The sequence below is a fragment of the Allobosea sp. P4_C6 genome (assembly GCF_056402015.1).
Map to the genome: position 1 here is coordinate 1 of NZ_JBFUIF010000023.1, position 85,598 is coordinate 85,598.

Sequence of the window (85,598 nt, forward strand, 5' to 3'; positions counted from 1 at the left end):
CATGAAGACGACGCGGCTGGAGACGTCACGGGCGAAGCGCATCTCATGCGTCACGATCAGCAGCGTCGCCCCGTCGTCGGCGATGCTCTTCACGGTGTTCAGCACTTCCTGCACCAGTTCCGGGTCGAGCGCCGAGGTCACCTCGTCGAGCAGCACGAGCTTGGGGTTCATCGCGAGCGCGCGGGCGATGGCGACGCGCTGCTGCTGGCCGCCGGAGAGCTGGCTTGGATGGTGATCGGCCCGCGCCGCGAGACCGACGCGGGCGAGCCACGTCTCCGCGATGGCGCGTGCCTCGGCCCTGGGGCGCTTCTGCACCTTGCGCAGGCCGAGCATGATGTTGCCGGCCGCCGTCAGATGCGGAAACAGGTTGAAGCTCTGGAAGACCATGCCGGTCATCGAGCGCTGGCGCGAAAGCTCGCGGTCGCCCAGCCGATGGCGGCGCTCATTCGTCGAGCGATAGCCGATCGTCTCGCCATCGAGCACGATGTCGCCGCCCTGGTATTCCTCCAGCAGGTTGACGCAGCGCAGCAACGTCGTCTTGCCCGAGCCGCTGGAGCCGATGATCGAGACCACCTCGCGCTGGTTGAGGTCGAGGTCGACCCCCTTGAGCACTTCGACGGGGCCGAACCGCTTCGTCAGGCCACGGATCGCGAGAAGGGGCTGCCGCTTTTCGTCCATCAATGCTGCCCCACGCGCCTTTCGACGATCTTGCCGATCTGATCCAGCAGGATGTTGATCGCCAGATAGAGGATGCCGGCGAAGAGATAGAACTGGATGGTCATGAAGTTGCGGCCGATGATCTCCTGCGTCTTGAGCAGGAGTTCGCCGACGCCGATCATCGACAGCAGGCTCGAGCCCTTGATCAGCTCGACGCCGGTATTGATCCAGGGGGGCAGCGCGCTGCGCGCCGCCTGCGGCAGGAGCACATAGGCGAGGAGCTGCGGGAAGGTCAGTCCGATGCTGCGCCCGGCTTCAGCCTGCCCGGGCGGGATGGCCTGCAGCGAGCCGCGCAGCAACTCGCCGATATGCGCGCCCGCGAACAGCGACAGAGCGAGAATGCCGGCCTGCGTCGGGCCGAGGCTGAGGCCTGCCACGGAGGGAATGTAGAACGCGGCGAGGATCAGCACGAGCACGGGGGTGCCGCGCATGATGTCGACATAGAGCCGGAACGGCAGCCGCAGCCACCAGGGTGCATAGGAGAGCTGGATGCCGACGAGCCCGCCCAGTAGCGTGCCGAACAGGATCGAGGCGGCCGCTATCGCGACGGTGAGGAGAAAACCGTCCCAGAGCGGCCAGCGGGCGATCCAGAGCTGATCGAGGAAAAGCTGCATGGCGCGCTCAGAACTTGGGGAAGCGGCGTTCGAGGCCGCGCAGCAGCATGGCGATGACCACGCAGGCTGCGATGTAAAGCCCGCTCGCCACGGTCCAGGTCTCGATCACGCGGAAGGTGTCGACATTGATCTTGCGGGCTTCGAAGGTCAGTTCCGGCACGGCGATGGCGGCGGCGATGGAGCTGTCCTTGAACATGCCGATGAAGGTGTTGCCGAGCGATGGCAGGACGTTGCGCAGCATGATCGGCGCGACCACCGAGACATTGGTCTGCAGCCGTGTCAGGCCGATGGAACGCGCGGCCTCGATCACGCCCTTCGGCACCGAGATCAGCCCGGCCCGGAACACCTCGGTGAGATAAGCGCCGGAATAGAGCGCGAGCGCGCCCGCAAAGCTCTGGTACTTGTCGAGCGTGATGCCGGCCTGGGGCAGGGCGAAATAGGCGAGCAGCACCAGCACCAGCAGCGGCAGGTTGCGAATCAGCGCGACATACAGCGCAGAGACGCTGCGCAGCGCACGATAAGGCGCGACGCTGGCGAAGGCCGACAGCAGCCCGAGAACGGTGCCGATCGCCACGGCGACGACGGCCAGCGCCAGGCCGAGTGCGAGCCCCGACAGAAGCTTGTCGAAGCTCGCCCAGACGGCGCCGAAATGCAGCGAATACTCCACGGAGCAGCGACCTGGGGCTCAGCGGAATTCCTGCGGGAAGCCGATCTTGGGCTCGGGCGGCGTCTCGCCGAACCAGCGCTCATAGGCGGCCTTGTAGATCGGGAAAGTCGTACCGGTCATCGACTCGCGGAGCGCCACATTGACGAAGTTGAGCCAGTCCGGATCGCCCTGCTTCACGATGCAGGAATAGGTCTGCGGGTTCCAGCTGTAACCGGAATCCACATAGCGGTTGGGGTTCTGCTTCATATAGTACCGCAGCGAAGAGGAATCCGTCGCCGCGGCCTGGGCACGGCCCGAGTTCAGCGCCTGGTACATCAGGTCGACGCTCTCGAACTGGTCGACCTTGGCCTCGGGCAATGCATCCCTGACCATCTTCTCTGCGAACACATTCTGCAGCACGGAGATCGTGACCTTGCTGCCGGCCGCCTTCAGCGCCGCATAATCGGCAAAGGGGCCGCCGGCGACCATCATCAGGCTGACGCCCTCGCGATAGTACGGCACCGTGAAGGCGACCTGCTGGGCGCGCGCGGCCGTCACGGTCACGAACTGGCAGGCGATATCGACCTTGCCGGTGGCGATGTTCGGGATGCGAGCGTCCGATGCCTGATTGACGAACTCGATCTTGTTGGGATCGTCGAACAGGCCCTGTGCGATGATCTTGGCGATCTCGATGTCGAAGCCGACCAGCTCGCCCTTCTCGTTGCGGAAATGCCAGGGCGGGTTGGTGCTGCCCGTGCCGACGATGAGCTTGCCGCGGCTCAGCACCTCCTTGAGCTTGCCCTGTGCCGAGGCACCGGTGGCGGGCAGGAGCACGCAGGCGGCGACTCCGAGCCCTGCGGCGATCTTGATGAGATTCTGAAACATGGCTTCCCCTCCGCCTTTTGCTGAAAACCGCTCGATGGCCGGCGCAGCGGCAAGCAGACGACGCGCCGCCCTCCCCAAGCAAGATGCGCCTGTTTCGTGAGAGGAAACAGGATATTCGCGGCCGCGCTTCCCGGGCGCAGCTGGCCTCCGCATTATCGATGCGGCGCGTCAGCGTGGATCGGAAAGACCGGCCCGCGCAAACGCGTATAGGGCAACCCGGCGATCTTGCTGGTGCAGGGGCCGGGCGTCGTCACCGTGAAGCTGCCCTTGGCGATCTTGTCGTAGGCTCGCCGATGCGCCACCGCCGCCTTGACGCCGATCGCCTTCAGCGTCTCGGGATGGATGCCCTGCGAGCGGAATTGGCCGAGGTCGAAAGGCGGGGTCTTGCGGCTGGTCAGCAGGATGGTGACGCCGCCTGCCTCGACCACCACGCTCGGCCCCATGCTGAAGCGCGAGCCCTGCGAGGCGGCGAGGTGGCTATTCAGGTCCTCCAGCGCGAATTCCCCGTCGCTGGCGCTGACGAAGCGTGCCTCGATCTCGACCGGCCCTTCGGCAACGGCGCTGCCCTTGCCGCCGATCGAGAGCTTGCGGGTTTCACCGGGTTTCGCGCCGGTCATGGTCGCGACGGCCGCCGGATCGGCGATGGCGACCGCGCAATTCTCGACACGGTGGCGCAGGAAGGCCCGCAGCACCGAAGTGCCGTCTCCCGGCGCGCCGCCGCCGATATTGTCGGCCGGCTCGACCACGAGATACGGGCCGCCCGGAGACCGCAGGATCTCCGCGACCGCGTCGTCGATGTCCGACTCCGCCGGCAGGCCGTGATCGCGCAAGGTGACGGCCGTCTCGGTGAGTTGGGCGAGAGCGTCCCGCGCTTCCGCTTCCGCGCCGGTGAACGCTATCGCGAAGGCGACGCCGGCCTCGGCCACATCGGAGAAGGAATAGCCGCCGATGACGTTGGCGACCGGGATCGCCGGGTTCTCCTCCTCGATCCGTCGGGCCAGCGCCTCCAGGTCGCGCATGGGCCGGTCGGCGGTGCCGGTGCCGGTCGGAGGCCACATCACGGGCGCGTTGCAGGAGAGCATGCGCGGCAGGACGCTCTCCTTCAGGGCCTGCGCCAGCAGACGGGCCGAACGCACGGCGGATTCGCGAGCGTCCGTATGCGGGTTCTCGCGGTAGGCGACGAGGGCGTTGGCATGCTGTGCCATCGCCGCGGTAAAATTGGCATGCAGGTCGAAGACGCCGAAGACCGGCAGGGTCTCACAGCCCGGCACGGAGCGGATATGGGCGAGCAGCGCGCCTTCGGGATCCGGGCAGGCGGTCGTGACCATAGCACCGTGCAGCGCGAGCCAGATGCCGTCGAGGCCTCCGGAGCTGAGCGCTGCCTTCAGCCCGGCATCGAATTCCGACAGGAAGCGCTCGAAGACGGCGTGATCGACGGTTCCGGCCGGCAGCGCCGTGTAGTCGGCCGTCGGCACGACCTGCCACCCCTCGGCTTCGGCCACTTCGAGGAAGCCGTCGACCGTCGAGCCGTCGCCGCGCCGGCGCAACAGTTCCTCGCCGGTGCGGATGGTGAAATCGGCCAGCCCGGTAACCTCGTCGACGAAGCTATGCGTCTCGTGGAAGAGGGACCCCAGCAGGATCCGGCGAGGCTGCGGCATGTTCTGCGAGGCTCCCTGAAGCCTCCTCATCTCGGCCGCTGCGCTGTTCCGAATCAAGCTGGCATTGTTCCGCTCCAAGGAACGCGAGTGCTTTGACAGGTTGCGCCAACTCCCCGTTTCATGGTGCCGGCCGGCGCGCCGGAGAGAGCGATGCCGGCGCAGATCGGGACTAGAGGCAGATGCGCGTCTTCACTGCGTCGCTGGCGACGGAAACCAACACCTTCGCGCCGCTCTTCGTCGATCGCAGCGCCTTCGAGGGAGCCTTTTATTGCCCGCCGGGAACCCACCCGGAAACGCCGACCCTGTGCTCGGCGCCGATCGTCGCGGCGCGGCGTCGCGCCGCCAGCGAAGGCTACGAGCTGATCGAGGGGACGGCGACCTGGGCCGAGCCGGCGGGCCTTGTCTCGCAGGACGGCTATGAAAGCCTGCGCGACGAAATCCTCGGGCAGCTCGTGGCGGCACTACCGGTCGACATCGTCCTGCTCGGCCTGCACGGCGCGATGGTGGCGCGCGGCTATGACGATTGCGAGGGTGACCTGATCGCGCGGGTGAGGGCGCTCGCCGGGCCGGATTGCGTGGTCGGAGCCGAGCTCGACATGCATTGCCATCTCACCGCGCAGATGGTCGAGGGTGCCGACATCATCGTCGCCTTCAAGGAGTTCCCGCACACGGACTTTCTCGCGCGGGCCGAGGACCTGCTGGAACTCTGCCTCCGGACGGCGCGCAAGCAGGTCAGGCCCGCCAGCGCAGTGTTCGACTGCCGCGGGCTCGCCGCCTTCATGACCAGCCGGGAGCCCGGCCGCAGCTTCGTCGACCGGATCATGGCGCTGGAAGGGAGGGACGGCATCCTATCGATTTCGGTCGCGCATGGTTTTCAGGCCGCGGACGTCGCCGATGTCGGGACGAAGGTGCTGGTCATTACCGATGGCGACGAAGCGAAGGCCGCGGCGCTCGCCAGGGAACTCGGTCTCGAAATCCTGCGCTGGGGGAACGGCGCCTCGCCGAAGCACTACAAGCCGGAGGAGGGCATCGCGGCGGCGCTCGAACTGGCGCAGCCGGGAAAACCCGTGGTTCTGGCCGATCGCTGGGACAATCCGGGCGGTGGCGTGGCCGGCGATTCCTCGGTGATGGTCGAGGCGCTGCTGCGGCACCCGGACGTGCCCGCCGCGATAGGGGCGCTATGGGACCCCGTCGCGGTGGGACTCTGTAGAGCCGCCGGCGTCGGGACCGAAATCCCGTTGCGGTTCGCAGGAAAGGCCGCACCGTCCTCCGGCAAGCCGATCGATGCGACGGTCCAGGTCATCGGGACGACCGAAGACCTGCTGATCCCGTTCGCGCAGAGCTGGGTCTCGCTCGGCCCGGCCGCCGCGATCCGGATCGGCCTGCTCGACATCGTGCTGGCTTCGACGCGGGCGCAAACCTTCAGCCCGCCGGTCTTCACCGATCTCGGCGTCGATCTTGCCGCCAAGAAGCTGGTCGTGGTGAAGTCCTCGAACCACTTCCACGCCGCCTTCGCGCCGATCGCAGCGAGCGTGCTCTATCTCGACAGCGGCGGGCCTTATCCGCCGGATGCGAGCAAGATCCCCTATACCAAGGTCAGGCGCCCCTTCTCTCCGCTGGATTCGAACCCATGGCTGTAATCGCTTCTGCCGCCGCTCTGCCGCGTCTGTCGTTGGGCGAGATCGGGGACCAGCACCTCGACGATCTTATGAAGGGACTGCCGCCGGGCGCGAAGCTGCGGCTTGGCGATATCGGCCGGCAGGGCTGGAGCGTTCTCGGCGGCGACATGCCGATGCCGCTCGCGGTGATCCGCGAGAGCGCCCTGCAGGCCAATAGCGCCTGGATGAGCGCTTTCACCGCCGCCAACGGCCTGCTGATCGCGCCGCATGGCAAGACGACGATGTCGCCGCAGCTCTTCGACCTGCAGATCGCCGACGGCGCCTGGGCGATCACCGTGGCGACGATGCAGCAATTGGCGGTCGCCCGGCATTTCGGCGTGAAACGCGTCATCCTCGCCAACCAGCCGGTCGGGCGGCAGGAGATCGCTGCCTGCTTCGAGGCGCTGCGGGAACCTGGCTTCGAACTTTACTGCCTCGCCGACAGCGTCGCCGGGGTCGGGTTGCTCGCCGAGGCCGCGAAGGAGCATGCGGACGCCAACCCCCTGCGCATCCTCGTCGAGATCGGCTTCATGGGCGGGCGCACCGGCGCGCGGACCCGCGAGGAAGCGCTGGCCGTGGCGCGCACCGTCGCAGGCGCGCCGGGCCTGCGGCTCGCCGGCTTCGAATGTTTCGAGGGCCTGCACAGCGACACCGCCAATGCCGACAGGCTGCTCGGCGAAGTGGTCGCGGTTGCGACGGCTGCCGAGGGCGAGGGGCTCTTGGGGCCGGAACCGATGGTGCTCTCGGCCGGCGGGACCTCGCTGTTCGACCGGGTCGGCGAGGCGTTCAATGCTGCGGCCTTCAAGCGGTCGATCGTCAAGGTGCTGCGCTCGGGCTGCTACCTGACCCATGATTCCACCGTCTATTCGGCGGCGTTCCGGCGGATAACGCTGGAGACCAGTTTGAAGCTGCCGCCGGGTGGGTTGGAGCCGGCTTTGGAAGTCTGGGCCTATGTCCAGTCGCGGCCGGAGCGCGGGCGCAGCCTGCTCACTGTCGGCAAGCGCGACATCAGCTTCGATTCGGGGATGCCGGTGCCCTTGCGCTGGTACCGGCCGGGCGGGGCGATGGCGCGGCCGGAGCCGATGCCGGCCGGGCATAATGTGCTGGCGCTCAACGACCAGCACTGCCATCTCGGCACGCCCGATGAGAGCCCACTGCAGGTCGGCGACATGGTCGCCTTCGGCATCGGCCATCCCTGCACGACCTTCGACAAATGGGCGCTGCTGATGCTGGTCGACGACGACTGGCGCGTGACCGGCGCCATCCGGACTTTCTTCTGAAGGGAGCGCGCAGACTGTTCCTTCTGGTGAAACCTGTGATCCTTGACGCGAATTCGGGCGCTTCCTAGCCTGCGTTCGAGAGCGGGAAGGCCGTCACCAATCCAAACGGTAAGGTGGCCAAAGCATCGAGATCAGGAACCCGACGATGCCGCCCAACCCTTCGGGCAGCAGGCAAGGATCGGGCCGGATGCGCCGGCAAGCGTCATTGTGGGAGGATCGTTCGTGACCGCACCGTCATTCCTCGGGGTCGATGGCGAAGGCGAGCACGCGCCGTCGCGACGCAGTCTGCTGCAGCTGTTGACAGCCGGTAGCGCGGCCTTTGCCACGCCCGCCCTCTGGAGCGCGTTGGCGCACGGCCAGACCCCGGCCGCGGGCGGCACGCTGACGATCGGCGCCGATGCCGATCCGATCGGACTCGACCCGGTCACGGTCAACGCCTTCTCGTCCTACGACTTCACCAGTCTGCTCTATACCGGCCTGCTGCGCTGGAACGCCCAGATGAAGGTCGAGCCCGATCTGGCGACGGGCTATGAGCAGCCAGATCCAAAGACTTACGTCTTCAAGCTCAGGCAGGGTGTGAAGTTCCATAACGGCAAGGGCTTCAGCGCCGAGGACGTGAAGCACACCTTCGACCGGATCATGAACCCGGCCACAGGCAGCCGCCTGCGCGCTTTGTATTCCAGCATCGAGTCGGTGACGGTGGTTGATCCCTTGACGGTCAGGTTTCAGCTCAACGCGACCGATGCGGCCTTCCTCAGCAATCTCGCCAGCAACCCCAATGGCGCGATCGTCCCGGCCGGAGTCGAAAACCTCGTCACCCAGCCGGTCGGCACCGGGCCTTTTGCCTTCGAGGCCTATCAGCCGAACCAGCAATTCTCGCTGGCGCGCTTCGATGGCTATTACGAGAAGGGCGAGCCCCATCTCGCGAAGGTGGTGTTCAAGTTCTACAAGGATCAGGCGACGCTGACCTCGGCGCTGCGCTCCCGCGCCATCGACATGACCTGGGTGAAGGACCCGAAGGTGGCGACCGCCATCTCGCGCGCTTCGCCGAATTTCGTCTCGGCGCCCGGCCAGACCTCGCGCACCTTCCCGATCTGGCTGAACATGAAGGCAAAGCCCCTGAACGACGTGAAGGTCCGTCGCGCGCTCAGCCTGGCAACGGACCGCAAGGCCTGCCTCGACACCGTGCTCGGCGGCTCCGGCAAGGTCGGCGCGATGATCCCGGAAAGCCAGGTCGGCGGCTATGACGGAGCGGGCGAGCTGCCCTATTACAAGCACGATCCGGCGGCGGCGAAGGCGCTTCTCGCCGAAGCCGGCTATCCCGGCGGCATCGATCTCGGGGACTATATCGTCGTCGCCGCCAATCCGCTTGACGTCGCCTGCGCGCAGATCCTGCAGCAGCAATGGCAGACGGCCGGGATCACCGTGAAGCTGGTGCCGATGGAGACCGCGCCGCTCCTCGCCAAATGGGCGAGCGGCGACTGGCCGACTCTGCTTTCCGTCGCGCTGTCCTGGACGCCCGATCCCGACGGGGTGTTCCAGTACATCACCTCGACCAGCGGCTACGGCAAGGCGATGGGCTCGAACGATCCCGAGCTCGACAAGATGATCGCCGAGGCGCGGGCCGAACTCGACACGGGCAAGCGCGCAGGAAAGAATCTCGAGATCCAGCGGCGCATCGCCGACAACGCTTATGTCATCCAGGTCTACCAATACCCGCTGCGCTGGGAGATCTGGTGGAACTATGTCCAGGGCTATGTGCCGCTGGCGGCGAACATCCGCTCCTTCGTGCGCACGACATGGCTGAAGAAGTAGGCTCTGCCTGCCGCCTCGCGGCGGAGGCATGCCGATGACGCGTTTCGTCCTCGGGCGCCTTGCCTGGATGGCGGCGATCCTGCTCGGCGTCTCCATCATCGCTTTCACGCTGATGCGCGCGATTCCGGGGGATTTTGCCATCGCGGCGGCCGGTTCGCAGAGCGTGGCGCCGGATGTACTGGCGACGATCCGCCGCGATCTCGGGCTCGACCAACCCCTGATGCGACAATATCTGTCATGGCTCGGGGCTGCGCTCACCGGCGATCTCGGCATCTCCTTCGTGACGCGCCGGCCGGTGCTGGGCGAGCTGCTCGATCGGCTCGCCGTTACCTTCCAACTCACGTTGATCGCCGCGATCATGGCCGTCGTGATGGGCATCGCCACAGGGCTGGCTGCGGCGCGGCTGCGCGGTGCGGTCGATTGGCTGGTCCGGCTTTGGAACGGGCTGATGCTGGCGGTGCCGAACTATGTCGTCGCGACGCTGATCGTGCTGCTCTTCGGCCTCTACTTCCCCGAGATCACGGTGCTCGGCTACACGCCCTTTCTCGAAAACCCGCTCGCCAATCTCTGCAGCATGCTGCTGCCTGCCTTCGCGCTGGCGCTCGCCGTCTCGGTGACGATCGCCGAAAACACGCGCGCCGCCGTGCTCGAGGTCGCCAATCAGGACTTCGTCATGGTCGCCCGCGCCAAGGGGCTGAGACCCGGCGCGATCCTGCGCGATTACCTGATGCGCAACGCGCTGACGCCGGTCATCACCGCCGCGGGCCTCAAGATCGCGGCGCTGCTCGGCGGCAGTATTCTGGTCGAAACCATCTTCGCCATTCCGGGAATGGGCCAGTACCTCTTCGATTCCATCAACAGCCGCGACTATCCGGTTATCCAGGCGATCGTGCTGGTCGCAGCCGGCATCGTCGTCCTGGTCAACACCATGATCGACATCGCCTATGCGCGGGTCGATGCGCGGGTGCAGATGTGAGCGGCGCCGTGCAGGAGAACATGCCGGCTGCCGCGGCGGCCCCTCCGAGCGAACGCAAGGCGGCCGGGATCACACAGGGCTGGCTGCTGCTCGGCCTGGGGCTGGCCATGCTGGGGGCGATGCTGATCGTCACCGTCTTCGCGCCGCTGGTCGCGCCCTATGCTCCCTCCGCGACCTCGCCGGATTCGCTCGCTCCGGCGAGCGCCGCCCACTGGCTCGGCACGGATTCGATCGGGCGCGACGTCCTGAGCCGCCTGATCGTCGGCGGCCGCACGACGCTGCTGATCACGGTGACGGCGGTGTTCATCGCGCTGGTGGCAGGGCTGATCCTGGGGCTCGCTGCCGGCTATCTCGGCGGGTTCGTCGACGAGATCGTCATGCGCCTGCTCGATGTCGTCTTCGCCTTTCCGGTGCTGCTTCTGGCAATCGCTGTCGTCGCCGCACTCGGGCCAACGGTGCCGAACCTGATCCTGACCATAGCCATCGTCTACACGCCGGCGATGGCGCGGGTGGTGCGGGCGCCGGTGCTCAGCGTCAAGCAATGGGACCATGTCGAGGCGGCGCGCAGCGTCGGCATGAGCGAGATAAGGCTGGTGCTGCGCCACATCCTGCCGATCGTGGTCTCGCCGATCCTGGTCGCGACGAGCCTGACGCTGTCGCAGACGATCTTCACGGTAACGGCGCTGTCCTTCCTGGGGCTCGGCCCGCCGCCGCCCGATCCGAACTGGGGCGGCATGCTCTCGGAAGCGCGGCAGTTCATGGAGCTGGCGCCGCTGACGGTGATCGGCCCGGCCGCCGCGATCGTCTTCGCGACGCTGACCTTCATCATCATCGCCAACGGCCTGCGTGAGGTGCTCGACGTGGGGAGCGTGCGATGAAAGGGCCGCTTCTCCGGGTGCGCGACCTGACGGCGACGGTAACGACACGGCGCGAGATCATACAGGCCGTGCGCGGCATCTCCTTCGACATCAATGCCGACGAGGCGGTCGGCTTCGTCGGCGAATCCGGCTGCGGCAAGAGCGTCACCGCCAAGGCCCTGATGCGGCTGGCACCCGAGGGGGCCTCGATTGCGCTCGGCGGCTCGGTCGCGTTCTGGGGGCAGGAACTGCTCGGGCTCGCCGAGGAGGAGATGCGCGACCTGCGCGGCCGGCGCATCGCCATGGTCTTCCAGGACCCTATGACCTCGCTCAACCCGGTGATGAGCATCGGCGCGCAGATGGGCGACATGCTGCGCCGCCATCTCGGCTTGTCGGGCAAGGCAGCGCGCGAGCGCAGCGTCGAACTGCTCGATCTCGTCGGCATTCCCGATCCGGCTGGTCGCATCGACGATTTTCCGCATCAGTTCTCGGGCGGACAGCGCCAGCGCGTGCTGATCGCCATCGCGATCTCCTGCGAGCCGGACTTGCTGATCGCCGACGAGCCGACCACGGCGCTCGATGTCACCGTGCAGGCGCAGATCCTGCGGCTCTTGCTGCGCCTCAGGGAAGAGCGCGGCATGGCGCTCATGCTGATCACCCATGATTTCGGGGTCGTTGCGGGCATGGTCGACCGCGTCAACGTGATGTACCGCGGCGAGATCGTCGAGGCCGGACCGGTGGACGAGATCTTTGCAGCGCCGCAGCACGCCTATACCCGGGCTCTGCTCGATGCCGTGCCGCGCCTGCAGGATGCGAGGGCGGTCCGATGACCGCGGCACCCGGGCTTCGCGACCTGGCTGGGGAGCTCTCGATCGAGCCCGTGCTGCAAGTCCGCGACCTCTCTGTGCAGTTTCCGGGACGGCGCGGCGCGGCGCCGGTCACCGCCGTGGAGCGCCTCTCCTTCGATATCGCGCCGGGGCAGACGCTCGGTCTCGTCGGCCAGTCCGGCTCAGGCAAGACGACGGCAGGCCGCGCCATCCTGCAACTCCAGAAGGCGAGCGGGGGCTCGGTCAGGCTGCTCGGGCAGGAGTTGACCACGATGCGCGCCGGCGAACTGCGCCGGATGCGCCGGCACATGCAGTTCGTCCTGCAGAACCCCTATTCGAGCCTGCATCCGCGCATGACCATCGGCCAGATCCTGAGCGAGCCCCTGCAGGTCCACCGCAGCGTACCGGCGAACCAGATGCGCGCGCGGGTCGCGGAGTTGCTGGAACTGGTGAACCTCGATCCGGCGATGGTGCGGCGCTATCCGCACGAATTCTCCGGCGGGCAGCGCCAGCGCGTCGTCATCGCGCGGGCGCTCGCGGTCAATCCGGATTTCGTCGTCTGCGACGAGCCGGTCTCCGCGCTCGACGTGCGCACCCAGGCGCAGATCGTCGCGCTGCTGCAATCGCTGCAGGAGAAGCTGGGGCTGTCCTATCTCTTCATCGCGCACGACCTCGCCATCGTCCGCGAGATGGCGCATCGCGTCGCCGTGATGTTCCGCGGCCGGATCGTCGAGATGGGTAGTGCGCGCCAAGTGTATGACAGCCCGGCTCATCCCTATACGCGATTGCTGCTCGACGCCGTGCCGGTGCCCGATCCTGCCCTTCAGCGCGAGCGTCTGAGGCGGGCCCCGCCGGATCTGCGCTTCCTCGAAGGCGATGGTGGTGACTGCGTCCACGGGCTCGATCACAGTCGCGCCGGCACGCCCGAATGGCACGAAGTCTCGGAAGGGCATGGCGTCTCCTGCCGCTACTGGCCGACGGCGGGAGCACAGGCTGTCGCCTGACATCATGTTCCTTCAGATGGAACGTTGAATCCTTGACGTGAAATGGTTGCCGCACCTACGCTTTTCGAAGATTTCGCGGGCTCGTCTGCTTCGTGGCCGGGACCGGCGCAGCCGATGCCTGCAAGCTTCTGACAAGCCGTTCGCCCGGCATGGCCCGGGTGCTCGAAGCCGCTATCCGGGAGGTCGCTGTGCGTCTGGCGTTGATCCACATCGTTCAGGAAACGAACGACTTCAATCCGGTGCTGACCACGCTCGATGATTTCGAGGCGTTCGGCCTCTATGAAGGCGAGGACATCGCCCGGCACTTCGGCGAGATCGGACAGATCGGCGGGCATTTCGCCGCGATCCGCGAATCCGGCCTCGATATCGAGACGGTCCCGATCATCCGTGCCTGGGCGGTGGCCGGCGGGCGCATCTCGCGCGAGGCCTTCGACTTCTTCCAGGCGAAGATCCGCGCCGGCCTCGAGAATGTCGGGCCGATCGACGGGCTGGTGCTGCACCTGCACGGCGCCTGCGCGGCGGAGGGGGTAGACGATGTCGAGGGTGAACAGGCGAAACTTTGCCGCCAGATCCTCGGGCCGGACGTGCCCATCCTGCTCGGGCTCGATCACCACGCCAATGTCACCCACAAGATCATGGCCAACTGCACGGCCATCGTCGGCCACCGCACCCAGCCGCATGACGTGTTCGACACCGGCAAGGTCGGGACCGAGGTGCTGCTGCGCATCCTGACCGGCAAGCTCAAACCCGTCATGGCCTGGCGCAAGATTCCGCTGCTCTCACATCAGGAGCAGTTCCTGACCTCGAAGGGGCCGATGAAGATCTGGTTCGACCGGGCGCGGGCACTGGAGGCCAACCGCCGCGTGCTGCAGGCCTCGAACTATCCGATGCAGCCCTGGCTCGATGTCGCCGAAGGCGGTTGGTCGACGATCGTCGTCACCGATGGCGATAAGGCTTTGGCCGAGACGCTGGCGGACGAGCTTGCCGATCTCGCCTGGTCGATGCGCGATGACTTCCAGATTCGTGAAGCCGTCTCGGTCGACGACGCCGTGCGCAAGGCCGATGCGGCCGAGCGCGGCATGGTCGTACTGAGTGACACCGGCGACACCGTATTCGGCGGCGCGGCCGGCGACAGCAACCTGTTGCTGGAAGCGATGCTGCGGCTCGGCATCAGGAGCAAGGCGCTGATCCCGCTGATCTCGCCCAAGGCCGTCGCGACGCTGACCGCGGCGGGCGAGGGCGCCGAGGTGACCCTGCCGCTCGGCGGCGATGCGGCGACCGCCTTCTTCAAGCCGCTGACGGTGACGGGCAGGGTGCGGAAGCTCGGAGGCGGGTCGATCCCACTGAACTTCAATCATCAGCCGGAAGTCGACATGGGCCGGGTCGCCGTCTTCGATGTCGGGCCGGTGACGCTCCTGATCTCGGAATTGCGCGGCGTCGCGGGCAATGTGCCTGACGTTTACGAGGCCTTCGGCATCGACCTCTCCGACTACAAGATGGCCGTGCTCAAGACGGCCTCGAACTTCCAGTATTTCGACCGTATCTCCTCCGGGCTCGTGCGCGCCGACACGCGCGGGCCGGGCCAGTCGGATGTGTTCACCCTGCCGTGGCAGCGGATTCCGCGCCCGGTCTATCCGTTGGAGACAATAAGCGACTGGCGGGCGCATTCGTCCCAGCCGGGAGCGGGGACGAGCTGACGCGAAACCGAAGCACAACAAGAGGGGAAAGCGATGACAAAGCTGTCGCGACGTCAAATCTGCATGACCGGCCTTGCCCTTGCGGGGGCGGCCCCGCTGCTGGCGGCCTTGCCGGCTTCCGCCCAGCAGCTCAAGGGCGGCACTCTGCGTGTCGCCGTGCTGAACGAGCTGGCGAACTATGATCCGCAGCAGCTCTCCACGGTCAATTTCCATGTCATCAAGAACCTCTACGACAGCCTGATCGAGTACACGCCGGAGGGGAAGCCGGAGCCGAGCCTGGCGACCGGGTGGATAATCGCGCCGGACAAGACGTCGGTGACGCTGAAGCTGCGCGACGGCGTGACCTTCCATAGCGGCACGCCGTTCAAGTCCGACTCCGTGGTCGCCACCCTGCAGAAGGGCGCCGATCCCAAGCGCGGCAAGAACGTCTTTTCGACCATGGCGATCGTGAAGGATTGGTCGGCGCCGGACGAGCGCACGGTCACGATCAACTTCAAGGCGCCGGTGCCGGACCGGCAGATTCTAGACCTCCTGCAGTTCCTGATCCCGATTGACCCAAAAGGCATCGACACGGTCGAGACAGTTCCGGCCGGCACCGGCCCGTACACGCTGGTGAGCCGTGCGGTCGGGCAGGGGCTCGTTCTCAAGGCCAACCCGAAATACTGGCGCGAGAAGCAGCCGATCGCGCAGGACCTCGTCTTCACCGTCTTCAGCGAGGATGCGGCGGCGACCGCGGCGCTGGAGTCGGGCGCCGTCGACATCGTCTACAACGGCTCTTCGCGCAGCGCGGTCAGGCTCAAGGGCGCCGGCTATCAGGTCTTCGCCGGCCCCGGCCAGCTCGTCCAGGTCTTCCGGATCAACTCGACGCGCGGTCCCTTCCGCAACAAGTCGTTCCGGCAGGCCTTCAATTATCTGATGGACCGCGGCAGCATCCTGCGCGTCGGTTATGCCGGCATGGGGCAGGTGGTCGCCTTGCCCTGGGCGCCGGCGAGCCCGGCCTTCGATGCCAGCTACATCAAGACCTACTCCTTCGATCTCGACAAGGCGAAGAAGCTGCTCGCGGCCTCCGGTCTTTCGGCGGACGAGATGAAGGGCTGGAAGATCCTGGTGGACGGCAGCAACGAGGCTTCCGTGACGATCAGCCAGATCGTCCAGGGCTCGCTCGCCAAGGCCGGCATCCCGATCGAACTCGATATGCGGCAGGGCGCGGAATACGTCACGGCGCTGCTCGGCGGCGATTTCGCCGCGACTTTCGGCGCTGTCGGCAACGTCCAGAAGTTCCCGTCGCGGGTCACGACCAACTCGATCTACCGGACGTCGCAGAACCCGGTCCTCAAGGACCCGCACCCGCACCCGGACTATGTCGCCGCGATCGCCAAGGTCGACGGTGCCGCGGGCGGAGAGGCCGAGGTCAAGGCCGCCTACGACAACCTCAACCGGGTCATGGTGGACGAGGCTTTCGCGATCCCGACCAACTCCTACGATGTCGGCCTGATCGCCGCCTCGGAGAAGATCGGCGGGGTTACGCTCGACATCGACAACCTGTTCGTCGCGCGCACCATCGGGTTCAAGTGATGCGGCTGGCGGAAACGCGGCGGCGCCTCATCGGCGCCGCCTGATGCGGGAGAGCCTGGCCTCGCTCGGGCGCGTGCTGCGCCGGCTGCTGGCCCGGCGTGGCGCGGCGCTGAGCCTCGCCTTCCTCGCCCTGGTCGCGCTCACGGCGATCTTCGCGGGCATGCTGCCGCTTGACCCGCTGAGGCAGAGCATCGCGGATTCGCTGCAGCCGCCTTCGCCGGAATACTGGTTCGGCACCGACGAACTCGGCCGGGATATTCTCGCCCGCGTCGTCTATGGCGCGCGGACCTCGCTGGTCACGGCCTTCGGCGCGGTCCTCATCGCGGCGCTGATCGGCGTGCCCGTCGGACTCATCGCCGGCTTCTACGGCGACTGGCGGGACTCGCTCCTAATGCGCTGCATCGACGTGCTGCTCGCCCTGCCGAACATCCTCTTCGCCATGGCGCTGATTGCGGTGCTCGGCCGCAGCCAGGGGGCGGCGCTGATCGCGGTCGGCGTCGCCGGCATTCCCGGTTTCGCGCGCATCGCGCGGGCACAGGTCATGGCACTGCGCCAGCTCGATTTCGTCATGGCGGTGCGCGGCTTTGGCGGGCGCCCCGGCTACATCATGTTCCGAACGATCCTCCCCAACGCCTTGAGCCCATTGGTAGTTCAGGCGATCGTGCTGGCCTCGATCGCAATCCTGCTCGAGGCGGCGCTCGCCTTCCTCGGAGTCGGCGTGCCGCCGCCAACACCGAGCTGGGGCGAGATGCTGCGCACCGGCAAGTCCTATCTCTACGAGGCTCCCACCTATGCGGTGCTGCCCGGCCTTGTCCTGACGCTGACGATCCTGTCCTTCGACACGATCGGCCGGGCCCTGACCTCGCTGCTCGACCGCAACGAGACCGACGCCTCCGGCGAGACGATCGGGGCCAGGCGATGACGGCCTATATCCTGCGCCGCCTCCTGCAGATGCTGCCCGTGCTGCTGGCCGCCTCGTTTGCGATCTTCGCGATGATTTATGCGGTGCCAGGCGGGCCGGTCGCGGTCATCGTCGGGGAGAATGCGGGGCCGGAGGAGATCGCTGCGGCCATCCAGCGCTACGGGCTCGACCGCCCGATGGTCGTGCAATATCTCGACTGGCTCGGCCGGGCGCTGACCGGCGATTTCGGCCTGTCGCTGCATAGCCGCCAGCCGGTGCTACAACTGATCGGCGAACGGCTGCCGGCGACACTGCAATTGGCGCTGGCGGCGATCGTCGTGGCTCTGGCGATCGGCATCCCCGTCGCGATCGCGAGCGCCGTCCGGCCGAATTCCTGGCTCGACCGGCTGCTCAGCGGCTGGAGCGCATTGGCGCTGGGCGTACCGACCTTCTGGCTCGGCATCCTGCTGATCCTGCTCTTCGCCGTGGAGTTGCGCTGGCTGCCCTCGGCCTCGCGCCATGTGCCGCTCTGGGAGTCTCCGGCTGACGCGCTGCGCAGCCTGGCGCTGCCGGCGATCACGCTCGGCACCTATGTCTCGGGCATCCTGGCGCGGTTCCTGCGGGCATCTTTGATCGGCGAGGCGCGGGCCGACTATGTCCGCACCGCCCGCGCCAAGGGTGTGCCGGAAAGCCGCATCGTCGGCCTGCACATCATGCGCAATGCGCTTTTGCCCTTCGTCACCATCGTCGGTTTGATGATGGCGAATTTCATCGGCGGGGCGGTGGTGACGGAGGCGGTCTTCACCTATCCGGGGCTGGGGCGCCTGCTGATCCAGGCGATCAGCACGCGCGACTATCCACTGATACAGGGCTGTATCCTGGTGATCCTGATCGCCTATATGCTGATCAACCTCACGGTCGACGTGCTGTATGCCTGGATCGACCCGCGGATCGAATACCGATGAGCGGGGCTTCAGCGCGCAGCGGCCGGCGGATGCGAGCCGAGCCGGGTCGAGATGCCGGCCGCAACCTCGCGCAGCCGTGTCCCGACCTTCGCCGCCAGCGAATGCGGCATGCGCATCAGGGGGGCGGAGACGCTGAGCGCCGCGACGGGATAGCCGTCCTCGTCGAGGATCGGCACGCCGACACACATGGCGCCGTCCTCGTTCTCGCCCATTTCGGTGGCATAGCCGGTCCGCGCCACCTGACGGAGTTGGCGTTCGATCTCCTCGCGTTCGAGCAGCGTGCGCCCGGTGCGCTCTGTCAGGGGCAGGTCGAGCTGGCGCTGACGTTCGGCGTCGGGGAGGAAGGCCAGGATCGCCTTGCCGAGCGCGGTCGAATGCATCGGATGGCTTTCGCCGATGCGCGCCTGCATCCGCAGCGAACGATTGGCCTCGATCAGGTCGATATAGACGACGGTACCGTTGCCCTTCACGGCCAGGTTCACCGTCTCGTTGAATTCGTGCATCAGCTCGATCATGGCCGGGCGCGCAAGCTCGCGGACCTTGCTGACGCTGGCATCGGCACGGGCGATGGCGCGCAGCTGGGGGCCGAGATTGTAGCGGTCGGTAGCTCGGTTGTGGTCGAGAAAGCCGGCGGCGGTGAGCGTCTGCAGATAGCGGAAGGTGGTTGTCTTCGGAATCCGCAGCTCCTTGCTGACGGCTGTGAGCGCGATCTCGTGCCCGTGGCGGGCCACCAGTTCCAGCACCTTCAGCGCCTTCATCACCGGCTGYACGACGTAGGGGTTGTCGGGTTTCCTGGTCATGGCCGCTCCGGTCGTCCAGCTCGATCAGCTTCGCATAGCCAGCCCGACGGAATTCCGCAAGACGAAACCAGCGTTCCTTTACGCGGTGCGGAGGGTCTGGTCTGGTCGGGGCAATAGCAGCGGAGGCAACGCACGTGGCAGGCAACGGCACACAGCAGTCCGAGACACTGCGCTTCGAGGAATCGGCCCGTCAGGTCGCGGCGAACGCCCGTTTCGTCGCGGGGGGCGTGAACAGCAATTTCCGGCTCGGCATGGCACCGGGGCCGCTCGTCTTCGAGCGCGGCGAGGGCGCCTATCTGATCGATGTCGATGGCAACCGGATCATCGACTATTACTGCGGCATGGGCGCGACCGTGCTTGGCCACTCGCCCAAGGCCGTGATCGAGGCGGCCCAGCGTCAGGCGGAGAAGGGCATCCTCTTCGCCGGGCAGGCGCCGATCGAATATGAAGCCGCCAAGCTGATCTGCGAGCGCATTCCCTCGGCGGAGCGGCTGCGCTTCGGCTCTTCTGGCTCGGAGGTGGCGCAGGCGGCGATGCGGCTGGTGCGTGCGGCCACAGGCAAGCGGACCATCGTCAAGTTCGAGGGGCATTATCACGGCTGGTTCGACAACATCCTGTGGTCGACGGCGCCGGGGCTGAACGCGGCCGGGCCGGACGAGGCGCCGACGCCGGTGATCGGCAGCAAGGGGCAGGACCCGGAGGCGGGCGAGGGGCTCTCGATCCTCGGCTGGAACGACCTCGCGGCGCTGGAGGCGCGGCTGGCCAAGGGCGACGTCGCCGCCGTGCTGATGGAACCGGCGATGTGCAACCAGGGTGCCATCGCGCCCGCGCCCGGCTATCTCGAGGGTGCGCTCGCCGCCTGCCGCAGGCATGGCGCGCTATTGATCTTCGACGAGGTCATCACCGGCTTTCGCCTCGGCCGCGGCGGGGCGCAGGAGCGCTTCGGCGTGACGCCGGACCTCACCATCATGGCGAAGGCGATCGCCAACGGCTTTCCGGTCGCGGCGATCGCCGGTCGCGCGGAGCTTGTCGATATGTTCGCAGATGGCGTGCTGCATGGCGGCACCTTCAATGCGCAGCCGATCGCCATGGCAGCGATGGTCGCAACCCAGAAGGCGCTGACGCCGGAGCACTACGAGCGCAGCTCCGCCCATGGTCAGCGCCTGCAGGACGGCATCCGCAAGATCCTGGCCGAGGAGGGCATCAAGGCGCAGGTCGCGGGCTTCCCGCTGATGTTCCATGTCGCCTTTGGGCTCGATGCGCCGGCACGGAACTATCGCGATGTCGCCCGCTCGGACAAGGCGGCCTACAGCCGCTTCGCCCATGCGCTGCTCAAGCGCGGCGTTCGCGTGCTGGAACGCGGCGCCTGGTTCGTTTCGTCGGAGCATGACGCAGCGATCGTCGATCGAACCTTGGACGCGGTCCGGGCGGCAGCGCGCGAAGTCGCTGCCCCTCGACCGGCTTGATGCCGGGGCGCTGTCGGCCAGCCGCCATCGCAATGCTAGACCGCCGATCGTCCGTTGAGCATTTCGATGGCGGATCGGACGAGCACCCGCACGCCTTCGGCAATACAGGACTCGTCGGGCTGGTAGTTCGAGTTGTGGACGCGGTCCTGACGGCCTGCTTGTCCGGAGCCGATGCGGATATGCGAGGACGGCACCCGCTCTGAGAAGAAGGCGAAATCCTCGGCGCCGAACCCGCCCTCGACTTCGATGGCATCGCCGCCCTGCAGCCTCACCGCCGCGATTGTGCGGTCGAGCAGTTTGTCGTCGCTCATCACCGGCGGCAGATTGCGGCGATGGTGGATCTTGCAGTCCACGCGATGGACGAGCGAGACGCCGGCGCAGATGCGCTTCATCGCCGCCTCGATAGTGTCGCGCGCCTCGGGCGAGCGGGTGCGGACCGTGCCAGCCATCGTGCAGCGGTCCGGGATGATGTTGTAGGCGTCGCCGCCTTCGATGCGGCCCACGGTGACGACGGCGCTGCGGATCGGGTTTAGCTCGCGCGAGACGATCGTCTGCAGCTGGGTCAGGAGGTAGCCGGCCGCCACGATGGGGTCGACGGCTTCGTGCGGTTGGGCGGCGTGGCCGGAGCGACCCTCGACCACGATCTGGAAACTGTCGGCGGAGGCGAAGCTCGCGCCGCGAATATAGGCGATCTGGCCGGCGGGTATGCCGGGCTCGTTGTGGAAGCCGAGCGCCATGTCGACACCGTCCAGCACGCCGTCGGCGATCATGGCGGCGGCACCGCTGTCGATCGTCTCCTCCGCCGGCTGGAAGACGAGGCGGATCGAGCCCCTCAGCTTGCCGGAGAGCTGGTTGAGGACGGCACCCACGCCGATCAGCGTCGCCGTGTGCAGATCATGGCCGCAGGCATGCATCCGGCCCGGAACGGTGCTGGCATAGGGCAGGCCGGTGGTCTCCTGCATCGGCAGCGCGTCCATGTCGGCGCGGATCACGAGGCGCGGGCCGGGAGCCCCGCCTTCGATATCGGCGACGACGCCGGTGCGGCCGACGCCGGTCCTGCATGCGATGCCCAGTCGCTCAAGCTCGGCGGCGACGACGCCGGCGGTGCGTTCCACCTCGAAGCCGATCTCCGGATGAGCATGGATGTCGCGGCGGATCGCGACGAGGCTCGGTTCGATCTCGCGGACGATGGCGTCGATGACGGGGCCGATATCGTTGCGGTCGGTGACGTGGTCCATGGTGGAATCCGATCGAGAGAAGCTGCTTCGAAGGCGCGAGGGAGGTCGCGCCGGCCGAAAAACCGGCCGGGTTTCTGGGTCGCACTGCGGAATGCGGTCCCGTCAGCGCGCGGCTGCCAGCGAATCGGTGATCCAGCCGTCGAAGGTCGACTGGTTCTCCTTGATCCAGGCCTCGGCAGCCGCCCTGATGGCGCGCGGCGAGCTGTCGAGGGCGATCGCGCCTTCCCATTTCGCCCAGGTGTCGCGCGGGTAGCGGGACAGTTCGAGGAAGCGCTGGATCGCCGGATTCTTGGCGAGGAAGTCCTTGTTCGCGATCGGCATGTAGTTCCACTGACCGAGTGCCATCCGGCACGGATCCTGCCCCCCGGCGCAGCCCTTGACGCCGGGCACGAGGGCGCTCGCCGAGACCTTGATGTTGGGCGGCACGGCGTCGAACGGCGTGGGCAGCCAGACGACATCCTTGCCCGGCACCAGCTTGTCCATCACCCAGGACGGGCTCCAGGCGTAGTAAAGCGTCGGCTCGCCGCGCATCACCCGCGCGATCGCCTCGGCCATCAGCGCTTCGTATTTGCCGCGCACCGATTTGATGGTGCCCTTCAGCCCGAACTTGTCGATCTGGTATTCGACCACGTCACCGCACGACCAGCCGGGGTCGCAGTTGATCAGGTTGACCCTTCCCTCGGCGGAGAGCTTCGAGGCGATCTGGGCGTCCTTGAGTTGGTCCAGCTGGGTGATGTTGAGGGCGTCCGCCGTCTTCTTGTCGATCAGGTAGCCGTTGACGCCGCCCTCGACGATCGTGCCGTTGCCGATGGTCGCCAGCTGCTTTTCGACCGCCTTGAACTGCGGTTCGCGCTGCGGAAAGTTGACGCCCGAGATCATGTCGAGATCGCCGAGCGCGGACGCCTGGAAGAACAATGTCGGGTTGATCTGCGTCTCGACGGGCTTGTACCCCATCTTCTGGAAGGCGGTTTGAATGATGTGATCCTGCATCCGCGTCGCGCCCAGCGTGTCGCCGATCGCAATCCGCACCGCTTTTCCCGTGCCGGGCAGGGTTTCGGCGGAAGCGCCGCCTGCCCATGACCCCGCCAGGGCCAGTGCCAGGATCATCCCGGCATTGCGCGTCCAGAAAGCGGCCATCATCGATCTCCTCGAATTCAGTTCCCGTCGAAGGTTAGCGGGAGCCTGCAACTGTCACTTCCTGCCGCGAGGCGGAGAGCAAGCGGACCGTTTCCATCGAAACGACGCATGTCGTGCCGGTGCCCGCGAAGCATAACCTGCTGGCAGGGGTCCAATTGCAGCAGGAAGTGGTGCTGGCCGTTCGCTGTCGGTATTCCCTGTCGCCGAACCGCACGATCATGGGCCATCTGCCCTGGAGGATATCATGAGCATCGCAGCCCGCCTGAAGGACCCATCCCTGTTCCGTGAGCAGGCCTATGTCGGGGGCGACTGGATCGGCGCCGCCAACGGCGCAACGCTCGATGTGGTGAATCCGGCGACGGGGGAGACAATTGGCACAGTGCCCGCGCTCGGCCGCGGCGAGACGCAAAGCGCGATCACGGCGGCAGAAGCGGCTTTCGCCAGCTGGCGCGCCCTGCCGAGCGCCGAGCGCGGCCGGCTGGTCGAGGCCTGGCACGACCTGATGCTCGCCAATCTAGAGGACCTCGCGATCATCATGACCGTGGAGCAAGGCAAGCCGCTGGCCGAGGCGCGCGGCGAAGTGCGCTACGCGGCCGGCTTCCTGAAATGGTTCGCCGAGGAATCGCGCCGCATCTATGGCGACACGATCCCCGCGCCGACCAGCGACCGTCGCATCATCGTGCTGAAGGAGCCCGTCGGCGTCGCCGCCGCGATCACGCCCTGGAACTTCCCGGCGGCGATGATCACCCGCAAGGCGGGGCCAGCGCTCGCTGCGGGCTGCCCGATCGTCATCAAGCCCTCGGAGCTGACGCCCTATTCGGCGCTGGCGCTCGCGGTCCTGGCCGAGCGCGCCGGGATTCCGAAAGGCATCGTCAGCGTCCTCACGGGACTGCCGCAGGAGATCGGCGCCGAACTCACCTCCAGCATGGCGGTCCGCAAACTGTCCTTCACCGGCTCGACCCGGGTCGGCCAGCTCCTGATGCAGCAATGCGCCGACACGATGAAGCGCGTCAGCTTCGAGCTCGGCGGCAACGCGCCCTTCCTGATCTTCGACGACGCCGATATCGACCTCGCCGTCGCGGGGTTGATGGCGAGCAAGTTCCGCAATAGCGGCCAGACCTGCGTCTGCGCCAACCGCGTGCTGGTGCAGGACGGCATCTACGACCGTTTCGCCGACAAGCTCTCAGCGGCCGTCTCGCAGCTCGTCGTCGGCAATGGCCTTGAGGAGGGCATCACGATCGGCCCGCTGATCAACAAGGCCGCCGTCGAGAAGGTCGAGCGCCATATCGACGATGCCCGCGCCAAGGGCGCAACGCTGCTGGCGAGCGCCAAGGCCGCGCACGGCCAGCTCTTCGCCGCGCCGACCGTGCTCGGCGGCGCCAATGTCGGGATGGCGCTGGCGAGCGAGGAGACCTTCGGGCCGGTGGCACCGCTCTTTCGCTTCAAGGACGAGCGCGAGGCGGTGGAAATCGCCAACGCGACCCCCTATGGGCTGGCCTCCTACTACTTCACCAGCAACCTGAACCGGGCCTGGCGCGTGGCCGAGAAACTCGAATTCGGTATGGTCGGGCTGAATACCGGCTCGGTCTCGATCGAGGCGGCGCCCTTTGGCGGCGTCAAGCAGTCCGGCATCGGCCGCGAAGGCTCGAAATACGGCATCGAGGAGTATCTCTCGATGAAGTCGTTCCACATCGGCGGGCTCGGCTGACCCGCACGGCACGGCCTGGGCCAACGGCTTGCCGCGGCCTGGGCCTTTGCCCGCTATGTCGCGGCCAGAACCACACCGGGATTGAGGATTCCCAGAGGGTCGAACGAGGCCTTGATGCCGCGCATCAGGGCGATCTCATGCGCAAGCCGCGCCTTGCCGAGAGCGGCGACCTTGAGCCGCCCGATCCCATGCTCGGCGCTGATGCTGCCGGCATCCGCCGTGACGGTGCCGTAGACGATTTCATCGACGAGCGGCCTGAGTGCCTCGATGCCGCCGGCTTGCTCCTGATGAACGGGGTCGGGGACCACGTTCACATGCATGTTGCCATCGCCGAGAAGGCCGACGAAGAGACGCCTGGCCGTCGGAAGCGCGACCGCGAGTTCTGCCTCGATGCTGTCGAGGAAGGCCGGGACGGCAGCCGTCGCGACGCTGACGTCATAGGAAAAACCTGGTCCGGTGCGGCGGTTCGCTTCGGATACGGCGAAGCGCAGATGCCAGATCGCGGCCGCCTGTCGGCCGTTCTGAGCAAGCACCGCGTCGGCTACCGTGCCGTTTTCGAGAGCCGTGGCAATGCCAGCGCCAAGGCTTTCGCGCGCGGCTTCATCGCTGTCCCCCTCCGTTTCGACGAAGACGTACCAGCGATGGCGGTTCGCAAGGCCGGTCCGGGCAGCAGGCAGGAGGTCGAGGACGAGCTGCATCTCGCCCTCGCACATCAGCTCGAATGAGGCGATCGCGGCGAGGCCGGCATCGCGCAGGCGACCAAGCAGCGCGAGTGCATCTCGCGGGTGTCCGACGCCGCAGAGGGCTGTCGCGGTGCCGCGCGGCGCCGGCAGCAAGCGCAGCGAAGCGGCGGTGATGACGGCGAGGGTTCCCTCCGAGCCGATCAGAAGATGGCGCAGGTCGTAGCCGGTATTGTCCTTGCGCAGCAGCGACGGGGTGCGGCTGACGGTGCCGTCCGCCAGCACATATTCGAGGCCGAGGACGAGATCGCGCGTCATGCCGTGCCGGATAACGTTGATGCCGCCGGCATTGGTCGCGACGATGCCGCCGATCTGGCACGAGCCCTCGCTGCCGAGACTGATCGCCAGCAGGCGGCCGGCCTCGCGCGCGGCCTGCTGGGCTGTCGCGAGAACGCAGCCGGCTTCGGCGACGACCGTATCGCCTTCCGTGTCGATCGCGCGGATGCGGTTCATCCTTTCGAGCGATAGAACCACGGCGCGGCCGGACGCGTCCGGCGTTGCTCCGCCGGAGAGGCCTGTATTGCCGCCCTGCGGCACGACCGGCGTCCGGGTTGCCGTTGCCCATTCCATCACGGCCGCAACTTCGGCTGTATCACGCGGTTTCAGCACGGCTTTCGCGGTGCCGCGATAACGCCCGCGCCAGTCGACCAGATAGCGTGCCATCGCCTCGGGATCGGTAACGACGCTCCCGGGTCCAAGCCGATCTTGCAGCGCCTCCATCATCAGACCGTCCCCGCGTCGACGATGAAGTTCTGGCCGGTGCACATGCGCGAGGCGCCGGAACAGAGGAACAGGATCATCGCGGCGACGTCCTCCGGCTCGATCGCTCCCTTGATCGCCTGCTGCTCCTGCGCCTTCGCCCAGCGCTCCGCCGACATATGCTCGGTGCGCTGGCGTCGGGTCATCACCCAGCCGGGCGTGACGCAATTGACCCTGACGCCGTCTGGGCCGAGTTCCCGCGCCAGCGAGCGGGTGAAACCGAGCACGGCGGATTTCGCGGTGGTATAGGCGATCAGGTCGGTCGCGCCCTTCATCCAGGACGTCGAGCCGAGATTGACGATCGAGCCGCCGCCGAGTGCCGCCATGCCGGGCGCAACTGCCTGCGCCAGGACCATCATGGGCCGCAGATTGACGGCGAGACGATCGTCCCAATAAGCGGGCGTGATGCTGGCGAAGCTGTGACGCTCATCGTGGCCGGCATTGTTGACGAGCATCGAGACAGGGCCGAGACGGGTCTTCAGCATTTCAGCAGCATCGCGCGCCGCATCGACGTCGCGTAGATCCGCGTGCTCGAAGGCGACGTCCAGCCCTTCCGCGATCAGCGCAGCGGCCAGTGCCTCGCCGGCATCGCGGTCGATGTCGATGAAGCCGGTGCGGACACCCTGCCGGGCAAGCATCCTGACCGTGGCACGGCCGATGCCGTCGGCGCCGCCGCTGACCAGTGCGGCCTTGCCACGCAGGTCCGGATAGCTGGCTTCGACGCTCATCCCGCAAAGCCCGCGGCGGGCAGGCCGGGCGCCGGGGCCTGTGCGGCGAAGAGGCCGCCGGAGAAGGGGGCATCGGCCAGCACACGCGAGGGCAGCCTGATGCGCGCGGTGGTGATGAAGAGCGTGGAGAGATCCGGGCCGCCGAAGGCGACGCTGGTCGGGCGCGGGACCGGCAGCCGGATATCGCGCTCGCGGCGTCCGTCGGGCGCGAAGCGGCGCACGCACCAGCCGTCCCAGAGCGCGCACCAGACGAAGCCCTCGCTGTCGACCGCTAGCCCGTCGGGGCGGCCCTCGCTCGGGTCGATCTCGGCGAAGATGCGGCGGCGGGCGACCGAGCCCGTCGCCGGGTCGAACTCATAGGTGTAAATCCGGCCGGGCGCGCTGTCGGTGAAGTAGAAGGTCCGCCCGTCGGGGCTCCAGTCGAGCCCGTTGGCCACACGGAATCCCTCGTCGACACGTCGCCAGCTCAGGTCTGCCTCGATGCGGTAGAGCGAACCGGTCGGCCTTGCCGCGTCGAGGCTCATCGTGCCGGCCCAGAGCCGGCCCTGCCGGTCGCATTTGCCGTCGTTGAACCGGTTGTCGGGCAGGTCGGCTTCGGGGTCGACAAGCGGGGTGAGGCTCCCGCTCGCGAAATCGAAGCTCTCCACGCCCTCCTGCGTCAGCGCGACGAGCCCGCCATTGCGCCGTTCGACGACGGCGCTGACGAGGCGAGGCAGGCGCACCTCCTGGTTGGTGCGGGTGACGGGGTCGAAGCGATGCACGGCCGGGGCGAGGATATCGACCCAGTAGAGCCGCTGTTCGGCCGCCGACCAGATCGGCCCTTCCGCCAGATGGGCGCCCCAGGGCAGCACGCATTCGGCATCGCTGTCGCCGTGGCGGTGGGCGGGAGCCGGCGGGGCGATGTTGACCGGCATGGCACCGACATTGCCGGAAATCTGCCGGGCCGCCGCCATCAGATCGCGACCCGTCGTATGCAGCCGGTCGTTGGAGAGCCGCGCCGTCGGGCCGAAAATGCCGATCGCGGCAATGGCGCGGCCGGTGTGGTCGAAGATCGGGGCGGCGGCCGAGGACACGCCCGGCACATGCTCTTCCTGCGAGACGGCATAGCCCCGTGCGCGCACCAAAGCGAGGTCGGCGAGCAGCGCCTCCTCGTCGGTGATGGTATGGGGCGCGTGATGGTCGAGCGTGATCTGGTCGAGCAACGCGCGCCGCTCATGCGGAGTGGCGAAGGCCAGCAGCGCCTTGCCGCCGGCCGTGCAATGGAGGGGTGCCCGGCGTCCAGCCTCGATGCGGAAGCCGAAGGCTCCGCCGCGGCTGCGCTGATCGATATAGAGCGCCTCTCCGCCATCGACGGCGCAGAGCGCGGCCGTCTCGCGCGATTCCTCGGCAAGACGCTCCAGCATCGGCGCCGCCGCGGCCCGCAGGTCGAAGGACTCCCAGACGCGATGGGCGAGCTCGAACAGCCGGTGACCCAGCCGGTAGGTGTTGTCGCTATCCTCGTGCCGGATCAGCCGGAACAGCAGCAGGGTGTTGAGAAGGCGCGCCAGCGTGCCCTTGGCGAGCTTCGTCGCCGCCTGCAGATCCTTGAAGCGTGGCGGCGTCGGGTGCTCGCCGATCACTTCGAGCAAATACAGGCCTTTGGCGAGGGCAGCCGCGCCCAGCGGCACGTCACGCTCTTCCGGGGGCGGTACGCGCTCGGGCTGCATGTTCAGGCCGCCTTCGCCCGCGCGGCCCGCGCCGCGGCGGCTTCCGCGATCATGCGCTCGATCGTCCATTGCGGCGCGAACCCCAGCTCCGCCCGAATCCGGGCATTCGAGGTCTCGTAAAACACGCCGCTGCCGGGCAGGTCGACCGTTTTCAGCGGCAGGCCCGTCGCCCGCGCCATCGCTGGCAGCGCTTGCGCGAAATCGACCGGGGCGGTGCCGCCCAGATTGTAGGTCCGCCCGGCCGCCTTCTCGCTCTCCAGCGCGAGCAGGATGCCGTCGACCATATCGCGCGTATCGGTGATGTGCATGCGGAAGGGGCGGCCGCTTTCGTTGCGAGAGAGCACGAGCGCGGTCGCCCCGTCGTCGATCACCTTCAACGCGGCGACCGCTATCGCGTTGCCGAAGCCCTCCTGCTGGCGGATTTTCGGCTGCAGGAAGAAACGCGGACCTGAGAAGAAGCTGGTCTCGTCGAGCAGTTCACTCGCGTCCTGCGTATGCGAGAAGCGCAGGATCGTGGCCGGGATGCCGGCACTGCGCTCGGTGAAGCGGACGATCTCCTCGCCGACCTGTTTCGACAGCCCGTAGGCCGAACGCGGTTTCAGCGGATGATCCTCGTCGACGGGCAGATAATCAGGCACGTTCTCGGGATAGACTTCGCCGGAGCTGGCGAAGACGACGCGGCCCGCCGGGACCTTCGCCGCCTCTTCCAGCAGGACGCGCGTACCATCCACATTGGCGCGGAAGAGCTTGTCCGCATCGCTCGCGAGCCAGGACATGAAGGCGCCGAGATGCAGGATCTGCCGCGCGTCCTTCACCGCCTCGCGTGCGGCCTCGCGGTCGTCGAAGGCGCCGACGATCTCTCGGTAGCCGGCGTCTCGGCGCCCGGAGCCGCGCAGGTCGAAGCCTGTGACGGCATGGCCGGCGGCAAGGAGCCGATCGACGACGCGGGAGCCGATACGTCCTGCGCTTCCTGTGACGAGAATGGCCATGGCAGCGCTCCTCAGTTCAGGGCGAGATGCGTCTGCGCATCGAAGAGATGCAACCGGGCCGGGTCGAACGAGAGCGGCATCGCCGCGCCCGCCGTCGCGCTGTCGGCATCCATGACGCGAGCGATGAACTGGTCGGCGCGCCGCTCGTCGGTCTCGGCGCCTTTGAGCGTCGCCCGGTTCTCCTCGACGAGATCGACATAGAGGTATTTCTCGCTGCCAAGGCTCTCGACCAGGCGGGGCGTGGCCTCGAAGCTGACCACCCCGGCCGCCCCGGCGGAGAGATGCTCCGGCCGCAGGCCCAGTATGAGGTCGCGGCCGGCGATGTCGCTGGTGCCGGGCAATTCGATCTCCCGCCCGAACAGCCGCGCGATGCGGCCGTCCCGGACCGTCGCGCGCATGAAATTCATGCCGGGCGAGCCGATGAAACCGGCGACGAAGAGATTGGCCGGCCTGCGGAACATCGTGTCCGGATCGGCGATCTGCTGGATCGTGCCGTCGCGCATGATCACGATGCGGTCAGCCATCGTCATCGCCTCGGTCTGGTCGTGCGTGACATAGATCGTCGTGGTCTTGAGCCGCTGGTGCAGGGCGGAAATCTCGGCGCGGGTGTGGACTCGCAGCTTGGCGTCGAGGTTGGAGAGCGGCTCGTCCATCAGGAAGGCCTGCGGCTCGCGCACGATGGCCCGGCCGAGCGCGACACGCTGGCGCTGTCCGCCGGAGAGCGCCCTCGGCTTGCGGTCGAGCAGATGCTCGACGCCGAGGATCCGAGCGGCGTCCCGGACCTTGGCGTCGATCTCGGCCGAGGGCACGCCGCGCATCTTCAGCCCGAAGCCCATGTTCTTCGCGACGGAGAGATGCGGATAGAGCGCGTAGTTCTGGAAGACCATGGCGATGTCGCGGTCCCCAGGCGCAAGGTCGGTGACGTCGCGCCCGGCGATCTTCACCGTGCCGGAGGTCGCTTCCTCAAGCCCGGCCAGGATCTTGAGCATGGTCGACTTGCCGCAGCCGGACGGGCCGACGAAGACGACGAACTCGCCATCGTCGATCTCCAGCGTGAAGTCCTTCAGAACCTGCAGCGAGCCGTAGGATTTGGTGACGCGTTCGATGCTGATGCCAGCCATGAATTGAAGACCCTTGGCTCACTTCTCCGCGCCGGCGGTGAGCCCGCCGACGAGGTAGCGTTCGAGGAAGAGGTAGATCAGGAGAACCGGCACGGCGACGATCAGCGACGCCGCCGAGATATCGGCCCAGTTCGAGACATACTCGCCCTTCATCGTCGTCAGGCCGAGATTGGCGGTCCAGTTGGTCTGGGCGTTGGTCAGGAACGTGCGCGCATAGGCGTAGTCCGACCAGGAGAGGACGAATCCGTAGAGCGCCGTCGCGGCCAGGCCCGGCGCCGAGACCGGCAGGATGACCCTGACCATCGCGCCGAGCGGCGAGCAGCCATCGACCATCGCCGCCTGCTCGAGCTCGCGCGGGATGGTGTCGAAATAGCCCTTCAGCATCCAGGTCGTGAAAGGCACGATCAGCGTGGCGTGGGCCAGGATCACCGACCAGAGCGAGCCGATCATCCCGGTCATCCGGAAGATGCCGAACAGCGGAATGACCAGCAGCGTCGCCGGCAGCATCTTGGCCGTGAGGATGAACAAGCCCAGCGACTGGCCGCCGCGCACGCGGAAGCGCGAGAGGCTGTAGCCGGCGAGCACCGAGACGAGCATCGAGAGCGTCACCGCCCCGGTGGCGGCGAGAATGGAGTTGCCGAGCCAGAGCAGGATCGGACGCTGCTGGATGATCTCTCCGAAGACGCCCCAGCGCGGCTCCGATGGCCAGAAGGTCGGCGGCAGGGCGCGCAGCTCGGCCGGCGTCGCGAGCGCCGTCACCACGAGCCAGTAGATCGGGAAGACGAGGACCGCGCAGGTCACGACGACCGCGGCGTACAGCAGGATGCGTGCGGAAAGGCTTCGTCTCATCGCGCCGCTCCTCAAACCGTCTCGGGCGCGCGGCCCATCAGCAGGCGGCTCGCGATCACGCAGACGACCAGTGTGACGACGCCGACGGCCGAGGCGTAGCCCATCTTGAAGAAGCCGAAGGCCTGCTCGTAGGTCATGATCGAAAGCGTCTGGGTCGCCTTGAGCGGGCCGCCGCCGGTCATCACGTAGATGATCGAGAAGTCGCGGAAGACCCACAGCATCACCAGGATCAGCGTGACGCCGAGCACCGGCATCAGCGAGGGCAGGGTGATGTTGGTCAGCCGCTGCCAGGCATTCGCGCCGTCGACACGGGCGGCGTTGTAAAAATCCTCCGGGATCGATTGCAGCCCTGCCAGCATCATGATCGAGACGAAGGGATAACCCTTCCACACCATCGTGACGMAAACGACGGCGAAAGCGGCCTCGGGCGAGGAGAACCAGTTGATCGTGGTGTCGATCAGCCCGAGCCGGATGAAGAGCCAGTTCATCAGGCCGAAGGATGAATCGAAGATCCAGGCGWAGATGACGACGGCGACGACTTCCGGCACCGCCCAGGGCAGTGCGACGAGGAGGCGCGCGATCGACTGGCCCTTGAAGCGGTTGTTGACGAGCAGCGCCGTGCTCAGGCCCAGCACGAAGCAGAAGAAGCTGACGATCAGGACGAGCTTGAGCGTGGTCCAGCTCGCATTCCAGAAGTCCGGCGAGGTGAAGAGCCGCTCGTAATTCGCCGTCGTGAAGGGACGCCGCGGCTGGTCCAGCCGCGGGATTCCGACATTCTGGAATGAAAGGTCGACCGAGACGAACAGCGGGTAGACGATGATCAGCCCGATCAGCAGCACCGCCGGCAGCAGCAGCAGATAGCCGAGCCAGTGGCGCCGGCTCGGCCGGGCCAGATCTAGGAATGCGGATCGCGCCATGATCTCTCCGTGACGGGTCGCGTCATTCCCGGGCGGCATGGGCGCCGCACCCGGGAAGTGCGTATCGGAACAGCGTCGGCTTGCGGGATGGCCGGGACAGGGCCGGCCTTGACGCGGCCGTCACTGCTTCTGCAGCGCCTCGGCCTTCTTCTGCATCGTCGCCGCCACGACCTTGGGGTCGAGATCCTGGATGATCATGCGCTGGCTCTCTTCCATGATCATCTTGGCAAACTCGTTGAACTGCAGCTCGAGCCCCTTGGGGATGCGGTCGACCTTGGCGTCGGCGGCAGCCTTGGTCGCCTTCACCAGCAGATCGAAATGCGGCGTGTCCTTGCTCGCGCCCGAGGTGTCGGCGCGCGGGTCCGGCGGGGGCGAGGCGCCGAGCGTCGCATATGTCGACTGGAACTTGTCCGAGGTCGCGATCGCGATGAAGTCCCAGGCGAGCTTCTTGTTCTCGGCCGAGACCTCGGAGGCGATGCCGAGCACGTTGGAGGAGCCGCCGACCGGCGGATTGAACGGCACCATGCCGAGCTTGATCTGATCCTTGGCCTTGCCCTTCTGGATGATCGGCCACAGCCAGGGGCCATCCATCTTCATCGCGATCTTGCCGTCGGCGAAGAGCTGGCGGACCTCTCCGGCGGCGAGATCGCGCGGGGTCAGGCTGTCCTTGACGACGGTCTTCCAGCGGGTGAGGCCCTCGACCATCTGCGGCGTGTCGATCGTGACCTTGCCGCTCTCGTCGGTCCAGCGGCCGCCGGCGTCGAGGGTGTAGTTCATCATCTCGGACATGTACTGGCCGCCGCCGCCGCGGGTCTCGTGGCCGGTGCCGAACTGGTCGACGATGCCGTCGCCGTTGACGTCCTTCGTCAGCTTGCGGGCGGCGGCGAGGAATTCGGCGTAGGTCTTGGGAGCCTCTAGCCCCTCCTTCTTCAGGAGCTCTTCGTTATAGGCCATGAAGTACCCGAAATAGAGCATCATCACGCAGACATTCTGCTTGTTCCAGCTGCAGGTGTCCTGGCCGGCCCAGCCCTTGAGGTCGAGCTTGGCGTTCTTGATGTAGGGGTCGAGCGGCTCCAGCCAGCCATTATCCGCGAACTTCTGGAACTCGAAGGAGGCTAGGTGGACGATGTCGGGCGGTTGGCCGCCGGCGAAGAGCGTCGTCATCGTGTCGGCGAAGGCGCCGCGCTCGACCTTGGTCCATTCGATCTTGACGCCGGGATGGGTCGCCTCGAACTCCTTGATCACGGAGCCCCACCAGTCGCCGGTCCCGCGCTCGTCCTTCTGCCAGGACACGAACTTCAGGACCTTGTTCTGGGCAAGCGCGGGCAGGGCCGTCGTCGTACAGAGCGCGACGAGCGCGCCGGCTGCGAGCCGCTTCCAGTCTGGCATCCTCATGACGTCTCTCCCTCTCGTGTTTCTGCCGTGTTATCCGGCGGTTACGGTGAGTGCTTGTCGAGGAGGCTCAGCGCCTCCTCGGACGGCGCAACGCCCAGACCCGGACCGGTCGGCAGGCTGTAGAAGCCCTCGCGGCAATCCATGTCGCCGGTGAGCAGGCGCCGGTTCGGCTCGAAGATCGAGTGCTGGTATTCGTGACAGCTCACGGCCGAAAGGGCGGCGCTGGCATGCAGGCTCGCGGCCATGAACAGGCCCATGCCGATCGTCGCATGCGGGATGACGGCAAGGTTGTGCGCCTGCGCGTAGTGCCCGATCCGCATGAACTCGGTGACGCCCTTGTGCCCCATCTCCGGCTGGACGATCGCGCAGGCCCGCCGCGCCACTCGCGGCACCAGATCATAGACCGTGCGCCATTCCTCGCCCGCGGCAACCGGCGTCGAGACGCGGGCAGCGACATGGGCGAGGCCGTCGATATCCTCGGGCTTGACCGGGGCCTCGGCAAACCACAGGCCATGCGGTTCCATCGCGCGGATCGCCGAGACGGCCTCCTCGCCCGTGTGGACCCAGTGCATGTCGCAGGCGATCCGGGCCTGAGGCCCCAGCCGCTCGCGCAGCGTCGCGATCTCGGCGACGTTGCCGTCATCGGCGACGGGCGCGGCGAATTTGAAACTGTCGAAGCCTTTGGCCTGCCACTCGGCGGCAAAATCGGCTCGCTCTGCCCGCGTGCGCTTCGGCAGCCCCGAGATGTAGGCGGGCAGGCGCTCGTGCCGCCGCCCGCCAAGCATGGCGACGAGCGGCCGGTCGGCGAGGCGGGCATTGAGGTCCCACAGCGCAATGTCGATGGCTGCGAGCGCGTCGAGATAGAAGCCGCCGGTATAACCGCGCACCCGCATCAGGTCGTAGAGATCCTCATGGATCACCACCACGTCCTGCGGCGAGCGCCCGACGACATAAGGGCCGAGCAGGTCGTCGATGATGGCGATGGCGGCGCCGGGCGCGACGATGCCGTATGTCTCGCCCCAGCCGACGAGGCCGCCGCTCGTCTCCAGCCGCACCACGACCGTGCGGTCCATGGTCGGGTAGACGGTGCGGTTGCCCTTGCGGACGATGTAGCCCTTCGCGTTGACGCTCTCGCCGGGGCGGGGATCGCCGAGATAGACGGTCTCGCGCGGGATCGTCAGCGTGAAGACCTCGACCTTGGCGACGCGCTCGCTCATCGGCCGGTCACCCTGCCTTGCGTGCCGCGGCCGGGGCCGCGAGCAGATCGGCGACGGAGGCGAGCCAAGCGTCGATTTCGGCGCAGTCGACCTCGTCGAGAGGCGGCACGGGCGCGCGGCAGAGATGATTGTGCAGAATTCCGCGCTGCGTCAGCACATATTTGGTGAAGGCCATGCGGAAATTGGCCTGGATGACCAGCAGCGGCAGCGTACGCCGGTAGAGCTCGCGCGCCGTCGCGAGGTCGCCGGCCCGAAAGGCGCGGTCCAGCGCGACATGAACGTCGGTGATCTCCACAGCCGGCATCGCGCCGCAGGCGCCCCGCACATATTCCTCGACGATATAGCGCGCCCCACCGCCGCCGAGCACACCTTTCAGGTGAGCCGGAGCGCCTTTCAGGATCGTGCTGATCGGGCCACCGGAGGGAAGCGTTTCCTCCTTCACATAGGTGATGGCGGGATTGCCGTTGACGATCTGCAGGATGACATCGGGCTTGAGATCGGAGCCCCGCGGAGCGGGCGCATTCTGCAGCACGATCTCGATGCCCGGAACCGCATCCGATATCGCGCGGTAGAAAGCTGCGACCGCGGCGCCATCGATTCCGACGGATTTTGGCGCCTGAATCATCACATGGGTGATCCCGAGTTCGAGGGCGCGCCGCGCATGGCCAGCAGCCTCGTCCGCGGAGGGCGCGCTCGCCCCGGCGACGACTGGAATGCGGCCGGCGACCACCCGCACGATCTCGCGCAGCAGGGTCTCGCGCTCTTCGGCCGTCAGGTTGTCGACCTCGCTGGCGAAGCCCGGAAACACCACGCCCGCCGCTCCCGCGTCGCAGGCAAAGGCCGTGATTCGCGCCATTGCAGCCGGATCGACCGTCCCTGCGGCCGAAAAAGGTGTCGGCAATACCGGCAATATACCGTTCAGAGCCATATCCATCCCTAAGGTCCAATATATGGATCATTTGTTTTCTTATTTGGATCATACGGACGGCTGCGAGATGGCGTCAAGACAGGCAGACGCGTTTCCGCGCGATCGGATTGCGATCCGCGATCGTCATGGGACGAGCAATTGATAAGCGCCGGGCTTTGTCGACGGCCGAGCGCTGGTGCCCTGGCTCGGCGCCGCCGGGCGCGACAGGCCGGAGGCGCCTAAGGCAACTTGAGTAGCGTCTTGAGCGGCAGCGTGCTCTTCACGATCGGCGACTTCAGCACGACATAGCTGAAATACTTCTCGATCCCGATGTTTCGCCGCAGGAGGCTTTCCATCCGCTCCTGGTAATGCGCGATGCTCGGCGCGAGAAAGCGCAGCAAATAGTCGTAGCCGCCGCTGATCAGGTGGCACTCCATCAGTTCGTCGACGTCGCGAATATTGGCTTCGAACTTGGCGAAATCGTCGATGCGATGATCGACCAGCGTGACCTCGGTGAAGACGGTGACGCTGTCGGCCAGCTTGGCGAGGTTGAGCCTTGCACCATAGCCGGTGATGTAGCCGGCGCTTTCCAGCCGCTTCACCCGCTGCAGGCAGGGGCTCGGCGACAGCCCGACCTTCTCGGAGAGCTTGAGATTGGTCTGCGCCCCGTCCAGCTGCAGCTGCACGAGGATGTTGAGGTCGATCCGATCGAGCTTCAGATGTCCGGCCATGTCACTGTTCCTGGTGTCAGGGATCGATCGGGAGTGCGAAGCTCGCCTTCACCCGGTCCATCACCACCATGGTCTTGAAGCCCTTGATGTCGGGGTTCTCGTAGAAGAAGCGGCGCGTGAAGCGCTCATAGTCTTCCATGTCGCGGGCAGTAACATGGAGCACGAAATCGGCGTCGCCGGTGACGTAGAAGCCGATCATCACCTCTTTCGTCGCCCGGATCGAGGCCTTGAAGCGATCGACGATGTCGGCTCGCTCGCGCTCCAGCGTCACCAGCACGAGCATCGAGATCGGCCGCCCGATGGAACGGGGCGAGACGATGGACACGTCTGCCTCGATCACGCCGGTGTCGCGCAGGCGCTTGAGCCGGCGCTGGCAGGCCGTGGCGGAGAGGCCGACGCGCTCGCCGAGTTCGGCCGTGGTCAACCGGTTGTTCTGCTGCACCGCGTCCAGAAGTCTGCGGTCCAAGCTGTCGAGTTCGATCATGCCGAAATCCTGCGCCCCTGTCTTGATATAAGCCGGAAATCATCGCGAAAGCCCGCGCTTCGGCGGCATAGGCCGCATTCTCTGCACTAGCCTCCTCGCCACTCAATCGTCGAAGCGGAGGATGGGATGCGGGATTTATCCGCGAGAGCGCTGAAAAAGCTCAAGCGTGGCGATTTGCTGGAGAGCCGGGCTTTCGTGGATGGAAGCTGGCGCGATGCCGCCGAGCAGATCGCCGTCGTCGATCCCGCGACTCAGGAAGCCATCGCCAGCGTGGCCTCCCTCCCGCTGGAAACCGTCGACGAGGCGGTGGCGGCAGCGGTCGCCGCGCAGAAGCTTTGGCGCGAGCGCCTGCCCGTCGAGCGCGGCCGCCTGCTGCGGGACTGGGCGGCGGCGATGCGCAGCAACAGCGACGACCTTGCCGTGATCATGACCGCCGAGCAGGGCAAGCCGATCGCCGAATCTCATGGCGAGATCGCCTATGCCGCTGCTTTCCTCGACTGGTTTGCGGGCGAGGGCGAGCGCAGCTATGGCGAGACGATCCCAAGCCATCTGCCCGGCAGCCGGCTTTCGGTGCAGATGCAGCCGATCGGCGTTGCCACCGCGGTGACGCCATGGAATTTCCCGAGCGCGATGATCACCCGCAAGGCCGGGGCCGCGCTTGCCGCCGGCTGCGCCATGGTGGTGAAGCCCGCGCCCGAAACGCCGCTCTCGGCGCTGGCGCTGGCAAAGCTTGCGGAAGAGGTCGGGTTCCCGAAGGGCGTGTTTCAGGTGCTGACCGGGGAGGCTGCGCCGCTGGCGCATCGCCTGCTGGCACATACCGATATCCGCGCCTTCTCCTTCACCGGCTCGACGGAGGTCGGCAGGCTCCTGCTGGGCCAGGCCGCGCGGACGGTGAAGCGCGCCTCGCTTGAACTCGGCGGCCACGCACCCTTCATCGTCTTCGACGACGCGCCGCTCGAGCAGGCGGTCATCGGCGGGGTCGCGGCCAAGTTCGCGACCTCCGGCCAGGACTGCCTCGCCGCCAACCGCATCTATGTTCAGCGCGGCGTCTATGAGCGCTTCGTCGCGGCCTATGCGGAGGCGGCCGCGCGCCTCAAGGTCGGCCACGGGATGGAGGAGGGCGTCGATATCGGCCCGATGACGCGCCCTTCCGTTGCCGAGAAGTGCCGCCAGCAGATCGCGCAGGCGCTTGCCGCCGGGGCGCGCATCGTCGCGGGCGGGCAGGACAGCCCGCTCGGCGGCAGCTTCGTCCAGCCGACGGTTCTGGCCGATGTGACCGAGGAGATGACGATCGCCCGCGAGGAGACCTTCGGCCCCGTCGCCGCGATCCTGCCCTTCGATACGGAGGAAGAGGTCGTGGCGCGCGCCAACGCGACCGAGATGGGGCTTGCGGCTTACCTCTACACCCAGGATCTGCGCCGGGCGATGCGCCTCACCGACCAGCTCGAATACGGCATGGTCGCGGTCAACACGCCGAAATTCACCGGCGCCCCCATCCCCTTCGGCGGCTGGAAGCAGTCCGGCCTCGGCCGCGAGGGCTCCCGCCACGGCATCAGCGAATACCTCGAAGCGAAATATGTCTGCTTCGGCAATCTGGCAGCGTAATCAAGGAGATAAGATAATGACGATCGACGTCGCGGCCATCGGCGCGCTGGATCGCGCCAGCACCCTGCACCCCTTCACCCAGCTCAAGGACTTCGCCACCGGAAAGCTCGGCGAGCCCACCATCGTCGAGACCGGCAAGGGCATCCGCATCCAGGACGCGACCGGCCGCAGCTATATCGACGGCTTCGCCGGGCTCTACTGCGTCAATATCGGCTATGGCCGCACCGAAGTCGCCGAGGCGATCTCGCGGCAGGCCTATCGGCTGGCCTATTACCACTCCTACGCCGCCCACACGACGGATGAGCTCGCCATCCTTTCCGACCGCCTCGTGAAGATGGCGCCGGGCAAGATGAGCAAGGTCTTCTACGGGATGTCCGGCTCGGACGCGAACGAGACGCAGGCCAAGCTCGTCTGGTACTACAACAATCTGCGCGGCCAGCCGAAGAAGAAGAAGATCATCTCGCGGCTGCGCGGCTACCATGGCTGCAGCGTCGTTTCCGGCTCGATGACCGGAATGAGTTTCTACCACGACCATATGGACCTGCCGTTCTCCGGCATTCTCCACACCGGCGCACCGCATCACTATTGGGGCGCCCAGCCCGGCGAGACCGAAGCCGAGTTCTCGCAGCGCCTCGCCTCGGAGCTGGAGGAGCTGATCCTGCGCGAAGGGCCGGAAACGGTCGGTGCCTTCATCGGCGAGCCGGTGCTAGGCACGGGCGGCATTACCCCGCCGCCGGAGGGCTACTGGACTGCGATCCAGGCGGTGCTGCGCAAATACGACGTGCTGCTGATAGCCGACGAGGTCGTCACCGGCTTCGGGCGCATCGGCACGCCCTTCGGCTCGCATCTCTATGGCATCGAGCCCGATCTCATCACCGTCGCGAAGGGGCTGACCTCGGCCTATTTCCCGCTCTCGGCGGCGATCGTCGGCGAGAAGGTCTACAAGGTGATGGAGGAGGGCGCGGACCGCGTCGGTGCCTTCTCCCACGGCTACACCTATTCCGGCCATCCGATCGGCGCTGCGGCGGCCAATGCCGTGCTCGACATCGTCGAGAAGGAGGATCTGGCGGGCAAGGCGCGCGATGTCGGTGGCTATTTCCAGGAGCGGCTGAAGGCGACCTTCGCGCAGCTCCCGATCGTCGGCGAGGTTCGCGGCGTCGGCATGCTGGGCGCGCTCGAATTCGTCGCCAATCGCGAGGCCAAAACGCGTTTCGATCCCGGCCTCAAGGTCGGCGCCCGCATCTCCAAGGCGGCGCGCGATCGCGGGCTGATCGCGCGCGCCATGCCGCATGGCGAGATCCTCGGCTTCGCGCCGCCGCTGGTGACGAGCCGCGACGACATCGACGAGATCGTTGCCATCGCCGAGAAGGCCGTGCGGCAGGTGATGGAAGAGCTTGCCCGCGACAAGGTCGCGCTCGCCTGAGATGATGACGCGGTCCTCACAGGACGGACATGAAAAAGGGGCCCGCCGATCCGGCTGGCCCCGCAAGGCTGGGAGCTTTGCCCGGCCTGATGGCTCAGGCGTCCTCCAGCTCCCGCTTCATCTCCTCCATGTCCTGGAAGCGGTCGGCGAGGCGGGGATGGGCGCGGCTGTTGTCGGCGGCGCCGATGGCGACCAGAACCTCGTCGGCGGCGGGGGCATCCGGGATCTGGAACTGGGCGGTGAGGAAGTGCGAGCGCTTGCCGGTCTCGCTCTTGTGGATCATCGGCAGCGAGAGCAGGGCGCCCGGCGCGTTGCGGGTGTTGGTGAAGCTCAGATAGGCCGTGCCCTTGACGGCATCGCGGAACATGTTGCCGAAACGCAGGGTGTGGATCAGCGCCGAGGCATGCTCGATCTCGCCGTTGGTGCCGACGGCCGCGGCCTTGCCATAGGCCTCGACCTGCTCGGCCGGCATCACCGCGACGAGGCGCTTGGTCAGTTCCGCGCCGAGATGCGGGGCGATGCGGAATATCTCGGGGCGCAGGTTCTCGACGAAGCCCTGGCCGGCCCACGGATTGCGCAGCACGGCGGCGACGATGACGAAGCGCACCGGCTTGTCGGCAGCCTTGCCGCCCTCGATGAAGGTTTCCTCGACGAAGGTCGAGATCTTGCGCAGGCCGTAATCCATGGCGTGTCCACCTGTTGCGATCGTGAAAGGGTGGCGAAGCGTAGCGGCGGCGTTCCCGCCACGTCTTCCATCGGATCGCGGGAAGAAATGCGTGGATGGACCTGCGATGCGGCGTAAGATCGAGCGTGGTGGATAGGAGAAGCCCATGGCGGATCAGGCATCGCAGATGCGCTCGCTGCGCGACGTCGCCAGCCAGATCAACTCGGGCGGCGATCTCGATACGGTGCTCCGCGATCTCATCCGCGCGGCCTGCGAGCATGGCGGCTGGGCGCTTGGCTCGATCATGGCGATCGATGCGCCCCACGGCGAGGCTCATGTCGTCGTCCGGCACGATCCCACCCTGCTGCGCCGGCGTCTCGAGAACCGCTGGGAACTGGCGACCAGCCCGGCCCTGATCGCGCTCCAGCGCAACGAGCCCGTCTACATCCGCGATGCGCGTGCTTCGGACGAGTTCCCCGGCTATCGTCGCGAGGCCTTCGAGCGCGACTACCGCACCGTGCTGGTGCTGCCGATGAGCTGTTCCGACGAGCAGGGCCGTCCGATGGTGCTGAACGTCGTCTCCCGCGACGTGACGGACGTCTCGGCAGACGATCTCGCCTTCATGAGCATGATCGTCCATCTCGGCGGCATCGCCGTCGAGCGCGAGCATCGCCTGCGCGCACAGCGCCAGGCGGCGGAGCAGTTGCAAAATGCCCTGCAGACGCAGACCATGCTGCTGCAGGAGGTGCTGTCCGGCGGATCGGCCTCGGCACTGTCCGAGATGCTCGCGGAGCTCCTGCCGGATGCAATCCTCGTCGTCGATTTTGCCGGCAATGCGCTCGCGGCGAGCCGCTCGCCGGCGCCGCTACATTTCGACGACACGGCCTGGCAACGGGCGCTCGATGGTCCAATCGGCAGCCAGATCACCGCGGCGGCTCGTGACGCCGTGGCGGCGGGGCGGGCCGAGCCACAGAGCCTGCGGCTTGACGATGCGGGCCGGCGGCTTCAGGTCATGGCCCGCATAGACGCGCTCAACGTCGACGGGCAACCGGTCGGCGCTCTCGTGATCTTTCCGGAGGCGGGCGAGGCGACGGGTGACCTCCAGCGATTGCTGCTCGACAGCGTGAAGTTCGCGCTCAGTGTCCAGATGATGCGCAGCGTCATCCGGTTTCGCTTCGAGACGCGCACGCTCACCGAGCTGTTCTTCGAGATCGTCGAACGGCGCTGGCGCGATGCGGATGACATCATCCAGCGCGGCCGCCGGCTCGGGCTCGCGCTGGCCGCACCCGCCCGGATGATCGTGGTCGACTTCCCTGATGGTGCGTCCCTGCCGGCCGATATCGGCGTCGATTCCCACCACGCCGTGACGCGGCTCGCGCGGCAGATGAACCTGGCGGTCAGCGTGGTCGCGGTCGGCGGCGGCCTTGTCTGCCTCGTTCCGGAGGAGAAAAGCGGAGAGGCCGAGCGGGCGGGGCGGCTGGCGCGGCGCATGGTCGAGGCGCTCAGGCACAGCTTCAACCGGGAGCCGATCGTGGTGCTGGGCGGCATCTGCGACGGGCTCGACAGCTACCCGAAGGAATGGGAGCGCTGCTGGCGCATGATCCGCATCGCGCGCTCCTTCGGGCGCAGCGGAATCCTGTCGGCCTTCGATTTCGGGCCGATGCCGATGCTGATCGGTGCTGCCGAGTCGGTGGATGTGCGCAGCTTCGTCGACGGGGCGATCGGCGCGGTGATTGCGCATGACCGCAAGCACGAGACGCCTTACCTGGAGACGCTGTCCGCCTATCTGCGCGAAGGCTGCCGCGCGCAGGCCTGCGCCGATGCGATGGGGCTGCACGTCACGACCCTGCGCTACCGGCTCTCCCGCATCCAGGATCTCTTCGGCATCGATCCCGAGACGGCCGACAAGCGCTTCGCCATCGAGCTCGCCATTCGGCTGCACGGCGTCATCGAAAGCAGCCAGGTGCCGGCGGCCTGAGGTTTTCGCCGGCTCCATCGGTTCAGCGAAACATTTCCTCCATTCCTCCCATCGTTCATAGGAAGAAGCGGGCCTATCCGAAGCCTAGCCTCTCGCCACGATCCCCGCATTGATCGAGGTGAGGCGGATGCTCGCTCCCGCGGAAAAGACAGCCAACCTGATCGACCCGGTCGCTCTGCGCCGCGCGTTCGGAACTTTCGTCACCGGCGTCACCGTCATTACGACGCGCGATGCCGACGGCACGCCGCGCGGCATGACCGCGAATTCCTTCACCTCGGTCTCGCTCGACCCGCCGCTGCTGCTCGTCTGCGTCGGCAAGGGTGCCCACAGCTACGGCGCCTTCAACAGCTCGGACTCCTTCGCCGTCAACCTGCTGCACGAGGCGCAGACGGACGTCTCCAACCTCTTCGCCTCCAAGGCGGCGAACAAGTTCGACACCGTCAGCCATGACCGCGTCCATACCGGCGCGCCGATCCTGACCGATTGTCTGACCTGGTTCGATTGCACGATGCACAGCCGCGTCGATGCCGGCGATCATGTCGTGCTGATCGGCGAGGTGCAGGCTTTCGGCACCAGCCCCGCGGCGCCGCTCGGCTTCTGCCGCGGCCGCTATGCCAATGTGAAGGATCCGCTGCCGCCGGGCTGGCTCGAATCGCAAGGCATGATCGTCGGTTACCTGATCGAATCCGACGGGCATCTGCTGCTGCGTTCGGACGGGAAGGGCGGCTGGGGGCTGCCCAGCGCGAAGCGCCGTATCGCCGACAACGAATTGAAGCTCGACGGTGGCGGCGCGTTGACGCTCGTGCCCGACGATACCTTCCTCTACTCCGTCTTCGACGTCAGCGATGGCGATCCGGGCTATCTGATCTACCGCGCCCGGCTCGCGCAGGATTCCGCCTCGGTCGCGCTGTCGCCAGGGCTCAAGTTCTTCCCGATCGACCAGCTTCCCTACGACGCGATCCCTACCCGCGAGATCAGCTCGATGCTGCGCCGCTATGCCCGGGAGAGCGCCAGCAAGCGCTTCGGAATCTACATGGATTCCAACGATGGCGGCCGCCTCGCCATGGTCGGCGAGGCGCAGCCCTGGGCCACCCTTCCGCAATCCTGAGCCGGCAGAGCGAGCATGAAGACCACTGTCCAATCCCTCGAAGGTTCGCGCCAGGGCCTGTTCATCGACGGCGCCTTCGTCGCGCCGAAGAGCGGCATCTACGTGCCGTCCTTCGATCCGACGACGGCCGAACCCTGGTACGAATTCGCCCAGGGCGATGCCGCCGATGTCGATGCCGCCGTTCGCTCGGCCCGTGCGGCCTTCGTCAACCCGGCCTGGCGACGCATGACGCAGACGGAGCGCGGCAAGCTGGTGCGCCGCCTCGGCGAGCTCGTGCTCGAGAACGCCGACGAACTGGCGATGATCGAATGCCGCGACAACGGCAAGCTGCTCAAGGAGATGCGCGCCCAGATGCGGGCGATCCCGGACTCCTATCTCTACTTCGCCGGGATGGCCGACAAGCTTCAGGGCGACACGATCCCGGTCAACAAGCTCGACTCGCTGAACTTCAACCTGCGCGAGCCGCTCGGCGTGATCGGCATGATCATCCCGTGGAACTCGCCGCTGATGATGCTGACCGGCACGCTCGCGCCCTGCCTCGCCATCGGCAACACCATCGTGGTGAAGCCCTCCGAGCACGCCACCGCATCTAGCCTCGCGCTGGCGGAACTCGCGATCGCGGCCGGCATTCCGCCTGGTGTCGTCAACGTCGTCACCGGCGACGGTGCCGTCACCGGCGAGGCGCTGACGCGCCATCCCGGCGTCGCCAAATACGTCTTCACCGGCTCGACCTTCACCGGCCGCAAGATCGCCGGCAACGCCGCGCAGAACCTCGTGCCCTGCCAGATGGAGCTGGGCGGCAAGTCCCCCCATGTCATCTTCTCCGATGTCGATATCGACCGCGCCGTCAACGGCGTCGTCTCCGGCGTCTTCGCGGCGGCCGGCCAGACCTGCGTCGCCGGCTCGCGCTGCTTCGTCGAGCAGCCGATCTACGATCGCTTCGTCGAGGCGCTGGTCGACCGCACGCGCCGCATCAAGGTCGGCCATCCGCAGACCGAGGACACCGATATCGGCCCGGTCGCGCTGGCTTCCCAGCTCGCGAAGGTCGAGGACTATGTCGGCTCCGGCGTGCGCGAAGGCGCCAAGGTCGCGGTCGGCGGCCGCAAGCCGCAGGACGGCGAGCTGGCGCGCGGCTGGTATTTCGAGCCCACGGTGATGACCGAGGCCAGCAACGACATGCGCTTCATGCGCGAGGAGATCTTCGGACCGGTCGTCGGCGTCGTGCCGTTCAAGACCGAGGAGGAGATGATCCAGCTCGCCAACGACACGGAATACGGGCTGGCTTCCGGCATCTGGACCAGGGACATCGACCGGGCCATGCGCTTCGCCCGCAACATCGATGCCGGCACCGTCTGGATCAACACCTACCGCTCCGCCGCCTACATGTCCGCCAATGGCGGGATGAAGAACAGCGGCTATGGCCGCCGCGGCGGCTTCGAGGTCATGCGCGAATTCTCGCGCCTGAAGAACGTTCTCATCGACTATTCGGGCGCCATGCAGGACCCGTTCGTGATCCGCCTGCGCTGAGCCAGAACGGAGGAAAGCCATGAAATTCGCCGTTTCCATCAGCATGGAGCGCTTCTCGCCGGGCGAGTCCGTGCAGGACGCCCTCAGGAACTTCCGCGCTCTGGCGAAGATCGCCGACGAGGGTGGTTTCGAGACGCTCTGGACCGCCGAGCACCACACCATCGAGTGCACGATCTCGCCGAACCCCTTCCAGACGCTGACCTGGCTTGCCCAGCATACCGACCGCATCCGGTTGGGCACCGCGACGCTGGTCGCGCCCTACTGGTCGCCGATCCGGCTCGCCGGCGAGGCCGCGCTTTGCGACCATCTCACCGGCGGACGCCTCGAATTCGGCATCGCGCGCGGCGCCTATCAGTACGAGTTCGACCGCATGGCCGGCGGCATCCCACAGCAGCAGGGTGTCGCCTACATGCAGGAGCTGGTGCCGGCCGTGCAGAAGCTCTGGGCCGGCGACTACGCACATGACGGCCATTACTGGAAGTTCCCGCTCGCGACCTCGGTGCCCAAGCCCCTGCAGCAGCCGCACCCGGCGATCTGGGTCGCGGCGCGCGATCCCGGCACCTTCGACTGGGCGGTCGGCATGGGCGCCAACATCCTCTCGACCCCGCTTTCGGCGCCGCCTGCCGAGGTCGGCGTGCTCGGCGAGAAATTCCGCAAGGCCGTCGCCGACCATCCCGAGCGCCCGCGTCCGCGCCTGATGATGCAGCGGCGCACCTGCGTCTACGACCGTAAGGAGGATTGGGAGCTCGCGGTGCGGCACTCGGTCGATTACGGCGGCTATTTCGAGAACCTGATGCAGAACAGCGGCACGGTTACGAACGGCTTCCCCGAGGCCATTCCTTTCGAGACCATCGCCAACCGCGACAACTACAATCCGCAGGCGGTGCGCGACAATCTGATGTTCGGCACGCCGGACGAGGTGATCAGGAAGCTGCAGGTCTACGAGGATGCCGGCGTCGACCAGTATACGCTCGGCCTCTCCTTCAACTTGCCCTTCGAGCTGCAGGTGAAGACGCTGCGCCTCTTCATTGACGAGGTGATGCCGCATTTCGCTGCCCGCGAGCGGGACAGCGCCAAGGTGACGGGGCAGTCGCCGCGCCTGGCTGCTGTGGGGCACTGAGCCATGGCCGGAGGCTCGACCGCTCGGCGTTTCGAGGCTGCGGAAGGGGCGCAGAGCCTGACCGTCGGCGGCGTGACGCTCAACTATCGCGTGGTGGGGCAGGGCGAGCCGCTCATCTGCATCCATGGCGTCGGCTCTTATCTGGAGGCCTGGGAAGGCGTTGCCGAGCGCCTCTCCGACCGCTTCCGCATCCTGACTTTCGACCTGCGCGGCCATGGCCGGTCGAGCAAGGTGCGCGGGCGTTACGAGATCGACGATTTCGTCGGTGACGTGCTGGCGCTGGCCGACCATGCCGGCTTCGACAGCTTCAATCTCGCCGGCTTCTCGCTCGGCGGGCTGATCGCGCAGCGCATCGCGCTGACGCATCAGCAGCGCATCCGCCGGCTCGTGCTGCTCGCGACGGTGGCCGGGCGGACGGAGGAGGAGCGCGAGCGCGTCGAGGCGCGGCTCGCGGCACTGCAGGCGGGCGATCGTGGCTCGCATTACGACGCCTCGCTCTCGCGCTGGCTGACCGAAGGCTTCCAGGCAGAGAACCCGGAGCTCATCACGAAGCTGCGCCAGCGCAACGCGGAAAATGACCCGGAGTGCTATGCTGCGGCCTATCGCGTGCTGGCGCAGACGGATTTCGGCGGGCTGCTCGACCAGATCCGCGTCCCGGTCCTGATCGCGACCGGCGAGGAGGATGCCGGCTCCAACCCGCGCATGGCGCTCTACATGCACGAGCGCATCACCGGCTCGAAGCTGCATATCCTGCCGGGCCTGCGTCACTCGATCCTGACCGAGGCGCCCGCGCGGGTCGCCGGGTTGATGCGCGATTTCCTCGGCGACGGCACGGAGGAACAGCAAGCATGATCGTCGAGGAACGCATCTACCGCATCCGCAACGGACGCATGGGCCGCTATCTGCAGCTCGTGCGCGAGGAGGGGCTGGCGATCCAGCAGCCGATCCTCGGCCAGCTGGTCGGCTACTTCACGACCGAGATCGGGGCACTCAGCCATGTGACCCATCTCTGGGCCTATGCCGATTTCGAGGACAGGACACGCCGGCGCCGGCAGCTCGCGGATGATCCGCGCTGGCAGGCCTTCCTGCCCAAGCTTTCGGAGAACATCGAGCAGGCCGAGAACCGGATCCTGCTGCCCACGGATTTTTCGCCGCTGCGCTAGCGGCGGCGGCGCACATCTTCCTCCGGGGGGACGAGGGAGGGTTTCGATCCTCCATCGGATCGGAGGAAGACGCGTCATCTCGGCCGGCACTTAATCGGTGTCGGCAGGCAGGTCGAGCAAGCCCGGTTCAATCGGGCGCCGAGAAGAGGGGTCGGGACATGACCGAGCGACTGCAGATCCAGAATCTGTACAAGATATTTTCCAATACGCCTGCGCCCGCGCTGGAGATGCTGGCGAAGGGCGGCAACAAGAACGAGGTCTTCGAGAAGCTCGGCGCGGTGGTCGGGCTCAACGACGTCTCGCTGAGCGTCCCGCAGGGCGCCATGTACATGGTCATGGGCCTGTCGGGTTCCGGCAAGTCGACGCTGGCCCGCTCCATCAACCGGCTGAACGAGCCGAGCGCCGGCAAGATCCTGCTCGACGGGCGCGACATCGTCCCGCTCGGGGAGGAGGATTTGCGAGAGGTGCGTCGCACACGCATCTCGATGGTCTTCCAGCATTTCGCGCTGCTGCCCAACAAGCGTGTCATCGAGAATGTCGAGTTCGGCCTGAAGCTGCGCGGTATCGCCCCGGCCGAGCGCCGTCGCCGTGCCGAAGAGGTGCTGACCGTCGTCGGCCTYGGCCGCTGGGGATACCATTACCCGCACGAGCTTTCGGGCGGCATGCGCCAGCGCGTCGGCCTCGCCCGCGCGCTCGCCACTGACGCCGACATCCTGATCATGGACGAGGCTTTCAGCGCGCTCGACCCGCTGATCCGCACCGAGATGCAGGACGAGCTGCTGCGCCTGCAGCGCACGCTGAACAAGACGATCCTGTTCATCACCCACGACTTCCAGGAGGCGCTGAAGCTCGGCACCCGCATCGCCATCATGTCCGAGGGCGAGTTGGTCCGCGAAGGCACGCCGCAGTCGATCGTGCTGGAGCCGGGCAGCGACTATGTCGCCGCCTTCACCCGCGAGATCGACCGGGCCCGCCTGTTCGACGCGCGCTCGGTGATGCGGCCGGCCGAGCCGATCCTGCAGTCGGAGCGCGGCACGCTCGTCGGCGAGACGGGTGGTTTCGGATTCGTGCTGGATCGCGACGGCAAGGTGCTCGGGGCGCTCGATGCCGAGGCCTGTGGCCGTGCCCGCGCCAGCGGAGAAATCGCTGTGCCGAGCGGCGACTATGTCAGCGTCCGGCCCGGCGCGAAGCTCCTGGAGGTCGCGCGCAGCTATCGCGACGGCCAACCGATCGCGGTCGTCGACGAGCAGGGCAAGTTCATGGGCTCGCTCGGGGCCGACGACATCCTGGCCCGCATCTCCTCCACCACTCCCAAGACCGTTCCCGCTGGAGAGCGCCATGTTTAAGGCCGACGATCTTGCCGTCTTCCCGATCGACGCCTGGATCCAGCAGGGCGTCAGCTGGGTCGCGCTCAACCTGCGGCCGATCTTCCTGGCCATCAAATGGCCGGTCGAGAGCCTGCTCAGCCTGAACGACTGGGTTCTCCACGCCATTCCGTTCCCGCTCTTCGTGGTCGGCTTCTTCCTGCTGGCCTGGCGGCTCTCGACAGTGGGCATCGCCGTGTTCAGCGCCGTCTCGCTGATCGTCATCGCCATGCTCGGCGTCTGGAACGAGGCGATGACGACGCTGTCGCTGATCTCGACCGCGATCGTCTTCTGCGCGGTGATCGGCATCCCGATGGGCATCTGGTGCGCGCGCAGCGACCGGGTCTGGAACGTGGTGCGCCCGATCCTCGACATCATGCAGACGACGCCGAGCTTCGTTTATCTCGTTCCCGTCGTGATGCTGTTCGGCGTCGGCACGGTGCCGGGCGAAGTCGCTGTCGTCACGGCCGCCGCGCCGCCGCTGATCCGCTTCACCAATCTCGGCATCCGCATGGTCGAGCACGAGATCGTCGAGGCCGGCCTCGCCTTCGGTGCCGACAAGCGCCAGCTCCTCTTCGAGATCCAGCTGCCGCTCGCGATCCCGACCATCCTCGGCGGCCTGAACCAGACGGTCCTCACGGCGATGGTCCTGTCGGTCGTCGTCGCGATGATCGGCGCCGAGGGCCTCGGCCTGGTCGTGCTCCAGGGTCTCGGGCGCCTCGATGTCGGTCGCGCCGCGGTCGGCGGCATCGCCATCGTCCTGCTCGCCATGGTGCTCGACCGGATCACGCAGAAGCTCGCCGCGCCGAAGGCAGGCGGCAGGTCGGCCGCGCGCGCCTCGCTGCTCGGCACGGTGGCGCGCCTGTTCAAGGGCGGGCGGCCCGATGATGCCGGCGCGGTGGCCGCATCGGCCAAGCAGGCTGTCTGACGCATCGCCAGATGCGCCGGCAAACCGGGCCGGAGTGCGGTTGCACCCGGCCTGGAAGGCCCGCCGCGAGGCGGGAAGGGGAATAACAAAAAGCAGCGCAAGGCAGGCCGGCACGAAGTGCCGGACAACGAGGAGAACGAGATGATGACCATCAACAGGCTTAAGGTTCTGACGGCCGCCGCCGCAGTAGGCGTGCTCGCCTTTGCTGCCGCCCCGCCGCAAGCGCAGGAGCTGCCGGGCAAGGGCAAGACGATCCGCTACGCCCAGAGCGACAGCCTCGGCGCGAACTATGTCACCGCCCAGATCGTGATGAAGGCGCTGAAGGAGCTCGGCTACGACATCAAGCTCAGCACCGTGAACACGACGCTGTTCTTCCAGGCCGCGGCGCAGGGCGACCTCGACCTCGCGACCGACGTGAACTTTCCGCAGCGCGAGCCGGGTTTCCGGGCGGTCGAGAAGGATGCGGAGATCGTCGGCGGCGGCCTGATCGTCGGCGGCGGAATCAACGGCTATCTGATCGACAAGAAGACGGCCGACGCCAACAACATCACCTCGCTGGTCCAGATGAAGGACCCGAAGATCGCGGCCCTGTTCGGCAAGGACGGCAAGGCCGATCTCATCAATTGCGACCCCGGCTGGAGCTGCGGCGACGTCGTCGATTTCCAGCTCGACAAGTTCGGCCTGAAGGACAATGTGAAGTCCATCCGCGGCAAGTACGAGGCGCTGATGGTCGAGGCCGTGGCGCGGGTGAAGCGCGGCGAGCCGGCCTTCTTCTACGCCTGGAGCCCGTCCTGGGTGAACAACGCGCTCGTCCCGGGCAAGGACGTCGTCTGGCTGCCGACGCCGGAGGATGCGCTGCCGGCTTCCGTCCCGAACAAGGGCTCGGCGCTGGTCAAAGGCGTCAAGGGCTGCGCCGGCGGCGCCGATCCCTGCCGCATGGCCATGGCTTCCTGGAACTGGGGCTCGGTCGCGAACAAGAAGTTCGTTGCCGCCAACCCGGCCGTCAAGGCGCTCATCGAGAACATGAAGTTCCCTCTCGAGGAGTGGTCGTACTGGGAGTTCAACATCAACAAGAACGGCGGCAACAACGCCCTGATCACCAAGATGGCCGACGAATGGATCGGCGCGCGCAAGACGCAGTTCGACAGCTGGGTCGCGGCCGGGCGCGCGGCGAAGTAAGCCGAAACTCCAGTCTGAGCTTTCACGGGCGAGGCCGGTCTCCGGCCTCGCCCTTTTCTTTGTTTCCGGACGGCAAGCACTGGCCGTGGCCGGCAGCATTCGCTGCGGCGAGCCCGCCCGCATACAGCCAAAGATGCCGGATGGCGCGCAGGCTCGGCAGTCCTGGCCGGCATCGCCTCCTAAGCTCCAGACCATCGAAGGACGTGTTCAGGAGAAGAGACCGATGCCGAGCGCTTCACGCACCAATGCCGAGCTTTTGACGGCGCGCGAACGCAATGTCCCGCGCGGCGTCGTCACCGCCCATCCCGTCGTCGCGGCGCGCGCCGAAGGCGCCTATCTCTGGGACGTCGAGGGGCGCCGCTATCTCGACTTCGTCGGCGGCATCGGCGTGCTGAATGTCGGCCATAACCACCCGCGTGTCGTTGCGGCGGTGACAGAGCAGCTCACGCGGGTGAGCCATGCGGCATTCCAGGTCGCTGCCTACGAGCCCTACATCGCCTTGGCGGAGCGGCTGAACCGCCTCGTCGGCAAGGGCGAGCCCCACAAGACCATCCTGCTGACCTCGGGCGCCGAAGCGGTCGAGAACGCCATCAAGATCGCACGAGGCTACACCAACCGCCCCGGCGTCATCGCCTTTCGCGGCGGCTTCCACGGCCGCACCCTGCTCGGCGTCTCGCTGACGGGAATGAGCCAGCCCTACAAGCAGAATTTCGGCCCCTTTGCCGGCGAAATCCACCATGCGCCCTATCCGGACGCCTATCGCGGCGTAACGACCGCTGCCGCGCTGGCGGCGCTCGATGAACTCTTCGCTACCCAGATCGCGGCGGACCGCGTCGCAGCGATCATCATCGAACCGGTGCAGGGCGACGGCGGCTTCCTGCCTGCTCCGCCGGCCTTTATGCAGGCACTGCGCGCGCTCACCGAACGCCATGGCATCGTCCTGATCGCCGACGAGATCCAGACCGGCTTCGGCCGAACGGGAAAACTCTTCGGCTTCGAGCATTCCGGCATTCAGCCCGACCTTGTGACGGTGGCGAAAAGCCTCGCTGGCGGCCTGCCGCTCTCCGGCGTCGTCGGCAAGGCCGCGATCATGGACGCGCCGCTGCCGGGCGGGCTCGGCGGCACCTATGGCGGGAATGCGCTTGCCTGCGCCGCTGCTCACGGCGTTCTCGACGCCTTCGAGCAGGATGGATTGCTCGCCCGCGCCGAGGCGCTCGGCGATCAGCTCGGCGCCGGGCTCGAGCGGCTCGCCGCGGCACACCCGGCGATCGGCACCGTGCGCGGTGTCGGATTCATGCGGGCCATCGAGTTCGTCACCGACCAGGCCAGCAAGACGCCGGACGCAGACACCGCCCAGAAGGTCATCGACGAAGCACGCGAGGGCGGGCTGCTGGTGATCAAATGCGGCGTTCACCGCAACATCGTGCGCTTCCTTGCTCCGCTGGTGCTCAGCGACGCCGATCTCGCCTCGGCGCTGGACACGTTGGCGGTCGCATTGAAGAAAGTATGCTGATCTCGGTTGGGCAGAGCCTGTTCGAGCCCGCTGTTACCGGCAGCCGAGGGAATGCTGCATCGAGGACCTGAGCCGCATTCCAGACAGGCGCATTCAGATCACGATCCACGGCACTGAAAGGGGCGGGCCGAGCGAGGCCTGCCTCGATCAGCGATGCCGCCGCGGCGCACGCCGCCGCCGGTGACGTTGGCGCGGCTGATGCTGACGCTGACGGTTGTAGTGCACTTGCGGCCGCTGGCTGAAGGCGATGTCGGCCTCGTCCAGCGCGCGTGCCGTCTCCTTGGCTAGCGGGCGGTCATCGCCCGGTGGAACCGTCGCTCCGATGGCGATGCCGCTCGGCGCGAGGCCAATTCCACTCAAAAGTCCGAACAGGAAAGACCGCCTGGTCGTCATGCTGTTGCGCTCCCTCATCGTGCGACGACGCACGGCATCCTGTCGGCTCGGCTAGGAAGCCAGAGAATTCCTGTAGAGCTTGCCGTCCTTCATGATGACGGCAAGGTTCCTGTCGGGCTGCTCGATGAGCCTGAGATCATCGAGCAGGTTTCCGTTCACGACGAGGATGTCCGCCAGCGCTCCAGCCTCGATGACGCCGAGTTTGCCGGAGTAGGGGTTGCGCGGTCCGGACAAGGCCAGGAGCTCGGCATTGCCCGCGGTCGCCATGCGCAGCGCCTCGGCGTTGCTGTACCATTGGCCGAGATGGATGAGCATCACGCTCTGGCGCGGCGTCAAAGCGGGCGAGAACAGCAGGTCCGATCCCCAGGCCGTCTTGATGCCGTGCTTTCGGATGAGCGCGTAGGCCCGCGGCGTGTTGCCGAAGACCTCCAGCATCCTCTCGCGGCTCGGCCCCGTCAGCGGCACCGCATCCGCCTCGCTCAGGAAGGGCTGGATGCTGAGCCAGATGCCCTTCTGGGCCATCAGCCCGGCCGTTTCCTCATCCATCAGATGGGCGTGCTCGATGCAGGTCGCCCCCGCCGCGATGGCGCGCTGGACCGTATGCGGCGCATAGGCATGGACGGTGACATAGGTGTTCCAGTCGCGGGCGATAGCGACGGCGGCCCTGAGATCGCTCTCGCTGAAGGTCGTCATGTCGAGCGGGCTGCGCGGCGAGGAGACGCCGCCGCCGCCGACGATCTTGATCTGTGAGGCGCCCTGCACCAGCTGCTCGCGGATCCGCATGCTGAGATCGCCGAGGCTGTCGGCGATCGCCGCGCCGCCGATGGTCTCGATCAGGCTGAGGCGCCCGGAATCGCGCGGAATGTCGCTCGGCATGCGCAGATCGGCATGCCCCCCGGTCGTCGTGATCATCGCGCCGGAGGGGAAGATGCGCGGCCCCGGGATGATGCCCGTATCGATCGCCTGCTTGAAGGCGAAGACCGGGCCGCCGAGATCGCGCACGGTGGTGAAGCCGCGGAGCAGCGTGCGGTTGGCTTCGGCGGTCGAGGCCGTGAAGATCGAGCCGGGCTCGCCGGACATCAGCATCGGCGCCGGCACCGCCGCGAACAGCGTGTGCCAATGGGCATCGATCAGGCCCGGCATCAGCATGCGGCCGCCGCAATCGATCACCGTCCATTCCGGCTTCGGCAGAGCGTTGCTGGTATCGACCGCGGCGATGCGATTGCCTTCGACCAGGATCTGGACATTCGTCCGCAAGCTGTTCGACTTGCCGTCGAACATGCTGGCCTGCCGGAACAGGATTGCGGCAGGCTGAGCGGTGCCCTGCGCCAAACTGGGCGCTGCCGCCGCACCGGCGAGCAGGGCCGCGCCCGAGAGCAGGCCGCGGCGCGTGAATGCATCCAGACGACGAGACGCCTGGACGAGCATGGGATTGGAGCAGCCGCAGGCCGCGTTATGGATCAGATGCTGATATTTGCTGCCTACGCGGATCATGGCTCCCTCCGATCGGCTGACGCTTTCCGCGGGGTGCTGGTGCAGCGCCTCGCGGGGCGCGCGTCATGAAGGATAGAATGAACCGTCTACCGGCGAGCGCAATTCCCGGTGCCGCCTTCGAGCTGGCCGCACCGGGAATTGAACGCCGTCAGGGGCAGCGCGCCTCGAAGGTGCGGCCTTCGCGGTCGCGATAGATGCAGTTGTTGGGGGTGGTCGCGCGCCCGATCACCGCGCCGGCAACGCCGCCGACGGCTGCGCCGATCGCCGCGCCACGGCCACCGCCCGCGATGCCACCGATCACGGCTCCCGTACCAGCGCCGATGACACCGCCGCCCAGCGTCCGCTGATCGGCCGAGTTGGCATTGCAGCCCGCAAGCGCCAAACCGACGGCGAGCACGGCAAATTTCCAGCGCATTTCGATTTCTCCTCGTGTTCAGGCTGACGCGCCAAATGAGTTCCGTATCGAACGGGACGCGCAAATGGGAGGATCGGATGAATGTCGATCTCCCCGCGCGCCGAGCGATGAACAATTCTGCTCCGGCTCAATATTAGCGCCTGACCTTGGCGCTGCATCGGCCGAGAATCCCAAACCCTAGACCCGTCGTCTCAAACCGACGGCGGGAGATCTTTCCAAGGGCAGGAGATCTTTCAGCTCCAACCCGAGAACAGGCCGATGGCGAAGTCGTCCCTCAGAAGCGCCAGATCAGCGGCACGATGAAGACCGCGACGACGAAGAACCAGATCAGGAGCGGCAGGCCGAGCTTCCAGTAGTCGCTGAAGACGTAACCGCCGGGGCCCATCACCATCAGGTTGGTCGGCGTCGCGATCGGCGTCAGGAAGGCGCCGGCGGCCGCGACGGCCGTGCTCATCAGCACGGGCCGGGGCGAGATGCCCATGGAGGCGGCGGCGGCAACGCCGATCGGAATGACGATCAGCGCCGTCGCGGTGTTACTGATGAGCTGCCCCATGATCGCGGTCAGCACGAACAATCCGGCGAGAAGCGCCGTCGGCCCGGCATCGCCGACGAGTGCGACGAGCCGGTCGGCCAGCATCTTCGCCGCGCCCGTCTCGATCATAGCGGTCGAGAGCGGCATCATCGCGCCGACCAGGATCACGGTCGTCCAGCTGATCGCGCGGTAGGATTGTTCGACGGTCATGATGCCGCACAGGATGATCGCACCGGCCGCGAGCAGCCCCGCCACGGCGGAGGGAACGATGCCAGTCGCGAGCAGCAGCACCATCCCGAACAGGATGATGATCGCCTGCTTGGCTCCCGGCCCCATCGGCACGGCCTGCCGCCGCACCAGTTCCGGCGAGCTGACGACGAGGACGTCGGGGTCGTCGAGATGGGTGTCGAGCGCCTTCCAGGTGCCTTGCAGCAGCATGGTGTCGCCAGCCTGCAGCACGACGCCCGCCGCCTTCGTCGCGCCAGTGCTGGGAGCTTCGCCCGCACCGCGCTGGACCGCGAGGATGATCAGGTCGCCGCTTTCGGTGACCATGCCCGGAAACACGCTCTGGCCGATCAGGCCCGAGCGCGGCGGGATCACCACCTCGGCGAGGCCGGAGCGACGGTTGAACAAGGTCTCTTCGCTGTCGCCTGAGCCTTCCTCGCGGAAGGCGAGATGCATCTGTGCCGCGAAATTGGCGGCAACTTCAGCATCGCCGCGCAGCAGCAGATGGTCGCCCTCGGCGATCGCCGTCCGGCGCAGCGGCCCGGCCGTGTCGCCATCCTGGATCGCGACGAGCTGGAGCCCGGGCCATTCGCCCAGATCGATCGCATTGGACGGCGTCCCGACATAGGGACAGGTCGCGCGGATGCGTAGCTGATGGATGCCGCTCGCCAGGCCGTACTGCTCCACCAGCGTCTTGGCGTGGCGGCTGAAATCGGCCGGCATCGTCGCGCCGTTGCGCTGGGGCAGCAGCTTCTCGCCGAACAGGACGATGATCGCCATGGTGCCGGCGAGCAAAGGAATGCCAGCCAGCGCGAACTCGAAGAAGCCGAAGCCGCCGACGCCGGCATCGAGCCCGGCTTCCGAGACCAGCACGTTCACCGGCGTTCCGGTCAAGGCGAGCATGGAGCCGGCATGGCCTGCGAAGACCAGCGGCATCAGCAATTGCGAAGAGTTGCGCTTGAGGCGGACCGCGATCACGACGACGACGGGGAGCAGCGCCGCGACGGCGCCGTTGAGGCTGATCAGCGCGACCAGAAGTGCGACAAGCCCCATCATCAGCACCAGGAGCCGCGTCCGGCTTTCCTCGCCCGCGCCCTTGATCAGGAGCTGGCCCGCCCACGCCGTGACGCCCGTGACCTCGAGCCCGGAGCTGACGACGAAGAGCGAGGCGATGAAGATGACGGCGGGATCACCCAGGCCGCCGAGTGCCTGCGGCAGGGTGAGCACGCCGGTCGCCCAGAGGCCCAGAGCCGTGCCCATCGCGACGAGCACGACGGGCACCTTGTTCGTGATGAACAGAACGACGGCAATGGCGATGATGATGCCGGTATAGGCGATCGGGCTCACGCATCAGCTCCTTGTAGGTCCTGCTCGATCGCAGACCCGTTTGCAGGGTCTCAGTCTTCGAGCGTGGCCATCAGGATGCCGAGACGGCAGCCCTTCTCGTACTCGGTGAGATTCACGTATTCCTTGATCGTGTGGATCTCGGCCTGGCCGGCACCGATGGTGATGGTCGGCACGCCGTGCTTGTCGAGCCAGTTCGCATCGAGGCCGCCATTGGAGAACAGGTAGTTGGGCTCGATTCCGAGAAGGCCAAGCGCCTTGGCAGCGCGCTTCACCACCGGCGAATCCTTGGCCAGCTCGAAGGGCGGATAGGCCGGCTTGTGGGTGAAGGTCACCTTCGCCGTCTCGCCGCCATCGTCCTTGACCTCGGCTTGCGCCTTGGCGAAAGCGGTCTTGAAGGCCTCGGCGATCTTGGTGGCGAAGGCGGCCTCGGGGCTGCGCGCCTCGCCACGGATATAGGCGTAGTCGGTGACGACATTGGTCGCGTCGCCGGCGGCGGTCGTGCCGCCCTTGCCGCCGAAGATGCCGACATTGCTGGTGCCGCGGCCATCGGGCTTGACGATCTTGCCGAACCAGCCCTCGCGGCGCGCCTCGGCAATGGCGATCGAGCCGACGAGCGTCGCCGAGATGCCCTTTTCGGGAGCGACGCCGGCATGGGACGCCTTGCCGGTGATCTCGACCTCCCAGTTCTCCTGGCCGACCGCGCCGATCAGCAGCTCGGAAGCGAGTTGGCCGTCGACATTGATGCACATGACCGCGCCGCCGAGATCCTTGGGATTCAGCTCGCGGGCGCCATGCAGGCCGCTTTCCTCGCGCACCGTGAACAGCAGCGTGATCGGCGGGTGGGGCAGCTTGTGCTTGATCAGCGTTTCCGCGAGCACGACGAGCAACGCGACGCCGGTGCGGGCATCGCCGCCCAGTGCCGTCGTGCCGTCGGAGACGATGCGGTCACCCTCGCGCTTCGGCTTGGCGCCGGCGCAGAGCGGCACGGTGTCGAGATGGGTCGAGAACAGCAGGCGCGGGCCGGCCTTCGTCCCGGGCAGGTCGACGATGAGATTGCCGGTCTCGGTCGGCAGCGGAATGCGCTTGTTGGCATCGTCGAAGCGGATGGCGGAGGCCGGAACGCCCACGGCCTTCAGCGCCTCGCTGACGGCGGCGCCGATATTGGCTTCCTTGCCGGTCACGCCTTCGACCGAAAGGAAGCGCATGAGATGCGCAATGGCGGCTTCGACGTCGAGAGGGATCGATGGTGTCGTCATGATCTGCATCCGGTCGGTTGAGAGTGGCGTCGGGAGGGATGAGCGCCTGAGCGATCACAGCCCCCAGGGCAGGCCGAGCATCTTCCAGACGGCGAAGAGTGCCGTCCACAGCACGAACATCCACACGACATAGGGCAGCATCAGCGAGACCACGGTGCCGACGCCGGCATTCCTGTCGTATTTCTGGATGAAGCCGACCACGAGGGCGAAATAGGCGTTGAGCGGAGTGATCGCGTTCATCGGGGAATCGCCGATGCGATAGGCCGCGAGCACGGCTTCCGGCTCGACGCCGAGCTTCATCAGCAGCGGCACGAAAACGGGGGCGAAGATCGCCCATTTCGCGATGGCGCCGGTCAGCAGCAGGTCGATGAGCGCGACCACCACGATGAAGCCGATCAGCAATGGCAGCGCGCCGATATTGGCGGCCTGCAGCACGCCCGAAAGGCTCAGTGCCATGACCGTACCGATATTGGTATAGGTGAAGTAGGCGACGAACTGGCTCAGCACGAAGAACAGGAAGATCGTGCCGCCCATGCTTTTGATCGATTTCTCGATCGCCGCGATGACCTCCGCCAGCGTCTTCAGCGTGCCGGCACCGATGCCATAGGTCCAGCCGGTGACGAGGAACATCAGCATGATCAGCGCGATCAGCCCGTTCATGAAGGGCGAATTGCCGATCAGCTCGCCGGTCGTCGGATTGCGCAGGGGTGCGCCCGAGGGCAGCGTCAGAAGGCAGAACACCGCGATCAGCGCCAGCAGGCCGAACCCGGCGAAGCGAAGACCGCGCGTCTCCGCCTCGGACAGCACGGCGCCTTGCTCGGTGACCGTTCCCTCGGCCGCCAGCTTGGGATCGTAGGGGCCCAGGCGCGGCGCGATCATCTTGTCGGTGATGAACGCGACGATGACGGTCAGGAACAACACCGAGGCGATCGAGAACCAGAGATTGGAGGCGAGGCCGATCGTGCGGTTGGGGTCGACGAGGCGCGCCGCGTCGTTGGTGAACTCGACCAGAACGGCATCGAGCGGCTTGATCAGCATGTTGACGGTGAAGGCACCGGCGACCGCCGCGAAGCCCAAGGCCAAGCCTGCAACCGGATGGCGCCCGACGGCGAGATAGGCGATGCCGGCGAGCGGGATCAGGACGAGGTAGCCCGCATCGGCCGCGATGCTGGCGATGATGCCGACGAAGGCGAGGATGTAGGTCAGCGCCCAGTGCGGCGAGACGATCACCAGCTTGCGGATCAGCGCGGTGACGAGCCCGGATTCCTCAGCGACGCCGGCGCCGATCATCGCGACGATCATGAGCCCCACGGCCGTGAAGCTCATGAAGTTGGGGATCAGCGACGAATACATGAAGCGGATGCCGTCGATGGTCAGAAGGCTCCTGATCGCCGTGCTCGCCGTCTCGATCTTGTGCGTGTCTGGGTTGATCCGCTCGAAGGTGACGGCCGCGCCGAAGAGGCCCAGCACCGCGGACAGGGCGATGACGATGCCGATCAGGATGAGGAAGATGACGACGGGGTGGGGAACCATGTTCCCGACCTTCTCGACGGTGTCGAGGAACCTTTGCATGACCGTCTTCGGCGCAGCGGTGGCAGTCGTCATCGCATATCCCCCTTGAGCCAAAGCCTGCGACGCCAGATTCAGCGATATGCGCACGCGAGCCGGCGTTTCCCGGACCGACAAGACTCCGAGTCTCCACGGCGAACCATAAATCCGGATGCGGGGAGGGCATCGGCAGAGAATCCCAAACTCTGGACCACCTGTCCCAAAGTTGAGGCCGTCACCCGCGCGGAAAGCGCTTGGACTTGCCGCCGCCGGTGCTGTTTTCTACGGTCCGCCCGCATGCGAACCCCGCCTACAGGTCATGGACAGAATCGAAGCGATGCCAGGTCGAGGCAAAGTTCAGGACCGCGCGATCCGGGGCAGGTCTTGCTCCGCGGCGTACGGGCTGCTTTCGCCGGGCCGGCATTTGCGTAGCGGTCGCATGATGCTTTTCCGGCTGTCTTCCCTGGCACTGGCCGTCGGCCTGGGCGCCTGCGCGTCGGTTCCCCAGGGCCTGCTGCGCCCTGTCGCCCCCGCTCCCGGGACAGAGAAAGTCAACATGCTGGCGGCGACGACCCGCGCGCCGTCGCCCGATCCCGGCATCCTCTTCAGCGGCGATCGGGGGGAGGGCGTTTCGTTCAGCAACATCGTCGTCTCGATCCCGCGCGACCGCGAGGTCGGCACCATCCAGCTGCCCCGATCGGTTCCCGGCAATGCAGCGACCGATTTCGTCGTCACCTCGTCCACGCCGCTGTCGAAACCGAAGCTCGCCGACTGGTTCCGGTCGACGAGCGGCCGCTCGAAGCGCGTCTTCGTGTTCGTCCACGGGTTCAACACGCCGTTCGACCGTGCGGTCTTCCGCTTCGCGCAGCTTGCGCACGACGCCGATGCCGATGCCGCGCCCGTCCTGTTCTCCTGGCCGTCGCGTGGCTATCTGCTCGACTACAGCCGCGATTTCGACAACGCCTCCTATTCGCGGTCTGATCTGGCGGATCTGCTGCGCGTGGCCGCCGCGAGCCCCTCGGTCCGTGAGATCGTGATCCTCGCTCATTCGATGGGAAGCTGGCCCGCGGTCGAAGCCGTCAGGCAGATCGCGCTGAGGGACGGTGGCGTCCCCGGCAAGATCAGCAACCTCATCCTGGCGTCGCCCGATCTCGATGTCGGCGTGTTCCGGCGCCAGCTCGAGGATATGGGCCCCAGGCGCCCGCGGGTCACGCTGTTCACCGCGCAGCACGACCGCGCCCTGCAATTGTCGCGTTTCATCTCGCGCGGCGCGACGCGGCTGGGCGGCATCGACCCGACGCAGGAGGAATACAGGAGCCAGTTCGCCGGGCTGTCCGGAATCACCGTCCTGGACCTCACGGCCATCAATGCGGGCGATCGCATCAACCACGATCTCTTCGCCGCCAGCCCGGACGCGGTCCGCCTGATCGGCGACAGGTTGCTGCAAGGGCAGGTGGTCACCGACTTCGATGTGCCGGCTCCGCTGGTCGCGGCCGGGGCGATCGGCTCGGCGGCGACCCTCCTGGTTACGGCTCCGATCAGGGTGTTCGATGCCGCGGGCAGCCCTTAGGGTTGACGCGATCTGTGCCAGATGCCAATATTTAAACGATGCTTTTAAGCTTAAAATACTGATCGACGAGTACTGCCATCACCATTCTATATTGACCTCAGTCAATTTCGGTCGAATTTGATCGGTGTTAAATCCATAGCCTATCTCTGTAGAACGCAGAACGATCGGAGTGTCCGATGCCGGCTTTCTCTCATGGCGGGGTGAGGAAGGACGTCAACTTGTTTTCCGTGGCGCATTTCTGCACCACGGGGCTGAAGGCCGAAGAACAGTTCGATGCCTGGCGGACCCTGCACAGGGATACGATCGAGCTTCTGCCGACGCGCGAGACATCGGCCGGCTTTGCGGCCGAGTTCTCCTCCTGGCAGCTCGGCGAACTGGTGCTGACGCATATCGCCTATTCGGGCGCGCCCGACAGGCAATGGCGACACCATCCCAAATCCTATCTCGATCACTGGTGCCTGGTCCTGGCGCGGACGGCGTCTGCCAGTGGCTGGACCAGCGAGGATCTGAGCTTCCGTTCGCTGGCGATGCCCTTTGAGGGACGCGCAGAGGATAGCGAGGTCATCACCCTCTACATCCCGCGCGATCAGCGCCCGACCGACGAGCAACGCTTCGACGGCGTCCATGGCCTCGAGGTGAGCCAGGATTTCGCCCCCTTGCTCATCGGCTACATAGACAGCCTGGTCCGGCAACTGCCGCATGTCTCGCCCGAGCATGCCGCCAATCTCGAGATGCCGACCCGGGCGCTGATCGCGGCCTGCATCATTCCGCAGTCGGTGTATCAGGAAGCGGCGAGGGCCCCGCTCGGCTCGGTTCTCGTCGACAGGGCGCGCAACGTCGTGCGGCAGAACATGGCTTCACCCGATTTCGGCCCGGAGCGATTGGCCCGCCTGCTGGCGATGTCCCGCTCGAAGCTCTACCGCCTTTTCGAGCAGAGCGGCGGCGTCGCCCATTTCATCAACCGCGAGCGCCTGCGCGAGGCGCATCATCGGCTGAGTTCGCATCGCGAAACGCTCTCCATCCATGCGATTGGGAACGAGGTCGGATTCATCGATCATTCCACCTTCAGCCGGGCCTTCAGGCGGGAGTTCGGCTACAGCCCGACCGAGGCGCGCGAGCGCGGCCTCGCCCAGTCCTTCGTCGACGAGCCGGAGACGGCCGGCGGGGCTGAGCCATGCCTCTCCCGCGCGTCCTGAGCCCATCTCGATCGGCCGAAGCCGCGTGAGCCGCCTCTCCGCCGATACCGGCGCGGTGGGCCTTGCCACGGGTGCGGCCGCCGGGCGGCTGTCGTTTCTCTACGCGTTCCTGTTCTTCGAGCTGGGCGTCAACCTTCCGTTCTTTCCGCTCTGGCTGCAGTCGCAGTCCCTCGGCAGCGACGCGATCGGCATAATCCTCGCCGCGCCGCTGCTGACACGGATCGTGGCGAACCCGATCGTCGGGGCGCTGGCCGATCGAAGCGGGCGCATATCCCTGGCGCTGGCGATCTGCGCGATAATGGTTGCGGCGGGAACTGGCCTGCTGGCTCTCGCGGCGAGCTTCTGGGCAATCCTCGCCGTCGTCGTCGCAATCGCCCTGGCGCAGGGACCCTTGATCGCGCTCGCCGATGCCGTGACGCTCGGCCGCCTCGCCGAAACGCCGCGATCCGAGCTGGCATATGGCCGGATCCGCCTCTGGGGATCGATCGGCTTCGCCGTCGCCAACCTGGCGGCAGGCTGGGCGCTCGAATGGTTCTCGGCCTCGTCGGTCATAGCGTTGCTGCTGGTATCGGCGACGCTCACGGCCATTGCGGCCGTGGGCTGCATGGGGTCTGCGCCGGGCAGCCCCGAAAGAATGCCGCGAGAGGACGAGGCACTGATGCGCCCCCTTCTTCTCGCCGGCACGATCGCCGGCGCCGCCCTGGTGCAGGCGAGCCATGCCGCGTTCTATGGTTTCGGCACGCTGCACTGGCAGGCGTTGGGGATTTCCGGCGCCACGATGGGCGGGCTCTGGGCTCTCGGCGTGCTTTCCGAAATCGTCCTGTTCGCTTTTCTGGGCTATCGCATGCGCGGGCCTGCAAGCGCTGCCGGCCTGCTGGTCGTGGCCGCAGCGATAGCGATGCTGCGCTGGAGCTGCATGTCGCAGGACCCCGGCGTCGCCGCGCTCGTTCTTCTGCAGCTGACTCACGGCATGACCTTCGGTGCCGTCCATCTCGGCAGCATCTTCCTGCTGGCGCGGCTCGCACCGGGCGGGATGCAGGCGCGCGCCCAGGCCTGGCTTGCCGGCGGATGGGCCGGCGTCATGGCGGTCCTGACGACGCTCAGCGGCCGGCTCTACGAAAGCTGGGGGGAGCAGATCTACCTCGTCATGGTCGCCGCCGCCGCGGCCGGACTGCTGCTGCTGTCCGCCGTCGCTCTCGGGCTGCGTCGCGTCCCGGTGCGACAGCCGGCAGGCGCGGCGCCGTGAGGAGCGTTCCCAACAATGGGATGACCAGCCCAGAGTTGGGATTCTGAGCTAATCCGAACCCCTTCCGGTGTTGCTAGCGTCGAGGCGTCGTCCCGAAAAGCTTCGCAGGGCGCAAGCGCGCTTGCGGATATGCGGGCGCGGCAGCGGTCAGAGGAACAGTTCGATGCAGAGGCGAGGCTTGCGGGAGTGGATGCGCTGCCGCAGCGCCGGGAGGCGGCCGAGGGGGCAGGCATGAGGCATAATGGAGCTTCGTCACGCCTGGGCTGCTTTGCCGCCGCGGCCGTCATCGCGCTTGCCGTCGCCTCCTGCAACCGGGAGGACAAGGCGGCGCCTGCGCCCGTGCGCGTCGTCCGAACCATCACCGTCGAGCCGCCGCGCCAGGCGCCCGACCTGACCTTCACCGGCCATATCGAGGCACAGGACCAGGCTTCCCTTTCGTTCCGGATCGGCGGCCGGCTGGCGGAGCGCCTCGTCGGTCTCGGCGCGAGCGTCCGGGAGGGAGAAACCGTGGCGCGGCTCGATCCCGAGAACGAACTCAACGATCTGCGCTCGGCTCAGGCGGTGCTGACCGCGGCACAGGGCGACCTGCGCAAGGCGGAAAACCAGTTCCAGCGGCAGAGCCACCTGCTCGAACGGCATATCACCACGCAGGCCGATTTCGAGAGTGCCAAGCAGGCGCTCACCGCCGCCCGCGCTCAGGTCGATGCCGCTCAGGCGCGCGTCCGGTCGGCCGAGGATGTCGTCGGCTTCACGACGCTGAAGGCCGATGCGCCCGGCATCGCCACGCGCGTCGGGGCCGAGCCCGCCGAGGTCGTCGCCGCCGGCCGGATGATCGTCCAGCTCGCCAGGCGCGAGGGCCGCGACGCGGTCTTCGAAATCCCGGCCGATCTGGCGCGCCAGCTCACGCCCGACATGCAGGTGCGGGTCGCTCTGGCCGGGGAGGCGGGTGCCGAAGCGACCGGCCGGGTGCGCGAGATCGCGCCGCAGGCCGACCCCGTCACCCGCACATTCCAGATCAGGGTGGGTCTCACCGATCCGACGCCGGCCTTCCGTCTCGGCGCGGCCGTCTCGGGCTCGATCCGTGGCAGCGGCGGCGGAGCGATCGCCATCCCCGCCACCGCGCTGACACAGCGGGACCAGGGCATCGGCGTCTGGGTGGTCGATCCCAAGGCCCTGACCGTTTCCCTGCGCAAGCTCGACGTGACCAGCTCCGACCCGGCCGCCGCCCGGATCTCCAAGGGTTTGGACATAGGCGACATCGTCGTCACCGCCGGCGCTGGGCTTCTGCGTGAAGGCCAGCGCGTGCGCCTGATCGGAGCGGAGCCGCGATGAGCTTCAACCTCTCGGAATGGGCGCTGAAGAGCCGCTCGGTCGTGATCTACCTCATGATCGTCGCGGTTGCGGCAGGCGTCTTCGCCTTCATCCGGCTCGGCCGCAACGAGGACCCGGCCTTCGTCATCAAGACGATGGTCGTCTCGGCGATCTGGCCCGGCGCTACCATGGAAGAGACGCTGAGCCAGGTGACCGAGCGTCTCGAGCGGCAGCTCGAGGAAACGCCGGGCCTCGACAGCGTGCGCAGCTTCACCAGGCCCGGCGTGACGACGATCTTCGTCAACCTGAAGGGCGAGGTTCCCGGCCGCCAGGTTCAGGACACCTGGTACAGGGTGYGCAACCTCATCGCCGACATGCGGCACGCGCTGCCTTCGGGCACGCTCGGGCCGTTCTTCAACGACCGCTTCGGCGACACCTTCGGCATCATCTACGGCTTCACCTCGGACGGCTTCAGCAGCCGGGACCTACGGGACCATGTCGAGACCATCCGGTCTCGGCTGCTGCTCGTACCTGATGTCTCGAAGATCGAGATCATCGGCGCGCAGGACGAGCGCATCTTCATCGAATTCTCGGTGCGGGAACTCGCCAATCTCGGCCTCAATCGTTCTGCGCTGCTCGCGGCCCTGCAGGCCCAGAACGTGGTCCGGCCGGCGGGCGAGGTGCAGACGCAGGACGAGAAATTCTCGGTGCGGGTCTCCGGCGCCTTCCAGTCCGAGTCCGATCTGCTGAACATCAACTTCCCGGTCGGGGACCGGATGGTACGCCTTGCCGACATCGCGACTATCAGCCGCGGCCAGGCCGACCCGCCGACGCCGATGTTCCGCGTGAACGGACGGGAAGCGATAGGACTCGGCATCGCCATGCGCGATGGCGGCGACATCCTGGCGCTCGGCAACAACGTCAAGAAGGCGATGGCAGAGGTCACCGCCGGCCTGCCGCTCGGCATCGAGCCCTACCTCGTGGCCGACCAGGCCGTGACGGTCTCGCATGCGATCGACGATTTCATGATGTCGCTCTGGCAGGCGGTCGGCATCATCTTGGTCGTCAGCTTCATCAGCCTCGGCGTGCGGCCGGGCCTTGTCGTCGCGCTCGCGATTCCGCTGACGCTCGCCATCGTTTTCGCCTGCATGCTGGTGGCCGGCATCGACATGCAGCGCATCTCGCTCGGCGCCCTGATCATCGCGCTGGCGCTGCTGGTCGACGACGCCATGACCACGACAGACGCCATGGTCACGCGGCTGGCAGCGGGCGAGGAGAAGATGAAGGCGGCGACCTTCGCCTTCGAGAAATATGCCACCGCGATGCTGGCTGGCACGCTGGTGACGATTGCCGGCTTCGTGCCGATCGGCTTCGCCGCGAGCTCCGCCGGCGAATACACCTTCTCGCTCTTCGCGGTGGTGACGATCGCGCTCGTCGTCTCCTGGTTCGTGGCCGTCCTCTTCGCGCCCGTGCTCGGCGTCGCCATGCTGAAGGCGCCCGACGCTTCCGCGCAGAGCAAGGAGCCGGGGCGGGTCGAGCGCGGCTTCCGCTCGTTCCTTTCGGGGGCGATCAAGCTGCGCTGGGTGACCATCGCGGTGACGCTTGCCCTGTTCGCTGCGTCGATCCTTGCGCTGCCGCTCGTGCCGCGGCAATTCTTCCCGGCCTCGGACCGCCCGGAGCTGCTCGTCGATCTCACTTTGCCGCAGAATGCCTCGATCTATGCCAGCGAGGACCTCGTCAACCGCTTCGAGGCGTCGCTCAAGGGCGATCCCGATGTCGAGCGCTGGAGCACCTATGTCGGCCGCGGCGCGATCCGCTTCTACCTGCCGCTGAATGCGCAACTGCCGAACGACTTCTTCAGCCAGGCTGTGATCGTCGCCAAGGACGTGGCGGCGCGCGAGCGGCTCCAGAAGAAGCTCGAAGCGCTTCTCGCCAAGGAATTCCCCAACGTGGTCGGGCGCGTCTCGCCGCTCGAGCTCGGCCCGCCCGTCGGCTGGCCGGTGCAGTATCGCGTCAGCGGGCCCGACATCGCGGAAGTCCGCACCGTCGCGATGAAGCTCGCGCAGGTGGTGGCGGCGAACCCCAAGGCGCAGCAGATCAATTTCGACTGGATCGAGCCGGCGCGGGAGCTGCGCCTGCGCGTCGACCAGGACGAGGCACGTCGTCTCGGCCTCAGCTCGCAGGCCGTCGCCGCGATCGTCAACACCGTGGTCTCCGGCACGGTCGTGACGCAGGTTCGCGATTCCATCTATCTCGTCGATGTCGTCGTGCGGGCCCAGGATTCCGAGCGCGCCTCGCTCGACACGCTGCGCAGCATGCAGGTCGCGCTGCCCAACGGCCGCTCGGTGCCGGTGTCGCAATTCGTCAGCTTCAGCTACGGGCTGGAATCGCCTTTGATCTGGCGGCGGGATCGCGTGCCGAACCTGACGGTGGCGGCCGATGTTCCACCGGGCACCTTACCGGACGTGGTAGTGAGCGCGCTGCAGCCTTCCGTCGACGCGCTCAGGAAAACGCTGCCCGCCGGCTATGACATCGCCGTCGGCGGAACGGTCGAGGAAAGCGCCAAGTCGCAGGCCTCGGTCATCGCGGTCATCCCCGTGATGCTGCTGATCATGTTCACGGTCCTGATGGCTCAACTCAGGAGCTTCAGGCTCTTCGCGATCGTGCTCAGCATCGCGCCGCTCGGCCTCATCGGCGTCGTCGCAGCGCTGCTGCTGTCAGGCAAACCGCTTGGCTTCGTCGCCTTGCTCGGCATTCTCGCCCTGATCGGCATCATCACCAAGAACGCGGTGATCCTGGTCGGCCAGATCGAGGACGAGCGGGCGGCCGGCAAGAGCGTCATCGAAGCCGCCGTCGACGCTGCCGGCACGCGCTTCCGGCCGATCGTGCTGACCGCCATCTCGACCGTGCTCGGCATGATCCCGATTGCACCGACCGTGTTCTGGGGCCCGATGGCCTTCGCGATCATGGGCGGCCTGCTGGTCGCGACGGTCCTGACCCTCGTCCTCCTCCCCGTCCTCTACGTCACCGTTTTCGGCGCCCCCTCGGCGCGCGGCAAGGCACAGCGGACGGCCAGCGCGGGAGCGTCCCGGTCATGAGCGCAATCTCGACGAGGCATATGCCGAGGAGCCGCCTGGGGCGGGTGGCCGCCGTCACGATGCTTGGTGCGGTCCTTGTCTCCTGCGGCAACGAACAGGCGCCGCAATCCGAGGGGCGGCCCGTCGGGGTCGTCACGGTCGAGGCGGGGCAGTTCGCCGACGATATCCAGCTCAGCGGTGAGATCCAGGCGAAGAAGGATGTCGGGCTCGGCTTCCGCATCGGCGGGCGGGTGCTCGAACGGCCCGTCAATGTCGGCGACCGGGTGACGGCGGGACAGGTCGTCGCCAGGCTCGAGCCCGCCCTTGAACAGAATGCGCTGGCCGCGGCCAAGGCAGCGCTGGAGGCCGCGCGCGGCGAGGTCAGCACGGCGCGCAACACCTTCGAGCGTCAGGAGCGGCTGATGAATCAAGGCTTCACCACCCGGCCGCGCTTCGACCAGGCGCTTCGCGCCCAGGAGACGGCGCAGGCGCAGCTGGAGAATGCGGAGGCGCAGCTCGAACTGGCGCGCGACCGGCTCGGCTTCACCGAACTGCGCACCGACGTCGCAGGCGTCGTGACGGCACGGCGGATCGAGCCGGGCGAGGTCGTGCAGTCCGGCCAGATCGTGGTCCAGATCGCCCGCGACGACGATCGCGACGCGGTCTTCAACGTGCCGGCGTCGGTGCTGGACACCCATCTTTCCGACGCGAAAATCCGCGTCGCGCTGGCAGATGCGCCCGCCGTCACCGCCTATGGCACGGTGCGGGAGGTTGCGCCCCAGGCTGACCCCGTGACCCGGACCTTCGAGATCAGGGTCGGGTTGCAGAATCCGCCGGAGACGATGCGGCTCGGTTCCACCGTGGTCGGCACCATCGAACTCACGACCGCGGCGATCGTCTCGATTCCGGCGAGCGCGCTGACGCAGCAGGGCCGGTCGCCCGCCGTGTGGATCGTCGACCCCGCCAAGTCGACCGTCTCGCTGCGCAGCGTCGACGTGCTGCGCTTCGACCCCGGCAAGGTGATCCTCTCCCAAGGGCTGGAGCCCGGCGAAACGATCGTCTCGGCGGGGATACAGACCCTGCACCCGGGCCAGCGCGTCAGGCCCCTGCGCGGGGAAGGAGATCGACCCCGGCAGCAGGCAGCGGCCGCGGCTCGCAGGCCGTGACCACCGGCAATATGAGACCGGCGCGGTCACCGCGCCGGGACATTTCAGAATCCAGCCCGCCGACATGATGTTTCCTTTGCAGAGGGCATCCATGGAAATCATCCCGGCCGTCGGAGAAGCCGAGAAACTCGGGACCGAGCTGCTCGTCCTGGGCGTGTTCTGCGACGGCCCGCTGACGGGCTCGGCGCGGGCGGCGAACGACCGCTCGGCCGGTCGACTGGCAGCCATCGTCGCCCAGGCCGATCTCGGTGAAACCGTGGGTGCGACGCGCCTGATCGGGGCGTTGCCCGGCGTCGCGGCGCGACGCGTTCTGCTGGTCGGCCTCGGGCGGGCCGAGACCTTTTCGGAGCGGGCCTACCGGCAAGGGCTCGCGGCGGTCGCGAAAGCCCTGAACGACGATCCGGCAAGGGAGATCGTGGTCACGCTGGCGGAGAACGAGGTTCCGCGCCGGGCACTGAGCTGGCGGATGCAGCAGGCGGGGCGGATTCTCGCCGATGGCCGCTACGACTTCGGTCTCCCCGACAGGGCGATGCGCGAGGAGCAGCGCAACATCATGTTGCTCGTGCCCCAGGCCCTGACCTCCGAGCTCGTCGCGGCGCTGCGGCAGGGCGTGGCGATCGGGGAGGGCGTTTCCTTCGCCAAGGAGCTGGGAAACCTGCCGCCGGATTCGTGTACTCCGGCCTTCATCGCCCGGACGGCGTCGGCGATGGCAAGCCAGTTCGACTTCAGCGTCGATGTGTTGGGGCGGAGCGATTTCGAGAATCACGGAATGGCGACGTTCCTTGCATGGGAGAAGGCCGCGGCCGGCGCCTGCAAGTTGATCGTCCTGCGAAGCGACCGGCGCATGGCGGCCGGTCGACCGATCGTATTGATCGGCAATGGCGGGGCGGGGCTCGACCTTCAGCACGAGCAGCGCCTGCGTCACGCCTCGATCCGCGACATGCGCGGCATCGCCGGCGTGCTGGGCGCGATGCGGACGGTCGAGCGGCTCGGCCTCGCCCTCAATGTCGTCGGCCTCATCGTCGCCAGCGAGGGCGGGGCGCCGCGCGGCGGATGGCGGCCGGCCAGGCCGAAGGAGATCCGCTCTCCCCATGTACCCGCGCCATCGCTGCTGGCCGACGTGCTGAGCTATGCCGCGCAATTCTCGCCGAATTGCGTCATCGATGTCGCGGCGCTGACCCGCGCCTCTACAGCCGCGCTGGGCAGCCATGCCAGCGGCCTTTTCGCCAATGACGACGCCCTGGCATCGGAGCTGGTGAAATGCGGCGGAAGCTCGGGCGACGCCGTCTGGCAGCTGCCGCTGTGGGATGACCATCCGCGATCTTGGGCAATGCACGGCGTCGAGTCCGACCCTGTCGACGGCCCGCCGGAGGCGATTGCCGCCGCTTCGGATCTCGCCCGCTTCGCCACCGCCTATCCCTGGGCTCATCTCGACATTTCCGGCACGGGCTCGACAGCCGGCCGGATGCGCAGCGCGACAGGGCGTCCTGTCCCGCTGCTTGCAGAATTCCTGATCGGCCGGGCACGGGCGGTGCCGGGCAATGCGATCTTTTCCCCCCGCTCAAGAACGGAGCTTCATTCATGAGTGATCTCGTTTTCATCGCCTTCCCGACCGAGCAGAAGGCCGAGGAAGTCCGCCAGAAGGTCCTTTCGCTCCAGCGCGAATACCTGATCGAGCTCGGCGACGCCGTCGTCGTCGTCAAGGACGACAAGGGCCAGGTGAAGCTCAACCAGATGATCAATCTGACCGCTACGGGCGCCGCCTCGGGCGCGCTCTGGGGCACGCTCATCGGCTTCATCTTCCTGGCGCCGTTGGTCGGCACGGCGCTCGGTGCCGCCTCCGGCGCGCTGAGCGGCAAGTTCACGGACATCGGCATCAACGACCAGTTCATGAAGGATGCCGCCTCGGCATTGCAGCCGAACACGGCGGGCCTCTTCCTGCTGATCCGCAAGATGACGACGGACAAGGTCCTCGCCGACCTCAAGGGTGTCGGCGGCACTTTGATCAGCACCTCCTTCGACGAGACGAAGGAAGGCCAGCTACGCGAGGCCCTGTCGGCCGTGGCGAGCACCGAGGCGTCGCCGGCGTGACCTCCGACTGGAGCCTGGGCGCGGAGGCCGCCATGTGGGCGGCCTCGACGGCGCGCCTCGACGATTTCCGTCCTCTGCTGCCGGCAGAGGAGGAGATCGTCGCCCGGCTCCAGTCCGGCAACTTCGACCGGCTCGGCGACGGCATCCTGCCCGCGGAGCCGGACCCTGCGCGCATCGTGCGGGCCACCTTCCTGCGCTTCCTGATTCTGGGCGGCGAGGCCGGATGCCGCCCGCATGAGAAGGGTGTCCTCGTCCGCGGCGCCTGGATCTCGGAGGTCCTCGACCTCGAAGCGTGCCGCGTCTTTCGCGATATCGGCCTGAACGATTGCCGTTTCGAGGCGACGCCGATCCTGCGCGCCGCCATCATCAACCGGCTCTTCCTGGACGGCTCGCGGCTTCCCGGCCTGCAGGCGGAGCGGCTGGAGGCGCGCGGCGGCGTCTATCTGCGCGGGGCGGAGGTCGAAGGCGGGATCGACGTCGACCAGGCGCGCCTCGGCGGGAATCTCGAATGCGACGGCGCGACGATCCGCGACCGCGGCGGCTACGCCCTGCTGGGTCGCAGCCTGGAGGTGCGCAACGTGCTCCTGCGCGGCGCGACGATCCGCGGCGGCATCAATCTGGCGGGTGCCGTCCTGGCCGCCGATCTCGATGCGGCCGGCGCGAGCATTCCGGCCTTCGCGCGAACCGCGCTCGACGCGACCGAGATCGCCTGCAACGGCAGCATCATCCTGAGAAATGCCCATGTCACGGGCGAGGTGCGGCTGACCGGTTCCGCGATCGCCGGCGATCTCGATTGCTCCGGCACGCTCGTCGACAATGCTGGGGAAGCGGCGGTCGAGGCCAGCCGTGCCGCCATCAAGGGGGCCTTCTTCCTGCGCCGTGACGCCCGGCTGGACGGCACGCTGGCGCTGACCGGCGCCTCGATCGGCACGATCCATGACGAGGCGGCCTCGTGGCCGAAGCCCGGCGATTTGCTGCTCAATCGCTGCCGCTACGGGGCATTCATCGACGGGCCGGTCGATGCCGACAGTCGGCTGGACTGGCTCGCGCGTCAGAAGCCCGAGCGCTGGGGCGAGGATTTCTGGCCCCAGCCCTATGAACAGCTGGCGGCCGTGTTCCGCGAAATGGGGCATGGCGAGGATGCGCGCTCCGTACTGGTCATCAAGGAGCGGCTGCAGCGCCGGGCGCGACGGGCGCGGACGGAGAACGCGGTCTGGCGAGGTATGCTGTCCGTCGCCGACGGCATTCTCGGGATCACGCTGGGCTATGGCCGCAGGCCCTTCCTCGCCTTCATCTGGCTCATCTGCTTCTGGCTCGCGGGCGTCGCGATCTTCGCCTATGCCGAGCGCCATGGCGCCATCATGCCGAACAGCGCCGTCGTGCTCCGCGCGCCGGAATGGACTTTGTGCGGCATCGAGCAGGGCGAGCAGCGACCTCTGGTCGCCAGCGGGCCGTCGCAGGGGCTGGCCGCTCCCGGGCAGAACCAGCTCGCTTGCTTCCGCCAGCGCTGGGAGGCTTCGAGCTATCCGGCCTTCAGCCCGTGGATGTACTCGCTCGACACGCTGCTGCCCGTGCTCGACATGGGCCAGCGCACGTTCTGGCGGCCGAACCCGACGAAGCCCGGGGGCCGCGTCGCGATCAACTATTTCTATTTCCAGTCGATCGTCGGTTGGGCCTTGAGCCTGCTGGCGGTTGCGGGTTTCTCGGGACTGGTGAAGTCGTCATGACCTTGCCGCCCCCTTCAGGTGGAGTGATGTTCCGGTGAGCAAGACGCCTTCTCCCTCCAGCCGCCCCTCCAAGGATCGCAGCACCCAGCCCCGCGAGTCGCTCGACATCGATCTCGCGCTGCAGGGCGGCGGGGCGCACGGCGCCTTCGCCTGGGGCGTGCTGTCCCGGATCCTCGAGGAGGACTGGCTCGAGATCGAGGCGATCTCCGGCACCTCGGCCGGCGCCATGAACGCCGCCGTGCTCGCTTCCGGCTTTGCCAAGGGCGGGCGCGACGGCGCGCGCGAGGCGCTTGACCGGTTCTGGCGGAAGGTGTCCGAAGCAGCGCGATTCAGCCCGTTCCAGCGCACGCCGCTCGATGTCCTGCTCGGGCGCTGGACGCTCGACACCTCGCCGCTCTTCGTGGCGATGGACATGATGTCCCGGGTCGTCTCGCCCTACAGCCTCAACCCAATGGGCACCAATCCGCTGACCGATATCCTCGCAGAGGTCATCGATTTCGAGGCGCTCGCGACATGCCCGATCAAGCTGTTCATCACCGCGACGAATGTCCGGACCGGCCGCAGCCGCGTCTTCCGCAATGCGGAGATCACGCCGGAGGTGCTGCTCGCCTCCGCATGCCTGCCGACCCTGTTCCAGGCGGTCGAGATCGACGGCGAGAGCTATTGGGACGGCGGCTATTCCGGCAACCCGACCATGACGCCGCTTATCGAGGAGAGCAATGCGCGCGACACGATCCTCGTCCAGATCAACCCCGTCGAGCGGCCGGGCACGCCCCGGACGGCGCGCGACATCCTCAACCGCCTCAACGAGGTCTCGTTCAATGCGGTGCTGCTGAAGGAGCTGCGCATGATGGCGCTCTTGCAGCGCGAGGCGGTTTCCGGCGCGGGCGAGGGGGCACGATGGGCCCGCATGCGCATCCACCGCATCGCCAGCGACGCCATGGCCGAGCTCGGCTACTCTTCGAAGCTCAACGCCGAATGGGAATTCCTGACGATGCTCCATGACGAGGGCAGGCGCTCGGCAGAGGCATTCTACCGGGAGCACCGGGACGAGATCGGCAAGCGCTCGACGCTGGATCTCGACGAATTCACCAAGGGCGTCTGACGGGTGTCGATGCTGAAGGATTGCGCCACGCCGACAGGGCGATGGGTGCGGAACGGGGTCTGTCTATGACGAGCGGTAATGTCCACCAGGCGGCTCAGGTCGTGATCGCCACGATCCTGGTGATCGCGGCGCTTTCCGTCGCGAGCTCGGTCTTCGCGCCGGTCGCCTTCGCGCTGTTCATCATCGCGCTGGTCTGGCCTCTCCAGAAGATGCTTCAGGGCTTTCTGCCGCGGCTGCTCGCTCTCGCCGTCAGCGTCATCGTCATGACCGTCGCATTCGTCTATGTCGGCTCGCTGGTTGTGTCCGCGTTCGGACGTGTCGGGCGCTGGATCGTCGCCGACGCCGCCCGCTTCCAGGCGTTCTACGACCAGGTCACGGTCTGGCTCGAAGGGCATGGAATCGCAGTGGCGGGAGCATGGTCGGAGGCGTTCAGCGTCGGCTGGATGCTCCGGACGGCCCAGACCGTCACCGGCCGGCTGAACAGCACGATGAGCTTCTGGCTCGTGGTGCTGGTCTATGTCTTTCTCGGGTTGCTGGAGGTCGATGATTTCGGCCGCAAGCTCAAGGGCATGCGCAACCACGCCGCCGGCGCCCTGCTGCTGCAGGGCAGCATGGAGACTGCCGCCAAGATCAGGCGCTACATGCTGGTCAGAACCCTGATGAGCGTGATCACCGGCGTCCTGGTCTGGCTCTTTGCCAGGGCCGTCGGGCTTCAGCTCGCCGAGGAATGGGGCTTCATCGCCTTCTCGCTGAACTACATTCCGTTCCTCGGCCCGCTCGTCGCCACCGTCTTCCCGACCTTGTTCGCGATGACGCAGTTCGGATCGTGGCAGGCGGTGGTCGCGGTCTTCGCCTGCCTCAACCTGATCCAGTTCGTCGTGGGCAGCTATGTCGAGCCCCGCGTCGCCGGCAGCGCGCTCTCGATCTCGCCGGCGACCGTGCTGTTCTCGGTGTTCTTCTGGAGTTATCTCTGGGGCGTTTTCGGCGCCTTCATCGGCGTGCCCATCACCATCGCCTTCCTCACCTTCTGCGCCCTGCACCCGTCGAGCCTGTGGCTCGCGGAAATCTTCGGCTCGCCGCAGAAGGACGTACCCGTTGTGGATGGCGAGCCGGTCACGCGCTGACGGCGGAAGGGCGCGGCTCGATCACGACGCGCTGCGGCTCCAGCAGCGCGATCCCAGCATCGGCGGCCGCCAGCGTGTGGATGTAGAAGCAGGTCGGGTCGGCCTCCGTCGCCTCCATGACGGGCGAGGGGGCGGATACGATCTTCAAAGCGCCGCACCGGCCGATCCAGTCGATATGGCGGTGCCCATGCATCGCGACCATGCGGTGGGACACCGGACGCAGCAGCCGCAGCAGCCGGCTGCCGTTGATCAGCGCGGTTCCGATACGCTCCGAAAAGGCCTTCGCCGGCCGCGGATACTCGATCGGATGGTGGTGGAGGGCGAGGACCCAACGCGCCTGCGGGAATTCGCGGATGACGGCGAGGACGGCCTGCATGTCCTCCTCGGCGACGAGGCCGAGCGCGTTGGTGAAGGAGAAATGCGCTTCCGCATTGGAGTTCAGCAGGATGACGCCGAGCCCGTCGGGCTCCGCCGGCGGCAGCACCATCGGAAAGGCATCGGCCCAGATCGTGCCGAGCCCCATCGAAAGCCGCATGCCGCCGGCATCGGCGAAGGCGGCGATCCGGTCGCGATGCGGTTCGAGCGCGCTCGCAAGGCTGCCGGCCAGCTTCGTCCGGCTCTGGTCGAAGACCCGCACGCGTTCGCCGTGCAGAGCCGCGATGGCCGAAAGCGTCCGCATCTGGCGCAAGCGCTTGCCGGGGCTGCCCGGCAATTCGAGCCGGGCGGGGTTGGCGCGATCGACGATGTTGACGTCGTGGTTGCCGGGCAGAATCAGGCTGCGCTCGGCAAGCGCGGGATGGCGCTGCATCGCGTCGAGGAATTCGGCCCATTCGGCCGAGCGTCCGGCATCGGTCATGTCGCCGGTGATGAGCAGCAGGTCGAGGGGCTCGGCCGCGTGGATCTCCGCCAGCCTGTCGAGCACTTGCAGGAACCGCTCGTTGCCGCGCGGACCGGCGCGCCCGCTCTCGATCCTGAAACCGTAGCGCTCGCCGACGACATGCACGTCCGAGAGATGCGCGACGCGCCATCGGCGGGCCGACGCCGGCACGACATCGAAGCCGCCGAGATCGCGCGGCTGATCCATGAAGCCGTCGGCCATGCCCCAGAACAACGAGGCGGCAGCCAGATACAGCGACATCACGGCGACGGCATTGGCCAGGGCCGGGACGACGAGCCGCAGCGGGTCGATAAAGTCGCCGAAGCCGCCGGACCAGCGGGTGGCCGGCCAGACGAGAGCGCACACGGCGCCCGAGACGAGGCAGCCGAGCAGACCGGCACCGATCGCGCTTCCGGCGCGCCAGGTCGCGCGCCTGTCCGGGTTTCGCCCGGCGGAGAAGAAGCGTTCGGCGAGGTGCTGCAGGCCTTCCCGGCAGACGGCATAGCCCGGCTGTACCACCAGCGCGTTGAGCGACCAGAAGCTCCTCTCCGCCATGCGAAACAGCGGGCGGAAACCGTACCAGCCGACCGTTCCGACCAAAGCGAGCAGGATCAGGGAGCCGATCCCGGCGAGCGCGGTGACGCGGCCCGATATCGACGCGACCCAGGCGGTGAGGACGAGGGGGGCCGCGCCCAGCAGCAGGCTCGGCAGCAGCGCCCCGATGACCCAGGCGAGCGCGAGCTTGGGCAGGCTGATCTCGCCGAGCAGGCTGCCCGCGATCGCGATCAGCGAATGCGTCTTGGTGCTGCTCGCATCGTCCTCGGCATCGCCGTTTCGCGGCTCGATAATCATCGGCATGGCGGCCCGGCCGGGCAGGGGGCCGATATCGGCGAAAACCTCGACTGGTGCATGCGATCTCCAAGAACCGGCGCCGGCGCGATCCGGCGGCTCCGGCCGGATATCGCGCCGGCGCCATCCTGCGCAGATCGAGCAGGCGCTCGCCAGCCGATGGAGCCGAGAATGGGACGTGGCGCACAGGACTGAGACGTCGGGCTGATGTTGCCCGGAAGGGCCGGCGCTACCTTGCCGAGGTGGATCCCAGGCATCGGCCAAGGGCGGGAGATACGATGGAGGGATCGGCCGCAGCCGACGACGTGCCGCTCTCGACGCTCCTGGCTCGGGGGCTGGGCCTGCTGCTGCTATGGGTGATCCTGATGGGCCCGGCACTGGCGGATCTGCCGGTCGGGCTCGCCGCCAGCGCCGCCGGCGTCTGGGCGAGCACGGCCCTCTGGCCGGCCGGCGGGAAGCTCTCATTGCCCGGTCTCGCGCGGTTCCTGGCTCGCTTCCTGCCGCAGTCCGTCGTAGCGGGGCTCGATGTCGCCCGGCGCGCCTTTGCACGCGAACCCGACCTGAGGCCGGGCTTCACGACCTGTCGTTCCACCATACCTGTCGGCTTGGCGCGTGACTCGGCTTGCGCCGTGATGAGCCTGCAGCCGGGCAAGCTTCCGGTCGCCGTGGAAACCGACGGCACGCTGCATATCCATTGCCTAGACCTGCGCGAGGCCGTGGCCGAGCAGGTCTCTGCCGACGAGGCGGCCTTCAACCGTATTCTCAAACCGGAGAAGCGCGATGGCTGATGTCCTGACGGGCGCAGCGCTGTTCATCCTGGCGGTGACCGCAGTCGCGCTGTTCCGGGTTCTGCGCGCCCGGACGGTCGCCGAGCGCATGATGGCGGTGCAGTTGCTCGGCACCGGCGGGGCGGCGGCGCTCCTGCTGCTGGGCGCGGCGTCAGGATCGGCGGCGACGATCGACGTGGCGCTGCTGCTCGCCCTGTTCGCGGCGTTCTCCTGCGTGGCCTTCGTTATGGGCGGGGCCGGGCAGGGCGGGGATCGCAAGCCATCGGAAGATCGGCCATGAGCGCGCTCGCGGATTTCTTCACCATCGTTCTGGTGACGGCAGGCGCGCTGCTCTTCCTGGCCGGCACGCTCGGCCTGCTGCGTTTCCCCGATACGCTGAGCCGGCTTCATGCCATCAGCAAGGCCGACAATCTCGGGCTCGGGCTGATCGTCATCGGCCTCCTGCCGCAAGCGACGAGCGTCGCGGGCGGGTTTAAGCTCGTCTGCGTCTGGCTGCTGGCGCAGCTTTCGGCCGCTACGGCGAGCCAGTTGCTCGCCAACGCCGTCTATCGCGACAAAGCCGACCCATGACGACCCTGCTCGACCTCGCGCTCGTCGCCTGGTTGCTGGCGCTCGCGGTTCATGTCGTGGCGCAGCCGCATGAGCGCAGCGCAATCGTGGCCTTTCTCGCCTTCGGGCTCCTGCTCGGGCTCGGTTGGGTCCGGCTTGCCGCCCCCGATGTCGCGTTGACCGAGATCGCCATCGGCGGCGGCGGAACCGGCATCCTGCTTCTGCGGGCGGAAGCCGCCCTCCGCGGCCGCGACAAGAATGCCGAGCCGATGAGCGCAGCGGGAAAGGCGGCGGTCGCGCTGGGCTGCGCCGCGGTCTCGGCCGGGCTGGGCCTGGCCGTACTGACATTCTCCTCGCCCCCTCCGACACTGGCTCCCGCCGCTTCGGCCGCGCTCGGCGCCACCGGCCTCGGCAATCCCGTCACGGCCGTGCTCCTCTCCTATCGCGCGCTCGACACGCTTCTGGAGAAGGTCGTGGTGCTGCTCGCCCTGATCGGGGTCTGGTCGCTGGCACCGGATGGTCTGTGGGGCGGCGCTCCGGAGGTGAAGCCGGCCGCGATTCCCGGGCCGCTGGCCTATCTCGCGCGCGTCCTGCCACCCTTCGGCGTGGTGATCGGCGTCTACATGTTCTGGGTCGGGGCCGATGCACCGGGCGGCACCTTCCAGGCCGGCACCGTGCTCGCCGCGATGTGGCTGCTGGTGATGATGGCGGGGTTGTATCCCGCTCCCGATACGGCCCGGCCGCTGCTGCGGCTCGTGCTGGTCGGCGGCCCCGCCTTGTTCCTGGCGATCGCCTTTCTCGGCTTCGTCTTCGCCGACGCCTTTCTCGCCTATCCGGAGGCCATGGCGAAGCCGCTGATCCTGGCGATCGAGGCGGCGCTGACACTGTCGGTCGCGGCGGCGCTGGCGATGCTGGTCGCCGGCCCTGCCCGAAAGGCGCCGGCGCGATGACCGCGGTGCTGCAGCCCGGCGTGCTGTTCGGCCTGTGCGGCGCCGGGCTAGTCGGCATCGGGCTTTTCGCCGTCGTGACGCAGACCGGGCTGCTGCGCCGGATCGTCGGCTGCAACATCCTCGGCGCGGGCATCTTCCTCGTTTTCGGCGCCGTCGCGCGACGCGGCGCCGCTGCCGGATTCGACGCTGACCCCGTGCCACAGGCGCTGGTGATCACCGGCATCGTCGTCGCCTTTTCCGCAAGCGCATTGGCCGTCGCCCTGCTGAAGCGGCTATCCGAGCTGACCGACGGCGATCGGGCGGAAGCCGCCGAACGGGAGAGCGGCTCGTGACGCCGCTCGTCCACGCGACCACGCCGGGCGGCTATCTGCTGGTGCTGGCCGTGATCCTGCCGGTCTGCGCCGTGCTGGCCATCGTCGCCTGCGGACCGCGGAGCGCGGCGCGCATCGCGATGGTGACGCTCGCGGCAGGGCTCGCCATCGCCGTCGCGATCGCGGCCGAGCTGATATCGAGCGGGGCCGCGCTTTCCTATGTCGTCGGCGCCTGGCAGCCGCCGCTCGGGATCGCGCTGCGGGCGGACGGGCTGTCGGGGGCCATGCTCGTCATGACGGCGCTGGTCGTGGTCGCGGTCGGGCTGTTCGCCCGTGTCCAGCACGGGCTCGATGAAGGCGCGCGCGAAGGGCGCGCGCAGACCACCTTCTGGCTGATGCTGCTTTCGCTCTGGAGCGCGCTGAACGCGGTCTTCGTGGGCGAGGACCTGTTCAACCTCTATGTCGCGCTGGAGTTGCTGACCTTCGCCGCGGTGCCGCTCGTCTGCCTCGACGGCCGCTCGAAGACGATCATGGCCGCGCTGCGCTACCTGCTGTTCGCGCTGGTCGGCTCGCTCCTCTATCTGCTCGGAACCGGCTTGCTCTACGGCCAGTACGGCACGCTCGATCTGCTCGCGCTCTCGCGGCTGAGCCGGCAGGACCCGGCGCTTTCGGTCGCACTGGCGCTGATGATCGTCGGCCTGCTCGCCAAGGCCGCGCTGTTTCCGCTGCATCTGTGGCTGCCCCCCGCCCATGCCGGAGCGCCGGCGCCGGCGAGTGCCGTGCTCTCGGCGCTGGTGATCAAGGCACCGGTCTTCCTGATCCTGCGGCTGGTGCTCGACGTCGCCCCTCCGCAGGCGGCCGCGATCGCAGGGCAGTTGCTCGCCGTCCTCGGCGCCGCCTCGATCCTGTTCTGCAGCGTCATGGCGCTCAAGCAGGCCCGGCTCAAGCTGATGATCGCCTATTCGACCGTGGCGCAGATCGGCTATCTCTTCATCGTCTTCCCGCTCGCCGCCGGCAGCGCCGACCTGCCGCCCTGGGGCACGATCGCCTGGACCGGCGGCGCCCTGCAGCTGATCTCCCACGCGCTGGCGAAGGCGGCGATGTTCCTGGCCGCGGGCGTCATCGCCGAGGCCTTCGGCCATGACCGCATCGCCGATCTCGGCGGCTTCGGCCGGGTGCTGCCCTTGAGCGCTGCGGCCTTCTGCCTGGCCGGGCTCTCGCTGATGGGTATTCCGCCGAGCGGCGGCTTCGTCGCCAAATGCCTGCTGCTGACGGCTGCGGTGATCGGCGGCTACCCCTGGCTGGCGGCGACCATCCTCATCGGCGGGCTTCTCGCCGGCGGCTATGTCTTCCGCGTGATCGACAAGGCGCTGGCGGTCCCCACGGTTCCGGTAAAGACCCTCAGGCCGATTCCGCGCCGGCTCGAATTCGCGGCGCTCGCGCTCGCGGTCGCTGCCGTGCTGATCGGCTTCGTGCCGCTGCGCCCCTTCGGCTTCCTGCAGATCGGCCGCGACGGCCTGGCCATGGCGTTGACGCCATGACCGCCGCCGGCCTGCTCCTCGCCTCGGCTCTGCTCGTCCCGCTCCTGTTCGCCGCCTGCTGCCTATCGACCTGGTTCAGGGAAAGGGCAACGGCCGTTCTGCTCATCGCTCCTTTGCCGGCTTTGTTGGCGGCGCTATTCGTGCCCGAAGGACGCTTCGCCTTCTTCCCGACGCCGTTCCGGCTGACGCTGGTGCTCGACCAGCCGGGCGCGATCCTGCTCGGCGGCGCCGCGCTGCTCTGGAGCGCCGCCGGGGCCTATGCAGCCTCGCTCATGGGCCGCGATCCCGGCGCACCGCGCTTCGCGATCTGGTGGCTGCTGACGCTGGCCGGCAGCCTCGGCCTCTTCATCGTCGGCGACGTCGTGAACTTCTACCTGCTGTTCACGCTGGCGAGCCTCGCGGCCTACGGCCTGATCATCCACGAGCAGACCGCCCCCGCGCACCGGGCCGGCGTGATCTATGTCGTGCTCGCGCTGGCAGCCGAGGCGTTCCTTTTGATCGCGCTGGTGATGCTGGCCGCCAACCACCCCGACGCCAACCCGCAGATCCGAAGCGTCGTCGCCGATCTGCCGGCAAATCCGATGCGCAACGGCATCATCGCGCTGTTCATCCTCGGCTTCGCGCTGAAAATGGGGCTGGTGCCGCTGCATGTCTGGCTGCCGCTGGCACATCCGGCCGCGCCGACGCCGGCTTCGGCCGTCCTGAGCGGCGTCGTGGTCAAGGCCGGCGTGATCGGGCTCATCCGCTTCCTGCCTTTCGAGGCGGGCGAGCCCTTCTGGGGCGGCGTGCTGGTCGGCGTCGGCGTTGTCACGGCCTATTACGGCGTCCTCGTCGGCATCACCCAACGGCGGGCCAAGACGGTGCTGGCCTATTCCACCGTGAGCCAGATGGGGCTGCTGGCGGTGCTGCTCGGCGTCGGTCTCGGCACTGCCGACCCGGCCGCGACGCAGCTGACGGCCTATTACGCCGTCCACCACACGCTGGTGAAGGGCGCGCTCTTCCTCGGCGTCGGCATCCTGGCCGCGACGGGTGGCCGCCGGTTGAGGCTGGTGCTGCTGCTGATGGCGGTTCTCGCGCTGAGCCTTGGCGGCATGCCGCTGACCAGCGGGGCGCTGGCCAAGCTCGCGACAAAGCCGATCCTCGGCTATGGCTGGCTTGCCGGCGCGATGTCGCTCGCCGCGGCCGGCAGCACCGCGCTGATGCTGCATTTCCTGATGATCATCCGCCGCGACACGCTCGACAATCCGCCTGCCTTGCCGCCGCCCGGCCAGCTCGTGCCCTGGCTGGTCGTGGTCGCCGCCGCCTTCGTCATTCCCTGGTCGCTCTATCCCGCGATCTCTGGCGAAGCGCTGGCCAGCCTGCTCCAGCCGGAGGCGCTCTGGAAGGTGCTCTGGCCCATGCTACTGGGCGCGGCGGTGATGCTGTTCGTGCAACGTTTGCCGCGGCGTCTGGGCATGATTCCCGAGGGCGACATCGTCGTCCTGGCCCAGGCGGGAGGGCCATTCGTTCGCGGATTCTCGAATGGCATCGCGGAAATCGACGCCTATCTCCGGCGCTGGCCCGTGGCCGGGCTGGGGCTGATCGCTCTTGCCATCCTGCTCGGCGGGGCTTTGATGCTCCGGGCCTGACGCCGGCCAGAGGACTGCGACGTGACACCGATCGAAAGCACTGCCCTGGTTACGGTCGTCACGATCGCGCTGTTCACCTGGAACAGGCTGCCGGTCGTCGTGGTCGCGATCGGAGCGGCGCTGGCGCTATGGGCGACGGGCGTGGTTACGCTCGATCAGGCCTTCGCCGGCTTCGGCGATCGCGCCGCGCTCTTCGTCGCCAGCCTCTTCATCATCAGCGCAGCGCTGGAGAGGACCGGCGTCACTGCCTGGGCGGGGCAATATCTGATCGCCAAGGCCGGTGCCGACGCCCGAAGCCGCCTGCTGATCATCATCATGGTGGCGGCCGGCTGTCTCAGCGCGTTCATCAGCGGCAGCGGCGCGGTCGCGGCGTTGATGCCGGTCGCGGTCATGGCGGCGGTGCGTTTGCGCCAGTCGCCATCCCAGCTCCTGATGCCGCTCGCCTTCGCCTCCCATGCCGGCTCCAACCTGCTGCTGACGGGCGCGCCGAAGAACATCCTCGTCTCCGAAGCGCTGGAGGATGCCGGCCTGCAGGGCTTCGCTTTCGCTGAGTTCGCCCTCGTCGGCCTGCCGCTGCTGGCCGGCACGATCGCGATCATCCTGTTGCTCGGTCGCCGCCTGCTGCCGCAGGAGAGCAGCGCGCGGCTGCCGGCCGATTTCAGCCGGCATGCTCAGACCCTCGTGGAGCATTACGGGCTGAGCGACGGCATCTTCAGGCTACGCGTGCGCGCAACCTCTTCCTATGTCGGCATCGCCCCGGCGGATATCGATGTCGGCGCGGACGGGCGGCTCAGCCTGATGGCCGTGCAGGCTGGGGCCTCCGGCACGCCGCTGCGCGCGCCCGCCGTTTCGGAGGGCGACTATCTGCTGGTGCGCGGCGATGCGGAGGCCATCGCGACGCTGGCCGCCGAAAAGCATCTCGCCTTGCGCGACGAGCAGACGGAAACGGGGCTGTTCAGCCGTCGTTCGGGTCTCGCCGAGGTGGTGATCCCGCCGCGCTCGGCACTGATCGGCCGCGCCCTGTTTCCCGGCATGGTCACCGATAGCGGGGATCTCGTCGTGCTGGCGGTGCAGCGGGCGGGCGTCGATCTCGACCCGGGCGATACGCTTCTGGCCGGCGACACGCTCCTGCTAGAAGGCAGTTGGGAGGCTCTCGATCTGCGTCTCGACGATCCCGATGTGCTCGTCGTCAACTCTCCCGACCTCGTCAGGCGACAGGCCGTGCCGATGGGCGCAGGCGCAGGCGTCGCGCTGGCCGTGCTGGCGTGCCTCGTCACGCTGCTCGCGACCGGCATCGTCCCGCCCGCCGTCGCCGGATTGCTCTGTGCCGGCGCGCTGATCGCCGCGGGCATCATGACCGTCGAGCAGGCCTATCGCGCGATCAACTGGACGACGGTGATCCTGATCGCGGCGATGATGCCGCTCTCCACCGCCATGGTGCAGTCAGGCGCGGCCAAGGTCGTCGCGGACCATCTGGTGACGCTGACCGGCGGGGCAGGGCCGATCGTCTTCCTCGCAGGCCTCTTCGTGCTGACGGCGAGCCTCGGTCAGGTCATGAGCAATACGGCGACGACCATGCTGGTCATCCCGATCGCCATGGCTGCCGCTGCCGGCATGGGCGTCTCGCCGCGCCCGGTGCTGATGAGCCTGTGCATCGCCGGCTCGGCGTCGTTCCTGACGCCGATCGCGACCGCGACCAACATGATGGTCATGGGTCCGGGCGGCTACAGCTTCAACAGCTACTGGAAGCTCGGCACGCCACTGATGCTCTGGTTCTTCGTCATGGCCGTGTTCTACGTGCCGCTGGTCTGGCGGTTTTGAGGTCGCCCGGCCCGCTGGTTCAGGCCGTGTGACCGGCTCCGAAGCGCCTCCAGGCCCACAGCGCGACGAGGACGATGAGCGAGCCGACGAAGGCCGCGATCACGTCCCTCAACGAGATCGCGATGCCGTCGAGGCTGGGCAGAAGCTGGAGCCAACGGAAGAGCAGGCCGCCAATGACGGCGCCGAGCAGGCCGACCGCCAGATTTCGCAGCAGGCCGAAGCCGCGCTTGTCCCATTTGATGACCAGGCCCGCGAGGCTGCCGCCGATCACGCCGATGATGATCCAGACAATGAGATGATCGAGCGTCTGCATGCTTCCCCCTGCCGCATTCGATGAAACGAGTCCGAGCGGCGCACTGTTCGCCCACCCGGCTGATGAAGACTAGACCCAGACCACACGGCACCGACGGATAAACCCGCCGAACCGGTCGCGATAGATACGGCATACCGGCCGGCTACGGTGGTAGCGGCGGCGATGCCAGCGGCGATAACGATGGTGATGCGGCCGGCGGTGATGATGATGTCCCCGACGCGACCAATCGATCGGCGTCCCGTCCGGCAGCCTGATATCCTGATCGGGCAGCAGGGGCGGGCTCGGCTCGGCTGGGGCCGCTTCAGCCTGCTTCGCCGGCAAGGCCGAGGCGGCGCCGGCCGCAATGGCAAACAATCCGAACAGGACTGACCGTCGTTCCATGGAACCGACTCCAAGCTCGCTTCGCGAGGAGCCTAGATGTTTGATCCCAGGTTTTGATGGTGCGATCTTTTCCATCGGATGGAAGGAGGCACTATGGGCCAGGTTCTGCACGGGAGCGCCACAACGACGGAGGCGATCCGTCGAGCGATACAGCATAGTCAAGCGAGCCTGAGGGCTCTGGCAAAGCGCTACGGCATCAACCAGAAGACCGTCGCGAAGTGGAAGAAG

The 85,598-nt window shown here is 67.3% G+C and carries 75 protein-coding genes and 1 pseudogene; 46 read left to right on the top strand and 30 right to left on the bottom strand.

The genetic code is table 11. The features are described from left to right. From AC1DVA_RS17015 to AC1DVA_RS17035, 5 genes are all read right to left on the bottom strand, one after another. On the bottom strand, positions 1-678 hold a 678-nt coding region (locus AC1DVA_RS17015), incomplete at its 3' end, for an amino acid ABC transporter ATP-binding protein (RefSeq protein WP_476806649.1). Beyond that, positions 678-1,331, bottom strand: a complete 654-nt coding sequence (locus tag AC1DVA_RS17020) for an amino acid ABC transporter permease (RefSeq protein ID WP_265053291.1) — start codon at positions 1,329-1,331, stop codon at positions 678-680. The genes AC1DVA_RS17015 and AC1DVA_RS17020, both read right to left, overlap by 1 nt. Before the next feature lie 7 nt (positions 1,332-1,338). Beyond that, entirely contained in the window at positions 1,339-1,998 is a 660-nt protein-coding gene (locus AC1DVA_RS17025; protein ID WP_476806650.1) for an amino acid ABC transporter permease, read from the bottom strand. 18 nt (positions 1,999-2,016) lie between these two features. Then, positions 2,017-2,862: a transporter substrate-binding domain-containing protein gene (locus AC1DVA_RS17030; RefSeq protein ID WP_476806651.1), complete on the bottom strand. Its 846-nt coding sequence runs from the start codon at positions 2,860-2,862 to the stop codon at positions 2,017-2,019. A 152-nt stretch (positions 2,863-3,014) separates the two neighbouring features. Next, positions 3,015-4,520, bottom strand: coding sequence for a M81 family metallopeptidase (locus tag AC1DVA_RS17035; RefSeq protein WP_476806652.1), 1,506 nt, complete (start codon positions 4,518-4,520; stop codon positions 3,015-3,017). 179 nt (positions 4,521-4,699) lie between these two features. On the opposite strand from AC1DVA_RS17035, the gene AC1DVA_RS17040 reads away from it, so the two are divergent. The 11 genes from AC1DVA_RS17040 to AC1DVA_RS17090 all read left to right on the top strand — a co-directional run bounded on the left by AC1DVA_RS17040 (position 4,700) and on the right by AC1DVA_RS17090 (position 18,075). Beyond that, positions 4,700-6,160: a M81 family metallopeptidase gene (locus AC1DVA_RS17040; protein WP_476806653.1), complete on the top strand. Its 1,461-nt coding sequence runs from the start codon at positions 4,700-4,702 to the stop codon at positions 6,158-6,160. Beyond that, a complete protein-coding gene (locus AC1DVA_RS17045; RefSeq protein WP_476806654.1) occupies positions 6,151-7,458 on the top strand; it encodes an alanine racemase in 1,308 nt (435 codons plus the stop codon). Before AC1DVA_RS17040 ends, AC1DVA_RS17045 begins: the two co-directional genes overlap by 10 nt. 222 nt (positions 7,459-7,680) lie before the next feature. Then, positions 7,681-9,273: an ABC transporter substrate-binding protein gene (locus AC1DVA_RS17050; RefSeq protein ID WP_476806655.1), complete on the top strand. Its 1,593-nt coding sequence runs from the start codon at positions 7,681-7,683 to the stop codon at positions 9,271-9,273. Between the two features lie 34 nt (positions 9,274-9,307). Continuing rightward, on the top strand, positions 9,308-10,249 hold the full coding sequence (locus tag AC1DVA_RS17055; protein ID WP_476806656.1) for an ABC transporter permease: 942 nt from the start codon (positions 9,308-9,310) through the stop codon (positions 10,247-10,249). Further along, entirely contained in the window at positions 10,246-11,127 is an 882-nt protein-coding gene (locus AC1DVA_RS17060; RefSeq protein ID WP_265053299.1) for an ABC transporter permease, read from the top strand. Before AC1DVA_RS17055 ends, AC1DVA_RS17060 begins: the two co-directional genes overlap by 4 nt. Beyond that, positions 11,124-11,936 carry an ABC transporter ATP-binding protein gene (locus AC1DVA_RS17065; RefSeq protein WP_476806657.1) on the top strand — a complete coding sequence of 271 codons (813 nt, stop codon included), beginning with the start codon at positions 11,124-11,126 and terminating at the stop codon, positions 11,934-11,936. Before AC1DVA_RS17060 ends, AC1DVA_RS17065 begins: the two co-directional genes overlap by 4 nt. Continuing rightward, positions 11,933-12,937 carry an ABC transporter ATP-binding protein gene (locus AC1DVA_RS17070; protein WP_476806658.1) on the top strand — a complete coding sequence of 335 codons (1,005 nt, stop codon included), beginning with the start codon at positions 11,933-11,935 and terminating at the stop codon, positions 12,935-12,937. Before AC1DVA_RS17065 ends, AC1DVA_RS17070 begins: the two co-directional genes overlap by 4 nt. Positions 12,938-13,029: 92 nt before the next feature. Further along, complete coding sequence (locus AC1DVA_RS17075) at positions 13,030-14,634, top strand: M81 family metallopeptidase (RefSeq protein ID WP_476806659.1); 1,605 nt, start codon at positions 13,030-13,032, stop codon at positions 14,632-14,634. 63 nt (positions 14,635-14,697) lie between these two features. After that, complete coding sequence (locus AC1DVA_RS17080) at positions 14,698-16,209, top strand: ABC transporter substrate-binding protein (protein ID WP_476806660.1); 1,512 nt, start codon at positions 14,698-14,700, stop codon at positions 16,207-16,209. A 43-nt stretch (positions 16,210-16,252) separates the two neighbouring features. Beyond that, on the top strand, positions 16,253-17,131 hold the full coding sequence (locus tag AC1DVA_RS17085; RefSeq protein WP_265053304.1) for an ABC transporter permease: 879 nt from the start codon (positions 16,253-16,255) through the stop codon (positions 17,129-17,131). Then, positions 17,128-18,075, top strand: a complete 948-nt coding sequence (locus AC1DVA_RS17090) for an ABC transporter permease (protein ID WP_265053305.1) — start codon at positions 17,128-17,130, stop codon at positions 18,073-18,075. Before AC1DVA_RS17085 ends, AC1DVA_RS17090 begins: the two co-directional genes overlap by 4 nt. 8 nt (positions 18,076-18,083) lie before the next feature. Here AC1DVA_RS17090 and AC1DVA_RS17095 read toward each other — a convergent pair whose 3' ends face one another. Further along, positions 18,084-18,875 (bottom strand): IclR family transcriptional regulator, encoded by a 792-nt coding sequence (locus AC1DVA_RS17095; protein WP_476806661.1) that lies wholly within the window; start codon positions 18,873-18,875, stop codon positions 18,084-18,086. A gap of 134 nt (positions 18,876-19,009) precedes the next feature. Here AC1DVA_RS17095 and AC1DVA_RS17100 point away from each other — a divergent pair, with 134 nt between their 5' ends. After that, positions 19,010-20,341 carry an aspartate aminotransferase family protein gene (locus AC1DVA_RS17100; RefSeq protein WP_265053307.1) on the top strand — a complete coding sequence of 444 codons (1,332 nt, stop codon included), beginning with the start codon at positions 19,010-19,012 and terminating at the stop codon, positions 20,339-20,341. 35 nt (positions 20,342-20,376) lie between these two features. Here AC1DVA_RS17100 and AC1DVA_RS17105 read toward each other — a convergent pair whose 3' ends face one another. Both AC1DVA_RS17105 and proX (AC1DVA_RS17110) read right to left on the bottom strand, forming a co-directional pair. Then, the gene (locus AC1DVA_RS17105) at positions 20,377-21,579 is read right to left on the bottom strand and encodes a M20 metallopeptidase family protein (protein ID WP_265053308.1); all 1,203 of its coding nucleotides are present in this window, start codon (positions 21,577-21,579) and stop codon (positions 20,377-20,379) included. 102 nt (positions 21,580-21,681) lie between these two features. Beyond that, on the bottom strand, positions 21,682-22,716 hold the full coding sequence (proX, locus tag AC1DVA_RS17110) for a glycine betaine/L-proline ABC transporter substrate-binding protein ProX (protein ID WP_265053309.1): 1,035 nt from the start codon (positions 22,714-22,716) through the stop codon (positions 21,682-21,684). A gap of 244 nt (positions 22,717-22,960) precedes the next feature. Between proX (AC1DVA_RS17110) and AC1DVA_RS17115 the strand changes: the two genes are divergently transcribed. After that, complete coding sequence (locus AC1DVA_RS17115; protein WP_476806662.1) at positions 22,961-24,424, top strand: NAD-dependent succinate-semialdehyde dehydrogenase; 1,464 nt, start codon at positions 22,961-22,963, stop codon at positions 24,422-24,424. 53 nt (positions 24,425-24,477) lie between these two features. Here AC1DVA_RS17115 and AC1DVA_RS17120 read toward each other — a convergent pair whose 3' ends face one another. From AC1DVA_RS17120 to AC1DVA_RS17165, 10 genes are all read right to left on the bottom strand, one after another. Next, on the bottom strand, positions 24,478-25,827 hold the full coding sequence (locus AC1DVA_RS17120) for an FAD-binding oxidoreductase (RefSeq protein WP_476806663.1): 1,350 nt from the start codon (positions 25,825-25,827) through the stop codon (positions 24,478-24,480). Positions 25,828-25,886: 59 nt separating this feature from the next. Further along, positions 25,887-26,651, bottom strand: a complete 765-nt coding sequence (locus AC1DVA_RS17125; protein WP_476806664.1) for an SDR family NAD(P)-dependent oxidoreductase — start codon at positions 26,649-26,651, stop codon at positions 25,887-25,889. Further along, positions 26,648-28,357: an SMP-30/gluconolactonase/LRE family protein gene (locus AC1DVA_RS17130; protein WP_265053313.1), complete on the bottom strand. Its 1,710-nt coding sequence runs from the start codon at positions 28,355-28,357 to the stop codon at positions 26,648-26,650. The genes AC1DVA_RS17125 and AC1DVA_RS17130 overlap by 4 nt, the downstream gene beginning before the upstream one ends. Positions 28,358-28,359: 2 nt before the next feature. Beyond that, positions 28,360-29,346, bottom strand: a complete 987-nt coding sequence (locus AC1DVA_RS17135; RefSeq protein ID WP_476806665.1) for an NAD-dependent epimerase/dehydratase family protein — start codon at positions 29,344-29,346, stop codon at positions 28,360-28,362. An 11-nt stretch (positions 29,347-29,357) separates the two neighbouring features. Further along, the gene (locus AC1DVA_RS17140) at positions 29,358-30,467 is read right to left on the bottom strand and encodes an ABC transporter ATP-binding protein (RefSeq protein WP_476806666.1); all 1,110 of its coding nucleotides are present in this window, start codon (positions 30,465-30,467) and stop codon (positions 29,358-29,360) included. A gap of 18 nt (positions 30,468-30,485) precedes the next feature. Beyond that, positions 30,486-31,316 carry a carbohydrate ABC transporter permease gene (locus AC1DVA_RS17145; RefSeq protein WP_476806667.1) on the bottom strand — a complete coding sequence of 277 codons (831 nt, stop codon included), beginning with the start codon at positions 31,314-31,316 and terminating at the stop codon, positions 30,486-30,488. An 11-nt stretch (positions 31,317-31,327) separates the two neighbouring features. After that, positions 31,328-32,233, bottom strand: coding sequence for a carbohydrate ABC transporter permease (locus AC1DVA_RS17150; protein WP_476806668.1), 906 nt, complete (start codon positions 32,231-32,233; stop codon positions 31,328-31,330). A gap of 120 nt (positions 32,234-32,353) precedes the next feature. After that, a complete protein-coding gene (locus AC1DVA_RS17155; RefSeq protein WP_476806669.1) occupies positions 32,354-33,628 on the bottom strand; it encodes an ABC transporter substrate-binding protein in 1,275 nt (424 codons plus the stop codon). 41 nt (positions 33,629-33,669) lie between these two features. Next, complete coding sequence (locus tag AC1DVA_RS17160) at positions 33,670-34,845, bottom strand: mandelate racemase/muconate lactonizing enzyme family protein (RefSeq protein ID WP_476806670.1); 1,176 nt, start codon at positions 34,843-34,845, stop codon at positions 33,670-33,672. Positions 34,846-34,852: 7 nt separating this feature from the next. Then, positions 34,853-35,779 carry a dihydrodipicolinate synthase family protein gene (locus AC1DVA_RS17165; RefSeq protein ID WP_476806671.1) on the bottom strand — a complete coding sequence of 309 codons (927 nt, stop codon included), beginning with the start codon at positions 35,777-35,779 and terminating at the stop codon, positions 34,853-34,855. Here AC1DVA_RS17165 and AC1DVA_RS17170 point away from each other — a divergent pair. Next, complete coding sequence (locus tag AC1DVA_RS17170) at positions 35,688-35,915, top strand: hypothetical protein (RefSeq protein WP_476806709.1); 228 nt, start codon at positions 35,688-35,690, stop codon at positions 35,913-35,915. The two genes, AC1DVA_RS17165 and AC1DVA_RS17170, sit on opposite strands and share 92 nt — an antisense overlap. Before the next feature lie 76 nt (positions 35,916-35,991). Here the strand turns inward: AC1DVA_RS17170 and AC1DVA_RS17175 are convergent, their stop codons facing one another. Both AC1DVA_RS17175 and AC1DVA_RS17180 read right to left on the bottom strand, forming a co-directional pair. After that, a complete protein-coding gene (locus AC1DVA_RS17175) occupies positions 35,992-36,471 on the bottom strand; it encodes an Lrp/AsnC family transcriptional regulator (protein ID WP_265054822.1) in 480 nt (159 codons plus the stop codon). A 28-nt stretch (positions 36,472-36,499) separates the two neighbouring features. Continuing rightward, a complete protein-coding gene (locus AC1DVA_RS17180) occupies positions 36,500-36,967 on the bottom strand; it encodes an Lrp/AsnC family transcriptional regulator (protein WP_476806672.1) in 468 nt (155 codons plus the stop codon). Between the two features lie 126 nt (positions 36,968-37,093). Between AC1DVA_RS17180 and AC1DVA_RS17185 the strand changes: the two genes are divergently transcribed. After that, complete coding sequence (locus AC1DVA_RS17185) at positions 37,094-38,572, top strand: NAD-dependent succinate-semialdehyde dehydrogenase (protein ID WP_476806673.1); 1,479 nt, start codon at positions 37,094-37,096, stop codon at positions 38,570-38,572. Between the two features lie 16 nt (positions 38,573-38,588). Continuing rightward, the gene (locus tag AC1DVA_RS17190) at positions 38,589-39,995 is read left to right on the top strand and encodes an aminotransferase (RefSeq protein WP_476806674.1); all 1,407 of its coding nucleotides are present in this window, start codon (positions 38,589-38,591) and stop codon (positions 39,993-39,995) included. A 94-nt stretch (positions 39,996-40,089) separates the two neighbouring features. Here the strand turns inward: AC1DVA_RS17190 and AC1DVA_RS17195 are convergent, their stop codons facing one another. After that, positions 40,090-40,680: an amino acid synthesis family protein gene (locus AC1DVA_RS17195; protein WP_265053324.1), complete on the bottom strand. Its 591-nt coding sequence runs from the start codon at positions 40,678-40,680 to the stop codon at positions 40,090-40,092. Positions 40,681-40,825: 145 nt separating this feature from the next. Here AC1DVA_RS17195 and AC1DVA_RS17200 point away from each other — a divergent pair, with 145 nt between their 5' ends. The 10 genes from AC1DVA_RS17200 to gabT all read left to right on the top strand — a co-directional run bounded on the left by AC1DVA_RS17200 (position 40,826) and on the right by gabT (position 52,539). Beyond that, the gene (locus tag AC1DVA_RS17200; protein WP_476806675.1) at positions 40,826-42,637 is read left to right on the top strand and encodes a helix-turn-helix domain-containing protein; all 1,812 of its coding nucleotides are present in this window, start codon (positions 40,826-40,828) and stop codon (positions 42,635-42,637) included. 127 nt (positions 42,638-42,764) lie between these two features. Beyond that, the gene (locus AC1DVA_RS17205; RefSeq protein ID WP_476806676.1) at positions 42,765-43,745 is read left to right on the top strand and encodes a flavin reductase; all 981 of its coding nucleotides are present in this window, start codon (positions 42,765-42,767) and stop codon (positions 43,743-43,745) included. 15 nt (positions 43,746-43,760) lie between these two features. Continuing rightward, positions 43,761-45,272: an aldehyde dehydrogenase gene (locus AC1DVA_RS17210; protein ID WP_476806677.1), complete on the top strand. Its 1,512-nt coding sequence runs from the start codon at positions 43,761-43,763 to the stop codon at positions 45,270-45,272. Between the two features lie 19 nt (positions 45,273-45,291). Next, positions 45,292-46,392, top strand: a complete 1,101-nt coding sequence (locus AC1DVA_RS17215; RefSeq protein WP_476806678.1) for an LLM class flavin-dependent oxidoreductase — start codon at positions 45,292-45,294, stop codon at positions 46,390-46,392. A gap of 3 nt (positions 46,393-46,395) precedes the next feature. Next, a complete protein-coding gene (locus tag AC1DVA_RS17220; protein ID WP_476806679.1) occupies positions 46,396-47,244 on the top strand; it encodes an alpha/beta fold hydrolase in 849 nt (282 codons plus the stop codon). Further along, positions 47,241-47,555 (top strand): NIPSNAP family protein, encoded by a 315-nt coding sequence (locus AC1DVA_RS17225; RefSeq protein WP_476806680.1) that lies wholly within the window; start codon positions 47,241-47,243, stop codon positions 47,553-47,555. Before AC1DVA_RS17220 ends, AC1DVA_RS17225 begins: the two co-directional genes overlap by 4 nt. Before the next feature lie 158 nt (positions 47,556-47,713). After that, on the top strand, positions 47,714-48,901 hold the full coding sequence (locus tag AC1DVA_RS17230; protein ID WP_476806681.1) for a quaternary amine ABC transporter ATP-binding protein: 1,188 nt from the start codon (positions 47,714-47,716) through the stop codon (positions 48,899-48,901). Beyond that, the gene (locus tag AC1DVA_RS17235; RefSeq protein WP_265053332.1) at positions 48,894-49,847 is read left to right on the top strand and encodes an ABC transporter permease; all 954 of its coding nucleotides are present in this window, start codon (positions 48,894-48,896) and stop codon (positions 49,845-49,847) included. The genes AC1DVA_RS17230 and AC1DVA_RS17235 overlap by 8 nt, the downstream gene beginning before the upstream one ends. 141 nt (positions 49,848-49,988) lie before the next feature. After that, positions 49,989-51,026, top strand: a complete 1,038-nt coding sequence (gene proX, locus AC1DVA_RS17240) for a glycine betaine/L-proline ABC transporter substrate-binding protein ProX (protein WP_476806682.1) — start codon at positions 49,989-49,991, stop codon at positions 51,024-51,026. A 223-nt stretch (positions 51,027-51,249) separates the two neighbouring features. Then, positions 51,250-52,539 carry a 4-aminobutyrate--2-oxoglutarate transaminase gene (gene gabT / locus AC1DVA_RS17245; RefSeq protein ID WP_476806683.1) on the top strand — a complete coding sequence of 430 codons (1,290 nt, stop codon included), beginning with the start codon at positions 51,250-51,252 and terminating at the stop codon, positions 52,537-52,539. A gap of 147 nt (positions 52,540-52,686) precedes the next feature. Here the strand turns inward: gabT and AC1DVA_RS17250 are convergent, their stop codons facing one another. The 6 genes from AC1DVA_RS17250 to AC1DVA_RS17275 all read right to left on the bottom strand — a co-directional run bounded on the left by AC1DVA_RS17250 (position 52,687) and on the right by AC1DVA_RS17275 (position 59,806). Continuing rightward, positions 52,687-52,932, bottom strand: a complete 246-nt coding sequence (locus AC1DVA_RS17250; protein ID WP_476806684.1) for a hypothetical protein — start codon at positions 52,930-52,932, stop codon at positions 52,687-52,689. A gap of 51 nt (positions 52,933-52,983) precedes the next feature. Continuing rightward, complete coding sequence (locus tag AC1DVA_RS17255; RefSeq protein ID WP_476806685.1) at positions 52,984-54,426, bottom strand: metal-dependent hydrolase family protein; 1,443 nt, start codon at positions 54,424-54,426, stop codon at positions 52,984-52,986. A gap of 148 nt (positions 54,427-54,574) precedes the next feature. Beyond that, positions 54,575-54,841, bottom strand: coding sequence for a YMGG-like glycine zipper-containing protein (locus AC1DVA_RS17260; RefSeq protein ID WP_265053337.1), 267 nt, complete (start codon positions 54,839-54,841; stop codon positions 54,575-54,577). 274 nt (positions 54,842-55,115) lie between these two features. Next, positions 55,116-56,945, bottom strand: coding sequence for an SLC13 family permease (locus AC1DVA_RS17265; RefSeq protein ID WP_476806686.1), 1,830 nt, complete (start codon positions 56,943-56,945; stop codon positions 55,116-55,118). Positions 56,946-56,995: 50 nt separating this feature from the next. Then, positions 56,996-58,201, bottom strand: a complete 1,206-nt coding sequence (locus tag AC1DVA_RS17270) for a M20/M25/M40 family metallo-hydrolase (protein ID WP_476806687.1) — start codon at positions 58,199-58,201, stop codon at positions 56,996-56,998. A 54-nt stretch (positions 58,202-58,255) separates the two neighbouring features. After that, positions 58,256-59,806, bottom strand: coding sequence for an AbgT family transporter (locus tag AC1DVA_RS17275; RefSeq protein WP_476806688.1), 1,551 nt, complete (start codon positions 59,804-59,806; stop codon positions 58,256-58,258). A gap of 169 nt (positions 59,807-59,975) precedes the next feature. Between AC1DVA_RS17275 and AC1DVA_RS17280 the strand changes: the two genes are divergently transcribed. The 11 genes from AC1DVA_RS17280 to AC1DVA_RS17330 all read left to right on the top strand — a co-directional run bounded on the left by AC1DVA_RS17280 (position 59,976) and on the right by AC1DVA_RS17330 (position 75,362). Beyond that, positions 59,976-61,319 (top strand): alpha/beta hydrolase, encoded by a 1,344-nt coding sequence (locus AC1DVA_RS17280; protein WP_476806689.1) that lies wholly within the window; start codon positions 59,976-59,978, stop codon positions 61,317-61,319. Between the two features lie 176 nt (positions 61,320-61,495). Then, the gene (locus AC1DVA_RS17285; RefSeq protein WP_476806690.1) at positions 61,496-62,515 is read left to right on the top strand and encodes a helix-turn-helix transcriptional regulator; all 1,020 of its coding nucleotides are present in this window, start codon (positions 61,496-61,498) and stop codon (positions 62,513-62,515) included. A gap of 25 nt (positions 62,516-62,540) precedes the next feature. Beyond that, on the top strand, positions 62,541-63,761 hold the full coding sequence (locus AC1DVA_RS17290; RefSeq protein WP_476806691.1) for an MFS transporter: 1,221 nt from the start codon (positions 62,541-62,543) through the stop codon (positions 63,759-63,761). A 231-nt stretch (positions 63,762-63,992) separates the two neighbouring features. Beyond that, positions 63,993-65,093, top strand: a complete 1,101-nt coding sequence (locus tag AC1DVA_RS17295; RefSeq protein ID WP_476806692.1) for an efflux RND transporter periplasmic adaptor subunit — start codon at positions 63,993-63,995, stop codon at positions 65,091-65,093. Continuing rightward, the gene (locus tag AC1DVA_RS17300) at positions 65,090-68,170 is read left to right on the top strand and encodes an efflux RND transporter permease subunit (RefSeq protein ID WP_476806693.1); all 3,081 of its coding nucleotides are present in this window, start codon (positions 65,090-65,092) and stop codon (positions 68,168-68,170) included. Before AC1DVA_RS17295 ends, AC1DVA_RS17300 begins: the two co-directional genes overlap by 4 nt. 20 nt (positions 68,171-68,190) lie before the next feature. Then, positions 68,191-69,315: an efflux RND transporter periplasmic adaptor subunit gene (locus tag AC1DVA_RS17305; RefSeq protein WP_476806694.1), complete on the top strand. Its 1,125-nt coding sequence runs from the start codon at positions 68,191-68,193 to the stop codon at positions 69,313-69,315. A 91-nt stretch (positions 69,316-69,406) separates the two neighbouring features. Further along, positions 69,407-70,900, top strand: a complete 1,494-nt coding sequence (locus AC1DVA_RS17310; RefSeq protein WP_476806695.1) for a M17 family peptidase N-terminal domain-containing protein — start codon at positions 69,407-69,409, stop codon at positions 70,898-70,900. Then, entirely contained in the window at positions 70,897-71,406 is a 510-nt protein-coding gene (locus AC1DVA_RS17315; RefSeq protein ID WP_265053348.1) for a DUF1269 domain-containing protein, read from the top strand. The genes AC1DVA_RS17310 and AC1DVA_RS17315 overlap by 4 nt, the downstream gene beginning before the upstream one ends. After that, the gene (locus AC1DVA_RS17320) at positions 71,403-73,133 is read left to right on the top strand and encodes a hypothetical protein (protein ID WP_476806696.1); all 1,731 of its coding nucleotides are present in this window, start codon (positions 71,403-71,405) and stop codon (positions 73,131-73,133) included. The genes AC1DVA_RS17315 and AC1DVA_RS17320 overlap by 4 nt, the downstream gene beginning before the upstream one ends. A gap of 34 nt (positions 73,134-73,167) precedes the next feature. Next, positions 73,168-74,238 (top strand): patatin-like phospholipase family protein, encoded by a 1,071-nt coding sequence (locus AC1DVA_RS17325; RefSeq protein WP_476806697.1) that lies wholly within the window; start codon positions 73,168-73,170, stop codon positions 74,236-74,238. Between the two features lie 65 nt (positions 74,239-74,303). After that, positions 74,304-75,362: an AI-2E family transporter gene (locus AC1DVA_RS17330; RefSeq protein ID WP_476806698.1), complete on the top strand. Its 1,059-nt coding sequence runs from the start codon at positions 74,304-74,306 to the stop codon at positions 75,360-75,362. On the opposite strand, the gene AC1DVA_RS17335 is transcribed toward AC1DVA_RS17330, so the two are convergent. After that, the gene (locus tag AC1DVA_RS17335) at positions 75,352-77,097 is read right to left on the bottom strand and encodes a metallophosphoesterase family protein (RefSeq protein ID WP_476806699.1); all 1,746 of its coding nucleotides are present in this window, start codon (positions 77,095-77,097) and stop codon (positions 75,352-75,354) included. The genes AC1DVA_RS17330 and AC1DVA_RS17335 overlap by 11 nt on opposite strands. A 269-nt stretch (positions 77,098-77,366) precedes the next feature. On the opposite strand from AC1DVA_RS17335, the gene AC1DVA_RS17340 reads away from it, so the two are divergent. The 8 genes from AC1DVA_RS17340 to AC1DVA_RS17375 are packed head-to-tail and all read left to right on the top strand — an operon-like array spanning position 77,367 to position 84,676. After that, positions 77,367-77,876: a Na+/H+ antiporter subunit E gene (locus AC1DVA_RS17340; RefSeq protein ID WP_476806700.1), complete on the top strand. Its 510-nt coding sequence runs from the start codon at positions 77,367-77,369 to the stop codon at positions 77,874-77,876. Beyond that, entirely contained in the window at positions 77,869-78,156 is a 288-nt protein-coding gene (locus tag AC1DVA_RS17345) for a monovalent cation/H+ antiporter complex subunit F (RefSeq protein WP_265053353.1), read from the top strand. The genes AC1DVA_RS17340 and AC1DVA_RS17345 overlap by 8 nt, the downstream gene beginning before the upstream one ends. Further along, the gene (locus AC1DVA_RS17350; RefSeq protein ID WP_476806701.1) at positions 78,153-78,446 is read left to right on the top strand and encodes a cation:proton antiporter; all 294 of its coding nucleotides are present in this window, start codon (positions 78,153-78,155) and stop codon (positions 78,444-78,446) included. The genes AC1DVA_RS17345 and AC1DVA_RS17350 overlap by 4 nt, the downstream gene beginning before the upstream one ends. Continuing rightward, positions 78,443-79,375 (top strand): MnhB domain-containing protein, encoded by a 933-nt coding sequence (locus AC1DVA_RS17355; RefSeq protein ID WP_476806702.1) that lies wholly within the window; start codon positions 78,443-78,445, stop codon positions 79,373-79,375. Before AC1DVA_RS17350 ends, AC1DVA_RS17355 begins: the two co-directional genes overlap by 4 nt. Continuing rightward, a complete protein-coding gene (locus AC1DVA_RS17360) occupies positions 79,372-79,707 on the top strand; it encodes an NADH-quinone oxidoreductase subunit K (protein WP_476806703.1) in 336 nt (111 codons plus the stop codon). The genes AC1DVA_RS17355 and AC1DVA_RS17360 overlap by 4 nt, the downstream gene beginning before the upstream one ends. Continuing rightward, positions 79,704-81,227, top strand: a complete 1,524-nt coding sequence (locus AC1DVA_RS17365; RefSeq protein WP_476806704.1) for a complex I subunit 5 family protein — start codon at positions 79,704-79,706, stop codon at positions 81,225-81,227. The genes AC1DVA_RS17360 and AC1DVA_RS17365 overlap by 4 nt, the downstream gene beginning before the upstream one ends. After that, the gene (locus AC1DVA_RS17370) at positions 81,224-82,855 is read left to right on the top strand and encodes a proton-conducting transporter transmembrane domain-containing protein (protein ID WP_476806705.1); all 1,632 of its coding nucleotides are present in this window, start codon (positions 81,224-81,226) and stop codon (positions 82,853-82,855) included. The genes AC1DVA_RS17365 and AC1DVA_RS17370 overlap by 4 nt, the downstream gene beginning before the upstream one ends. Before the next feature lie 21 nt (positions 82,856-82,876). After that, the gene (locus tag AC1DVA_RS17375; protein ID WP_476806706.1) at positions 82,877-84,676 is read left to right on the top strand and encodes an SLC13 family permease; all 1,800 of its coding nucleotides are present in this window, start codon (positions 82,877-82,879) and stop codon (positions 84,674-84,676) included. Between the two features lie 19 nt (positions 84,677-84,695). Here the strand turns inward: AC1DVA_RS17375 and AC1DVA_RS17380 are convergent, their stop codons facing one another. After that, positions 84,696-84,989 carry a GlsB/YeaQ/YmgE family stress response membrane protein gene (locus tag AC1DVA_RS17380; protein WP_476806707.1) on the bottom strand — a complete coding sequence of 98 codons (294 nt, stop codon included), beginning with the start codon at positions 84,987-84,989 and terminating at the stop codon, positions 84,696-84,698. A 69-nt stretch (positions 84,990-85,058) separates the two neighbouring features. Beyond that, positions 85,059-85,370 carry a twin-arginine translocation (Tat) gene (locus tag AC1DVA_RS17385; RefSeq protein WP_476806708.1) on the bottom strand — a complete coding sequence of 104 codons (312 nt, stop codon included), beginning with the start codon at positions 85,368-85,370 and terminating at the stop codon, positions 85,059-85,061. A 93-nt stretch (positions 85,371-85,463) separates the two neighbouring features. On the opposite strand from AC1DVA_RS17385, the pseudogene AC1DVA_RS17390 reads away from it, so the two are divergent. Beyond that, a pseudogene (locus tag AC1DVA_RS17390) lies at positions 85,464-85,598 on the top strand (IS481 family transposase); the annotation flags it as partial.

Coding starts and splice junctions, on each gene's coding strand:
- AC1DVA_RS17020 (WP_265053291.1), bottom strand. CDS start 1,331: ATGCAGCTTTTCCTCGATCAGCTCTGGATCGCCCGCTGGCCGCTCTGG.
- AC1DVA_RS17030 (WP_476806651.1), bottom strand. CDS start 2,862: ATGTTTCAGAATCTCATCAAGATCGCCGCAGGGCTCGGAGTCGCCGCC.
- AC1DVA_RS17035 (WP_476806652.1), bottom strand. CDS start 4,520: ATGCCGCAGCCTCGCCGGATCCTGCTGGGGTCCCTCTTCCACGAGACG.
- AC1DVA_RS17040 (WP_476806653.1), top strand. CDS start 4,700: ATGCGCGTCTTCACTGCGTCGCTGGCGACGGAAACCAACACCTTCGCG.
- AC1DVA_RS17045 (WP_476806654.1), top strand. CDS start 6,151: ATGGCTGTAATCGCTTCTGCCGCCGCTCTGCCGCGTCTGTCGTTGGGC.
- AC1DVA_RS17055 (WP_476806656.1), top strand. CDS start 9,308: ATGACGCGTTTCGTCCTCGGGCGCCTTGCCTGGATGGCGGCGATCCTG.
- AC1DVA_RS17065 (WP_476806657.1), top strand. CDS start 11,124: ATGAAAGGGCCGCTTCTCCGGGTGCGCGACCTGACGGCGACGGTAACG.
- AC1DVA_RS17070 (WP_476806658.1), top strand. CDS start 11,933: ATGACCGCGGCACCCGGGCTTCGCGACCTGGCTGGGGAGCTCTCGATC.
- AC1DVA_RS17080 (WP_476806660.1), top strand. CDS start 14,698: ATGACCGGCCTTGCCCTTGCGGGGGCGGCCCCGCTGCTGGCGGCCTTG.
- AC1DVA_RS17085 (WP_265053304.1), top strand. CDS start 16,253: ATGCGGGAGAGCCTGGCCTCGCTCGGGCGCGTGCTGCGCCGGCTGCTG.
- AC1DVA_RS17090 (WP_265053305.1), top strand. CDS start 17,128: ATGACGGCCTATATCCTGCGCCGCCTCCTGCAGATGCTGCCCGTGCTG.
- AC1DVA_RS17105 (WP_265053308.1), bottom strand. CDS start 21,579: ATGGACCACGTCACCGACCGCAACGATATCGGCCCCGTCATCGACGCC.
- proX (WP_265053309.1), bottom strand. CDS start 22,716: ATGGCCGCTTTCTGGACGCGCAATGCCGGGATGATCCTGGCACTGGCC.
- AC1DVA_RS17115 (WP_476806662.1), top strand. CDS start 22,961: ATGAGCATCGCAGCCCGCCTGAAGGACCCATCCCTGTTCCGTGAGCAG.
- AC1DVA_RS17120 (WP_476806663.1), bottom strand. CDS start 25,827: ATGGCACGCTATCTGGTCGACTGGCGCGGGCGTTATCGCGGCACCGCG.
- AC1DVA_RS17125 (WP_476806664.1), bottom strand. CDS start 26,651: ATGAGCGTCGAAGCCAGCTATCCGGACCTGCGTGGCAAGGCCGCACTG.
- AC1DVA_RS17130 (WP_265053313.1), bottom strand. CDS start 28,357: ATGCAGCCCGAGCGCGTACCGCCCCCGGAAGAGCGTGACGTGCCGCTG.
- AC1DVA_RS17135 (WP_476806665.1), bottom strand. CDS start 29,346: ATGGCCATTCTCGTCACAGGAAGCGCAGGACGTATCGGCTCCCGCGTC.
- AC1DVA_RS17140 (WP_476806666.1), bottom strand. CDS start 30,467: ATGGCTGGCATCAGCATCGAACGCGTCACCAAATCCTACGGCTCGCTG.
- AC1DVA_RS17145 (WP_476806667.1), bottom strand. CDS start 31,316: ATGAGACGAAGCCTTTCCGCACGCATCCTGCTGTACGCCGCGGTCGTC.
- AC1DVA_RS17155 (WP_476806669.1), bottom strand. CDS start 33,628: ATGAGGATGCCAGACTGGAAGCGGCTCGCAGCCGGCGCGCTCGTCGCG.
- AC1DVA_RS17160 (WP_476806670.1), bottom strand. CDS start 34,845: ATGAGCGAGCGCGTCGCCAAGGTCGAGGTCTTCACGCTGACGATCCCG.
- AC1DVA_RS17165 (WP_476806671.1), bottom strand. CDS start 35,779: ATGGATATGGCTCTGAACGGTATATTGCCGGTATTGCCGACACCTTTT.
- AC1DVA_RS17180 (WP_476806672.1), bottom strand. CDS start 36,967: ATGATCGAACTCGACAGCTTGGACCGCAGACTTCTGGACGCGGTGCAG.
- AC1DVA_RS17185 (WP_476806673.1), top strand. CDS start 37,094: ATGCGGGATTTATCCGCGAGAGCGCTGAAAAAGCTCAAGCGTGGCGAT.
- AC1DVA_RS17190 (WP_476806674.1), top strand. CDS start 38,589: ATGACGATCGACGTCGCGGCCATCGGCGCGCTGGATCGCGCCAGCACC.
- AC1DVA_RS17195 (WP_265053324.1), bottom strand. CDS start 40,680: ATGGATTACGGCCTGCGCAAGATCTCGACCTTCGTCGAGGAAACCTTC.
- AC1DVA_RS17200 (WP_476806675.1), top strand. CDS start 40,826: ATGGCGGATCAGGCATCGCAGATGCGCTCGCTGCGCGACGTCGCCAGC.
- AC1DVA_RS17205 (WP_476806676.1), top strand. CDS start 42,765: ATGCTCGCTCCCGCGGAAAAGACAGCCAACCTGATCGACCCGGTCGCT.
- AC1DVA_RS17210 (WP_476806677.1), top strand. CDS start 43,761: ATGAAGACCACTGTCCAATCCCTCGAAGGTTCGCGCCAGGGCCTGTTC.
- AC1DVA_RS17215 (WP_476806678.1), top strand. CDS start 45,292: ATGAAATTCGCCGTTTCCATCAGCATGGAGCGCTTCTCGCCGGGCGAG.
- AC1DVA_RS17220 (WP_476806679.1), top strand. CDS start 46,396: ATGGCCGGAGGCTCGACCGCTCGGCGTTTCGAGGCTGCGGAAGGGGCG.
- AC1DVA_RS17225 (WP_476806680.1), top strand. CDS start 47,241: ATGATCGTCGAGGAACGCATCTACCGCATCCGCAACGGACGCATGGGC.
- AC1DVA_RS17235 (WP_265053332.1), top strand. CDS start 48,894: ATGTTTAAGGCCGACGATCTTGCCGTCTTCCCGATCGACGCCTGGATC.
- proX (WP_476806682.1), top strand. CDS start 49,989: ATGATGACCATCAACAGGCTTAAGGTTCTGACGGCCGCCGCCGCAGTA.
- gabT (WP_476806683.1), top strand. CDS start 51,250: ATGCCGAGCGCTTCACGCACCAATGCCGAGCTTTTGACGGCGCGCGAA.
- AC1DVA_RS17250 (WP_476806684.1), bottom strand. CDS start 52,932: ATGACGACCAGGCGGTCTTTCCTGTTCGGACTTTTGAGTGGAATTGGC.
- AC1DVA_RS17255 (WP_476806685.1), bottom strand. CDS start 54,426: ATGATCCGCGTAGGCAGCAAATATCAGCATCTGATCCATAACGCGGCC.
- AC1DVA_RS17260 (WP_265053337.1), bottom strand. CDS start 54,841: ATGCGCTGGAAATTTGCCGTGCTCGCCGTCGGTTTGGCGCTTGCGGGC.
- AC1DVA_RS17270 (WP_476806687.1), bottom strand. CDS start 58,201: ATGACGACACCATCGATCCCTCTCGACGTCGAAGCCGCCATTGCGCAT.
- AC1DVA_RS17275 (WP_476806688.1), bottom strand. CDS start 59,806: ATGACGACTGCCACCGCTGCGCCGAAGACGGTCATGCAAAGGTTCCTC.
- AC1DVA_RS17285 (WP_476806690.1), top strand. CDS start 61,496: ATGCCGGCTTTCTCTCATGGCGGGGTGAGGAAGGACGTCAACTTGTTT.
- AC1DVA_RS17295 (WP_476806692.1), top strand. CDS start 63,993: ATGAGGCATAATGGAGCTTCGTCACGCCTGGGCTGCTTTGCCGCCGCG.
- AC1DVA_RS17305 (WP_476806694.1), top strand. CDS start 68,191: ATGCCGAGGAGCCGCCTGGGGCGGGTGGCCGCCGTCACGATGCTTGGT.
- AC1DVA_RS17310 (WP_476806695.1), top strand. CDS start 69,407: ATGGAAATCATCCCGGCCGTCGGAGAAGCCGAGAAACTCGGGACCGAG.
- AC1DVA_RS17315 (WP_265053348.1), top strand. CDS start 70,897: ATGAGTGATCTCGTTTTCATCGCCTTCCCGACCGAGCAGAAGGCCGAG.
- AC1DVA_RS17330 (WP_476806698.1), top strand. CDS start 74,304: ATGACGAGCGGTAATGTCCACCAGGCGGCTCAGGTCGTGATCGCCACG.
- AC1DVA_RS17335 (WP_476806699.1), bottom strand. CDS start 77,097: ATGCCGATGATTATCGAGCCGCGAAACGGCGATGCCGAGGACGATGCG.
- AC1DVA_RS17340 (WP_476806700.1), top strand. CDS start 77,367: ATGGAGGGATCGGCCGCAGCCGACGACGTGCCGCTCTCGACGCTCCTG.
- AC1DVA_RS17345 (WP_265053353.1), top strand. CDS start 77,869: ATGGCTGATGTCCTGACGGGCGCAGCGCTGTTCATCCTGGCGGTGACC.
- AC1DVA_RS17350 (WP_476806701.1), top strand. CDS start 78,153: ATGAGCGCGCTCGCGGATTTCTTCACCATCGTTCTGGTGACGGCAGGC.
- AC1DVA_RS17355 (WP_476806702.1), top strand. CDS start 78,443: ATGACGACCCTGCTCGACCTCGCGCTCGTCGCCTGGTTGCTGGCGCTC.
- AC1DVA_RS17360 (WP_476806703.1), top strand. CDS start 79,372: ATGACCGCGGTGCTGCAGCCCGGCGTGCTGTTCGGCCTGTGCGGCGCC.
- AC1DVA_RS17370 (WP_476806705.1), top strand. CDS start 81,224: ATGACCGCCGCCGGCCTGCTCCTCGCCTCGGCTCTGCTCGTCCCGCTC.
- AC1DVA_RS17380 (WP_476806707.1), bottom strand. CDS start 84,989: ATGCAGACGCTCGATCATCTCATTGTCTGGATCATCATCGGCGTGATC.
- AC1DVA_RS17385 (WP_476806708.1), bottom strand. CDS start 85,370: ATGGAACGACGGTCAGTCCTGTTCGGATTGTTTGCCATTGCGGCCGGC.